Origin of the sequence: Micromonospora sp. NPDC050686 (assembly GCF_040654475.1) — a bacterium.
Lineage (GTDB): Bacteria > Actinomycetota > Actinomycetes > Mycobacteriales > Micromonosporaceae > Micromonospora.
Window position 1 is genome coordinate 171,292 of sequence record NZ_JBFAID010000001.1, and the last position, 115,343, is coordinate 286,634.

Sequence of the window (115,343 nt, forward strand, 5' to 3'; positions counted from 1 at the left end):
GCGTTGCAGCCGATCGGCGGCGTGGTGTTCGCCCTCGACGGGGTGCTGATCGGCGCGGGGGACGTCCGCTACCTGCGCAACCTCACCATCGTGGCCGCGCTGGGCGGGTTCCTGCCGGCGATCTGGCTGGCCTACGCGCTCGACCTGGGGCTGGGCGGGATCTGGGCCGGGCTGATGCTCTTCGTGGTGCTGCGGCTGGTGGCCCTGCTGCTGCGGCTGCGCTCCGGCGGCTGGGCGGTGGTCGGCGCCGTGCGCTGAGCCGGGCCGTACGTCGGTGGCGGCGCGCGCCGCCCCGTCTGGCAGGCTTGGCGGTCGTGAGCACAGACGGTCTGATCGTGGTGGACAAGCCAGGCGGCATGACGTCGCACGACGTGGTGGCGCGGATCCGGCGGCTCGCCCGGACCCGCCGGGTCGGGCACGGCGGCACCCTGGACCCGATGGCCACCGGTGTGCTGGTGATCGGGGTGGGGCGGGCCACCCGGCTGCTCACCTACGTGATCGGGGCGGGCAAGAGCTACGCCGCCACGGTCCGCCTCGGCCAGGCCACCGTCACCGACGACGCCGAGGGCGACGTGATCGCCACCACCCCGGCCGGCCCGGTCACCGACGACGCGATCCGCGCCGCGTTCGCCGCGCTGACCGGCGAGATCGACCAGGTGCCGAGTGCGGTGAGCGCCATCAAGGTCGACGGGCAGCGGGCGTACAAGCGGGTCCGCGAGGGGGAGAGCTTCGAGCTGCCGGCCCGGCGGGTCACCGTCTCCCGGCTCGACGTGCTGGCGATCCGGCGGGACGCCCCCGACGTGGTCGACGTCGACGTCAACGTGACCTGCTCGTCCGGGACGTACATCCGGGCGTTGGCCCGCGACGCCGGGCTGGCGCTGGGCGTGGGCGGCCACCTGACCGCGCTGCGGCGTACCGCGGTGGGCGGGTTCACCCTGGCCGAGGCGGCCACCCTCGACGAGCTGGAGCAGCGGGCCCCCGAGGTGGTGAACCTGCCGCTCGACGCGGCGGCCGGCCGGTTCTTCCCGCGCCGGGACGCCGGCGTCGAGGAGGCGAAGCTGCTCTCCCACGGCGGTCCCCTCGACCCGGCGGGCATCGACGGACCGTACGCCGTCTTCGGCCCGGACGGCGGGCTGATCGCTATCGTCAGCGAGCGGGGCGGGCGGGCCCGCGCGGAGATCGTGCTCGCCCCGGCGTGACGGCGGGCGGCGGGTGCGGCGGGTGGAAGCGTTAACAGGGGCCCCTTCCTATACGCCAGGCGTTAACAAGGGGCCCTTCCTTGCACAGGGGAGGAGCGGCATGCAGCGGTGGCGGGGGTACGAGGCGGCGCCCGGCGGGTGGGGGCGTTCCGTCGTCACCATCGGCGTCTTCGACGGCGTGCACAAGGGCCACCAGGCGACCATCGGACATGCCGTGGCCCGCGCCCGGGAGTTGGGCGTCAGGTCGGTGGTGGTCACCTTCGACCCGCACCCGGCCGAGGTGGTCCGCCCGGGTTCGCACCCGGCGGTGCTCACCGAGCCGGCCCGCAAGGCCGAGCTGATCGAGGCGCTCGGCGCGGACGTGCTCTGCGTGGTGCCGTTCACCCCGGAGTTCTCCCGGCTGTCGGCCGAGGCGTTCGTGCACGACATCCTGGTCGAGCACCTGCACGCCGCGCTGGTGGTGGTGGGGGACAACTTCCGGTTCGGGCACCGGGCGGCCGGTGACGTCGCCCTGCTGGAGCGGCTCGGCCGGACCTTCGGCTTCGGGGTGGAGGGCGCCCCACTGGTCGCCGAGGCCGGCACCGTCTTCTCCTCCACGTACATCCGGTCCTGCGTCGACGCGGGCGACGTGGCCGCGGCGGCCGCCGCGCTGGGCCGGCCGCACCGCCTGGAGGGTGTGGTGGTCCGCGGCGACCAGCGCGGACGCGAGCTGGGCTACCCCACCGCCAACCTGCTCTGCCACCGGTACGCGGCGGTGCCCGCCGACGGCATCTACGCCGCCCGGCTGGTCCGGCGGGACCACCGGGAGCCGCTGGCCGCAGCCGTCTCCATCGGCACCAACCCCACCTTCTCCGGGCGCGAGCGCCGGGTGGAGGCGTACGTGCTGGACTTCTCCGGCGACCTGTACGGCGAGCGGCTGGCCCTGGACTTCGTGGCGCACCTGCGCGAGCAGCGCAGATACGACGCGATCGAGCCGTTGGTGGCGCAGATCGCCGAGGACGTGGAGCGGACCCGGCGGGCGCTGGGCTGAGCCACCGGCGGCATCCCGCGGGGGCGTCCGGTGGCCCTTGACCGGGTGCTTCCCCCAGGTGCTGGTAGTCTGGCGGGGACGTCGGCTGACCGACGTGGGGCCTCGCGTGCCTGCACGACGCCGCGGGTGCGAGGAACCGGCCCGTCCCCCGGTCCCCGAGACCGATCCGACGGGCACCGTCAAACGACCCACGAAACAGGGAGAACATGGCGCTCGACCAGGAAGCCAAGGCCAAGATCCGCGCGGAGTACGCGACCGCCGAGGGTGACACCGGTTCGCCCGAGGTGCAGGTCGCGGTCCTGACCAAGCGGATCGCCGAGCTCACCGAGCACCTGAAGGTGCACAAGCACGACCACCACAGCCGCCGTGGGCTGCTGTTGCTGGTCGGCCGGCGCCGCCGGCTGCTCAACTACGTCCAGAAGAAGGACATCAACCGCTACCGGTCGCTCATCGAGCGGCTCGGCCTGCGCCGATGACCTGACGGGGGAGTGGCCGCCTGGCCGCTCCCCCGTTCCGGTACCACCGAAGAACCCGGCCGCGCGACAACCCGAGAGGGAGCCGGTCAGCACCGGTCTCCGGTAGTGGCCCCCGGGCATCCCGGCAACATGCCGGCCACCCGGGCGCTTCGATCGAAGACCGGCCGCCTGAGCAGTTCCCGTGTCGTCGGCCGACGACGCGAAGGAGCACCACAGCACATGACCGAGACCAACCTCGGCACCGAATCCCGTACCGCCGTGATCGACAACGGGTCCTTCGGCACCCGTGAGATCACCTTCTCCACCGGCCGGCTGGCCCGTCAGGCCGCCGGCTCGGTCGTCGCCCAGTTGGGCGAGACCGTGGTCCTCTCCGCCACCACCGCCGGCAAGCAGCCGCGGGAGTCGTTCGACTTCTTCCCGCTGACCGTCGACGTCGAGGAGCGGATGTACGCCGCGGGCCGGATCCCCGGCTCGTTCTTCCGCCGCGAGGGTCGCCCCAGCGAGGACGCCATCCTCACCTGCCGGCTGATCGACCGGCCGCTGCGCCCGTCGTTCGTCAAGGGCCTGCGCAACGAGGTCCAGGTCGTCGAGACCGTGCTGGCGCTCGACCCGCAGCACCCGTACGACGTGGTGGCGATCAACGCCGCCTCGATGTCGACCAAGCTCTCCGGCCTGCCGTTCTCCGGCCCGATCGGGGCGACCCGGGTCGCGCACGTCGACGGCCAGTGGGTGGCCTTCCCGACCCTGGAGGAGCTGGCCCGGGCCACCTTCGACATGGTCGTGGCCGGCCGGACGCTGGACGACGGCGACGTCGCGATCATGATGGTCGAGGCCGAGGCGACGCCGAACGCGGTGACCCTGATCGCGGGCGGCGCCACCGCCCCGACCGAGGAGATCGTGGCCAGCGGCCTGGAGGCCGCGAAGCCGGCGATCCGCGAGCTGTGCCGCGCGCAGAGCGAGCTGGCCGAGGTGGCCGCCAAGCCGGTCGCCGAGTTCCCGGTCTTCCTGGACTACTCCGACGACGCGTACGACGCGGTGGCCGACCTGGCCCGCGCCGAGGTCGCCGAGGCGCTGAAGATCGCCGGCAAGGCCGACCGCGAGGAGGCCCTGGACCGGATCAAGGCCAAGGTCGCCGGGGAGCTGGGCCCGCGCTTCGAGGGCCGGGAGAAGGAGCTCTCCGCCGCCTTCCGGTCGCTGACCAAGTCCGAGGTCCGCAACCGGGTGCTGCGCGAGCAGGTCCGGATCGACGGCCGCGGCCCGCGCGACATCCGTCCGCTGACCGCCGAGGTCGGCGTGCTGCCGCGGGTGCACGGCTCGGCGCTGTTCGAGCGGGGCGAGACCCAGATCCTGGGCGTCACCACGCTGAACATGCTGCGCATGGAGCAGATGGTGGACACCCTGTCCCCGGAGAACCGCAAGCGCTACATGCACAACTACAACTTCCCGCCGTACTCCACCGGTGAGACCGGTCGGGTCGGTTCGCCGAAGCGGCGCGAGATCGGTCACGGCGCTCTCGCCGAGCGGGCGCTGCTCCCGGTGCTGCCCTCGCGCGAGGAGTTCCCGTACGCCATCCGGCAGGTCTCCGAGGCGCTCGGCTCCAACGGCTCCACCTCGATGGGTTCGGTCTGCGCCTCGACGCTGGGCCTGCTCAGCGCCGGTGTGCCGCTGAAGGCGCCGGTCGCCGGCATCGCCATGGGCCTCATCTCCGACGAGGTCGAGGGCAAGACCGAGTACGTGACGCTGACCGACATCCTCGGCGCCGAGGACGCGTTCGGTGACATGGACTTCAAGGTCGCCGGCACCCGGGACTTCGTCACCGCGCTGCAGCTCGACACCAAGCTCAACGGCATCCCGTCGGATGTGCTCGCCGCCGCGCTGCAGCAGGCGAACGAGGCCCGGCAGACCATCCTCGACGTGATGCAGCGGGCCATCGAGGCGCCGGCCGAGATGTCGGACTACGCGCCGCGGGTCACCACCGTCAAGATCCCGGTCGACAAGATCGGCATGGTGATCGGCCCGAAGGGCCAGACCATCAACGCCATCCAGGACGAGACCGGCGCCGAGATCTCGATCGAGGACGACGGCACCATCTACGTCGGCGCGACCAACGGGCCGTCGGCCCAGGCCGCGGTCGAGCGGATCAACGGGATCGCCAACCCCACGCTGCCCAAGCTCGGCGACAAGTTCCTCGGCACCGTGGTGAAGACCGCCGCGTTCGGCGCCTTCGTCTCGCTGCTGCCGGGCCGGGACGGCCTGCTGCACATCTCCAAGGTGGGCGACGGCAAGCGGGTCGAGAGGGTCGAGGACTTCCTCAACGTCGGCGACAAGGTCGAGGTCGAGATCGCCGACATCGACGCCCGCGGCAAGATCTACCTGGACAAGGTCCGCCCGGAGGGCGCCGAGGCGCCGGCCGCCGGTGAGGCCGGCGGCGAGCGTCCGGCCCGGGACCGGGGCGACCGTGGCCCGCGCGACCGTGGCCCGCGTGAGGGCGGCCCGCGTGAGGGCGGCGACCGTGCCCCGCGTGAGGGTGGCGACCGTGGCCCGCGTGAGGGTGGCGAGGGTGGCGGCGAGTCCCGCCCGCGTCGCCGGACCCGGCACAGCTGATCAGTGATCCGGCCGGGTGGCGATCACGTCGCCACCCGGCCGGTTCCGTGACACCGCATCCCCACCCCTCGTCCAACTGGGAGCAGGTTTCCGTGCGTCGGGCCCCGCGTTCGTCTTTTCCTGCCGGTCGACGGGCGGTCACCCGGACCATCAGTGACGCCCCGCTGGGCGGCACGGTCCGGCGTACCGTGCTCCCGAGCGGCCTGCGCGTGCTGACCGAGGCGATCCCGGCGATGCGCAGCGTCTCGTTCGGGATCTGGGTGGGGGTCGGCTCCCGGGACGAGACCGGCGGGCAGGGCGGTGCCGCGCACTTCCTGGAGCATCTGCTCTTCAAGGGCACCCACAAGCGCAGCGCGCTGGACATCTCCTCGGAGATCGAGGCGGTGGGCGGTGAGACCAACGCCTTCACCACCAAGGAATACACCTGCTACTACGCCCGGGTGCTCGACGAGGACCTGCCGCTGGCCATCGACGTCATGTGCGACGCGGTCGCCGACTCGATCCTGGAGCCGGCGGACGTGGAGACCGAGCGCGGGGTCATTCTCGAAGAGATCGCCATGCACGACGACGAGCCCGGCGACGAGGTGCACGACCTCTTCGCCCGGGCCATCTACGGCGACCATCCGCTCGGCCGGCTGATCTCCGGCACCGAGGAGACGGTCACCCCGATGACCCGCCGGCAGATCCAGGGCTTCTACCGCCGCCGGTACACCCCGCCGAACATCGTCATCGCCGCCGCCGGCAACCTCGACCACACCGCGGTGGTCAAGCTGGTCCGCCAGGCGCTGCGCGGCACCCCGCTGGACGCCGACCCGGCGGCGCCGGCGCCGCGCCGGTCGGCGACCCCGGCGGTACGGGTCCGCCCGCGCGGCACCCTGGTCGAGCCGAAGGAGACCGAGCAGGCGCACGTCATCCTCGGCTGCCCCGGCATCGACCGGGTGGACGACCGGCGCTTCGCCCTCGGGGTGCTCAACAACGTCCTCGGCGGCGGCATGTCCAGCCGGCTGTTCCAGGAGATCCGCGAGCGGCGGGGCCTCGCGTACTCGGTCTACTCCTACGCCAGCCAGTACGCCGACAGCGGCGTCTTCGCGGTCTACGCCGGCTGTGCCCCGGGCAAGGTGGACGAGGTGCTCCAGCTGACCCGCGCGGAGCTGCACCGGGTGGCCACCGACGGGCTCACCGAGACGGAGGTGGCCCGGGGCAAGGGCATGAGCAAGGGCTCGTTCGTGCTCGGCCTGGAGGACACCGGTTCCCGGATGAGCCGGTTGGCCAAGGGTGAACTGCTCTACGGCGACCTGATGTCGGTGGACCAGCTGCTCGCCCGGGTCGACGCGGTCACCGTCGACGAGGTGAACGGCCTCGCCGCCGAGCTGCTCGCCCGGCCGATGTCGCTGGCGGTGGTCGGCCCGTTCGGTGCGAGCGACTTCGCCGACTGACCGGGACCGCGGTCTCCACACCGGGCACCGTGGTCGTTGGGATAGGTTGTGGCCCGTGACTGACGAGCAGGAGAAGACCGCGACGGAGCCGGTCCGGGTCGGTGTGCTGGGCGCCCGGGGGCGGATGGGCGCGGAGGTCTGCCAGGCGGTCGACGCGGCCGACGACATGGACCTGGTGGCGATGGTCGACCAGGGCGACGGGCTCTTCGCCGCCTCCGACGCCGGCGCGGAGGTGGTTGTCGACTTCACCGCACCGGACGTCGTCATGGACAACCTGCACTGGTGCATCGAGCAGGGCATCAACGCGGTGGTCGGCACCACCGGCTTCACCGAGCAGCGGCTGGCGCGGGTGCGGGGCTGGTTGGCCCGCAAGCCCGGCGTCGGCGTGGTGATCGCCCCGAACTTCGGCATCGGCGCGGTGCTGATGATGCAGTTCGCCGCCCGCGCGGCCCGGCACTTCGAGTCGGTCGAGATCATCGAGCAGCACCACCCGCGCAAGCTCGACGCGCCCAGCGGCACGGCCACGCACACCGCCCGGCTGATCGCCGAGGCACGGGCCGAGGCCGGCCTGGGCCCGGGACCGGACGCCACCCGCGACGAGGTCGCGGGCGCGCGCGGCGCCGACATCGACGGGGTACGCGTGCACGCCGTCCGCGCCACCGGCCTGGTCGCCCACCAGGAGGTGCTCTTCGGCACCACCGGCGAGACGCTGACCATCCGGCACGACTCGTACGATCGGGTCTCGTTCATGCCGGGCGTGTTGCTGGCGGTGCGCGCGGTCCGCAACCGCCCGGGCCTGACCGTCGGCATCGACTCCCTGCTCGACTGAGCCCCGGCCGGGGTCGCGGCGCCGCCCGCCCGGCACGCTCCGCGAGCCTGTGCGGCCCGCCGGCCGTGGCGGCTTCCCGGCCGCTCGCCGGCCCGCTGTTCGCTGGCCGCGCTGGCCGCGCTGGCCCGCTGTTCGCTGGCCCGCTCTTCGCTGGCCGCCGCACTCCCGGCCGTGCCGGGCTGTCGGTACCCCGTTCGGCGTCCTACCAACTTGACGTCACAAACGAATCAGCCAGGGCGTAGCCACGGGCCAAGATGCCGCTTATCGGTCTCATCACGGGGGCTGGTGATTCGTTGGCGACATCAAGTTGGTAGGCGGCTCGCCAGGGTGTCGGTGGGCCCTGTCCCGCTCGCGCACGGCCGGCGTGGCGCCGGGGTGCGGCCGGCGTGGCCGGCGTGGTGCGGCCGGCGTGGCCGGCGTGGTGCGGCCGGCGTGGCCGGCGGGATGCGGCTGGCGTGGCCGGCCGGGCGCCGGCTGGCGTGGTCGCCGGCCTGGCCTAGGCTGCCGGCCGTGATCGATTCAGGACTACTCGACGGCGACGGCCGGCCGGTGACGCTGCGCGCGGTGGACGACGACAACTGGCGGGCGGTGGCCGACGTGGCGCCCCGGGACGACCAGCGGACCTGGGTGGCCGCGCTGGCCGCCCGGTACCTGCTGCTGAGCGACCGGTCCGAGGTGTGGACGTCGCTGGCCGTGTACGCCGGTCCGGACGTCGTCGGGCACGTCATGTGGGGCGTGGACGACGACGGCTCGCGCTGGCTGGGCGGCATGGTGATCGACGCGTCCCAGCAGGGGCGCGGGGTGGGGCGTGCCGCCGTGCGGACCCTCACCGACTGGCTCCGCCGCCAGGACGGCGGCCACCCGGTCCGGCTGTCGTACCACCCGGACAACCAGGCCGCCGCCCGGCTCTACACCTCCCTCGGCTTCCGGCCGACCGGCGCCCACGAGGACGACGAACTCGTCGTCGAACTCGCCGACCCCCGTTGACCATGGAGTTGGCGGCGGTTTCGGCGATCGACTTCGCCGCCAACTCCATGATCACCGTGTGCGTGGCGGGGTGCCGCGCGCCGGGACGGCGGTGCGCTGGGTGGGGACGGTGGGGGTGTCGACCGTGAGGGAGCTGGGGAGGCCGGAGACCGTGGGGCGGCCCGTGTGGTCGATCTCGACGGTCACCTCCGTGTCGGCCACCCGCAGGCCCCGCACCCGCAGCGCGCCCAGCTCCGGCCCGGCCAGCGGGCGCAGGGCCACCCGGCCGTTCGGCACGTCGGGGTGCAGGCCCGCGCCGGCCTGCACCAGCAGCACCGCCGCCGCCGCGGACCAGGCCTGCGGCCGGCAGGCCGCCGGGTACGGCACCGGCCGGCCGAGCAGGTCCCGGTCGTCACCGCCGTACAGCTCGGGGAGGCGGTAGTCGAACGCCTCGGCCGCGCCGAGCAGCCCTTCGGCCAGGCCGAGCGCGGCCTCCCGGAAGCCGGCCCGGGCCAGCCCGGCCAGCACGATCGCGGTGTCGTGCGCCCAGATCGACCCGCAGTGGTACGACAGCGGGCTGAACCCGGCGTCGTCGGTGGACATGGTGCGCAGCCCGAAGCCGCCCGCGAGCGCCGGCCCGGCGAGCAGCTCCGCCACCCGCGCCTCCTCCGCCCCGTCGAGCAGGCCGGTGCCGAGCAGGTGACCGATGTTGCTGGTCAGCGAGTCGACGGGGCGCTTGTCCCGGTCCAGGGCCAGCGCCGGGCGGGGGCCGTCCGGGCCGCCGTCGACCCAGAACCGCTCCCGGAAGGTGGCCGCGAGCCGGTCGGCATACCCGCGCCAGCGGTCGGCGCCGGGCCGGCCGAACGCGTCGAGCAGGTCGGCGCCGTTCACCGCCGCCTGGTGGGCGTACCCCTGCACCTCGGCCAGCACGATCGGCGGCGCGGCGAGCCGGGCGTCGCGGAAGCGGATGGAGTCGCCGGAGTCCTTCCAGCCCTGGTTGGCCAGGCCGTGGCCGGTGGTGTCGACGTACTCGATCAGGCCGTCGCCGTCGGCGTCGGCGTGCTCACCGAGCCAGCCCAGCGCCGCCTCCAGGTACGGCAGCAGCGGCTCCACCTGCTCGGCCGGCAGGCCCCAACGCCAGGCGTCGTGCAGCAGTGCCACCCAGAGCATGGTGGCGTCGACCGTGCCGTAGTACGCCGGCGGCAGCCGCATCCCCCCGCCGGGGCTGAACTCGCCGCGGCGCAGCTCGTGCAGGATCTTGCCGGGCGCCTCCCCGCTGGCCGGGTCGGCCCGGACGCCCTGCCGGCGGGCCAGTACGCGCAGCGTCCCGGCGGCCAGGCCGGTGCCCAGCGGCAGCATCATCCGGGCCGCCCAGAGGCTGTCCCGACCGAACAGGGTGAGGAACCAGGGCACCCCGGCGCCCAGGAACACGTCCCGGCCGTCCCCGGCGGTGTCGGTGAGCCGCAGCCCGCGCAGGTCGTCGAGGGACCGGTCGAGCAGCCGGACGATCCGCCGGTCGTCCGCGCGTACCTCGGGGCGGGCCCAGTCCGGCTCGCCGGGCGGGGTGGCCACCACCGCCCGCGGGTCGTCCACCCGCAGTCGCCAGCGCAGCGTCAACGCGCCTCGGGCGGGCAGCTCCACCGGCCAGCTGAGCCGGGGGGCGGTGGCCCGCTCCCCGCCGGCGTCGGCCGTCGCGCCGTCACCCGCCACGGTCACCGTGATGCCGTCGGCGCTCCAGGTCAGCTCGCCGGGTCGGCCGGCCGTGGCCGCCCGCGGGGTGGCCGGCAGCCCTGTCTTGACCCGCTCGACGGGCGCCAGGTCGCAGCCGAGGTCGATGCTGACCGTGGCCCGTACGGGCGCGGCGGCGGTGGAGACGACGCGTACCTCCTCGTCGAGCCCGCGTGGACCGGCCCGGCGGATCCGCTCGATCCGGACGGTCGGGTCGGGGCCGGGGTCGCCCAGCCACCGGGCGAGCCCGACGAACCGGGCGCCGTGCGGCCCGGCGGGGCCGTGGGTGAGCGCCTCCGGTTCCCGGTCGTCCACGCGCAGCTCGGCCCGGGCCAGCACCCGGGCGTCGGCGTGGAAGACGCCCTGGACACCGGTGGGGCGGATCTGCCCGGCCCGGTCACCCAGCGCGCTGGTGGGGGCGAGCAGCACCCCGACCAGATCGTGCAGCAGGGGTTGCAGGTGGGGTTCGGTCACGACTTCGACTCCAGATCCTGTGAGGGGGTGGACGGCATCTTGACAAGCTGTCCGGGCCGGTGCAGAGTGCGAAACATTCCAGAAACTTGAACGATCCAATCCTGCCTTATCCAAATTGGATCGTTCAAGACCGCGAGAGGGATCAAGTGGCCGAAAAGGTGACCATCGCTACGGTGGCCCGGCACGCCCAGGTCAGTCGGCAGACGGTGTCCAACGTGCTGAACGCGCCGCACATCGTGCGCGAGGAGACCCGCCAGCGGGTCCAGGAGGCCATCGACACCCTCGGCTACCGGGCCAACCAGGCCGCCCGCCAGATGCGCACCGGCCGCTCCCGGCTCATCGCGGTACGCATCGAGCCCACCCGCGACGGGATCAACGGCTCGGTGCTCGACCGCTTCCTGCACGGCCTCACCGAGACCGCCGAGGCGGCCGGCTACCGGACCCTGCTCTACACCGCCACCGACGCCCAGCGGGAGATCGACACCTACGACGACCTGCTCGGCTCGTACGACCTGGACGGCTTCGTGCTCACCGGCACCGACCACGGCGATCCCCGTACCGCCTGGCTGGCCGCCCGCGGCGTGCCGTTCGTGACGTTCGGCCGGCCGTGGGACGACCTGGGCGCGTACTGCTGGGTCGACGTGGACGGCGCGGCCGGCACCGGCGAGGCCACCCGGCACCTGCTCGCCGCCGGCCATCGGCGGATCGGCTGGCTCGGCTGGCCGGCCGGCTCCGGGGTCGGCGACGACCGGCGGTCCGGCTGGCGGGAGGCGCTGCGCGCGGCCGGGGTCGACCCGGCCGGGCTGGCCCGGGAGACGGTCGACGGCATCGCCGAGGGCGAGGTCGTCGCCCGTGACCTGCTCGACGCCCCGCACCCGCCGACCGCCCTGGTCTGCGCCAGCGACTCCCTCGCGCTCGGCGCGCTCCAGGCCGCGCGGACCGCCGGCCGGGCCGCGTCGGTGATCGGCTTCGACGACACCCCGGTCGCCGCGGCGATCGGGCTCACCAGTGTCAGCCAACCTCTCGGCGACGCCGCCGCCCGCTGCGTCGACCTGCTCACCGCGGTGCTCGACGAACCGCGGCGGGCGTTGGCCCCCGTGCTGCTCGCACCCTCGCTGGTGCTGCGGCACACCGCGTGATCCCCCCGTTTCCCCCGTATCCCCACCAGGAGAACAGATGGCACCTCGATACCTCGCCCGGGCGGCGCTCGCCGGCCTGGCCTCCGTCGCGCTGCTCGGTTCGGCCGCCTGCGGCAGCGGCTTCGACGACGACTCGTCGGGCGGCGCCCAGCAGTCCAGCGGCCCGGCCAACCTGCAGATCCTGATCGGTTCCTCCGGCGACGCGGAGACCAAGGCGGTGCAGGACGCGGCCGCGAAGTGGGCCTCCTCCTCCGGCAACCAGGCCACCGTCACCCCGGCCCAGGACCTCGTCCAGCAGCTCGGCCAGGCGCTCGCCGGCGGCACCCCGCCGGACGTGTTCTACGTCGACGCCAGCCGGTTCGCCGACTACGCGAGCGTGGGCGCCCTGGAGCCGTACGGCGACAAGATCAGCAACCCGGACGACTTCCACCAGAGCCTGCGCGACGCGTTCTCCTACGACGGCAAGTTCTACTGCGCGCCGAAGGACTTCTCCACCCTGGCGCTGCAGATCAACACCGACCTGTGGGCGAAGGCCGGGCTGACCGACGCCGACGTGCCGACCACCTGGGACCAGCTCACCGCCACCAGCCAGAAGATCAAGGCCAAGGGCCTGGTGCCACTCGCGCTCGGCGACACCCGGGACCGGATCGGCGCGTTCATGGTGCAGAACGGCGGCTGGCTGATCAGCAAGGACGGCAAGCAGCCCACCGCCGACACCCCGGAGAACGTCGAGGCACTCACGTACGTCAAGAAGCTGCTCACCGACGGCTACGCCCGCTACCCCAAGCAGCTCGACGCCGGCTGGTCCGGTGAGGCCTTCGGCAAGGGCAAGGCCGTGATGACCATCGAGGGTAACTGGATCAAGGGCGCCCTGCAGAACGACTTCCCGAACGTCAAGTACAAGGTCGTGGAGCTGCCCGCCGGCCCGAAGGGCAAGGGCACCCTCTCCTTCACCAACTGCTGGGGCATCGCCGCCAAGTCGAAGTTCAAGGAGCAGGCGATCAAGTTCGTCGAGGCGATGACCGCCGGCGAGCAGCAGATGACCTTCGCCAAGGCGTTCGGCGTGATGCCGTCCCGGCAGTCCGTCCAGGCGCAGTACACCGGCGAGTTCCCCGCCGACAAGCCGTTCATCGACGGCGCCGCGTACGCGCAGGGCCCGGTGAACGCGCCGAAGATGGACAGCGTCCTCGGTGACCTGGACGCCGGCCTGCAGGCCCTGACCGGCGGCGACCCGAAGAAGGTGCTGGCGAACTTCGACAGCAACGCCAAGGCGGCACTCGGCGGCTGAGGTGTTAGGCGGGGCCCCTTATTGACAGACGGGTGTTAAGCGGGGGCCCCTCCTTCCACCTCCGACCGAAGGGAGGAGGTTTCATGGCGACGGACGCGCTCGCCGCGCCGGCCACCACGCCGGCCCGGCCGCCGCGCCGCCGGGGCGGCATCCGCGGCAACGAGAACGTCACCGGCTGGCTCTTCGTGGCGCCGGTGATCGTGATCGTCGGTCTCTTCGTGCTGCTGCCGATCCTGATGGCGCTCTGGGTGAGCCTGACCGACTGGAACGGCCAGGGCAGCCCGTTCACCGCGAAGGTGCCGTTCGTCGGTGCGGACAACTACACCCGGCTGTTCACCGAGGAGGGGCTGGCCCGCCGGGACTTCATGACCAGCATCCGGAACAACATCTACTACGTGGCGATCGTGGTGCCGACGCAGACCGTGCTGGCCCTGGGCCTCGCCCTGGTGGTCAACAACCGGATGCTCAAGGGGAAGGGCTTCTTCCGCAGCGCCTTCTACTTCCCCTCGGTCACCAGCTCGGTGGCGATCAGCGTGGTCTTCCTGTTCCTCTTCGCCAACTCCGGTGCGGTGAACCAGCTGCTCGGTCTGCTCGGCGTGGACGGGCCACAGTGGTTCTCCGACGCCCGGGGCGTGCTGCACCTGCTGCTCGGGGCCGTCGGCGTCGACAGCCCGCCCGTCGCGCTCACCGACGGCGGTCCGTTCGGGCTGACCTGGTGGGACTGGCTCGCCGGGCCGAGCATCGGCATGGTCTCCATCATCTGCCTGGTGGTCTGGACCACGTCGGGCACCTTCATGCTGATGTATTTGGCCGCGCTGCAGAACGTGCCGGTGGCGCTGGACGAGGCGAGCACGCTGGACGGTGCGACCCGCTGGCAGCGGTTCCGGCACGTCACCCTGCCGATGATCAAGCCCACCACGTTCCTGGTGCTCACCCTCGGCCTGATCGGTTCCTGGCAGGTCTTCGACCAGGTGTACGTGATGAGCCAGGGCGAGCCGGCCAAGACCACGCTCACCCCGGCCTACCTGTCGTACCGGACGGCGTTCCGGGACTTCGACTACGGCTCCGGCGCGGCGATCTCGTTCGTGCTCTTCCTGATCATCATCCTGCTCACGCTGGTGCAGCGCCGGATCACGGTCGACCGGGACGAGCCCCGGCGCCGGTGGTGGCGGCGCACGGGGGAGGGGTCCTGACATGGCCGTGCTCACCGAACGGCCGGCGGCGGCCGCCCGGCGCCGGGGCCGCGGCACCCGCACCCTGGTCAACCGCTTCCTCGGGTACGCCGTCCTGGTCTTCTTCGCGCTCTTCTTCCTCTATCCGTTCGTCATCCAGCTCGGCAACTCGCTCAAGACGCAGGAGGGGGCGGCGGCGAACCCGCTGTCGCCGATCCCCGACCCGCTGACCTTCGCCGGCTTCGAGCGGATCTTCGCCGGCACCAACTTCCCGCTCTGGCTGGGCAACTCGCTGCTGGTCACGGTGCTGGTCACGCTGGGCCGGGTGTTCTTCGACTCGCTGGCCGGCTACGCCCTGGCCCGGCTGCGGTTCCGCGGGCGCGCCGGGCTCTTCGCCGCCGTCATCGCGGTGATGGCGGTGCCCGGCGTGGTGCTGCTGATCCCGAAGTTCCTGGTGCTCAACCAGCTCGGCATCTACAACAGCTACGCCGGGCTGATCGTGCCGCTGATCGCCGACGCGGCGGGCGTCTTCATCATGAAACAGTTCTTCGAGTCGATCCCGGCCAGCGTCGAGGAGGCGGCCCGGATCGACGGGGCGAGCGCCTTCCGCACCTTCTGGTCGGTGGTGCTGCCGATGGCGAGGCCGGCGCTGATCACCCTGACCATCCTGTCGTTCCAGGGCTCCTGGAACGAGTTTCCGCACAGCCTGGTCTCGGTGCAGGACCCGCACCTGTTCACCCTGCCCCGCGGCCTGGCCGACCTGGTCAGTGGCTCGCTGGGCAAGGGCACCCAGTATCCGTTGAAGCTCGGGGCGGCGCTGCTGGCCACCATCCCGGTGGCCGTGCTCTTCATGATCTTCCAGCGCTACTTCGTGCGGGGCGCCAACGAGGGCGCGGACAAGGGCTGAGCCGCCGGTGGCGGGCCGGCCCGCCCCGCCACCGGCCGCCGGGGCCGTTCCGTCCCGGGGAGCGGCCGCCGCATGCATAATGAATGCATGGTTGCTCTGCAGATTCGGGACGTGCCGGAGGAGGTACGGGACGCCCTGGCGGCCCAGGCCAGGGCACGCGGGCAGTCGCTCCAGGCGTACCTGCTGGAGCTGGTGGAAACCCAGGCCCGGCGGCTGCGCAACACCGCGGTCCTCGATCGATTCGCCGGCCGATCGGACGGCGCGCGTTCCCTGCCGGGGGAGACCGCCGCCGAGCTGGCGGAGCAGCGTGAACAGCGCGGGTCGTGGGGGGACGCCGGGTGATGGTCGTGGACGCGTCCGTGCTGGCGGATGCCCTGGTCGACGATGGGCCGCTGGGTGACGCGGCGCGGGCGGAGCTGAGCGGCGACCCGCACTGGGCCGCGCCGAGCCATCTTCTGGTCGAGGTCATGTCGGTGATCGGGGGCAAGGTCCTCGGTGGGAAACTCGGCCTCGCCCGGGCCCAGGAGGCCGTCGACACGCTTCCCACATTCGTCATCGACGAGGTCGGCATTCCGCTGCTACTGGACCGGATGTGGCAGTTGCGCGGCAACGTCACCGCGTACGACGCGGCCTATGCGGCGGCGGCGGAGCTGCTCGGCTGCCCGCTGGTGACCGGTGACGGCCGGCTGGCCAAGGTCAGCGGCCTCCGCTGCGAGATCCGGCTGCTCGCCACCTGACCACGCGCCCCGGCAGGCCCGATCAGTCGGCGGCGGGCGGGCCGGTGGGGACCGTGACGTGCCACCGGAGCTGGGGGACGAGCATGTCGTCGACGTCCAGCGCCCGGGCCGCGCCGTCCGGCTCCCAACCGGTGCTGGTGAGGAACTTGCGGGTCGCCTCGTCGCCGTCGAAGGTCCAGGCCACCGCGCGGGTGAGACCGTCGGTGCGCCAGTGGTCGACGGCGGCGGCGAGCAGCCGGCTGCCGTGCCCGCGCCGGCCCCAGCGGGGCTCGACGAGCAGGTCGGTCACCGCCACCGTGCCCGCCCCCAGCGCCTCCGCCGGCTCGCCCGGGGCGAGCGCCTCCGCGTCGACCGGACCGGCCGCGATGAACCCCACCAGATACGATTGCTCGGCCTGCTCGACGGCGACCAGCACCCGGTGGGCGCCCGAGGGCGGCTCCTGCACCGCGGCGCTCCACCGCCGGGCGAGCCACCCCTCGTCCAGGTTGTCGAGCACGTGCCGGGGCAGGATCCGGCGATAGGCGACCCGCCAGGTCGCGAGCTGGATGCGTGCGATTTCGCCGGCGTCCTCTGGACGCGCCGGGCGGACGTACCCCGAAGCCATGGCACGTGAGCCTACGCAGGGCGGTGGAGACGGTGGTGTCGCAGGGTGCCGCGCGGACGTTCCGGCAGGTCTTCGCGGTGGCCGCGCTCGCCGCCGCGGTGGCTGGGTTCGTCGAGGTCTTCGCCGCCCGGCACGGCTTCTTCGACCTGCGGGTCTACTACGGCGCCTTGCGCTACTGGGCGCACGACGGCGGCCAGATCTACGACTACCTCAAGCCGATGACCCAGTACGGCTTCACCTACCCGCCGTTCGCCGCCCTGGTCATGCTCCCGATGGCGTACCTGTCGTGGCCGGCGGCGGTGGCGGTGAGCGTGGCGGCCAGCGTGGTGGTCAGCGCCGTGCTGATCTGGTGGCTGGTCGACCCGGTCGCCCGCCGGCAGGGGTGGACCCGCTGGTTCGCCCTCGCGGTGGTGCTCTGCCTGGCCGCCGCGTTCGAGCCGATGCGCGAGACGGTCAACTTCGGCCAGGTCAACATGCTGCTGCTGTTCCTGGTCGGCGCGGACCTGCTGCGGCTGCTGCCCCGGGGCAGCCGGTGGGCCGGGTTGGGCGTCGGGCTGGCCACCGCGATCAAGCTGACCCCGGGCATCTTCATCGTCTACCTGCTGGTCACCCGGCGCTGGCGGGCGGCGTTCACCGCCTCCGTCACCGCCGCCGCGGCGACCCTGCTCGCCGGCGCGCTCTTCCCGGACGCCTCCCGCGAGTTCTGGACCGCGGCGCTGTGGAACACCGACCGGGTCGGCGAGCTGGCGTTCATCTCCAACCAGTCGCTGCGCGGCGTGGTGGCCCGGCTCGACCCGGAGCACCCCAGCACCCTGCTCTGGCTGGCGCTGGTGCTCGCCGCGCTGGCCATCTGGGCCCGCCGGTCCCGTACCGCTGTGGCAGCCGGCGACGAGGCCGCCGGCTTCGCCCTCACCGGCGTGGTGATGTGCCTGGTCAGCCCGGTGACCTGGGTGCACCACCTGGTCTGGTTGATCCCCGCGCTGATCCTGCTGGTGGACGACGCGACGGCCGCCCCGGCGGGCAGCCGCCGGCGCCGTGCCCTGCTGGCCTTCGCCGCCGTCGCGTACGCCCTGTTGATCAGCCGGATCGTCTGGACGTGGGAGGAGGATTTCGCCGGCCTGGACGGCTTCCTGGGCAGCAACGTCTACGTCTGGGTCAGCATCGCGTTGCTCCTGCTGCTGCCGGTCCGCCCCGAGCGGGCGCGGTCCGGCCCGGCCGGGGGTGCGGGCCCGGCCGGGGGCGGTGGCCCGGCCGCCCCGTCAGCCGCCGAGCCGGCCGGCGTAGCGCAGCTCGACCAGGCCGACCGGGGGCCGGCCACCGGCCAGCGGCACCGGATAGGTGGACCGCTCACCGTCGGGTGACAGCCCGGCCCGCTGGAAGAACCGGCGGGCCCGGTGGGCCGTGGCCAGCACCCAGACCCGGTAGTCGGTCCAGCCCCGGCCGGCCAGGCCGGCCCGGGCGCGGGCCAGCAGCGCCGGCCCGGTCCCGGCGCCCCAGTACGCCGGCTCGACGTACAGCCCCACGATCTCGCCGCGGGTCAGGTCCAGGTCGGCCCGGTCCTGGTTGTTGCGGTACGGCCCGAACGTGGCGAAGCCGACCACCGCCCCGTCGGCCTCGGCGAGCAGGGTGCTGAACGGGTGCTCCGGGTCGGCGGTGCCCAGGTCCCGTCGGCGCTGCGCCCAGGCCACCGGGTTGAGCCGGCGCAGCACCTCGTCCGGCATGATCCCGGCGTAGCCGGCCTGCCAGCCGTGGATGTGTACGCGGGCGACCGCCTCCGCGTCGTCGGGCTCCTCGCAGCGGATGGTGAGCATCTGTCCGTTCTATGCCTCGATGGGCCTGCCGTCCAGCATCCCGCTCCGACGTCGTACCCATGGATTAGGGTGCCCGACCATGGCCGTACCGGAATCGCTGTCGCTCGCCCAGGCCCGGCGGGTGGCGTTGGCCGCCCAGGGCTTCGCGGACCCGGCGCCCGCCGGCGCGCCCACCCGCCGGCACCTGCGCCGGGTGCTGGACCGGGTCGGGTTGATCCAGATGGACTCGGTGAACGTCCTGCAACGCGCGCACTACCTGCCGCTGTACAGCCGGCTCGGACCGTACCCGACCACGCTGCTGGACACCGCCGCCTACCGCCGTCCCCGGGAGCTCTTCGAATACTGGGGGCACGAGGCGTCGCTGGTGCCGGTCGGGCTGCACCCGGCGCTGCGCTGGCGGATGGCCCGGGCCCGGGACGAGGCCTGGGGCTGGATGCGCCGGGTGGCCCAGGACCAGCCGGAGCTGGTCGCCTGGGTCCGCGCCGAGGTGGCCGCCCGGGGGCCGCTGACCGCCGCCGAGATCGAGCACGACGCGCCCCGGGAGACCGGCAACTGGGGCTGGAACTGGTCGGCGGTCAAGCGCGCGCTGGAATACCTGTTCTGGGCGGGCGAGGTGACCGCCGCCGAGCGCACCACCTCCTTCGCCCGCCGCTACGACCTGCCGGAGCGGGTGCTGCCCCCGGCCGTGCTCGACGCCCCCACCCCCACCGAGGCCGACGCGCACCGCGCGCTGGTCGGGATCGCCGCCCGCGCGCTCGGGGTGGCGGCCGAGCCGGAGTTGCGCGACTACTTCCGGCTGCCGCTGGCCGGCGCCCGGCGGGCGATCGCCGAGTTGGTCGAGGCGGGCGAGCTGGCCCCGGTCACCGTCGCCGGCTGGCGGCAGCCGGCGTACCTGCACGCCCAGGCCCGGCTGCCCCGCTGGGTGCGCGGCAACACCCTGGTCAGCCCGTTCGACCCGCTGGTCTGGGAGCGGGCCCGCACCGAGCGGCTGTTCGGCTTCACGTACCGGATCGAGATCTACGTGCCGGCCCCGCAGCGGGTGCACGGCTACTACGTGCTGCCGTTCCTCCAGGGCGACCGGTTCACCGCCCGGGTCGACCTGAAGGCCGACCGGAAGGCCGGCGTGCTGCTGGTGCCGGCCGCCTGGGTGGAGCCGGGCGCCGACCCGGGGGAGACCGCGATGGCGCTCGCCGCCGAGCTGTACCGGCTCGCCGGCTGGCTCGGCCTGGACGCGGTAGCCCCGCCGGTGGCCGGGGACCTGGCGGTCCCGCTGGCCGCCGCCCTGGCGGGCGTGGCCGGTGTACGGTGAGCGCGTGACCAGCGTTGACCGGCCGGCCGTACCCGCGGAGGAACAGACCCCGCACGGCCCGCCCGCCGCACCGGCCGACTGGTCGTACCCGTACCCGTATCCGGTCCCCGAGCCGGACCGGTTCACCCGCTTCGTGCTCCGGCTGCACGACCGCGCGCCGCGCTGGGCGCTGCCGCTGGGGGCGCTCGCCTGCGTCGGCATGGGCATGGCGTACGCCGTGCTCAGCGACCCCACCCGCAGCGACCCGGACGCGCCGCCGAGCTGCCTGCTCAAGCTCACCACCGGGCTGGACTGCCCGGGCTGCGGCGGCACCCGCGCCCTCTGGTATGTGCTGCACGCCGACCTGCCGGCCGCCGCGCGGCACCACTTCGTCTTCGTCTTCGCGCTGCCCTTCCTGGCGTACCTCTTCGTGGCCTGGGCCGGGAAACAGGCGTTCGGCTGGCGCCTGCCGCAGCTGCGGCTCGACAACCGGGTGATCGCCGGCTTCCTGGTCGGGTGGCTGGTCTTCTCGGTGGCCCGCAATCTGCCCTGGGCCCCGTTCACCGCCCTCTACGTCTGACCCCCGCCCCGGGCGGACGTGGGCGTTTTCACGGCGGCGTGCCCAGGTTTCCCCGGCGGGACCCGGGCTACTACAGTCGCAGGAATGCCGGAGATGGTGCAGCCCCAGGTCAAGTTGATCGCGTGGACCCAGTTCCAGGCGCCCGACGAGGTGCCGTGGTCGACCGACGCGGAGGGTGGTCAGGCCCTCGCGGAGTTCGCCGGCCGGGCCTGCTACCAGTCCTGGAAGAAGCCGAACCCGGCTACCGCGACGAACGCCGGCTACCTGGCGCACATCCTGGACGTCGGTCACCTGTCGGTGCTGGAGCACGGCTCGGTGAGCTTCTACTTCTCCGGCGTCTCCCGGTCCTTCACCCACGAGCTGATCCGGCACCGGCACTTCTCGTACTCCCAGCTCTCCCAGCGGTACGTGCCGGAGCGGGACGCGGCGATGGTCGAGCCGGGGGTGATCGCCGACGACCCGGAGCTGCACAAGAAGTTCGTCGAGGCGACCGAGGCAGCGGTCCGGGCGTACAACGAGCTGCTGGAGGGCCTGGAGGCCCGCTTCACCGACGAGCCCAACCCGACGCTGCGCCGCAAGCAGGCCCGGCAGGCGGCCCGGGCGGTGCTGCCCAACGCCACCGAGACCCGGATCGTGGTCACCGGCAACTACCGGGCCTGGCGGCACTTCGTCAAGATGCGCGCCACCGAGCACGCCGACGTGGAGATCCGCGAGCTGGCCGTGGAGTGCCTGCGCCAGCTCTCACGGGTGGCGCCGAACGTCTTCGCCGACTTCGTGATCTCCAAGCTTCCCGACGGCTCCGAGGTGGCGGCCAGCCCGCACGCCGAGTGACTCCTGAACCTTCCCCACCGGCCGCCCGACGGTCGTCCGCTAGGTTGATGACATGACGCACGACCACCCTGCCGCCCCGCAACGAGGCGTGTCGCGCCCGTTCGGACGAGTGATCACGGCGATGGCGACCCCGTTCACGGCCGACGGTTCGCTCGACCTCGACGGCGCCGCCCTGCTCGCCGCCCACCTCGTCGACGAGCAGGGCAACGACGCGCTGGTGATCAACGGCACCACCGGCGAGTCGCCCACCACGACCGACGCGGAGAAGGAGTGCCTGATCCGTACGGTGGTGGAGGCGGTCGGCGACCGGGCGCAGGTGGTGGCCGGGGTCGGCACCAACGACACCCGGCACACCATCGAGCTGGCCGCCGCCGCCGAGAAGGCTGGCGCGCACGGGCTGCTGGTGGTCACTCCGTATTACAACAAGCCGCCGCAGAGCGGGCTGTTGCGGCACTTCACGGCCGTCGCCGACGCCGCCGGGCTGCCGATCATGCTGTACGACATCCCCGGCCGGGCCGGGGTGGCGATCGGCACCGACACCCTGCTGCGCCTCGCCGAGCACGACCGGATCGTCGCGCTCAAGGACGCCAAGGGCGACCTGGCCGCCACCTCCTGGGTGACCAGCCGCAGCGAGCTGGCGGTCTACAGCGGTGAGGACGCGCTGACCCTGCCGCTGCTGGCGGTCGGCGCGGTAGGCGTGGTGGGCACCTCCACTCACTTCAGCGGCCTGGACACGCTGCGGATGATCGAGGCGTACGAGCTCGGGGACAGCGCCGGGGCGCTCGCCCTGCACCAGCGGCTGCTGCCGCTGTACACCGGCATCTTCCGCACCCAGGGCATCATCCTGGTGAAGGCGGGACTGGCCGCCCTCGGGCTGCCGTCCGGCCCGGTGCGCCCACCCCTGGTGGACGCCACCGCGGACGAACTGGCCCAGCTGCGCGCCGACTGCGCCGCGGCGGGCCTGGCACTTCCTGAATGATCAAACGACACGACGGACGCCGCGTGACGGCGTCGCAGAATGAGGTGGACGCGTGACCGAGGCGCACATCGAGGCTGAATTCCCCCCGCCGCTGCCGGAGGGCGGCCTGCGGATCATTCCGCTCGGCGGACTCGGCGCCATCGGCCGGAACATGACCGTCTTCGAGTACGGCGGCAAGCTGCTGATCGTCGACTGCGGGGTGCTCTTCCCCGACGTCGAGCAGCCCGGCGTGGACCTGATCCTGCCCGACTTCGGGCCGATCCTGGACCGGCTCGGCGACGTGCAGGCGATCGTGCTCACCCACGGGCACGAGGACCACATCGGCGCGGTGCCGTACCTGCTCGCCCACAAGCCGGACATCCCGCTGGTCGGCTCCCAGTTCACCCTGGCCCTGGTCGAGGCGAAGCTGGCCGAGCGGCGGATCCAGCCGTACACGCTGACCGTGCGGGAGGGCGGCCGGGAGCGGCTCGGCCCGTTCGAGTGCGAGTTCTTCGCGGTCAACCACTCGATCCCGGACGCCCTCGCGGTGGCCATCCGGACCGGGGCCGGCCTGGTGCTGCACACCGGCGACTTCAAGATGGACCAGCTCCCGCTGGACGGCCGGATCACCGACCTGGCCGGCTTCGCCCGGCTCGGCGCCGAGGGCGTCGACCTGCTGCTCTCCGACTCGACCAACGCGGAGATCCCCGGCTTCGTCACCCCGGAGCGGGAGATCGGGCCGGTGCTCGACTCGATCTTCGCCAAGGCGCGCGGCCGGATCATCGTCGCCTCGTTCGCCTCGCACGTGCACCGGGTGCAGCAGGTGTTCGACTCGGCGGCCGAGCACGGCCGCAAGGTGGCGCTGATCGGCCGCTCGATGGTCCGCAACATGGGCATCGCGCGCGACCTCGGCCTGCTGAACATCCCGCCGGGCCTGGTGGTCGGGCTGGAGGAGGCGACCGCGCTGCCGCCCGAGCAGATCGTGCTGATGTCCACCGGGTCGCAGGGCGAGCCGATGAGCGCGCTGGGCCGGATGGCCAGCGGCGACCACCGGCACATCACCATCGCCCCCGGCGACACGGTGGTCCTGGCCAGCTCGCTGGTGCCCGGCAACGAGACCTCCGTCTACCGGGTGATCAACCGGCTGGCCCGGGCCGGCGCGGTGGTGGTGCACAAGGACGTGGCCAAGGTGCACGTCTCCGGGCACGCCCCCGCCGGGGAGCTGCTCTACCTGCTCAACGTGACCCGGCCGAGCAACCTGATGCCGGTGCACGGCGAGTGGCGGCACCTGCGCGCCCACGCGCGGCTCGGCATCGAGTCCGGCGTCGCGTCGGACCGGGTGGTGCTCTGCGAGGACGGCGACGTGGTCGACCTGGTCGAGGGCCGGGCCAGCCTGGTCGGGCACGTGAAGAGCCGCTACGTCTACGTCGACGGGCTCGCCGTCGGCGACGTCAGCGAGTCGCTGCTGACCGAGCGGCGGATCCTCGGCGACGGCGGCTTCATCGCCACCACCGTGGTGGTCGATTCGGTCACCGGCAAGGTGGTCGGCGGCCCGACCCTCTCGGCGAAGGGCTTCTCCGAGGACCCGGAGGCGTTCGCCCCGGTGATCCCGCTGGTCACCGAGGCGCTGAACCGGGCCGCGGCGGACGGCATCACCGATCCGCACCAGCTCCAGCAGATCGTCCGGCGCACCGTGGGGCGCTGGGTCAACGACGCGTACCGGCGCCGGCCGATGATCGTCCCGACGGTCGTCGAGGTCTGAGCCTCCGCCGCGCACGCCGGTCCACCGTCCGCGGTGGGCCGGCGTCGTCGCCTCCGGGTACGCCCCGACACGCACCGCCGAAATCGCCCGGGCACTCCTCAACCGATCGGCGTCCGGCCCCGTACTCCGGTCCGGCCGACGTGCCCTGGTGACCGCGAACGGCCCGGCCCCGTCCGCCGACCCGCCGGCCGGCGGCGACGCCACCGCCCCACCGGCCAGCACCCCGCCGGCCGCCGACGACGCTACCGAGTGCATCGGCCAGGTGAGCCGCTCCGACCGGATCGCCGCCGGCCGGGTGCAGGTCCAGCCGGAACCCGGCTGCGGATCGCGGCCCGGCGACCACCACCGCCCGGTGGCCGGGGGCCGCGCCGGGTCCGCTCGGCGCGGGGCAGCGGTGGCGGTCAGGCCGCGAGGCGGCGACGCAGCAGCAGCAGCAGCGCGCCGCCCAGCGCCACCAGGCCGCCGCCGATCAGGGCGTACGTGGTGACGTTCGCGCCGGTTCTGGCCAGCTCGTCCCCGGTGCCGCCGCCGGCCGCCTGGCCGGGAGCCGTGGTGAGGCGAGGGCTCGGGCTCGCGGAAGGGCTGGCCGAGGGGCCGGCGGAAGGGCTGGCCGAGGGGCCGGCGGAAGGGCCGCCGGCGACCGGCAGGGTCAGGGTCAGGGTGGTGTCCCGGTTGGTGTAGCGCTGCGCGGGGGCGAGCTGGAGGCGCAGCGTACCCATGCCGGAGGTGGGCCTGAAGCGCAGCCGGACGGTGTCCGTGGCGCCGGCCGCCAGCTTGGCCTCGCGGTAGATCTCGCAGCTGTCGCCCTCCCGGCTGGGTCGACGACAGGACGGCGTGAGCAGGTTCGAGTCGGTCCGCAGCAGCAGCGAGTAGGCGCTGACCGCGAAGTCACCGAGGTTGGTGACCCGCACGGTGACGGTCACCGTGGCGCCGGCCTGCGGGCCGACCGTGCCGGTCAGCCGCAGCGCCGTCCGGGACGGCCAGTTGATCCGGAACTCCCGCTTCAGCCCGGACACCCCGGAGTCGGTGCGTCCGGTCACCGCGCCCCAGTCGGATCGATCGAAGATCGGCGTCCGGGCCGTCGACCGGAGCTTCAGGTGGTACGTCCGCGAGCCGCCGGCCGTCAGCACCTTCCCGCCGCACAGCGCCCGATGATCGCCTTCGCCGGGCAACGCCCGACAGTCGGCGTCGCCCGTGCCGATGGCCAGCGTCGTCGGCACCTGCACCAGGAACCAGCCGCGGGCCGGCGTCGAGCCGGTGTTGCGGACGGTCACGCCGAGATCGTCCGTCGGGCTCCACGGATCGCCGCTGAGGAAGACCAGGTCCGGCAGGGCCTGGATCGGGGCGTCGGCCGGGATGGCGGTCGCCGTCGCCGCGGCGACGGGACTCGCCGACGTGGTGGCGGCCGGGGTGGGTTCCGCGCTGGCCGGGGCGGGCGCGGCCAGCGCGGGGGTGGCGCAGGCGAGCGCCGCGACGGCGACGGCTCCGGTCAGTATTGAGCGGAACATGAGGGCTCCCCGCGGGTTGGGTCGTGTGTGCGTGAACGAAAAGAACACTCCTGGCCACGCCGGTGGGTTGCAGGACACCCGCTGTCGGCAGGCTGACAGCTCCCGCTCAGGGCAGCGCGGCGACCGCCTCCGCGTACCCCGTCCCGGTGGTCACGGTGGCGGTGAGCAGCACGACCAGTTGCGCCGGGGCCACCCCGTACGCCAGGTCGACGGTGACGTCACCGGCCAGCACCAGCTCGCCGTCGTGCTCGTGCACGTACGCCTTGGGCAGCAGCCGGTCGTGGTTCCAGGCGTTGCAGAACGCGTACGCCTCGGCCCGCCGGTCCGCCGCCAGCCGCCGGTCGGCGACCACCCGGGCGTGCAGGACCTCCCCGCCCGGACCGGCCGGCCGGAACCGGATCGTCGCCGCCCCCCACCGCCCGGTCACGGTGGCGCCGTCGGAGGTCCAGTCGTCACCCCGGCGGTCCAGCGCGGCGCCGATCATCCCCAGGCTCAGCGGCGCCACCCCGGTCCCGTCCGGCTCGTCCGGCTCGTCCGGCTCGTCGTCCGGGTGCAGGTCCCCGGCCGGGTCCTCGGCGGGCAGCGGCACCGGGGCGGCGAGCGGCCGTTCGGCCAGCCAGGCGGCGATCCGCCCGGACTGGTGGCCGGTGCCGTTACGGGCGTCGAAGCTGCCGGCCAGCCGGGCGGCCCGGGCGGCCAGCTGGGCGCCGAGCGTGGCCACGTCCACCTCGACGCCCGGCCGCCCGCCGGCCCCGGGCAGCCGCCGGCCGTCCAGGCCCGCCTCGACCGCCAGCCCGCACAGCAGCGCGCCCGCCGCGGCGAACTCCATCGCCACCAGGTCGTCGGGGCTGCCGGGCAGCCGGGGAAGCTGCTCGGCGAGGATGTCCAGCCCCCGCTCCAGGTGCCCGCCGAGCGCGCAGAACCGTAGGTGGGCGGCGAGGTGCGGCAGCCCGCCCCGCTCCCGCCGGTGCCGCCGGTACGCCCGCACGTGGGCCCGCGCCGCCCGCTGCGCCTCGCCGGCGCGCAGCCACGGCAGCAGCCCCACCGTCAGGGCCTGCTCGGGCTGGTCGACGCAGTGCACCTCGCCGTCGAGCACCGGCCGCAGCGTGTCCAGCGCCCCGGCCGGATCACCCCAGCCGGCCACCAGTTGCGCCTGGCGGACCAGGGCGCAGGCCGGGCAGCCCGCGGCCGGGTCGGTGGCCGGCCGGTCCGGCCCCGCGGGCAGCCGCGCGGCGCCCGAGCGGTGCCGCCGCCACCGGGCGTACTCCCGGCGGGCGGTCGGCTCGTCGCCGAGGTGGTCGGCGAGCCGGCAGCGCAGCTCGGCGACCAGCGCGGAATCCGGTTCGGAGCGCCGGGCCAGGTCGTCCAGCAGGGACCGGGCCGCGTCCAGGTCGGCGCGCGGGGTGCCGAACGTGCCCTCGATCGCGGACCGCTGGTAGCGGCGCAGCGGGTCGCCGTCGCCGGGCCCGCCGCCGAGCAGCCCGGGCGCTCCGTCGACGGCCGCCAGGCAGCGGCGCACCAGGTCGGGCAGCCGCCACCACTCGCCGTGGTGCAGATGGGTCTCGATCAGCGCGAACCGGGCCGCCAGGGCGGTACGGGGGTCGCCCTGCGCGTCGGCCCGGGTGGCGAGGCGGTCCAGCGCGGCCTGCCGGCCCGGCCCGTCCGGCTGGTCGCGGGCGTCGGCCAGCGCCGCGACGAGTCCCCGGTCCCGGGGCGGGATCACGGGCGGGTCCCGCCCGGCAGCGCGTCGACCGCCGCCGCCAGCTGGCAGCCGGTGCTGATGCCCCGGTCCAGCAACTGGCCGAGCTGGTGCGGCGTCACACCGGCCTCCAGGTCGGTGACGGTCTCACCGCAGACCACCGCCCGGCCGTCGTCGCCGACGTGCACGTACGCCTTGGGCCAGAGCCGGTCGTGGTTCCAGGCGTTGCAGAACGCGTACAGGTCGGGGACCCGTTCGATCGGGAAGGCCGCGGCGGCCACGGTGCGGACCTGGAGCAGCTCACCGGCGTCGCCGAGGCGCAGGAACCAGATCAGGCTGTCGTCCCAGCGGCCGACCAGGTCACCGTCGGCGTCGGCCGACACGACGTATCCCCGGGCTTCGAGCACGGCGGCGAGCAGCTGCCGGGTCAGCGGACGCAACGCCCGGACCGGCCCGCCCAGGGGGCCGTCGATCTCCGGAGAGGCCATCGGGCACCCCTTCTGAGGCGAATAACACAACGGACGGCGCAAACCGTGCTGCGACACGCGGACACGACCCGGATAGCGGCGATCCACCGGGTGCCGCCGCTACGGTGACTCTATGGCGGGCCGTACCTCTCAGGCGAGCCGGCGGCGCGGCGCGTCGTCGCGCAACACGAACAGCCGTGCCCGCACCCCCGCGAAGAAGGCCACCCGGGCCAACGCCCGGCGGCGGCCGGCGGCCCGGCCGGGGCCGGCCGTCTACGTCGGACGCGCGGTCGGCGCACTGTGGATGGGGCTGGCCCACGGCGTGGGCTGGGCGGTGCGGGCCGCCGGCCGGCAGGCCGCGTCCGCCCGGGACCTGGACCCGGAGCACCGCCGCGACGGTGCCGGGCTGCTCCTGTTCGGCCTCGCCATCCTCAGCGCGGTGGCGATCTGGTTCTCCGGCGCGGGCCCGCTCGGCGCCCGGCTGGCCGACACGGTACGGCTCTTTCTGGGCGCCATCGCCGTGGTGGTCCCGGTGCTGCTGATGATCGGCGCCTGGCGGCTGATGCGCGCCGACGCCGACCCGGAGCACCGCGGTCGCGGCCTGGTCGGCTGGGGCTCCATGCTGGTCGCCACCGCCGCGATGCTGCACATCGGGCAGCACCCGGTGGACCAGGTGCAGCGGGACTACGCGGGCGGCCTGATCGGCGCCGGCGTCGGTGACCTGCTGGCGGGGGCGATCACCGCCTGGGTCGCGATGCCGCTGCTGATCCTGCTGCTGCTCTTCGGCCTGCTGGTGGTCACCGCCACCCCGATCAACAAGATCCCCGAGCGGCTCGGCATGCTGGCCGGCACGCTTGTCGCCCCGGACGGGACGGACGGCGCCGAGCCGGCCGAGCCGGCCGAGAAGCCGGCCCGCCGCCGCCCGGCCAAGCGGCTGCCGCCCCCGGTCGACCTGGACGACGCCGACGGCGTCCCCGCCGACGAGATCGACCTCCAGGACACCATGCCGCTGCCCCGCAAGCGGGTCCCGGCCAGCCGCAAGCCAGCGGAGCCGCCGGAGCACTCGCCGCTGCCCACCCGGGCCGAGCAGCTCGCGCTCACCGGCCTCGCCGGTGACTACACGCTGCCGCCGGCGAACATCCTCGGCAGTGGCGCCGCGCCGAAGACCCGCAGCAAGGCCAACGACCAGGTGATCGCCGCGCTGACCGGCGTGTTCGACCAGTTCGACGTGGATGCCGCGGTCACCGGCTTCACCCGCGGTCCCACGGTCACCCGCTACGAGGTCGAGCTGGGCCCGGGCGTCAAGGTCGAGCGGATCACCCAGCTCTCCCGCAACATCGCGTACGCGGTGAAGTCGCCGGACGTACGGATCCTCAGCCCCATCCCGGGCAAGAGCGCGGTGGGCGTGGAAATCCCGAACACCGACCCGGAGAACGTCTCCCTGGGCGACGTACTGCGTTCGCGGGCCGCCACCAGCGATCACCACCCGATGGTGGCGGCGCTCGGCAAGGACATCGAGGGCGGCTTCGTGGTGGCCAACCTCGCGAAGATGCCGCACATTCTCATCGCGGGGGCCACCGGCGCCGGCAAATCTAGTTGCCTGAATTCATTGCTTGTGTCCATTTTGACCCGGGCCACGCCGGACGAGGTGCGGCTGCTGCTGATCGACCCGAAGCGGGTCGAGATGACCGGCTACGAGGGCATCCCGCACCTGGTCACGCCGATCGTGACCAACGCCAAGAAGGCGGCCGACTCGTTGGAGTGGGTCGTCCGCGAGATGGACATGCGCTACGACGACCTCGCCGCCAACGGGGTCCGGCACATCGACGACTTCAACCGCAAGGTGCGCAACGGCGAGATCAAGGCCCCGCCGGGCAGCGAGCGGGAGCTGCGCCCGTACCCGTACCTGCTGGTGATCGTGGACGAGCTGGCCGACCTGATGATGGTCGCGCCGCGCGACGTGGAGGACTCCATCGTCCGGATCACCCAGCTGGCCCGGGCCGCCGGCATCCACCTGGTGCTGGCCACCCAGCGTCCCTCGGTCGACGTGGTGACCGGCCTGATCAAGGCGAACGTGCCGTCCCGGCTGGCGTTCGCCACCTCATCGCTGGCGGACTCCCGGGTCATCCTCGACCAGCCCGGCGCGGAGAAGCTGCTCGGCCGCGGTGACGGGCTCTTCCTACCGATGGGCGCGTCGAAGCCGATCCGGATCCAGGGCGCCTGGGTGACCGAGCGCGAGATCGCCGATGTGGTGAAGTTCTGCAAGGACCAGCGCGAGCCGGAGTTCCGCTCGGACGTGCTGACCGTGGCGCAGGACAGCAAGAAGAAGATCGACGAGGACATCGGCGACGACCTCGACCTGCTCGTGCAGGCCGTCGAGCTGGTGGTCACCTCCCAGTTCGGCTCGACCTCGATGCTCCAGCGCAAGCTGCGGGTCGGCTTCGCCAAGGCGGGCCGGCTGATGGACCTGATGGAGACCCGGGGCGTGGTCGGTCCGTCCGAGGGCTCCAAGGCCCGCGACGTGCTGGTCAAGCCGGACGAGTTGGCGGAGGTCCTGGCCGGCCTGCGCGGCGCCGGCGAGTGACGACCAGCGCGAGGGCCCGCCGGGTTCCCGGCGGGCCCTCGCGGAGTTCGGTGCCGCTCAGTTGTTCAGGATCGCGGCGGCCAGGGCGATGCCGATCACCGCGCCGACCACGCTCGCGGCGGCGGCGTACCAGCCCAGCGGCTTGTCGCCGAGGACGGCGCCGACAACGCCCAGGATCACGCCGAGCACGCCGAAGATGAGCGGGGACACGAAGATCGCGAGCGCCGCGAAGACGAAGCCCACGATGGTGCAGATCCGGGCGGCGTTGCTGCGCGGGCGGGCGGTGGTGTGCATGTCGGCCATGACGTCCTCCGTGAATCGAGAGCCTTGTGATGGTGGGTCGGGGCGATCACTACCCACTGCGGCCTCGCGCTACGCATCCGTTCCGATACACCCCACCGGGGCCCGGACCGGACTCAGTGGAACAGCTTGAGCCCGACCACCCCGGCCACCACCAGCGCCAGGCAGGCGATCCGCGGCAGGCTGGCCGGCTCGCCCAGGGCCAGCATGCCGACCAGCGCGGTGCCCACCGCGCCGATGCCGACCCAGACCACGTAGCCGGTGCCGACCGGGATGTCCCGCAGCGCGTACGCCAGGCCGGCCATGCTGGCCACCAACGAGACGCCGAAGACGGCGGAGGGGACCGGGCGGCTGAAGCCGGCGCTGCGGGCCAGGGCGATCGCCCACACGGTCTCCAGCAGTCCGGAGAGCACCAGCACGATCCAGGCCATGACGGCTCACCCCTGACAGGACGGGCCCGGCCACCGGGGCCGGGACGGGTGGTCACACCGGGGCGTCTTGGCCTGACCGGGTACGCCACCACTCGTCCGGGGCGGCCACAGCCGCCGACTCGACGCTAGCACCGCCGCGCGCCTCGGGGCGGTGACGAAGCCCACCACGGGTGGAGTTAACGCGAACTTCAGGTTGCACCATGGTCGGCATGACCCTGTTCCTCTCCGATGAGGACGTCACCGTCGCGGTCGACGCCCCGCTCGCCGTGGCCGCCATGCGCGACGCCCTGCTCGCCGCGTACGAGGGCCGGCTGATCGCCCCGCCCCGCGCCTCCGCCCCGCTGGGCGGGGGCCGGATGGTGCTCACCGCCGGTCACCTCGCCGGCGAGTGGTACGGCTTCCGCTCGTACGACACGTTCGGGCACCCGTACGGCGAGCAGCTGGTCGTGCTGCACGACGCCCGCAGCGGGGCGGTACGGGCCATCGCGGTGGGCGAGGAACTGGGCTCCCGGCGTACCGGGGGACTGGGCGGGGTGGCGGTGGACGCGCTGGCCCGCCCGGACGCGGCGACCCTCGGCGTGGTCGGCTCCGGCCGGCAGGCGTGGACCCAGGTCTGGGCCGCCGCCGCGGTCCGCCCGCTGCGCGAGGTGACCGTGCACAGCCGCTCGGCGGCGCGCCGGGAGGCGTTCGCCGCCCGGGTCCGGTCGGAGTTGGGGGTGCCGGCCCACGCGGTGGGCTCGGCCGCCGAGGCGGTCCGGGACCGGGACGTGGTGGTGCTCGCCACCACCAGCGTCACCCCGGTGCTGGCGGCCGCCGACCTCGCCCCGGGCACCCACGTCAACGCCGTCGGCTTCAAGCAGATCGACCGGCACGAGTTCGGCCCCGACCTGCTGGACGCCGCCGACCTGCTGGTCACCGACTCGCCCGCGCAGGCGGCCGGGTACGCCCCGCCGATGCTGGCCGCCGTCGAGCCGTACGCCGGGCGGTTGCGCGACCTGGGCGCGGTGCTGGCGGGGGCGGTGCCGGGCCGGACCGGCGCGGACCAGATCTCCCTCTTCTGCTCCACCGGCCTGGCCGGCACGGAGGTCTTCCTGCTCGACCGGCTGGCCCGCCGCACCGCCCCGGCGCGCTGACCCGCCGCCGCGCCGCCCGCGCCCAAAGTGTCAAGCGGGGGCCCCGCCGCTACCGAAAGCGTTGAGCGGGGGCCGCGCCTTGCACCCGGGCCTCGCGGGGTGCGCGGGGCGGGCCGGTACGCTCGGATGGTGTCTGCCACCTCCCCTGCCACCCCCGACGGCCGCCGCGTCGCCCTGCTGACCCTGGGCTGCGCCCGTAACGAGGTCGACTCGGAGGAGCTCGCCGCCCGGTTGCACGCCGACGGCTGGCAGGTCACCACCGACGGCGAGGGCGCCGACGTGGTGGTCGTGAACACCTGCGGCTTCGTGGAAAAGGCCAAGCAGGACTCGATCCAGACGCTGCTGGCCGCGGCCGACACCGGCGCCAAGGTGGTCGCCGCCGGCTGCATGGCCGAGCGGTACGGCCGGGAACTCGCCGACAGCCTCCCCGAGGCGCAGGCGGTGCTGAGCTTCGACGACTACCCGGACATCGCGGCCCGGCTGGACGCCGTGGTGGCCGGCGAGGCGATCGACGCGCACACCCCGCGCGACCGGCGTGAGCTGCTGCCGCTGACCCCGGTCAAGCGGCGGGACGCCGCCGTGTCGCTGCCCGGGCACGGCACCCCCACCCGGGTCGCCCCGCAGGCCGACGAGCACACCCCGGCGCACCTGCGGCAGGTGCTGCGGCGCCGGCTGGACACCGGGCCGGTGGCCTCGCTGAAGCTGGCCAGCGGCTGTGACCGGCGCTGCGCGTTCTGCGCCATCCCGGCGTTCCGCGGGGCGTTCGTCTCGCGTACCCCGGACGAGCTGCTGGCCGAGGCGGAGTGGCTGGCCAAGACCGGCGTCCGCGAGCTGGTGCTGGTCAGCGAGAACTCGACGTCGTACGGCAAGGACCTGGGCGACCCGCGGGCGCTGGAGAAGCTGTTGCCGCAGCTCGCCGCGATCGACGGGATCGTGCGGGTGCGGGCCAGCTACCTTCAGCCCGCCGAGACCCGGCCCGGCCTGGTCGAGGTGATCGCCACCACGCCCGGCGTGGCGCCGTACTTCGACCTGTCGTTCCAGCACTCCAGCGAGCCGGTGCTGCGCCGGATGCGCCGGTTCGGCTCGACCGACCGGTTCCTGGAGCTGCTCGCCTCGGCCCGGGCGCTGGCCCCGGCGGCCGGGGCCCGGAGCAACTTCATCGTCGGCTTTCCGGGCGAGACGAAGCAGGACGTGGCCGAGCTGGTCCGGTTCCTGACCGAGGCGCGGCTGGACGCGATCGGCGTGTTCGACTACAGCGACGAGGACGGCACGGAGGCCGCCGGGTTGCCCGGCAAGGTCTCCGCCGCCACCGTGAAACGCCGGTACGACCGGCTCGCCGCGCTCGCCGACGAACTCTGCTCGCAGCGGGCCGAGGAGCGACTCGGCGCGACGGTCGAGGTGCTGGTCGACTCGGTCGCCGACGGCGTGGTGGAGGGCCGGGCGGCGCACCAGGCGCCGGAGGTGGACGGCTCGACCACGCTGGTCGCCCCGGTGGGCGGCGGGGTCGACCTGGCCGCGCTGCGCCCGGGTGACCTGGTCCGCGCGACGGTCACCGCCACCGAGGGCGTCGACCTGGTGGCGGTGCCGGATGAGATGATCTCGGCGGCGCCCGGCGCGACGCGGTGACGGCGGGCCCGGACAGAGCGGGGGAGCCAGGTGGTGCGGTGCCGGATTCGCCACGGCGGCCGGGCGAGGGTGCGCCGATGACCGGGGCGACGGACTCCGCCGTGTCCCCGGTGCCGGTGTTCAACGCGGCCAACGGGCTCACCCTGCTGCGGCTGGTGCTGGTGCCGGTCTTCGTGGCGCTGGTGGCCGTCTCCACGATGAGTCACCCGGGCTGGCGGATCACGGCCTGCCTGGTCTTCGTCGTGGCCTCGTTCACCGACCTGGTGGACGGCTGGATCGCCCGCCGGTTCGGCCTGGTCACCTCGGTCGGCAAGGTGGCCGACCCGATCGCCGACAAGGCGCTCACCGGCGCCGCGCTGGTGCTGCTCTCGCTGCACGACGTCCTGCCCTGGTGGGTGACCGTGGTGATCCTGGCCCGCGAACTGGGCATCACCGCGCTGCGGTTCTGGGTGATCCGGCACGGCGTGATCGCCGCCAGCCGCGGCGGCAAGATCAAGACGGCGCTCCAGGTCCTCGCGATCGTCTGGTACCTGTGGCCGATGCCGGCCGCCCTGGTCCCGGTCGGGCCGTGGATCATGGGGGCCGCGGTGCTGGTCACCGTGGCCACCGGTTTCGACTACATCGTCCAGGCGCTCCGCCTGCGCCGGCCGGTCGCCTGATCCGGGGCCGCGCCGGCTGCCAAGATGAGTAGGGCAGCGGCAGCGGGGAAGGGACGGGAATCGGTCATGGGTACGGACGCGAACCACCGACGACCCGCCGGCAGCCCAGCGGCCGGCGTGGTGCACAGCCTGGTGGAGCGGCACGAGACGCTGGCCACGGTCGAGTCGCTCACCGGCGGCCTGCTCGCCGCCGCGATCGTGGAGATCGCCGGGGTGAGCGGCGTCTACCGGGGCGGCCTGGTCACCTACGCGACCGAGCTGAAGGCGGAGCTGGCCGGCGTGCCGGACGACCTGCTCGCCGAGCGCGGGCCGGTGGACCCGGATGTCGCCGTGGCGCTCGCCGAGGGCGGGCGCCGCCGGTGCGGAGCCGACTGGGGGCTCGCCACCACCGGGGTGGCCGGGCCGGAGCCGCAGGACGGCAAGCCGGTCGGGCTGGTCTACGTGGCCACGGCCGGGCCCGATGGCAGCACCGTACGCCGGCTGGACCTGGACGGCGGCCGGGATCACATCCGCTCCGCGGCGGTGATCGAGGCGCTGCGGCTGCTCGGCGAGCAGATCCACGGGCCCGACCGCGCCGGGGAGGGCCCGGCGGCGGGCACCGCCGAGGGGCGGGCCGCGTCGGCCGGCGCGGCCCGCCGGTAGGGGCGGCGGATGCGGGCGCCCGGCAAACCGGAGGGGCGGGGTGGGATGTCGGCGGGGCCGGCACCGGGTACGGTTGCGGGAAGGCTCCGCCGATCAGTTCGGCGCCGGAGCGGTCCGCCGCGTCCGGCCCGGCTGCGGCGCGGCGAGACCCGTCAGGGGGAGGTGCGATGGTCCTGCTACGCCGTGTGATCGGGGACGCGCTGCGGGCCCGCCGGCAGGGGCAGCACCGCACCCTGCGCGAGGTCTCCTCCGCCGCCAACGTCAGCCTGGGCTACCTCTCCGAGATCGAGCGTGGCCACAAGGAGCCCTCCAGCGAGCTGCTGGCCGCCATCTGCGACGCTCTGGGCGCCCGCCTGTCCGAGCTGCTGCGCGAGGTCAGCGACACGGTCGCGCTCGCCGAGCAGATGCCGGGGGTGCTGGTGCCCGTGCAGGACGAGCCGGTCGAGACCGCGCCGGTCGTGGCCAGGACCACCAACCGGGGCGTACGCCAGGTCAGCTCGGACGGCAAGGTCGCAGTCTCGGTCCGGCAGGACTCGCCGCTCAAGGCCACCCTCCGCAGCAGCCGGGTGCGCCCGGCCGACCGCGACGTGGTCTGCGCCGCCTGATCCGCCCGCGCGTCGTGGCCGCGGTGGTTTCGACCGCGTACGGTTGATCGCAGCCGCTGCGACGTCTCCGCTCCCCGGGTACGGATGCCGCCCTGGCGCCGGCCTGGGACGATGGACGCATCGCGCGTGACCGGTTCGACGGGCCGGCCGGCGAGGCCGAGCGACGCTACTGAGGGGATACCGCGGAGATGGCGAACCCGTTCGTCAAGGGTTGGAAGTACCTGATGGCGCTCTTCGGTGCCCGGATCGACGAGCACGCCGATCCGAAGGTGCAGATCCAGCAGGCCGTCGAGGAGGCGCAGCGCCAGCACCAGGCGCTCGTCCAGCAGGCCGCGGCGGTGATCGGCAACCAGCGTCAGCTCGAGATGAAGCTGTCCCGGCAGATGTCCGAGGTCGAGCGGCTCCAGTCGATGGCCCGGCAGGCGCTGGTGCTGGCCGACCAGAACCGCGCCAAGGGCGACGAGGCCGAGGCCGGGCGGTACGAGCAGTCCGCGCAGACCCTGGCCACCCAGCTGGTCTCCGCCGAGCAGGCCACCGAGGACCTGAAGACCCTGCACGACCAGGCGCTCGGCGCGGCCGCGCAGGCCCGCCGCGCGGTGGAGAACAACTCGATGATCCTCCAGCAGAAGCTCGCCGAGCGCACCAAGCTGCTCAGCCAGCTGGAGCAGGCCAAGATGCAGGAGAGCGTGGCCTCCTCGCTGGAGTCGATGTCGGCGCTGACCGCGCCCGCCAACACCCCGTCCCTGGACGAGGTGCGGGACCGCATCGAGCGCCGGTACGCCAACGCGATGGGCCGCGCCGAGCTGGCCGGCAACTCCGTCGAGGGCCGGATGCTGGAGATCCAGAAGGCGAGCCTGGACACCGCCGGCACGTCCCGGCTGGAGCAGATCCGGGCCAGCATGGCCGGTGAGCAGCTCGCCGGCCGGCAGGAGCGGCCCGCCATGGAGCAGCAGCGCACCGAGTCCGCGGCGCCGGCCGCCGACCCGGCCGCCGCCGCCCGGCTGGACGAACTGCGGGCCAGCGTGTCGCGCGAGCGCAACACGGGGGACACCACAGCCGCCGGCTGAACGGGCCGGTCGAGGAGGTAGGCATGGCGGACGAGCGGGCGAGACACTTCCGCCGACTGCGGCGGCTGCGCCGCTCGGCACGACGGTGGAGCGTGCTGGCCGGCGGGCTCGGTGGGGCCGCCGCCGTGCTCACCCCGTACGCGGGGATCGGGCTGGGGGACGCGGCCTGGGCGGGTGCGGCGGGCGGTGCGCTGGCGCTGGCCGCGTGGCGCTGGGCCGACCTGCGTGCGCTCGCCGCCCAGCCGGCCCCGCCCGCGCTGGACCCGGCCGAGGCCGCGGCCCGCAACCGGGCCCGGCTGGTGGCCGCGGTGGAACGCCTGCCGGTGGGCCCCGGGGTGCTGGCCGAGGTGCGCCGGGTCCGGTCCCGGATGGCGCTGCGCGGCACCGGCGCGGCGGAACCCTTCGCCCGGCTGGACCGGGCCGCGCTGACCCTGGCCGGGATGGCCGGCCGGCTGACCGGCCTGGCCGAGCCGGCGGTACGCGAGGCGACCGCCGCCGACCGGTCGCTGCGGGACCTGGCGTTCCGGGTGGCCGGGGTGGAACGCGCGCTGCGGCTCGCCCCGGCGGAGGCCCGGCCGGCACTGGCCGAGGCGCACCGGGAGCTGGCCGGGCAGCTGGACAGCGGGGTGACCGCGTACGAGGGGCTGGTCGTCGCGGCAGCCGGCTACGTCGCCGAGGACGCCCGCCCGACCGGCGAGCAGCCGTCCGCGGCCCGGCTGGTCGAGGCGACCGACCTGCTGCACGGGGTGACCGCCGCGCTGGCCGAGCTGCGCGGTGCCGACGACCCGCTGCGCGCCCCGGCCGGTGGCCCGGCGCGCGCCCCGGCCGCCGCCTCCTGGCCGCCCGTGGCCGGCGATCCGCCGCGCGCCCCGGCGGCCGACCCGTGGGCCGCGACGGACCCGCTGGCCGCGGCCCCCGCCACCGACCACTGGGGCTCGGCCGGCCCGCTGCGCGCCACCGGTCACTGACGGTGGTCAGGTCGGCGTGGTCACCGGCACTGGGCCGGTGAACGGCGAGCTGCCCACCACGTTGTACGAGCGGATCCGGTAGTGGTAGGTCACCCCGCGGGCCAGCCCGGTGTTGGTGAAGCCGCGCCCGGTCACGGTGAAGGTGACCAGCTCCCGGGTGAACGCCGGATCGGCGGCCCGTTGCACGATGAACCCCGCGCCGGGCCCGGACGGGGTGCTGGCCGCCCAGCTCAGCGTGACGGTCGCGGTGTCCGGGCCGGGGGCGCCGGCGGTGGCCGCCACGGCGGTGGGGGTGCCGGGGGCGGGCGGGGTGGCGACCGTGGCGACCGTCGACCAGGGTGAGGCGGCGCCGAGGTACGTGGTCCGGACCCGGTAGTAGTACCGGGTGTCCGGCGCCACCGCCGGGTCGAGGTGGTTGTCGCCGACCGGGATGGCGGTGGTGCCCGGCCCGCTGGTGAAGGTCGGGTTGGTGGCCCGCTGCACGTCGATCCCGGTGGCGAAGGAGCGGTTGGTCCAGCGCAGCCCGACCCGCAGCGGCGCGGCCGCCGGGATCGCGGCGGTCAGCCCGGCCGGTGCGGCCAGCCCCACCGAGGCGGGCACGCTGTTCGACCAGGCCGAGCAGCTCGCCGCGTTCTCGGCCCGGATCCGGTAGTGGTAGGTGACGCCGGGGGTGACGGTGGCGTCGGTGTACCGGGTCGCGGTGCCGGCCACGGTGATCAGGGTGACCCCGGCGGTGAAGCCGGCGTCGGTGGCCCGCTGGAGCTGGTGGCTGGTGGCGGCCGGCCGGGCCCCGTTACCCGTCCAGGCCAGCACGATCGCCGGCAGGGCGGTGGCCGAGCCGGCGGCCGGGGTGGCGGTGAGCCCGGTCGGTGCCTTCGGCGACACCCGCAGCACCAGCGGGCGGCTCATCCCCTGGTCCCGGTGGCTGCCGGACTGGCTCTGCCAGCGGTACTCCCAGCCCAGGTTGACCAGTTGGTTGGTGACCGCCGCCGGGCGGCCGTCGACCGGGCTGATCGGGGTGGTGCCGGTCCGCGCGCCGGCCGGGCGGGTCGGGTCGAGCAGCCGAACGCTGTCGCCGATCTTGAACGGCAGGGCGGGCACGACGGGGCGCAGCGCCACCACCACGTCCTCCCGCGGGTTGACCCGCAGCGTTTCCTTCCAGCCCAGCTCCGCCGGCTCGGGCGCCCGGGTGGCGCCGTCCCAGCCGACCCGGTTGATCACCTGTACGTCGCAGCCGGCCAGATGCACCGCCTCGGTCTGCCGGCTGTTGCCGCTGATCCGCCAGAGCTGAGTGCCGTCGCCGGGGGTGCCCGGACCGGCCGCCGGGTCGGCCGCCACCAGCACCTCGGTCGCCGGATCGGTGGGGCCGAGCGGCAGGGTGGCCGGGGTCAGCGGACCGGCGTACGGGTGGCCCACCCCGAGCCGCCCCACCAGCCGGCCGTGCCGGGGTTCGAAGACCTGCTCCACCGCCTTCACCGCCAGCGGCAGGGTGACCGGGCCGGGCGCCCCGGCCGGGGTGAAGCTGACCGTGGTGGCGTGCGCCGACACCACCGTCTCCCGCGCCGTCCGGCCGCCGAACGCCCGGTCGTACGCCGGCTGCGGCACGATCGGCGGCCGCTGGCTTTCCGCGTACGCCCCGGGCAGGCGCTCGGCGAGGCGGGCCAGGTCGTACGGCTCGGCGGGCGGGCCGGCCACCCGGAACTGGAGCAGGGTCCGGGTGTTCGGGCCGTACCCGGGACGGGTGCCCGGCGAGCCGCCGACCGGGCTGCGGTCGGGGGCGCCGGTGTGGTGGTCGTGGCGCGGGTCCGCGGCGGGCAGCGGGGCCGGGCAGTCGTTGTACAGGATCAGCGTGCTGCCCGGCGGTACCCGGGAGAAGTCGACCAGCACGTCGGCCCGTTCGCCGGGGGCGAGCAGCAGGGCGTGGCCGGCCACGTTGAGCACGGTCGGGTCGGTCCGGTCGTACCGGTAGCCGACCGGGCGGCTCGGCACCACCACGGGGGCGGGCAGCAGGCCGCACTCGTTGCCGATCTGGATCAGGTCCGGCCCGGCGGCCCCCGGGTCGGGCACGCCCTCCTCCCGGCCGTCGGTCGGCCAGCCGGCGGGGCGATCCGGGGCGCGTACCGCCTCGACCATCGGCACCTCGCCGGCGTCCGGATCGGCCAGGCTGCCGTCGGGGTGCCACATGGGCGCGTCCGAGCCGGCCCGGTAGAGCTGGAGGTTGAGGCTGCGGTCGGCGCAGGCGTTGAGGATCCGGAACCGGTACGCCCCGGGCCGCACCGTCAGGTACGGGTAGGCCACCCCGTTCACCAGCGGGGTGTCCCCGTACGCCCCGGGGACCGCCGACGGGTGCGGCAGGTCCGGGGCCAGCGGCGGCTCGTCCGGGGCGGCCACCGGGTCGTGGTGCGGGTTGGGCACCGGCCCGGCGTCGGGTCCTGGGCCGTGCGACCAGGGCCCGTACTCCCAGCGGCCGGTCGGGTTCCGGCCGCCGGCCCGCCACGGGTTCTGCCGGGGCTGGTAGACGTGCGGCCACCAGAGGCTGCCCTTGGCGCCCCAGCGGTCCCGGTCCCAGGTCGGGTCCTGGGCGGCGAGCTGCGCGTCGTCCGGCACGAACGTCATGTCCTGGATGACCAGCGGCACCTGCTCGGCGGGCAGCACCCCGTCGGCGACGAGGCGTTCCTCGGCCGGGTCGGTGAGCAGGTAGAGGGCCAGTTGCCCGGAGTAGGTGGTGAGCCGGGACAGCCCCAGGGTGTTGTCGTGCAGCCACATCAGCCGGCCGCTCTGCTCGTTCGGCCAGTAGAGGGTGGTGGCGCCGACGCCCGGGTCCGGCATGTCCGGCACCGCCGTCAGGCCCGGCCCGGTCGGGTACGGGGTGATCTCACCGGCCGGGGTGACCCACTGGGTGGGGTTGCCGGCGCTGATCCAGCCGGTCTGCGCCCCGTGCAGGTGCGGCACCGCCCGGTTCTGCGGCAGCGGGGCGGGCCCGTCCAGTGGGCCGGTCGCCGCCCCGTCCAGGCTGGCGTCGACCGGGAGGAAGAGTTCCCCGGCCCGGCCGGTGGGCAGCCGGTTGATGAACTTGACCCGGACCGGCCGGCCGCGCCGGGCGACGATCAGCGGCCCGGTCGGGCTGGGCCGGGCCGGCGGCGTGACGGTGTTGTGCCCGGACGGGTCGGTGCCCAGGTTGAGCTGGCGATAGCCGCGCAGCCGGGTGGCCGGCAGGTCGGGGTGCAGGCGGTGCGCGTACTCCTGGAGCGCGATCTCGTAGTAGTCGCAGCCCGGCCAGCTGATCTTGTCGGGCACCGCGACCGGCAGCGACGCCACCCGCCCGGTCCGGTCGTCGTCGGTGACGGGCCCGGCGGGCGGCGGCGCGGCGGGCGGCGGCGCGGGCACCGGCAGCGGCGCGACGAACTTGCGGAGGCCGGTGCCGGGCACCACCCGCCCGGCCGGGTCGAGCACCGGCAGGGGGCTGCCGGCGACGTTCGGCACCGGGCCGAACAGCCGGGGCACGGCCGCCGGGTCGAGGCTGGCCGGCGTGGGCGCGGTCTCGTCGGGGGTACGCGCGCCGGGCACGGCGGGCTGGTCACGGGCCGGGACCTCGGGGTCCACCCGGTTCGGCCGGAGTCTGCGGAACAGCACCATGGCTCTCCCCGGGTGCCGGGGCGCGACGGCCACCACCCCGACGTGGTGGGCGCCCGCGCTGCTGACGTTCGGTGAGCGTGCCATCGCAGCATGCGGTGCGAACAGGCCAGCGGGGAAGTACCCATTCGTCCGTATCTCGGGCGATCTTGCCGTTTGGTGGAAGTTCCACGCCTCTGGCGCGCGGTGGGGTTCTTGCCAGTACCGCCGACCGGGGCGTGCGACCGGATGCCCGCGCCGGTCGACGGGGGTCTCAATAGCCTACGAACTTGACGACGTGAACGAATCACCGCGCGGGCGGGATGCGGAATGTCGCTCGATCCCGCAGCCCGGTTGATTCGTTTACGACATCAAGTTCGTACGCTGCGGACCGACCACCGCCCGGGGCAGCCAGCCGTCCCGGGCCAGCCGCCCGACCCGCCGCCTGACCAACCGCCTGACCAAACCGCCTGACCGGCCGCCTGACCGGCCGCCCGACCAACCGCCCGCCCGACCGGCCGGCGCAGGCACGCGGTTCGCCCGGGCCGTCCAGTCCGGCGCCGCTCACGACGCGGCCGAATGCCGCCATCGGCCAGCGCCTGCTCGCCGGTCAGCTCGCCGGCTGCGGGCCGGGCTGGCAGACCGGGCACCAGTAGGTGACCCGCTCGCCGAGCTCCGCCTTGCGGATCGCCGTGCCGCACCGCCGGCAGGGCTGCGCCCGCCGGCCGTAGACGTAGCTGGTCGCCCCGTGGTGCAGCGATCCGGTGGTGCTCTGCGTCCACCGCCCCCGATTGGCCGCCAGCAGCCGCTGCGCCAGGGCCACCGTGCCCGGCAGGTCCGGCACGTCACGGACCGGCGTCCACGGGGAGACCCCGCGCAGGAAGAGCACCTCGCACTTGTAGAGGTTGCCCACCCCGGCCAGGTTGCGCTGGTCCAGCAGCGCGTCGGCGACGGTCGCCTCGGGCTGCGCGGCGAGCCGGCGGACCGCCTCGTCCGGGTCCCAGTCCGGGCCGAGCAGATCCGGCCCGAGGTGCCCGACCAGGGACTCCTCCTCGGCGGCCGGCACCAGGGCCAGCTCGTGCAGGTGGTAGCCGACCGCCACCGCACCGGGGCTGCGCAGCACCACCCGGATCAGATGCGCCGGCCGGGCCGTCCAACGCTCACCTGGGGCGTACGCCCGCCAGGCGCCGTCCATCCGCAGGTGGGAGTGGAGGGTGCGGCGGTCGCCGTCCGGGGCGGTGAGCCGGAGCAGCAGGTGCTTGCCCCGGCTCACCGACTCGCGGACCGTCCAGCCGGTCAGGTCGGTCGTGGCCAGCTGCGGCACCCGGAAGTCCGAGCCGGTCAGCGTGGCGCCGGCCAGCGCGCGGTGCAGCACGCGGGCGGTGTTCCAGACGGTGTCGCCTTCGGGCACGACCCATTGTCCCTCGGTCAGGGGCGTTCGTCGGGGCGGGCCGGGCGGACCAGGTCCTGGTAGCGGGGGTGGCTGGCGCCGTAGACGGCGAAGTTGAGCCGGGCGTGGGCGAGGCTGAGGTCGCCGTTCGGGCCGCCGCGCACCACGTCGGCGTCGGCCTCGGCCTGCCCGTCGTCGGTCCAGAAGCAGACCGGGCAGGTGCCGCCGCCGGTCAGTGCGGCGCAACAGGGACAGGCGACGGGAACCTCGAGCTCACCCACCCGAGAAGCATTCCACACCGGACGCCGCGAAGCAGTCGGCGATCGGCCCTGTTCCCGGCCACCGGGCGCCGTCACCGGTCGACGGCGGCGGTGACGGTGAGCAGCTCACCGGGGCCGGCCGCCAGCACGTCGGCGGGCGGCCGCCGTCGACCGCCACCCGGACGGTCACGTCGATCACCCGGACCTCGGGGGCGAGCCGGGCGATCACCCGACCGGCCGGTGCCTGCCCGCGCGGCCGCTCGGGCAGACTGCCGGAGTGACGAAACGCCTTCGCATGATGTCGACCGCTGCCGCCGCCGCTGTGCTCGTCCTCAGCCTGAGCGCCTGTGGGAAGGACGACGCGGACCCCGACGGCGGCTCCTGGGCGGACGGCCGGTCCCCGGCCCCGGCCGCCAGCGCGACCGCGGCGACCGCGCCGACCGCGCCGGCCGCGGCGCCGACGCCGGCGGGGACGTCCACGAAGGACGTCCCGCCCGCCCAGCGCCGGCCCACCGAGAGCCCGTCCACCCCGCCGTTCGCCATGCCCACCAAGGCCGCGGGGACGCCGTCCGCGCGCGCCGTCGTCGACGCGTTCCGGGCGGCCGGCCTGACCGTGCCGAACGTGCGCGACCGGACCCGGGACTGCGGGCCGGACGGCCTGGGCATCGGCTGCGCCCAGCTGGTCGCCACCGACGCCGTCGCCGTGTACGTCTTCCCCGACGAGGCGACCGCTACCAACCAGACCGAGATGTGGGGCACCGACGCGCACCGGTCGGGCGCGGTGGTGCTGAACTACCTGGGCACCCGGACCCCCACCGCCGAGCGGCAGCGCTACGCCGCCGTCCTGGCCAAGCTGGGCTGAGCCGCTACCGGCCGGTCATCCCACGCCACGGTCGCCCGCCCGGGTGGGCCGGTGTGGGCTTGGCCGGTCAGCCGCGCAGCCGCAGACCGCGCGGGGTGGCCCGGAAGCCGGCCGCGGTGAGCGCGTCCCGCAGCGGCGAGGAACGCACCGCCTCACCGTCGGCCCGTTCCACGGACATCGCGCCCAACGCGCCGGAGTGCACCGCGTCGGCGAGCGCCTTGCCGGCGGCGGTGAGCGCGTCCGCGTCGTCGGTAAAGGAGAGCAGGGTCCGCCCGCCCCGCTCGACGTAGAGCGCCAGCTCGCCCTCCACCAGCACGACCAGCGCCCCGGCCTTGCGGCCGGCCCGGTGCCCGGTGGCCGGCGCGGCGCCGTCACCCGAGTCGACCACCCGCTCCGGCCAGGGCAGCGCGGCGCCGTACGGGTTCGCCGGGTCGGTGGCCGCCAGCACCAGCGTCGGCCCGCCCCGACCCCGGACACCCCCGCCCGGGTCGGCCAGGGCGCGGAGCCGGTCCACCGCCCCGGGCACCGCGAACTGGGCCGCCCCCAGGCCCTCCACGAAGTAGCCACGGCGGGCCGCGCCGCGCTCCTCCAGCGCGGACAGCACCGGGTAGACCGCGGCGAACCCGCCGGTCACCTGCTCGGCCACGACCGCGCCCCGGGTCACCACGCCGTGCCGTTCGAGCAGCAGGTCGGCCAGCGCGGCGGCCCGGCGGGTGGGGTCGAGATCGCGCTCGGGTAACCGGGACCAACGGCCGGCGACGGTCGGCGGGCCGCCCCGGCTGGGCAGCGCCATCCGGCCGGGGCGGCGGTAGCGGGTGCGCGGGGCGGCCGGCCGGGACCGGTGCGCGCCGCCGCCGCCGAGCGCCGCCCGCAGCGGGGCCAGGGTGTCGTTGGTGAGCTGACCGGCCCAGACCAGATCCCAGATCGCGGCGGCCAGCGCGGTGTCGTCGGTGGACCCGACCCGGTCGGCCAGCGACCGGAAGAAGAGCGCCTGCCCGTCGGCGAGCGCGTCGAGGATCGCCTCGTGCAGCGGCGTCAGGGCCGCCGCGTCGTCCGGCGGTGGGAGCAGCAGCGGCGCGGTGTCCGCGTACGCCAGGGTGACCCAGCCGTCGCCGCCGGAGATCGCGCCGGAGCCGGCCCAGACCACCTCGCCGCCGGCGCAGAGCTCGTCGAGCTGGGCGGGGGAGTAGTCGGCCACCCGGGCCGGCAGCACCAGGCGCTCCAGGGCGGAGGCGGGCACCGCGAGGCCCTGCAACTGCTCGACGGTGGCGGCGACCGCCTCGACGCCCCGGGCGGACGAGCCGACCTGCTGCCAGCGCGGCAGGAACGTGGCCAGGGCCTTCGGCGGCACCGGCTCGATCTCCCGGCGTAGGGCGGCCAGCGAGCGGCGGCGCAGCAGCCGCAGCACCTCGGCGTCGCACCACTGGGTGCCGACGCTGTCCGGGGCGAACTCGCCGGAGACCACCCGGCCGGTGGCGGCGAGCCGGCGCAGCGACTGCTCGACGACGAAGATCCCGAGCCCGAACCGGGCGGCGCAGGTGGCCGCGGCGAACGGGCCGTGGGTGCGGGCGTACCGGGCGACCAGGTCGCCGAGCGGGTCGGCCACCGGCGTCAGGTACGCCTCGGCCACCCCGACCGGCAGGGCGGCGCCGAGCGCGTCCCGCAGCCGGCCGGCGTCCTCCACGCCCACCCAGCGGTCCTCGCCGGCGATCCGGACCGGCAGCACCCGGCGGGCCGCGGCCAGCTCGGTCAGCCACCCGACCGGTACGCCTCGCTCGGCCAGCTCCGCCTCGCTCAGGTCGCCGACCACCCGGAGCAGCTCGACCACGTCCTCGGCGTCGCGGGCCCGGCGTTGCTCGGTGCGCCAGCGCAGCTGCCGTTCGGTTTCGGCGAGCACCGCCGGGTCCAGCAGCTCGCGCAGGTCGACCCGGCCGAGCAGCTCACCGAGCAGGGCCGAGTCGAGGGCCAGCGCGGCGGCGCGCCGCTCGGCGAGCGGGGCATCCCCCTCGTAGAGGAACGCCCCGACATAGCCGAAGAGCAGCGAGCGGGCGAACGGCGACGGGCGGTCGGACTCCACCTCGACCAGGCGCACCTTGCGGCTGCCCAGGTCGCGCATCAACCCGGCCAGCGCGGGCTGGTCGAAGACGTCCTGGAGGCATTCCCGGGCCGCCTCCAGGGTGACCGGGAAGTCGGCGTACTCCCGGGCGACGTCGAGCAGCTGGGCGGCGCGCTGGCGCTGCTGCCAGAGTGGCTGGCGGCGGCGCGGGTCGCGGCGGGGCAGCAGCAGCGAGCGGGCCGCGCACTCCCGGAACCGGCTGGCGAACAGCGCGGACGTCCCGACGGACTCCTCGACCAGCTGGGCGATCTCGTCGGGCTCGAAGACCACCACGTCCGCGCCGGGCGGGGAGTCGGCGGTGTCCGGCAGCCGGACCACGATCCCGTCGTCGGAGGGCATCACCTGGGCGTCCACGCCGTACCGCTCGGCGAGCCGACGGCCGATGGCCAGCGCCCACGGGCCGTTGACCCGGGCGCCGAGCACCGAGTGCACGGCGAGACGCCAGTCGCCCAGCTCGTCGCGGAACCGCTCGACCACCACCGTACGGTCGTCGGGCAGGGACCGGGTGGCGGCCTGCTGCTCCCGCAGGTAGGCCAGCAGGTTCCCGGCCGCCCAGTCGTCCAGCCCGCCGGCGCGCAGCGCGGTCAGCGCGTCGGCGTCGCTCTGCCGCAGCAGCCCTCGGACCCGGGCGCCGATCGCCCGGCCCAGCTCCACCGGCCGGCCGAGCTGGTCGCCCTTCCAGAACGGCATCCGGGCGGCCTGACCGGGGGCGGGGGAGACCAGCACCCGGTCGGGGGTGATCTCCTCGATCCGCCAGGACGAGGAGCCGAGCAGGAAGACGTCGCCGACCCGCGACTCGTAGACCATCTCCTCGTCCAGCTCGCCGACCCGCGCGGCGCGTTCCGCGCCGGCCAGGAACACTCCGAAGAGCCCCCGGTCGGGGATGGTGCCGCCGCTGGTCACGGCGAGCCGCTGCGCGCCGGGCCGGCCGGTGAGCACGTCGGCCGCCCGGTCCCAGACCAGGCGGGGACGCAGCTCGGCGAAGGCGGTGGACGGGTAGCGGCCGGAGAGCATGTCCAACACCGCGTGCAGCGCCGAGTCGGGCAGCTCGGCGAAGGGCGCGGCCCGGCGGACGACCGCGGCCAGGTCGCCGACCCGCCACGGCTCGAGCGCCACCATCGCCACGATCTGCTGGGCGAGCACGTCGAGCGGGTTGCGCGGGTAGTGCAGCTCCTCGATCGCACCGGCCCCCATCCGCTCGGCGACCACCGTGCAGGAGAGCAGGTCGCCCCGGTGCTTCGGGAAGACCACGCCGCGGGACACCGCCCCGACCTGGTGCCCGGCCCGGCCGACCCGCTGCAGCCCGGCGGCTACGCTGGGCGGCGCCTCGATCTGCACGACCAGGTCGACCGCGCCCATGTCGATGCCCAGCTCCAGGCTGGAGGTGGCCACCACGGCCGGCAGCTGACCGGACTTGAGCGCCTCCTCGATGTGCTTGCGCTCCTCGCGGGAGACGCTGCCGTGGTGGGCCCGGGCGATCACCGGCGCGGCGCCGGCCGCCGCACCGGACTGGGCCATCACCTCGGCGGGTGGGCGGGGCGCCCGCAGCGGCCCCGCCGGGCCGTCGCCCACCGGCCCGTCCGCGCTCAACTCCTCGGCGGCCAGCTCGTTGAGCCGGGCGCAGAGCCGCTCGGCGCTGCGCCGCGAGTTGGTGAAGACGATCGTCGAGCGGTGCGACCGGATCAGCGCGAGGACCCGCTCCTCGACGGCCGGCCAGATCGAGGCGCGCCGGGGGCCCGGCCCGCCGAGGTCGTCCGCGGGCTCGTCCTGCTCGTCCAGGCGGGTCATGTCCTCCACCGGCACCTGGACGCTGACCTCGATGGTCTTGCTGCTGGGCGGCTGGACGACCTCGACCGGGCGGGCGCCGCCGAGGAAGCGGGCGCAGCCGTCGATCGGACGCACCGTGGCCGACAGCCCGATCCGCTGGGCGGGCCGTTCCAGCAGCGCGTCGAGGCGCTCCAGGGAGAGCGCCAGGTGGGCGCCGCGCTTCGTGCCGGCGACCGCGTGCACCTCGTCCACGATCACCGTCTCGACCCCGCGCAGGGAGTCCCGTGCCGCCGAGGTGAGCAGCAGGAACAGCGACTCCGGGGTGGTGATGAGGATGTCCGGCGGGGTGCGGGCGAAGACCCGCCGCTCGTCGGCCGGGGTGTCGCCGGTGCGCATGCCGACGGTGATCCCGGGTGGCGCGATGCCGAGCCGGGTGGCGGCCTGGCGGATGCCGGCCAGCGGGGCGCGCAGGTTGCGCTCGACGTCGACCGCGAGCGCCTTGAGCGGGCTGACGTAGAGCACCCGGCAGCGTCGCCGGGCGTCGGCCGGCGGCGGCTCCTGGGCCAGCCGGTCGAGCGACCAGAGGAAGGCGGCGAGGGTCTTGCCGGAGCCGGTCGGCGCGACCACCAGCGCGTTGCGCCCGGCGGCCACCGCCTGCCACGCGCCGACCTGGGCGGGGGTGGGCGCGGCGAAGGCGGCGGCGAACCACTCCCGGGTCGCCGGGCCGAAGTCGGCGGTCACCGGCTCGGCCCCGCCCACCGGGCCGCCCCGACCGCGGCGGTCGTTTGCCGGGTCGCCCCGACCGGAGCCGTCCGCCGGGCCGCCCCGACCGCGGCCGTCCGCGGCGCCTGCCTGATCCGTCACGCTCCCATCCTGCCCCGCTGGTCCGACAGTCGACCGGTCCGGGCGGGTGGCCTGTCCGGCTCTGGGACCTTACATGCCAGATCAAGATGGTTGATGTGTTAAGTCTTACTTAACAGCTTGCTTGGTGCCCGCAACGTAAAGTAACTTCTCTTGCAACGGGGCATCGGGTGGAGGAACGCGGATGGCGGTCGAGGGGGCTCGCTTCACGCCCGGCACCGACGTGCTCATCCGCAAGGTCGACAGCCACCTCGCCGCGCTCCGGGCCACCCTGCAGGGGGCGGAGCTCGAGCTGGCCGAGCGGCTCGCCGACTGCCTCAAGGAGCTGGTCGGCTGCACCGCGCAGGCCAGCGCCGCCGACCGGGGCCAGGTCCGGGCCGCCGTGCACTTCTTCGTCCTGCGCCGGGAGAGCCGAGGCCGGTTGCTGTCGGTGCGCTCGCTGGCCGCGGCCCAACGGGTGGTGAACCGGGTGGCCATTCAGCTCGACCGGCCCGACCTCGCCGTCGAGGTCCGCCCGGCGCGCGAGACGGCGCTCTCCACCGGCGACCCCGCGCTGCGCTGACGAGCTGCCGACCCGCAGCGTCACCGTTCCGCAGCGCCACCGTTCCGCAGCGCCGTCGGTCCGTCGCCGGCGGGAGTCGGCGCCCTCGCGGCGGGGCCGGCCCGGAACCGGTCGGTGGCCAATCTGGTGAAAAACCGCCCATCGGGACGGGAACTGACGTCTGATCGTTCCTGGCCGGACTTTCCCACCCGGCGCGCCGCCGGCTCGACGGGGGAGGACGGGTGCTCGTACTGCTGCTCCTCCACCTGCTCGCGGCCCTCGTCGCGCCGTTGCTGGTCCGGTGGTGGGGGCCGCGCGCCTGCTACTGCCTCGCCGCGGTGCCGGCCGCCGCCGCCGGCTGGGCGGTGGCCCGCACGCCGGCGGTCCGCGACGGGGGCGCGGTCGTCGAGACGTACGGGTGGGTCGGCCAGCTCCAACTGGCGGTGGCGCTGCGGATGACCACCCTGTCCTGGCTGATGGTCCTGCTGGTCGGCGGGGTGGGCGCGCTGGTGCTGATCTACTGTGGCCGGTACTTCGACCGGGACGCGGTCGGGCTGGCCCGGTTCGTGGCGGTGCTGGTCGCCTTCGCCGGCGCGATGTTCGGGCTGGTGGTCTCCGACGACCTGCTGCTGCTCTACGTCTTCTGGGAACTCACCACCGTCTTCTCCTACCTGCTGATCGGGCACAGCACCGAACGGCGGTCCAGCCGGTGGGCGGCCGCCCAGGCGTTGACCGTCACCACCCTCGGCGGCCTGGCCATGCTGGTCGGGTTCCTGATCCTCGGCGCGCACGCCGGCAGCTACCGCTGGTCGGCGATCGCCGGGGCGCCGCTGCCCGGCGGCGCCACGCTGGTCGTCGCGGTACTGCTGATCCTCACCGGCGCGCTGGCCAAGTCGGCGATCGTGCCGTTCAACGCCTGGCTGCCGGTGGCGATGGCGGCGCCCACCCCGGTCAGCGCGTACCTGCACGCCGCCGCCATGGTCAAGGCGGGCGTCTACCTGATCGGGCTGCTCGGGCCGGTGCTCGCCGGCGCCGGACCGTGGCGACCGGTGCTGCTCACCCTCGGGCTGGTCACCATGCTCGCCGGCGGCTGGGCGGCGCTGCGCCAGGACGACCTGAAGCTGCTGCTGGCGTACGGGACGGTCAGCCAGCTCGGCCTGCTGGCGGTGGTGATCGGCGCCGGTACCGCGGACGCGGCGCTCGCCGGGGTGGCGATGCTGCTGGCACACGCCCTGTTCAAGGCCGCGCTCTTTCTCGTGGTGGGCATCATCGACCACGACGTGGGCACCCGCGACCTGCGGAAACTCAGCGGCGTCGGCCGGCACGCCCCGCTGCTGGCCGGCATCGGCACGCTGGCCGCCGCCTCGATGGCCGGGGTACCGCCGCTGCTCGGCTTCGTCGCCAAGGAGGCGGTCTTCGCCGCGCTCACCGACCGGCCGCTGGTCCTCGCCGGGCTGGTCGCCGGCACCGTGCTCACGGTCGCGTACAGCATCCGGTTCGTCTGGGGGGCGTTCGGCGTCCGGCCGGGGGTCCCGCACGCCGACGCCGGCCACCTGGCGGCGCCGCTGCTGGTGCCCCCGGCGCTGCTCGCGGTGGGCGGGCTGGTCGCCGGCCCCGCCGCCGTCGGGCTGGACGGCCTGCTGCGCCCGTACGCGGAGCTGTTCGGCGCCCCGCACGAGAAGCTGGCGCTCTGGCACGGCCTCACCCCCGCGCTCGGGCTCTCCGCGCTGGCGCTCGCCGGCGGGTACCTGCTGCACCGGGTGCGCGGGCCGCTCGCACCGGCGCTGGCCCGGTTCCGCTCGCCGGTCAGCGGCAACCAGGGCTACGAGTGGCTCACCCACCGCTTCGACCGGGTGGCGATCGAGGTCACCGGCGCCACCCAGCGGGGTGCCCTGCCGCAGTACCTGGGGGTGATCCTGCTGGCCCTGGTGCTGGTGCCCGGCTGGGCGTTGCTGACCGTGGCGCCCTGGCGGGCCCCGATCGCCGCGTGGGACACCCCGCTGCAACTGGTCGTCGGCGTGGTGATCGTCGTCGCGGCGCTGCTCGCGGTCGGCGCCCGGCGGCGGTTGACCGCGATGCTGCTGGTCGGGGTGACCGGCTACGGCACCGCGATGATGTTCGTCCTGTACGGCGCGCCGGACCTGGCGCTGACCCAGTTCCTGGTGGAGACGGCGACCATCGCGGTGTTCGTGCTGGTGCTGCGCCGGCTGCCGGAACGGTTCTCGGCCCGGCCGCTGCGCCGCAGCCGCTGGGTACGGCGGGTGATCGGGGTCGGGGTCGGGGCGGTGCTGGCCGGCCTGGCGGTGGTGGCCGGCGCCGCCCGCACCGCCGAGCCGATCTCCACCGCCTTCCCCGGCCTCGCGGTGGCCCAAGGCTACGGGCGAAACGTGGTCAACGTGATCCTCGTGGACATCCGCGCCTGGGACACCATGGGGGAACTCGCGGTGCTGGTGGTGACGGCGACCGGGGTGGCCAGCCTGATCTTCGAGCGCTCGCGCACCGGCCCCCGGCCGCGCCGCGCCGAGCCGGTCCGGCCCCGCACCGACCACCGTACGGTCTGGTTGCGAGGCGGGTCGACGCTGCACGAGCGGCGCCGCTCCATCGTGTTCGAGGTGATCACCCGGCTGATCTTCCACACCGTGGTGCTCTTCTCCCTGTTCCTGCTCTTCTCCGGGCACAACGCGCCGGGCGGCGGCTTCGCCGGTGGCCTGGTGGCGAGCCTGGCGCTGGCCCTGCGCTACCTGGCCGGCGGCCGGTACGAGCTGGCCGAGGCGGCGCCCATCGGCGCCGGCACCGTGCTTGGCGCCGGACTGGCCGTGTCGGTCGGCAGCGGGGTGGTCGGTCTGCTGACCACCGGCTCGGTGTTGCAGAGCACCAAGGTCGGCCTGCCGCTGGGCTGGCTGGGCGGGCCCTATCTGGTGACGTCGGTCTTCTTCGACATCGGCGTCTACCTGATCGTGGTCGGCTTGGTGCTGGACATCCTGCGCAGCCTCGGCGCCGAGGTGGACCGGCACGTCGAGGCCACCGGCAAGGCGGAGCGGGGACTGGTGGTCGACCGGGAGGGGGAGCCGACGTGACGCGCGGCCCGGGTCTCAGCCTCGTCCTGGTGCTCGTCGTCGGGGTGCTGGCCGCCACCGGGGTGGTGCTGCTGCTGGAGCGCAGCCTGACCCGCATCCTGCTCGGGGTGGTGCTGCTCGGCAACGGGGTGAACCTGCTGATCCTGGTCGGTGGCCGGTCCGGCGTGGCGCCGTTGGTGGACGGCGAACGGACGGGCGCGATGAGCGACCCGCTCCCGCAGGCCATGGTGCTCACCGCCATCGTGATCACCTTCGGGCTGACCGCCTTCCTCGCCGCGGTCGCGTACCGGAGCTGGTATCTCATCGGCGACGACGAGGTGCAGGACGACCTGGAGGACCGGCAGGTCGTCCGGCTCGCCGAGCGCAACGAGGTGGCCAACGCCGACCTCGGCGGCGAAGGCCCCGGCGACGACCCGGAACAGGTGGATCCGGGGCCGGCCCGGCGCCGGCTGCGGCGGGCGGATGGGCAGTGAGCGAGCTGCTGCCGCTGCCGGTGGTGGTGCCGCTGCTCGGGGCCGCGCTGACGCTGCTGCTGCCCCGCTGGCCGCGGGCGCAGCGGACGGTCAGCGTGGTGGCGCTGGGCACCAACCTGGTGGTCGCGTCGCTGCTGCTGGTGCGGGCGTACCGGGTCGGGCCGGTGGTCACGCAGGTGGGCGGCTGGCCGGCGCCGGTGGGCATCGTGCTGGTCGCCGACCAGTTGGCGGCGCTGATGGTGCTGGTCTCCTCGGCGGTGACACTGTGCGTGCTGCTCTACTCGATCGGACAGGGCCGCAGCGAGACCGGCGAGTCGGCGCCGGTGAGCATCTTCCACCCCACCTACCTGGTGCTGACCGCCGGGATCACCAACGCCTTCCTCGCCGGCGACCTGTTCAACCTCTTCGTCGGCTTCGAGATCCTGCTGGCGGCGAGCTTCGTGCTGATCACGTTGGGCGGCACCGCGACGCGGATCCGTACCGGCAGCACGTACGTCGTGGTCAACGTGCTCTCCTCGATGATCTTCCTGGCCGGCGTCGGCCTGGTGTACGCGGCCACCGGCACCCTCAACATGGCCCAGCTCGCCGGGCGGCTGGACGCCCTGCCGGACGGCGTACGCCTGGGGTTGCAGCTGATGCTGCTGCTGGCCTTCGGCATCAAGGCGGCGGTCTTTCCGCTCTCCGCCTGGTTGCCGGACAGCTACCCGACGGCGCCCGCGCCGGTGACCGCCGTCTTCGCCGGCCTGCTCACCAAGGTCGGCGTGTACGCGATCATCCGGACCGAGACGCTGCTCTTCCCCGGCGGTGAGGTCGCCGGCCTGCTGATGGTGGTGGCCGCGCTGACCATGATCGTCGGGGTGCTCGGCGCGGTGGCGCAGTCGGACATGAAGCGGCTCTTCTCGTTCACCCTGGTCAGCCACATCGGCTACATGATCTTCGGGGTGGCGTTGAGCACCACCGCGGCGCTCTCCGGCGCGATTTTCTACGTGGTGCACCACATCACCATCCAGACCACCCTCTTCCTCGTCGCCGGCCTGGTCGAGGAGCGGGCCGGCAGCACCGACCTGCGCCGGCTCGGTGGCCTGGCCCGGGTCGCTCCGCTGCTGGCGGTGCTCTTCTTCGTGCCGGCGATGAACCTGGCCGGCATCCCGCCGTTCTCCGGCTTCCTGGGCAAGGTCGGCCTGCTCCAGGCCGGGGTGGCCACCGGCGGGCCGCTGGCCTGGGTGCTGGTGGCGGCCGGCACGGTGACCAGCCTGCTCACCCTCTACGCCGCGTCCCGGGTGTGGAACATCGCCTTCTGGCGGGCGCCGCAGGCGGGCACCGCCGAGGCGCTGACCCGGCTGCCCACCCTGATGGTCGGCGCCACCGCCGCCCTGGTGGTGCTCGGTCTGGCGCTGACCGTGGTGGCCGGACCGCTGTTCCGGGTGACCGCCGACGCCGCCGTGGACCTGCGCCAACGCACCCCGTACGTGCGCGCCGTGCTGCCCGGCGGCCCGCCGTGACCGGGCCGGCCGCCGGCGCCGCCCGCCCGGGCCGGCACGGACGCCGCCGCGACCGGCTCATCGCGCTCGGCTGGCTGGTGCTGGTGTGGAACCTGCTCTGGGGCCAGTTCTCCTTCGGCAACCTGGTCGGCGGCGTGCTGGTGGGCGGGGCGGTGCTGCTGTTCTTCCCGCTGCCGGCGGTCTCGTTCGGCGGCCGGCTGCGCCCCCGCGGCCTGCTGGTGCTGGCCGGGACCTTCGTCGTCGAACTGGTCGCCGCCAGCGTGCACGTCGCCGCGATCGCCGTACGCCCCGGCTACCGGCCGCGCGGCGCGATCATCGGGGTCCGGCTGCGGGTGCGCACCGACCTGAACCTGGCGCTCACCGCCGAACTGCTCTCGCTGGTCCCGGGCACCCTGATCGTGGAGGTGGACCGGGACGCCGGGGTGCTCTACGTGCACGTGCTCGACGTACGCGGGCCGGCGGACCTGACCGGCTCCCGGGACCGCGTCCGCGCCGTCGAGGAGCGGATCGTCCGGGCAATCGGCTCCGCCGACGAGGTACGCCTGCTCGCCGACCCACGCTCGACCGGAGGTGTCCCGTGACCGTCGTCCTCGCCGTCGCGCTGACCGTGCTGCTGTCGGTCACCGCGCTGCTCGCCCTGGCCCGGATGTACCGCGGCCCGTCGCTGCTGGACCGGGTGATCGCCGCCGACCTGCTGCTCGCCACCATGCTCGGCGCGGTCGGCGCGGAGGCGGCGGTGACCGGGCACGCCACCACCCTGCCGGTGCTGGTGGTGCTCTCGCTGCTCGGGTTCATCGGCTCGGTGTCCCTGGTCCGCTTCGCCGCCCGGGAGGAAGCGTGAGGAGTGAGCCGGGGTTGCGAGCCCCGCAGTCGCGAACGAAGGTGGCCCCGTGAGCGTGAGGAGTGAGCCGGGGTTGCGAGCCCCGCAGTCGCGAACGAAGGTGACCCCGTGAGCGCCGTGAGTGCCGTCGCCGACGTGCTGGGCGGGGTCGCGCTGCTGGCCGGCGCGCTGCTCAGCCTCGCCGCCGGGATCGGCGTGCTGCGGTTCCCGGACGTGCTGGACCGGATGCACGCCGCCACCAAACCCCAGGTGCTCGGGGTGCTGCTCCTGCTGCTCGGGCTGGCGCTGCGGCTGCGCGACCCGATGGACCTGGGGATGATCGCCCTGGTCGCCGTCTTCCAGCTCGCCACCGCCCCGGTTGCGGCGCAGATGATCGGCCGGGCCGCGTACCGGTCCGGCCGGGTGAACCGCGGCCTGCTGGACACCGACGAGCTGGCCGGCCAGCAGCCGCCGCGGGCCGGCCGGTAATCGGAAGACGGGTGCGTTGGCCCCACCTTCAGCGGACGTCAAGCCACCGCCGGTAGAATTGCCGGATGATCGACTCCTCTGCCCAGGAGGGCAGCAGTAGCCGGCCGGGTCGTACCCGGCATCCCCTCGGCCCCACGACCCCGGGAGCCCTGAGCCTCCCGTGTTGATCGTCGTCGGCCTCGTCCTCATCATCGTTCTCACCGCTGCCACGGGATACTTCGTGGCCCAGGAGTTCGGCTACGTCGCGGTGGACCGCGGCAAGCTTCAGCAGCAGGCCGACGGCGGTGACGAGAAGGCCGCCCGGGCCCTCCAGGTCACCGGCCGGCTCTCCTTCATGCTCTCCGGCGCCCAGCTCGGCATCACCGTGACCGCCCTGCTGGTCGGTTACGTCGCCGAGCCGTACCTCGGCGGCGGGCTCGCCGAGCTGTTCGGCGGCGTCGGGGTTCCCACCGCGGTCAGCCTGCCGCTGTCGGTGGCGCTGGCCCTGATCATCGCCACCGTGGTGCAGATGGTCCTCGGTGAGCTGGCCCCCAAGAACCTGGCCATCGCCCGTGCCGTGCCGCTCGCCCGGGCGCTGGCCGGCTCCACCCTGCTCTACCTGAAGGTCGCCGGCCCGCTGATCAAGCTCTTCGACCGGGCGGCGGTCCGGCTGCTGCGCCGGGTCGGCATCGAGCCGATCGAGGAGTTGCCCAGCGGCGCCACCCCGGAGGACCTGGAGCAGATCATCGCCGAGTCCCGGGAGGAGGGTCACCTCGACGCCGAGATGTCCGACCTGCTCGACCGGGGGCTGGACTTCCGGGAGCTGACCGCCGGGGAGGCCATGGTGCCCCGGGTCGACGTGCACACCGTACGGGCGCAGGACCCGGTCAGCCGGGTGGTGGAGATGCTCGACACCGGCCACTCCCGCTTCCCGGTGCGCGGGGCCGAGGGCGTCGACGATCTGATCGGCGTCGTCGGCATCGCCGACGTGCTCGGGGTGCCGCCGGCCCGGCGGGCGACCACCCCGGTCAGCGCGGTGGCCGTACCGCCGCTGCTGGTGCCGGAGACCCTGCCGTTGCCCACGGTGCTGGACCGGCTCCGCTCCGGGCACCGGCAGCTCGCCTGCGTGGTCGACGAGTACGGCGGGTTCGCCGGGGTGATCACCCTGGAGGACATCGCCGAGGAGCTGGTCGGCCCGATCCGGGACGAGGACGACCCGCCGGATCGGGCCCCGGCCCGGCAGGACGACGGCTCCTGGGTGGTGCCGGCGCGCTGGCGGATCGACGAGGTCGCCGACAGCACCGGCATCGCACTGCCCGAGGCCCCCGAGTACGACACCCTCTCCGGGCTGGTGATGCGCGAGCTGGGCCGGGTGCCCGAGGTGGGTGACCTGCTGGAGATCGAGCTGACGCCCGACGGCGAGGAGCCGCGGCAGCCGAAGGTGCTGGTGGAGGTGCTCGCGGTGGACCGGCACGTGGCCGACTCGGTGCGGCTGCGGGCCACCGGCGGGGAGGTGGCCGCATGAGCCCCGGAATCGCCCTGCTGGTCTCCGTCGTGCTGCTCGCCCTCAACGGGTTCTTCGTGGCCGCCGAGTTCGCTCTGGTCGCCGCGAAGCGCTACCGCCTGGAACAGGCCGCGGCCGGTGGCGGGCGCGCGGCGAAGGCCGCGCTGGACGGCGTACGCGAGCTGTCCCTGATGCTGGCCGGTGCGCAGCTTGGCATCACCCTGTGCACGCTGGGCCTGGGTGCGCTCGCCGAACCGGCGATCGAGCACCTGCTCAGCCCGCTGCTGCACGCGGTGGGGCTGCCCGCCGCGGCCAGTCACGTGGTGGCGCTGGTCTTCGCGCTGGCCCTGGTCACGTTCCTGCACCTGGTGGTCGGCGAGATGGCCCCGAAGTCGTGGGCCATCACCGACGCGGAACGCTCGGCCACCCTGCTGGCGCTGCCGTTCCGGGCCTTCGCCCGGGTCGCCCGGCCGGTGCTGTCCCTGCTGAACGGGCTGGCCAACGCCATGCTGCGGCTGGTCGGCGTGCAGCAGCAGGACCAGCTCGCCCAGGTGCACGGCCCGAGCGAGCTGCGCATCCTGCTGGAGCAGTCCCGCGAGCACGGCCTGCTCGAGGCCGAGCAGCACCAGATGCTGACCAGCATGCTGCAGTTGCAGGCCACCACCGTCGCCGACGTGATGGAGCCGTTCGACCGGATCGTCACGGTGGGCCGGCACGAGCCGGCCGAGCGGATCGAGCAGGTGTCCCGGGAGAGCGGCCGGTCCCGGCTGGCCGTGCTGGACCCGGGCGGCGAGGTCTGCGGCCTGGTGCACGTGCGGGAGGCGGTCCGGGCGGTGACCACCGGTCGGGTGGCCACCGCGGGGGAGCTGATGACCGCGTCGTTCACGCTGCCGGCGACCTCTTCGGTGACCGAGGCGGTGGCCGCGATGCGGGCCCGGCAGTCCCAGCTCGCGCTCGTACGCAACGGTGGCGGCCCGACCCGGCCGATCGGCTTCGTCGCCCTGGAGGACCTGCTGGAGGAGGTCATCGGCGAGTTCGACGACGAGACCGACCCGGTGCCGCGCGGCCGCCGGCTGGCCTGACCCCGCCCCACCCGCGCTGCCGTACCGGCCACCCGGTGCGGCAGCGCCGTTTTCGAGCCGGGTGACTCGGTGCGGCCGCGCCGTTTCCAGCCGGGTGACTCGGTGCGGCAGCGTCGTTTCCAGCCGGCATCGCCCGGGTTCGGAACGGGCCGGGCCGGGAAAGCGGCCGGGGGCCGGCGGGGAACGGGGGAGCGGATGCGGCTGACCGGGGTGGCCCGGGAGTCCGGCTGGACCGGGCTGTCGGTGAGCACCACCGTGACCAACCCGAGCACCCGGCCCGGCCTGCGCCTGCCGGGGCGGGTGACACTCGTCGCCGGCCGCGACGACATCCCGGTACGCGATCTGCGGCTCGGCCTGGTCGCCCAGGTCGAACCGGAGGACCCGGACGCGCCGAAGCGGCTGGCGCAGTTTCACGAGGTGCTGATCGGTGGCCGGTTCGTGGTGCCGGCCGGGCGGCGGCGGGCGGTGGACTTCGCGCTGCCGCTGCCGTGGGAGACCCCGGTGACCATCTTCGGCGGGGTGCCGCTGATGAGCCTGCGGATGGGCCTGCGGACGGCGGTACGGGTCGATCCGGACTTCGAGCAGGGTGCGATGGTGCCGGTGTTCGTCCATCCGCTCCCCGTCCAGCAGCACATCCTCGCCGCGCTGGACACGCTCGGGTTCGTCATGCGCCAGGCCGGCCTCCAGCAGGGCCGGCTGCCCGGGGTGGAGCAGACCCTGCCGGTGCAGGAGTGGCTCGGCTACTGGGTGGCGCCGCTCTACGCCGGGCCGATCACCGAACTGGAGGTGATCTTCGTGGCGAACTCGGCGGGGCTGGAGGTCATCCTCTGGCTGGACCGCCGGCTCTCGCTCGCCGGGATCACCCACCAGAGTGTCAGCCGGTTCCGGGTGTGGCACGCCGGGGCCGACCGGCAGGACTGGGTGGCCGTGCTGGACGGGTGGTTGCGCGCCGCGGTCAACCGGCACGCGGCGGCCGCCGCGCACACCGACTGGTCGGCCCGGATCACCGAGTCCGCGCACGTCAGCCGCCCCCCGGACGAGCCGGTCCGGCCCGGCTTCGGGCTGGGCGGCACCGCCGGCAGCGGTGGCGTCGGCGGCGGCGGTGGCGGCGGCGACGGCACCTGACCTTCCCGCGCGGCCGGCGAGGGGAGGTCAGATCGAGGCGGTGGCCAGCTTGACGCTGAAGCCCAGGAAGAGCGCGGCGATGCCGGTGGTGGCGCCGACCGCCAGCCGGCGGCGCTGCCGGAACTGGGCGGCCAGGAAGGTGCCGGCGAAGATCAACGCGGTCAGGTAGAGCGCGCTGGTCACCTGGGCGATCAGCCCGAGCAGCAGGAACGACAGCGCCGGCCAGGCGTACCCCGGGTCGACGAACTGGATGAAGAAGGAGATGAAGAAGAGGATCGCCTTGGGGTTGAGCAGGCTGACCACCAGCGCCCGCCGGAACGGGTCGCGCACCGCCACCGGGTCCGCGGCGTCGATCAGCCGCGGCGCGGCGGGATCGTTGCGGATCCGCCAGCGCCGCCACGCGCCGCGCAGCATCATCAGGCCGACATACCCGAGGTACGCCGCGCCGGCGTACTTGATCACCAGGAAGAGCGGCGGGTACGCCTTGAGCAGCGACGCCACCCCGGCGGCGGAGAGGATCATCAGCACCGAGTCGCCGACGAACACCCCGCCCGCGGCCCGGTAACCGGCCCCCACCCCGCGCCGGGCGGCGGTGGAGAGCACGAAGAGTGAGTTCGGCCCGGGCAGCAGCACGATCGCCACTGTCCCGAGCACGTACGTCCAGATGTCAGTGATGCCCAGCACGCCGGACATCATGACCCCACCGGCGCCGCCGGGCGAAGCCTTTCCCGCAGGCTGGCCTGTGCTTCCGGCCACTCCTGGGCGAGCATCGAGTAGAGCGCGGACTCCCGCCAGGTGCCGTCGGCCCGCCGCCGGTTGGCCCGCAGCGTCCCCTCCCGGGTGGCGCCCAGCCGCTCGATCGCCCGCCGGGACCGCTCGTTGTCCACGTTCGTCTGCCAGGTCACCCGGACCGCGCCCAACTCCTCGAAGGCGCGGGTGAGCAGCAACAGCTTCGCCTCGGTGTTGATCCCGCTGCGCCACCACGGCCGGCCCAGCTGGGTGTACCCGATCTCCACCGTGCGCAGGTCCTCGTCGGGCTGGTAGTACGAGGTGGTGCCCACCACCGCCCCCGTCACCGCACAGCGTTGCACCCAGGGCACCCGTGCGTCGCGGTGGTGGGCCGTCAGGGCGGACCGGATGTCGCCGGCCATCTCGTCCACCGATCGGGGGCGGGTGCCGCCCACGTACCGCCAGACCTCCTCGTCGTCCAGCGCGGCGTACAGCTCCTCGGCGTGCGCCTCCGCCAGCGGCTCCAGCAGCACGTGCTCGCCGCGCAGCACCACCGGCTCCAGCCACGGCGAGCGCGCCGGCCGCAGGTACGCCGGCACCGGCGCGACCACCCCGGCGTCCGGCTCGGGCAGTCCGGCGGTCACCCGCAGCGGCACCACCCCCGCCCAGTACGGCAGCGCCAGGTCGGCCGGCTCCTCGCTGACCCCGCCCGCGCGCACCCGGACCGACACCTCGCGCAGCGCCAGCGCCAGCACGGCGGTCTCGGCCAGCTCCCGCCGGCTCGGCGGCCGGCTGTCCGCGCTGCGCCCGGTGGCAACCTTCTCCACCAGCGCGGTCAACACCCGGGCCTTCTCTGCCTCGTCGGTGACCAGCCGGGCGGTGCCGTGCGCGACCACCGACCGGTAGTTGGCGCTGTGGTGGAACTGGGAGCGGGCGAAGACCAGGCCGTCGAGGTGGGTCACCGTCACGCAGACCGGCAACCCGGCCTCGCCCCGGGCGGCGAGCAGCGGCCGGCTGCCGGTGGAGCCGTGCAGGTAGAGGGTGTCGTCGATGCGGACGTGCAGGGTGGGCAGCACCCGCGGCTCACCCTGCACGACGAACCCCAGCGCGCAGTGGTACGCCTCGTCGAGCACGGCGTGCGCGGCCTTTCGGTCGTAGCTCATCCGGTCCCGGGTGCGAGTGGCGGTGGTCCGTTCGGTGCGCGGGTACATGCGACATCCCACCTTCGTTCTAGTACAATCCCCGAACTGTGGCAGCACATTATCAGATCACCGGCTCGTCGTCCGCCGCGATTTCGGCCAGCGTGGAGAGCGGCATCCGCGGCGGGGCCCTGCCGCCGGGCGCCGCCCTGCCCGCGGTTCGCGCCCTCGCCGTCGAGCTCGGCGTCAGCCCGGCCACCGTCGCCAAGGCGTACCAGGACCTGCGCCGGCGTGGCCTGGTCGCCACCGCCGGGCGGCACGGCACCCGGGTCCGCCCCCGCCCGCCGGTCGCCGCCGCCCGCTCCGCGCTGCGCCCGCCGCCCGCGCCGGGCGTCCGCGACCTCGCCCTCGGCGAGCCCGACCCGCGGCTGCTGCCACCACTGGGCCCGCACCTGGCCGCGCTCGCCGCCGAGGTCGGCCCACCCACCGGGTACGCCAGAACCGCCGTGCACCCGGCGCTCGCCGAGGCGGCCCGGGACCGGCTCGCCGCCGACGGCGTACCGGCCGGCGAGCTCACCGTGACCGGCGGCGCCCTGGACGGCATCGAGCGCCTGCTCGCCGCCCACCTGCGCCCCGGCGACGCGGTCGCGGTGGAGGACCCGGGCTGGGCCAACCTGCTCGACCTCGTCGCCGCGCTCGGGCTGCGGCCGATCGGCGTACCAGTGGACGCGGAGGGCCCCACCGAGACCGGGGTACGCGACGCGCTGGTCCTCGGGGCGCGGGCACTGATCGTCACCAGCCGCGCCCAGAACCCGACCGGCGCCGCGGTCACCGCCGACCGGGCCGCGGCGCTGCGCGCCCTGCTCGCCGGCCGGCCCGACCTGCTGCTGATCGAGGACGACCACGCCGCCGAGCTGGCCCGCGTACCCCTGCACCCGCTCGCCGGGGCGACCCCGACCTGGGCCTTCGTCCGGTCGGTGAGCAAGCCCTACGGCCCCGACCTGCGGCTGGCCGTGCTGGCCGGCGACGAGGCCACCGTGGCCCGGGTGGCCGGCCGGGCCCGGGTCGGCGCCGGCTGGGTCTCCGGTGTGCTGCAACGCCTGGTGCTGGCGCTCTGGCGCGACCCGGCCACCGCGGAGCTGGTGCACCGGGCGGGGGAGAACTACGAGCGGCGGCGCTCCGGCCTGCTCGCCGCCCTCGCCGCCCGCGGGCTGGCCGCCCACGGCCGCTCCGGCATCAACGTCTGGCTCCCGGTGCCCGACGAGACCGCGGCGGTCACCGCGCTGCGCGACGCCGGCTGGGCGGTGGCCCCCGGCGCGCTGTTCCGGATCGGCGCCCCGCCCGGCGTCCGGATCACCGTCGGCCCGCTCGACGAGGCCGACCTCGCGCCGCTGGCCGACGCGGTGGCCCGGGCCGTGCGCCCCGCCCCACCGCACGCCTTCTCCGCCTGACCACCCCACCCTCCGCCCCCGCCGCGCCCCGCCCCCGCTTCCCGCGCCCCGCCCCGCAACTTCCGGGGAGTTGTCGGCTCAGCTCGGGCGGGGGGTCGCGTAGGCCTCGGCGGAGCGGGTAGAACGGTCGGCATGGCCGAGACCGAGACCGCACCCGGCGCCCAGCAGTTCATCCCGCCGCAGGCCGACACCATCGACCAGCTGCGCGCCGCCGCGACCGGCTGCCGGGGCTGCGAGCTGTACCGGGACGCCTCGCAGACGGTCTTCGGCCGGGGCGACGAGAGCGCCCGGGTGGTCTTCGTCGGCGAGCAGCCCGGCGACCTGGAGGACCAGAAGGGCCTGCCGTTCGTCGGGCCGGCCGGCCGGGTGCTGCGCCGGGCCGTCGACGACGCCGGCATCGACCCCGGCCACATCTACCTGACCAACGCGGTGAAACACTTCCGGTTCGAGCTGCGGGGCAAGCGGCGCATCCACCAGACCCCGGACCGGGTGCACATCACCGCCTGCCGGCCGTGGCTGGTCGCCGAGTTCGCCCGGCTCCGCCCCGACCTGGTGGTGGTGCTCGGCGCGACCGCCGCCAAGGCGCTGCTCGGCCCGAGCTTCCGGGTGACCAGGCAACGCGGCGAGCTGATGCCGTGGCCCGCCGCCGCACAGCGCCCCGAGGACTTCGCCCGGGTGCCGGTGGACGACACCGGCAAGGTGGCCGACGCGCCGCCGGCACGGCTGCTCGCCACCATCCACCCGTCCGCCGTGCTGCGCGCCGACAACCAGGACGTGGCGTACGACGGGCTGGTCGCGGACCTGAAGGTCGCCGCCCGCGCCCTCGCCGCCTGATCCCCCTTGCAGGAGCGCGAAGATCGCGCTCGAACCGGGAAACGGTGACCATCCGCTCGCCGGAAGGGCACCGCGTCCCGGAAACAGCGCGATCTTGCCGGCGGTGTCAGACTGGCGCGCATGGAGCAGCATCTCTACCAGCCCGTCCACGCGGAGTTCCGCGACCTGTGCCGGGAGTTCCTGGCCCGGGAGGCCGTGCCGCACCACGCGCGCTGGGAGGCCGACGGCATCGTTGACCGGGAGGTGTGGCGCAAGGCGGGCGCGGCCGGGCTGCTCGGCATGGACGTCGACGCCGAACTCGGCGGCGGGGGCCAGCGGGACTTCCGGTTCAACGCGGTGCTGGACGAGGAGATCGTCGCGGCCGGTTGCTCCGGGTTGGGCTTCGGGCTGCACAACGACGTGGTGGCGCCGTACCTGACCGAGCTGACCACCGACGAGCAGCGCAAGCGCTGGCTGCCCGGCTTCTGCTCCGGCGACCTGGTCACCGCGATCGCGATGAGCGAGCCGGGCGCCGGCAGCGACCTGGCCGGCATCCGCACGTCCGCGGTGCGCGACGGCGACACGTACGTGCTCAACGGGCAGAAGACGTTCATCACCAACGGGGAGCTGGCCGATCTGGTGGTGGTGGTCGTGCGGACCGCCCCGGACCAGGGCGCGCACGGGGTGAGCCTGGTCGTGGTGGAGACCGGCACCCCCGGCTTCAGCCGGGGCCGGCGGCTGGCCAAGGTCGGCCTGAAGGCCAACGACACCGCCGAACTCTTCTTCGACGACTGCCGGATCCCGGCGGAGAACCTGATCGGCACCGAGAACCACGGCTTCTACCACCTGATGGCCAACCTGCCCCGGGAGCGGCTGAGCATCGCCGTGGCCGCGGTGGCGGCCGGCGAGAAGCTGCTCGCGCTCACCCTGGAGTACGCCCGCTCCCGGCAGGCGTTCGGCCGGCCGATCGGGAAGTTCCAGCACAACCGGTTCCTCCTGGCCGAGCTGGACACCGAGCTGACCATCGCGCGGACCTTCGTCAACCACTGCGTCGCCGAGTACAACGCCGGCCGGCTGTCGGTGACCGACGCGGCGAAGGCCAAGTGGTGGACCACCGAACTCCAGAACAAGGTGGCCGACCGGTGCGTGCAGCTGCACGGCGGCTACGGCTTCATGCTGGAGTACCCGGTGGCCAAGGCCTGGCTGGACAGCCGGGTGCAGACCATCTACGGCGGCACCACCGAGATCATGAAGGAGATCATCGGTCGCGGCCTCGGCCTCTGAGCGTCAGGCGGGGGCCCCGGTTATCGTCCAGGCGATAACGGGGCCCCCGCCTAACGCCGGCAGCGAAACCCGCTCGGCCGTCGGCAGAAACCATGCCGTCGGCGGCACGGTTGGGCAAGGATGAGCCAGCCCACCGACCCTCACCCGGGAGCCCCGATGACCACTGACCTGACCACCCCGGCGCCGGCCCCGACCCAGGCGGCGCCGATCCAGCGCCGCACGATGCGGCTGCTCTTCAGCACCCAGATCGTCGCCGGGGTCGGGGTCACCATCGGGGTGGCGGTCGGCGGACTGCTCGCCGCCCGGGTCGCCGGCACGGCGCTGGCCGGGGTGGCGCAGAGCGCCGCCGTGGTGGGCGCGGCGCTGCTCGCCGTACCGGTCACCCGCATCATGACCAGCCGCGGCCGCCGGCCCGGGCTCATCTTGGCGTACCTGGTCGGGGCGGCCGGCGGCGTGCTGGTGGTGGTCGCCACGGCCACCCACGTGGTGCCGCTGCTCTTCGTCGGCATGCTGCTCTTCGGGGGCGGGACCGCGGCCAACCTTCAGGCCCGGTACGCCGCGGTGGACCTGGCCGAGCCGGCCCGCCGGGGACGACAACTGTCGATCATCGTCTGGGCCACCACCATCGGCGCGGTGGCGGCACCCAACCTCGCCGCCGTCGCCGAACGCCTCACCCGCAGCTGGGGCCTGCCCCCGCTGGCCGGCCCGTTCGCGTTCAGCTCGGCCGCGTTCGCGCTGACCTCGGTCGTACTGCTGGTTCTGATGCGGCCGGACCCGCTGGTCACCGCGCGCCGGCTGGCGGCGGCCGCCGTGTCGGCCGCCGGCGACGCAGCGCGCGACGAACACCCGCACGGCACGGGCATGGCCGCGGCCTGGCGGATGGTACGCGCCCGCCCGGCGGCCCGCCTCGGCGTCGCCGCGCTGGCCGTCGGCCACGTGGTGATGGTCGCCGTGATGGCGATGACCCCGGTACGCCTCGGCGAGTTCCACGACGACGCCGACGTGCTGCGGGTGGTCGGCCTGGTGCTCAGCCTGCACATCGCCGGCATGTACGCGTTCTCCCCGGTGGTGGGCTGGTTGACCGACCGGTTCGGCCGGCGGGCGGTGATCCTCGGCGGGGTGGCGGTGCTGCTGGCCGCCTGCGCGGTGGCCGGCACCGCCGGGCACCACACCCCGGAGCTCTCGATCGGGCTGACCCTGCTCGGCCTGGGCTGGTCGGGCACCATGGTGGCCGGCTCCACCCTGCTCTCCGAGTCGGTGCCGCCCGGGGTGCGGCCGAGCGTGCAGGGGTTGTCTGACCTGATCATGGGGCTGGCCGGGGCCAGCGCGGCGGCGGCCAGCGGGTTCGTCATGCGGGAAGCGGGCTACCCGACCCTGACCCTGCTGGCGGCGATCGCGACCGTGCCGCTGGTGGCGCTAGCGTTGCGTCGGGTGCCCGAGCGGGTGCCCACCGAGGAGGAATGATCACGTGCGGCTGACCGACTTCTGGGCCCGCCTGGAGGAGGCGTTCGGGCCGGGCTACGCGGCCAGCATCGCCAGCGATCAGGTGCTGTCCCAGCTCGGCGGGCGGACCGTCGAGCAGGCCCTCGCGGCGGGTGAGGAGACGCACGTGGTGTGGCGGGCGGTGGTCGCCGCCTACCCCGACCGGGTGCCCGCGCGGCTACGCTGAGCAGCCTTTTCGTCGATCCCGCGTGTCGCTTGCCGAGTCGTACAGGTGTTCGGCTATTGTCCACAGCGGGGTGCTCGTCCACAGCTCACGGCCCGTCGGCTGGTTTTCTGTCGGACCCAGCGCCTAGCGTGTTCCGCGTGACGCGAAGCTCAGGAAAGACGCCGGCGAAGGCAGGGGTGGCAACCATGGCGGCAGGGCCTGACCGGGAGAAGGCGCTAGACCTTGCTCTCGCTCAGATCGACAAGCAGTTCGGCAAGGGTTCGGTGATGCGGCTGGGGGAGCGGCCCGTCGTCCAGACGGCGGTCATTCCGACCGGTTCCATCGCGCTCGACGTGGCGCTCGGCGTGGGCGGTCTGCCCCGCGGCCGGGTCGTCGAGGTCTACGGTCCGGAGTCCAGCGGCAAGACCACGGTCGCGCTGCACGCGGTGGCCAACGCCCAGCGGGCCGGCGGCATCGCCGCGTTCATCGACGCCGAGCACGCGCTCGACCCGGAGTACGCGAAGGCCCTCGGCGTCGACACCGACGCCCTGCTGGTCTCCCAGCCGGACACCGGTGAGCAGGCGCTGGAGATCGCGGACATGCTGGTCCGCTCCGGTGCGATCGACATCATCGTCATCGACTCGGTCGCGGCCCTGGTGCCGCGCGCCGAGATCGAGGGCGAGATGGGCGACAGCCACGTGGGCCTCCAGGCCCGGCTGATGAGCCAGGCGCTGCGGAAGATCACCGGTGTGCTCAACAACACCGGCACCACGGCGATCTTCATCAACCAGCTCCGCGAGAAGATCGGCGTCATGTTCGGCTGCATGTCGTACTCGACCAGGGTCACCCTGGCCGACGGCACGCAGGAGAAGATCGGCAAGATCGTCAACCAGCGGATGGACGTCGAGGTCCTCTCCTACAACCCGGACACCGACCGGGTGGAGCCGAAGCGGATCATCAACTGGTTCAACAACGGCCCCGCCGAGCAGTTCCTCCAGTTCACCGTGGCGAAGTCCGGCGGCAACGGCCGGGCGCAGTTCGCTGCCACCGCCAACCACATGGTTCGCACTCCGGGCGGTTGGCGGGAAGCGGGCGAGTTGATCGCCGGTGACCGGGTCATGCTGACGGAGCCGCGACGCCTCAGCGAGCAGCAGTGGCAGGTCGTGCTCGGTTCGCTGATGGGTGACGGTGCGCTGTCGCCCAACCGGCGGGACCGCTCCGGCGTTCGCTTCCGCCTCGGGCACGGCGCGCAGCAGGTCGACTACCTCGACTGGAAGGTCTCCCTGTTCGGCAACATCAGCCACTCCCGGCGTACCGACACCCGGGGGGCGGCTTTCGTCGACTTCACCCCGCTGCCGGAGTTGGACGAGCTGCGCCGCGCGGTCTACCTGGGCGACGGCAAGAAGCACCTCAGCTGGGACTATCTCAAGGCACTGACCCCGCTCGCCCTCGCCGTGTGGTACATGGACGACGGGTGTTTCACGCTGCGCTCGAAGGGCCTACAGGAGCGCACGGCCGGCGGCTCCGGCCGGGTTGAGATCTGCGTCGAGGCGATGGCGGAGGGCAGCCGGGAGCGTCTGGTCGAGCACCTGCGTGACGCCTACGGCATGGACGTCAAGCTGGTGGCCCGTGGTGCGCGGCATACCGCTTCGATCATGTTCACCACCGAGGCGTCGGCGCAGTTCCAAGAGCTGATCGCGCCGTACGTGCCCGAGGCGATGGAGTCCAAGCTGCTCCCTCGTTTCCGCGGCCAGTGCGTCGTGGAGCCGCAGTTCGTCGCGGAGGAGCTCACGCCGGTACCGGCGCGCATCGTCGACGTGCACGTCAAGCCCAGGACCCGGTCGATGAACCGATTCGACATCGAGGTGGAGGGCAACCACAACTACTTTGTCGACGGGGTGATGGTGCACAACAGCCCCGAGACCACCACCGGTGGTCGGGCGCTGAAGTTCTACGCCTCGGTCCGGCTCGACGTGCGCCGCATCGAGAGCCTCAAGGACGGCACCGACGTCGTCGGTAACCGCACCCGGGTCAAGGTCGTGAAGAACAAGGTCGCCGCGCCGTTCAAGCAGGCCGAGTTCGACATCATGTACGGCAAGGGCATCTCCCGCGAGGGCTCGCTGATCGACGTCGGTGTCGAGCAGGCGATCATCCGCAAGTCCGGTGCCTGGTACACCTACGACGGTGATCAGCTCGGCCAGGGCAAGGAGAAGGCCCGCGAGTTCCTCCGGGAGAACCCGGACGTCGCGGCCGAGATCGAGAAGAAGATCCTGGAGAAGCTCGGCGTCGGCATGGGTGCCGGTGACGCCGCCGGTGGCCCGGAGCTGCCGCCGGTCGACTTCTGATCCGCGTGGCAGGACGACGCGCCCGCACGGGGCGGGGCTGGGATGCCAGCCCGCCTCGTGCGGGTGACGCCACACCGCGTCGGGCCCGCCGTGGGCGTCCCGACGGCACCGAGCCGGAGTCGGCGGCGCCGGCCCCGCCGCGCGACGAGGCTGAGGTGGCGCGGGAGATCTGCCTCCGCCAGTTGGCGGTGCGGCCGCGTACCCGGGCGGAGTTGGCCGGCGCGCTCGCCCGGCGGGGCATCTCCGAGGAGGTGGCCGGCCAGGTCCTCGACCGGTACGACGAGGTCGGCATCATCGACGACGCCGCCTTCGCCCGGGCGTGGATCTCCAGCCGGCACACCGGCCGGGGGCTGGCCCGGCGGGCGCTCGCCAACGAGCTGCGCCAGCGCGGCGTGGACGGTGAGGTAGCCACCGAGGCCCTCGGCGAGCTGGACGAGGAGACCGAGGCGGAGACGGCGCGCGCGCTGGTCGAGCGGAAGCTGCGCTCGTCCCGAGGGGAGCCCGACGCGGTCTTCCGTCGGCTGGTCGGGATGCTGGCTCGCAAGGGTTATCCGCCGGGGGTCGCCATCCGGGCAGTGAAGGACGCGCTGGCCGCGCAGAGCGCCGCGGCGGCCGAGTTCGCCGAGCACATCGATGCCGACGCCCTGGCCGAGGCGGAGGGCGAGCTCGACCGGGACGCCGGCGGCCTCGACTGATTCGGTCCGGATGTCTTCGGGGGAACTGATCTTCTGTGCCCGGACGGCGCGGGTGATGATGGTCCGATGTTGAAGGCGTGTCTGAACGGGAGCCGTTCCCGGGACGAGCATCCCGCCGTCCCGGTCACCCCGACCGAGTTGGCGGCCGACGCCGCCCGGTGCGCCGCGTCCGGCGCGGCGGCGGTGCACGTCCACCCGCGGGACGCGCACGGCGTCGAGTCCCTCGCCCCGGACGTGATCGCCGCGGCGGTCACCGCGATCCGGGCCGCCCGGCCCGGTCTGCCAGTCGGGGTGAGCACCGGCGCCTGGATCGAGCCGGATCCGGCGGCCCGGGTCGCCGCCGTACGCGCCTGGACGGTGCTGCCCGACTTCGCGTCGGTCAATGCGCACGAAGATGGCGCCGACGCGGTCGCCGAGGCGCTGTACGGGCGTGGTGTCGCGGTGGAGGCCGGGCTCTGGACGCCACCGGCGGTGGCCGCGTTCCGGCGGTGGCGGGTGCCGGTAATGCGCGTCCTGGTGGAGTGCATGGCGCAGGAGCCGGACCGGGCGCTAACCGACGCGGCGGTGCTGCTGGACCTGGTGCCCGGTGACGTGCCGGTGCTGCTGCACGCCGAGGGCGACGGGGTCTGGCCGGTGCTCGCCGAGGCGGTCCGCCGTGGTCTGCCCACCCGGATCGGCCTGGAGGACACCGTGCGGCTGCCGGACGGCTCGCCGGCCGCGGACAACGCCGCGCTGGTGGCCGCGGCGGTCGCCCTGGGCGCCCGCTGACCGTCGCGCTGTCCGGCGCTAAGGCGGACCGGTGTGCGGAATGTGGGGGCGTCCGGTGGCGAAGATGGGCCAGGGTGCGGGATGTGGGGCTCGCATCCGGCATCGCGGGCGGGCGGTCGCCCGCCGCGCTGGCGTGCGGGCGGCGGGATTGTCCGCCGTTGTCCGGCCTCGGATGAGCGCTGCGTGACGCGACGAGTTCTCTCCGTTCGGGGGGTTTGATCATGAGTTCTTGACCGAACGGCCCTCGGAGACCTAGCCTCGCCTTACAGGCTCACTTTGCCCGACCAGCGCAGGCTAAGCGCACAACATAGATCGCGTAACAGAACAGCATCACTTTCGGCCGGCCGTGCTGCCGGCCGGCGGCGACAGCTCCGGACTGGCCGGTCCGGTGCTGACGGATAACTGCATCCGGCCACCGGTGGCGTCCGTGCGGGCGTCGCTGGTGGAGACCTACCCACGGCCAGCGCTCTCGGTCGGGCGTCCACAGCCGCAGGGTGCGTGCCATCGGCACGGTCGCTGCGGCCCCGACGTTCAGGGGAGGCGACCATGGCGGGTCGGCACAGAATCACCGGTGGTCCCCCACGAGGCACGCGCCGGCGGCCTTCCCCGCCGGGTCCGGGCGGCCCGGCATGAACGCCTTCGACGTGCTGATCCTGGCGGTCGTGGTGGTCCTGGCGGTCGTGGTGGTCGGTGCGGTGCTGGTCGGGGTGCGCACCCTGCGCCGGATCAGCGCGGCGCCGCGGCCGGAGGATCCCGCCTACATCGCCGAGAAGGACCGGCAGGAGCAGTCCCTCGCCGCCCTGCGCAGCGCCGCCGACGAGGTGAACAGCACCATTGACGTGGCGAAGTCGGCCGCGGCGGCGGCCCGGACGGAGGCGGCCGCCGCCAAGGCGGAGGCGAAGTCGGCCCGGGCCGAGGCCCGGCGCGTGCTCGACGATGCCCGCGCCGAGGCGGACACCATCCTGGAGCGGGCGCACAAGCAGGCGGAGCTGGACGCCGAGCAGCTGCGCACCACCGCCCGGCGCAGCGGGGAACGCGAGGTGGCCGTGCTCGCCGCCACCACCCGGGAGCAGGCCGCCGAGGTGGAGCGGCGGGCCACCCGGATGGACGAGCGGGAGCGGCTGCACACCGAGGAGGTGGAGCGCCTCGCCGAGCGGGAACGGCAGCTCACCGCCGCCAGCGCCGCCCTCTCCGCCCGGGAGTCGGCGCTGGCGGAGCGGGAGCGGGCCCTCACCGAGGCCGAGGAGCAGCGCCGCCGGGAGCTGGAGCGGGTGGCCGGGCTGACCGCCGAGGCGGCCCGCGCCGAGCTGATCGAGGCGATCGAGACGCAGGCCAAGCGGGAGGCCGCGCTGCTGGTCCGGGACATCGAATCCGACGCCCGCGGCACCGCCGAGGAGCGCGCCCGGCACATCGTGGTGGACGCCATCCAGCGGGTGGCCAGCGAGCAGACCGCGGAGAGCGTGGTCAGCGTGCTGCACCTGCCCGGCGACGAGATGAAGGGGCGGATCATCGGCCGGGAGGGGCGCAACATCCGCGCCTTCGAGTCGGTCACCGGGGTCAACCTGATCATCGACGACACCCCCGAGGCCGTCCTGCTCTCCTGCTTCGACCCGGTACGCCGGGAGGTCGGCCGGCTCACCCTGGAGAAGCTGGTCCTCGACGGGCGGATCCACCCGCACCGGATCGAGGAGGTGCACGACCTGGCCCGCCAGGAGGTGGCGGAGCTCTGCCACCGGGCCGCCGAGGACGCGCTGGTCGAGGTCGGCATCACCGAGATCCATCCGGAGCTGGTCGACCTGCTCGGCCGGCTGCGCTACCGCACCTCGTACGGGCAGAACGTGCTCAAGCACCTGGTGGAGACCGCGCACATCGCCGGCATCATGGCGGCGGAGCTGCGGCTGGACGTGCCGACCATCAAGCGCTGCGCGTTCCTGCACGACATCGGCAAGGCGCTCACCCACGAGGTGGAGGGCAGCCATGCCATCATCGGCGCCGACCTGGCCCGCAAGTACGGCGAGAGCGAGGACGTGGTGCACGCCATCGAGGCGCACCACAACGAGGTACCGCCACAGACCATCGAGGCGGTGCTCACCCAGGCCTCCGACGCCTGCTCCGGCGGGCGGCCGGGCGCGCGGCGGGAGAGCCTTGAGGCGTACGTCAAGCGGCTGGAGCGGATCGAGGAGATCGCGGCCGGCAAGCTGGGCGTGGAGAAGGTCTTCGCCATGCAGGCGGGCCGGGAGATCCGGGTGATGGTCAAGCCGGAGGACGTCGACGACATCGGCGCGGCGGTGCTGGCCCGGGACGTGGCCAAGCAGATCGAGGAGGAGCTGACCTATCCCGGCCAGATCCGGGTGACCGTGGTGCGCGAGTCCCGGGTCACCGAGATCGCCCGCTGATCGGGCTGCGGGACCGGCGGCGACAGGGCCACGACGACCGGCACGACGAGGGCCGGCCCGGACGTCCGGACCGGCCCTCGTGCCGTCAGGCGTGGGTCAGTTGCCGCCGGCGCCCTCGGCCTGGGAGATGAGGGCGGTGGCCGGTGCCTGCTGGGCCGGGAGGCCCTTCGACTTGCGGCCCCGGGAGAGGCGGCGCTGCACGTACTGCGCCAGCTTGGACAGCGAGTAGTTGATCGCGATGAAGATGACGGCGATCACCACGTAGACCTGGATCGGGTTGTCCAGCACGCCGATGAGCTGCTTGCCGATGCTGAGGGTCTCCTCGTAGCTGATGATGAAGCCGAGTGAGGTGTCCTTGAGCACCACGACCAGCTGGCTGATCAGTGCCGGCAGCATGATCCGGAACGCCTGTGGCAGCAGGATCATCCGGGTGGTCTGCAGCGGGGAGAGCCCGATCGCGGCGGCCGCCTCGCCCTGGCCGCCGGGAAGCCCCTCCATGCCGGAGCGGAGGATCTCGGCGATCACCACGGAGTTGTAGATGGTGAGGCCGATGACCAGGTACCAGAGCGAGCCGAAGGTGACGCCGAACTCCGGGAAGCCGCGGGCCACGAAGAAGATCGTGATGACGACGGGCAGGCCGCGGAACACCTCGACGCAGACCCGGGTGATCGCCGACAGCACCGTGCTCAGGCCGCGCAGCAGGTACGACACCGGCGTCGCCAGCCCGGTGAACCGCCGCCGGGCGAGGCTCTTGAGCTGGATCCGCAGTACGGCGAGCAGGGTGCCCACCACCAGCGACGAGACGATGGCCAGCGCCGCCGCGGTGAGGGTGTTCTTCAGGCCGAGACCGAGGCGGTCCCAGACCTGGGAGAAGTTCTCGTTGGAGGGGTCGACCAGCGGCCCCCACAGCTCCATCGAGAACTGGCCCTTCTCGTCCAGCGGTCGGTAGATCAGGAAGTACGCCCCGACGAGCAGCACCACCGTGGCGACGATGCTGCTGATCAGCGTGATCCTGCGCTGGCGCGGGCCCGGTACGTCGTAGAGGACGGTGTTCTGCTGGCTCATCGGGCCACCGCCTGTCGCTTCTCCAGCCGGTCCAGCAGGGCGCCGAGCGGCACAGTCATGATCAGATACCCGACGGAGATGCCGATTGCGACCGGGATGAACGCGTAGCCCCCGGCCGACGTGAGCTGTTCGGCGGTCTGGGCGAGGTCGCCGACCACCCCGAAGAAGCCGACCAGCGCGGAGTTCTTGATCATCGCGATGATCACCGAACCGAGCGGGACGACCGAGGCCTTCCAGGACTGCGGCAGGACCACGTGGCGCAGGTTCTGCCCGAAGGTCAGCCCGAGCGAGCGCGCGGCCTCGGCCTGCCCGGCGGGCACCGCGTTCACCCCGGAGCGCAGCGCCTCACAGACGAACGCCGCGGTGTAGAGCACCAGGGCGATCAGGCCGAAGCGGAAGTACGGCAGGTCGGTGCCGAGCCGGCTGAAGATCGCGTCCAGCCCGGGAATGCGCAGGAAGTCCGCGTTCGAGCCGAGCGCCGGCAGACCGAACGCGGCGAAGAACAGCACCACCGTCAGCGGCATGTTCCGGAAGATGTTGACGTAGGTGGTGCCGACGGCGCGTAGTGGCGGCACCGGTGAGATGCGCAGCACCGCCACGATGGCGCCCAGGAGCAGGGCGCCGATCGCGGCGAGCACGCAGATCTGGAGGGTGAGCCAGAAACCACCCGCAAAGACGTCGAACTTGTCGATGAGCACGTTCACGGGTCGGTTGTCCTCCCCACCCTCCAGATCTCGGTCGGTCAGTAGCGGTTGATCGTCGGCGGAGTGCCCAGCTCGGCGCCGAACTTGCCGGCGGTGTCGTCCCAGGCCTTCTTCCAGCTTCCGTCCGAGTAGGCCTTCTCAAGGAGGTCGTTGATGAAGTTGCGGAAGTCGGTGTCTTCCTTCTTCACGCCGATGCCGTACGGCTCCTTGGTGAAGTTCTGGCCGGCCATCTTGAAGGACGCCTCGTCCTTGGCGATGTAGCCGAGCAGGATGACGTTGTCAGTGGTCACCGCGTCGACCTGACCGCCCTTGAGGGCGTCCCGGCACTTGTCATAGGTGTCGAAGAGCACCAGCTGGGTGGCGACGTCCTTGACGTACTTCTTGATCTCCTCGGCGGGGGTGGAGCCGGTCACCGAGCAGACCTTCTTGGTGCCGTCCTTGAACGAGTCCGGACCGGTGATCGCGGAGTCGTCCTTCTTCACCATGATGTTCTGGCCGGCCTCGTAGTACGGCCCGGCGAAGGAGATCCGCTCCTTGCGCTCGTCCTTGATCGTGTAGGTCGCCGCGACCAGGTCGACGGTGCCGTTGGCGATGACGTCCTCACGGACCTTCGACGGGGTCTCGATGTACTCGATCTTGTCCTCGGGGATGCCGAGTTCCTTGACGATGAGCTTGGCGATCTCGACGTCGAAGCCCTCGGGCTTGCCCGACAGGCCCTTCTGGCCGAAGCCCGGCTGGTCGAACTTGGTGCCGACCTTGATCTTCTGGGCCTTGTTCAGCCGCTCCATCGTGCTGCCGGCGGCGAAGGACTTGCTGCCGGAGCCGGTGCCCTCGTCCGAGTCGCCACCGCAGGCGGCGAGGCCGAAAGCCAGGGTCGCCGCGGCCGCGACCGCTGCCACGCGCTTGAACCGCATATTTTTCTCCTTCTTCGACTGAACCCGCCGGGGGACGGCGTGCTTCATTTCGGACGCCTAGTGAGTGAGGATCTTGGAGAGGAAGTCCTTCGCCCGCTCGCTGCGCGGGTTGGCGAAGAACTCGGTCGGCGGCGCGTCCTCCACGAGCTGCCCGTCGGCCATGAAGATGACCCGGTTGGCCGCGTGCCGGGCGAAGCCCATCTCGTGGGTGACCACCACCATGGTCATGCCGTCGCGGGCCAGCGCGGTCATCACGTCCAGCACCTCGCCGACCATCTCCGGGTCCAACGCGCTGGTCGGCTCGTCGAAGAGCATCGCCTTGGGCTGCATGGCCAGCGCCCGGGCGATCGCCGCCCGCTGCTGCTGGCCGCCGGAGAGCTGCGCCGGGTACTTGTCGGCCTGGTTGGCGATGCCGACCCGGTCGAGGAGGGCCAGGCCGCGCTCGCGGGCGGCGGCCGGCTTCTCCTTGCGGACCTTGATCGGGCCGAGGGTGACGTTCTCCAGGATCGTCTTGTGCGCGAAGAGGTTGAACGACTGGAACACCATGCCGACCTCGCTGCGCAGCTTGGCGAGGGGCTTGCCCTCGTCGGGTAGCGGCTGCCCGTCGAACGTGATGGTGCCGGAGTTGATCGGCTCCAGCCGGTTGATCGTCCGGCACAGCGTCGACTTGCCGGAGCCGGACGGGCCGATCACCACGACGACCTCGCCTTTGCCTACGGAGAGTGACACGCCGTCCAGCACGTGCAGCGGGCCGAACCACTTGTTGACCCCGTCCAGCACGATGAGCGGTTCGCCCGTCGTCACGTCGTCCACCGTCCTGTCGCTTGCTCGCGTCGTGGGTCGCTCGACCCCCGGTCGGCAACTCTAGGCGGCGTGACGTGGCGAAACGCAACCCGGTTGGTCACGGAGCGGTAACACCGATCCCGATCGTCGTGCCGAGTCCGGTTTCGGCGCGGGTCCCTCCGCGTCCGGTGGCGGTCCGGTCACTTTCTCGAGATCATGTGGGGATGACCGAACGGGTGCGCCTGACCGATCACGCCCGCGGCGGGGGCTGCGCGTGCAAGATCCCACCCGGTGAGCTGGAGGCGATGGTGGCCGGCCTGAGCCCGGCGACCGGTACGGCCGAGTTGCTGGTCGGGCTGGAGAACGGCGACGACGCCGCGGTCGTCCGGCTGGACGAGCGGACCGGCCTGGTGAGCACCGCCGACTTCTTCACCCCGGTGGTCGACGACCCGTACGACTGGGGCCGGATCGCCGCGGCGAACGCCCTCTCCGACGTGTACGCCATGGGCGGCACCCCGCTGGTCGCGCTCAACCTGCTCTGCTGGCCGCGCGACGTGCTGCCGATGGAACTGGCCCGGGAGGTGCTGCGCGGCGGCCAGGACGTGGCCCGGGAGGCCGCCTGCCACCTGGCCGGCGGGCACAGCGTCGACGACGAGGGGCCGAAGTACGGGCTGGCGGTCACCGGGGTGGTCCGCCCCGAGGAGTTGATCACCCTGGACGCGGGCCGGGCCGGGCTGCCGCTGTCGCTGACCAAGCCGCTCGGGGTGGGCGTGCTGAACACCCGGCACAAGGCCACCGGCGAGGTGTTCGCCGAGGCGGTCGCCTCGATGAGCGCGCTGAACCGGGACGCCGCCCGGGCGGCGGTCGCGGCCGGGGTGCGCTGCGGCACCGACGTGACCGGCTTTGGGCTGCTCGGCCACGCCTCGAAGCTGGCCCGGGCCAGTGGCCTCACCGTCGCCGTCGACACCGCCGCGGTGCCGTACCTGGCGGGGGCGCGCGAGGCGGTCCGCGACGGGTACGTCAGCGGCGGCAGCCGGCGCAACCTCGACTGGGTGACCCCGTGGACGGATTTCGGGTCGGCCTCGGACGGCGAGCGGCTGCTGCTCGCCGACGCCCAGACCTCCGGCGGGCTGCTGGTCGCCGGCGAGTTGCCGGGCGCACCGGTGATCGGCGAACTGCTGCCCCGGGGCGAGCATCTGGTCGTGCTCCGCTGACTGTGAGGCCGACCCGGCGACAACCACCGGGCGGCTGGGCCCGACCCGGCGGCCCATCCGGCCTGGCTTTCCGCCGGACGGGGCACCATACCCGATAAACTGTCATCTTCCCGCTACTGCGAGCAACGGCGCTCCAGGTTTTTTTGCCCGGAATGGTCACAGACCGGTAACTTGCCCCCGGCTGCGGTCATATGCACCCCACCATCGTCATAAGGCCCGATCCGGAGGCCGGTGGGACGAGCACAGCGAGGAGGCGGCATGACCGAGCTGTGGAACTGGAGAATCGACGGGGCACGCCCGGCGGTGGTGTACCCGGCGTTGGCGGAGGCGCTCGGCCGGGTGGTGATGCCCCTCGCCGCGGCGGACCCGGCGCGGCTGCCCGCGTACGCGGTGGTCTGTGACGTCTGGGAGGCGCCCGGCAGGTTCGGCACCGTGGTGGACAGCTACGGGGTGCCCGAGCGGCTCTCCGAGCACGCCTCGATCGCGGCGCTCGCCCGGCTGCTGGGGCGGGACTGCCTGCTGCCCGACGACACCCTGGACGCCGGCCGGCACCTGCTCGTCGCGCCGGACGGCACCGTCCGCCCGGTCCACTTCGACGTGACGGAGACCGACGACGGTGAGGTGCTGAGCAACCAGCGGCTCTGCACCTCGGCCGACCCCCGGTGTCGGGGCTGGTCCCGGTGTCAGCGCTCGCGCTGGGCGCCCGACTCGGTCGCCCCGGTGCTCGCCGCCGCCTGAACGCCCGACCGCCGCCGCCGCGTACCACCGGGTGGTCCCGCAGGGTCGCGGCGGCGACGGTCGCCGTCTCCACGGGCGGTGCCCGGTGCCGCACCGACGGTGACAACCGGTCGAGAATTGTCTATTCTGGTCACGGATCGCTGCCCTTCGAGCCACGCCGCCGCGCGCGCTCCCGCGCCCCGGGCCCCCGGAGACTCATTGTGGACCAGACGCCCACCCGTCCGACCCCGCCGTCCCTCGACGCCCTGACGCGCAGTCTGCGCACCCCGCTCGGCCGGGTCGCCACCGAGCACCCCGACGCCGTCGCGCTGGTCCGCCTGCGGGTCCTGCCGCGAGCCGCCACGCCGCCGGTCACCGTCCCGGTCGCCTGCTTCAACTCCGCCATCTGAGGGATGGCGTGCCGGTGCGGTGCCGCCGGCCCGGACCTGCCCTGCCACCCGATCAGCCAGTACGTGCTCAAGGTGCACAGCCGCTGTGACCTGAGCTGCGACCACTGCTACGTCTACCAGGAGGCGGACCAGACCTGGCGGACCAGGCCGGCCCGGATGGCGCCGGAAACCGTCCGCGCGGCCGCCGACCGGATCGCCGAGCACGCCCGCGCCCACGCCCTGCCCGCCGTGCACGTCGTGCTGCACGGCGGCGAGCCGCTGCTGCTGGGCGCGGACGGGCTGCGCGACGTGCTGGCCACGCTGCGCGCGGCGCTCGACCCGTGGACCACCCTAGACCTGCGGATGCAGACCAACGGCGTGCTGCTGGACGCGCAGCTGTGCCGGCTGCTGGTGGCGTACGGCGTCAAGGTCGGGGTGTCGCTGGACGGCGACCGCGCCGCCCACGACCGGCACCGGGTCTTCGCGCACGGCGGCGGCAGCCACACCCACACCCGCCGGGCCCTGGCCCTGCTCCGCCAGCCCGCGCACCGCGCCAGCTACGCCGGCATCCTCTGCACCGTCGACCTCCGCAACGACCCCGACCAGGTCTACGCGGCGCTGGTGGCCGAGCGCCCGCCCCGGATCGACCTGCTGCTGCCGCACGCCACCTGGGACCGGCCACCGTGGCGGCCGGCCGGCGCCGGCACGCCGTACGCGGACTGGCTCGGCCGGATCCACCGGCGCTGGGTCGACGACGGGCGACCGGTGCCGATCCGGCTCTTCGAGGCCCTGGCCCCCGGCGGCTCCGCCGCCGGCGGTACCGAGGCGGTCGGGCTCGCCCCGGCCGACCTGCTGGTGGTGGAGACCGACGGCAGTTGGGAACAGGTCGACTCGTTGAAGGTCGCCTTCCACGGCGCGGCCGGCACCGACCTGGACGTCTTCGCCCATCCGGTCGACGAGGCCGCCCGGCACCCCGGCGTCGCGGTCCGCCAGGCGGGGGCGGAGGGGCTCAGCGCCACGTGCCGCAGCTGTCCGGTGCTGGAACGCTGCGGCGGCGGGCTGTACGCGCACCGCTGGCGGTCGGGGAGCGGCTTCGACAACCCGTCGGTCTACTGCGCCGATCTGCGGGCCCTGATCGCCACGCTGGACCGCCGCCGGCCACCGGTAGCCGTCGTGACGGCCGACCGGCCGGCCGACGGTGACCGAGGCCGGGACCGCGCCGCCCGCCGGCCGGTCGAGGGCGAGCAGCCGGCCGGGGACGGGCCGGGGCGGGACGCGCGGCGGCTGCTGGACGAGCTGGGCACCGGCCACGGCGGGCCGGCGGCGCTGCGACTGCTCGACGAGACCCAGCTCTCCATCACCCGGGCGCTGCTGGCCACCTGGCGGGACGTCGCCGGGAGCAGCGCCGCCTGGGAACTGCTCGCCGACCTCGACGCCGCCGCTCCCGACGCGGTCGGCGCGGTGCTGGCACACCCGTTCGTCCGCCCGTGGCTGGTCCGCCGGCTGGAGCGCCCCGGCACGCCCGGCGCCGACCTGCTGCCGGCGCTGGCCGCCGCGGCCGCCGTCCGGGCCGGCGTGCCGGTGCCGGTGACGGTGCCGGTGCGGGCCGGCACGGTGCTGCTGCCCACGCTGGGCCGGCTGCCGGTGACCGGCCCGTCCGGCGCGGTGGTGACCGCCGTCCCCGGCGGCTTCCGGATCCGGGCCGGCGCGACCGAACGGGTGCTGCCGGTGAACGGCGACTCGCCACCGCGCGACTCGACCGAGCGGGTGGTGGCGGCGAACGGCGGCGCGCCGCTGCCGCCCAGGACGACCGGACGCGTGGTGGTGGGCACCGGCGGCGATCCGACGCCGGCCGGGTGGCAGCCGGTCCGGCGCGTGTCGGTGGCCGGCGGCGAGGTGGCCGTCGAGGACACCGATCCGGAACGGGACTGCTACGACCAACCGGTGGCCCCGCGGCTCGCCGGCGATGCCGCGGACGCGTTGGGGCGTACCCTCGCCGGGGCCTGGCGGTCGGTCCACCGCGACGTGCCCGCGCACGGTGCGGCGCTCGACGCCGGGCTGCGCTGCGTGGTCCCGCTGGCCGCGGACCCGGCCGCGCCGCTGCGCAGCGCCACCGCCCGCCAGGCGTACGGCGCGGTCGCGGTGGCCCCGGGGCCCAAGCCGGAGACGATGGCGGTGCTGCTGGTCCACGAGTGGCAGCACGCCAAGCTCGGCGCGCTGCTCGACCTCTACGACCTGGTCGACCCGGAGCCGGCGCACCGGATCCGGGTGGCCTGGCGGCCCGACCCGCGCCCCGTCGAGGGAGTCCTCCAGGGCACGTACGCGCACCTGGCGGTGACCGAGGTGTGGCGGGCCCGGGCGGCGGCCGGCGGGCCCGACGCGGCCGCCGCCCGCGATCACGCCGCCCGCTACCGGGACTGGACCAGGACGGCGGCGGACGCGCTGCTGGCCGGCGGCGGCCTCACCGACCTCGGCGAGCGCTTCGTGTGGCGGATGCGGCAGGCGCTGGAGGGCCCGGATGCCGGCGGAGACTGAGCTTGCCCCGCTCGCGCCGCACCGCCTCCGCCTCGTCGCGCAGCTGCGGGCACTCGGCCTGCGCGCCGGCCACGACGTGCTGGTGCACTGTTCGCTGCGGCGGGTGCGCCCGGTGGGTGGCCCGGCCACCCTGGCGGCCGCCCTGCGGGAGGTCGTCGGCCCGACCGGCACGCTGCTCGTGCCCACCGAGAACGCCGGCAACTCGACCACCTCCCGGGCCTACCGGGCGGCCACCCGCGACCTGGACGCGCGGGAACTCGCCGCGTACCACGCGGCGATGCCCGGTTGGGACCGGGCGACCAGCCCTTCGGAGGGCACCGGGGCGTTCGCCGAACACATCCGGCTGACCCCGGGCGCGGTGCGCAGCGGCCACCCGCAGACCTCGTTCACCGCGCTGGGCCCCCGGGCCCGCGAGTTCACCGACGGCCACGAGTTGGACTGCCACCTGGGGGAGCGGTCCCCGCTCGGCCGGCTCTACGCCGCCGGCGGGCAGATCCTGCTGCTCGGTGTCGGCTACGCGGCGTGCACCGCGCTGCACCTGGCCGAGTACCGGTTGCCGGTGCCGCCGCCGAGCCGCCGCTACCACTGCTACCGGCTGGTCGCCGGGCGACGGGTCAGCCTGGAGTTCCAGGCGGCCGACCTGGACGACAGCGACTTCGCGCGGGTCGGCGCGGCCCTCGACACCGCCCCGTTCGTGCGCCGCGGCCGGGTCGGCGACACCGCCGCCCGGCTGCTCCCGGTACGCGCCACGGTGGACCGCGCGGTCGAGTGGTTCACCGCCCACCGGTCGGGCCCCGGGCGTTGACGTGGGGACTACGCTGATGGTCCGGCCGCGTGGGGAGGGCGGAGGCGCATCGGTGAGCACAGTGGACAGCCCGGGGGTGCCGGCGCCGCTGTTCTTCCTGAGCTACTCCCGGCCGCACCGGGCGGCCGGTGGTCCCTTCGACTACGTGCCACAGTTCTTCGAGGACCTGTCGGTCCACGTCAGCGAGCTGGTCGGCCCGGAGCCCGGGGTGGACCCGGGCTTCATGGACAGCACCATGGCCGGCGGGCAGCGGTGGAACCCGGAGCTGCTCCGCGCCGCCGGCACCTGCCAGGTCTTCGTGCCCCTGCTGTCCAGCGCGCTGCTCGGCAGCGACTGGTGCGGCCGGGAGTGGCACGCCTTCTCCCGCCGCCGGGTGGTGCCCCGCAGCCCCGGCTTCTCGGCCCACGAGACGGCGATCGTGCCGGTGAACTGGTCGCCGACCCACGAGGTGGACCTGCCCAAGGTGATCCGCGACATCCAGCGGTTCTCGCCGACGCCGATGCCCGCCGACGTGGTGGGCAAGTACGAGCGGGAAGGAGTCTACGGATTGCTGACCCTGCGGTTGGAGAACGAGTACCGGGCGGTGGTCTGGCGGCTCGCCCAGCGCATCGTCGCGATCCACCGGGCGTGCCGGATCGAGCCCCTGGTGCCGGCGGGCGTCGGCGAGCTGCGCAACCTCTTCGCCGGGGGGCGGGGATGAGCCCGCCGGCCGGCGCGGCCAGCCGCCGCGGGACGTACTTCTTCCTCAGCTACGCCCACTCGGTGCCGCCGCACGGCGGGCGCACCGACACCGACACCTGGGTGGGGCGGTTCTTCGCCGACCTGTCGGCGGAGGTGTCCCGCCTGGCCCGGCCGACCGCCGGGATGGGGATCGGCTTCTACGACCAGGAGATCCCGCTCGGCGCCGACTGGAAGGCCGCGCTGGCCGAGGCGCTCGGCCGCGCCCAGGTCTTCGTGCCGCTGTACTCCCCGGGCTACTTCCGCCGGCCCTGGGCGCTGGGGGAGCAGGCCTCCTTCCGGGGTCGACTGGCCGTCGCGCCGGGCGCCGACCCCGCGATCCACCTGGCACCGGTGCTCTGGATCCCGTTCCCCACCTGGGAACTGCACCCCGACCTGGCGCCCGCGCGGGCCCTCGGCGAGGGGCTGCCCGGCTATGCCGAGAACGGGGCGCGGGCGCTGTGCATGCTGGACGTCTACCACGACGAGTATTTCGCCCTGCTGGCCCGGCTGGCCGGCCGGATCGTGGACGCGGCCGAACGCCACCCGCTCGTCCCGTCCCGGGCACCCGGGCTGGACGAGGTGGCCCGGCCGGCGCCGGTCGACCCGGACCTGGCGGTGGCCGTGCTGGCGCCCACCCGGGACCGGCTCCCGGCCGGCCGCGGCGCGGGCCGGTACGCCGCCACCAGCCGCGGCTGGCGCCCCTTCGGCGACCAGCAGGAGCTGCCGGTGGCCGAGTACGCGGTCAGCACCGCCGAGCGGCTGGGCCTCTCGGCCCGCCCGGTGGACTTCGACGCCGCCGGTGAACTGCTCGACCGCCGGCCGGCCGTACTGCTGATCGACCCGTGGGTGGCGGCGGCGCCCGGCGCGGTGGGCGCGCTCGTCGCGGCCGTGCGGGGCCTGCGGCCCTGGGTGGTGCCGGCGGTGATCACCGACGCCGACGACCCGCAGAGCGGCGCGCGGCTCGCCGAGGACGTCACCACGATGTTGCAGAATGCGGGCGTGCCGCAGGTCAAGCGGGCGGGCAGCGTGCGGGAGTTCGTCGCGCTCATCCCCGCGCTGGTGACCGAGGCCCGCCGCCAATACCTCAAACACGGCCCGGTGGCGGAGTTCCCCGAGCCCCCGGAGCCGCCGCCCAGCCTCCGGGACGGGCCCCGGCCCACCCGGGCCGAGCAGACCGAAGCCCACGACGATCCGGCGTCGCCGTTCCCCCATGGAGAGCACCGATGAGCAACGATCGCGAAGGCCAGGTCGTCACGTTCTACTCGTTCAAGGGCGGGACGGGCCGGACGATGGCACTGGCCAACGTCGCCTGGATCCTGGCCGCCAACGGCCGGCGGGTGCTGGTCGCCGACTGGGACCTGGAATCCCCCGGCCTGCACCGCTTCTTCCACCCCTTCCTCGACGCCGAGGCGATCCAGAACACCAGCGGGGTCATCGACCTGATCCGCGACTACGAGTGGGAGACCACCCGGACCGCGGACCGGCCGGACCGCTGGGTCGAACAGTTCGCCCGGGTCGGCCGGCACGCCTTCTCGCTGCGCTGGACCTTCCCGGACGGCGGCAGCCTGGACTTCCTCTCCGCCGGCCGGCAGAACAGCGACTACGCGGTGTCGGTGAGCGGCCTGGACTGGGACAACTTCTACAACCGGCTGGGCGGCGCGCAGTTCTTCGAGGCGCTGCGGGCGGATCTGCGGCGCGAGTACGACTACACGCTGATCGACAGCCGTACCGGCCTCAGCGACGTCGCCGACATCTGCACCCTGCACCTGCCGGACACCCTGGTGGACTGCTTCACCCTCAGCGACCAGGGCATCGAGGGGGCGGCCCGGGTGGCGCACTCGGTGCGGGACCGGTTCCGCCGCCGCGACATCCGCATCCTGCCGGTGCCGATGCGGGTCGACCAGGCCGAGAAGGAGAAGGCGGAGGCCGGCCGCTCGCTGGCCATGCGCCGGTTCGCCGGGCTGCCGACCGGGATGACCGAGGCGGAACGGCGGCGCTACTGGGCCGCGGTGGAGGTGCCGTACCGGCCGTTCTACGCGTACGAGGAGACGCTGGCGACGTTCGGCGACCCGCCCGGCTCGCCGACCTCGCTGCTCGCCGCGTTCGAGACGCTGACCGGGATCCTCACCGACGGCGAGGTCACCGCCCTGCCGGTGATGGACGAGTCGGTCCGGGAGCGGGGCAAGGCGCGCTTCCGGCGCCGGGCCGAGGCGGTCGACGACCAGATCGTGCTCCGGTACGCCCCCGAGGACGCGGTCTGGGCGGAGTGGCTGGAGCGGGTGCTCAGCGCCGCCGGGCTGCGGGTGGTCGACCCGGCCGCCGCGGTCGGCTCGGCGGCCAGCCCGGCGCCGCGGACGCTGACCGTCGTCTCGCCGGCCTACCTGGCCACGCCCGCCGGCGAGCTGCCGCCACGGGAGCCGAGCACCGGCTCGACGGCCCTCGCCGCCTACGTGGCCGACCTGCGACCGCTGGCCGAGTTCCCGGCGCAGGCCTCCGCCCAACTGGTCAACGTCACCGCGGAGACCGCCGTGGAACGGGTGCTGCGGCTGGTCGGCCGGCCCGTCCCGCCGGCCGCCCAGGGCGCGCCGGCCGGCGCGGCCCGCTACCCCGGCACCGAACCGGCGATCTTCAACGCGCCGAACCGCAACGCCCGCTTCACCGGCCGCGAGGACGACCTGGCGGAGCTGCGCCGGCAGTTGCAGAGCGGGGGCAGCGCGGTGGTGCTGCCGGTCGCCCTGCAGGGCATGGGCGGCGTCGGCAAGACCCAGGTGGCATTGGAATACGTGCACCGCTTCCGGTCCGCGTACGACCTGGTCTGGTGGGTCGTGGCGGACCCGCCGCAGTTCGTCGACACCTCGGTGGCCGACCTGGCGCCGCGGCTCGACCTGCCCACCGGTCCGACGCTGCCGGACACCGTGCAGACCGTGCTCCAGGCGCTCGGCCGCGGCGAGCCGTACGAGCGGTGGCTCGTCGTCTTCGACAACGCCGAGGAGCTCGAACACATCGAGCAGTTCCTCCCGCAGGGCGCCGGGCACGTGCTGCTGACCTCGCGCAACCGGGCGTGGGGGGAGCGGGCCAACCCGATCCAGGTGGACGTCTTCGACCGGGCGGAGAGCGTCGCCCACCTCACCCAGCGGGTCCCGGCGGTCAGCCCGGAGGAGGCGGACCGGGTCGCCGAGGCACTCGGCGACCTGCCGATCGCGGTCGCCGCGGCGGGCGCCTGGCTGGCCGAGACGGGCACGGCGGTCCCCGACTACCTGCGGCTGATCGAACGGCACGGGCCCAGCGCGCTGTCGGTGGAGGCCACCTGGGACCTGTCGCTCAACCGGCTGCGGGACCGGGCCCCGGCCGCCTACCGGCTGTTGCAGCTCTGCTCGGTGCTGGCGCCGGAGATCGCGCTGGACCTCGTCTACAGCGACGAGATGGCCGGCGCGCTGGTGGCGTACGACCCGTCGGTCTCCGAGCGGTTGGTGCGCGGCGCCCTGGTCCAGCAGATCAACCGGCTGGCGCTGCTCAAGCTCGACGTGCAGGGCGGCCGGATCCAGGTGCACCGGCTGTTGCAGGCGGTGGTCCGGGACCGGATGACCCCGGAGGAGATCGCCGAGGCCCGGCACCAGGTCCACCTGGTGCTGGCGGCGTCCCGGCCGCGCGGCGACGTGGACGACCCGGCGACCTGGCCCCGGCTGCGGATGCTCTGGCCGCACCTGGAGGTGTCGGAGGCGCTCACCTGCCCCGAGGAGTCGGTGCGCCAGTTGCTCATCGACCGCGTCCGGTACCTGTGGCAGCGCGGCGGCCTGACCCAGGCCGAGGAGTTCAGCCAGCGGGTCGACGAGCTCTGGTCGGCGCAGCTCGACGGGCCGGACGCCGGCGGGGCGCTGCCGCGGCAGCTGCTGCACCTGCGGTTCAACCGGGCGAACATCCTGCGCAGCCTGGGCCGGTTCGCCGAGGCCCGGGACCTCGACGAGGCGGTCCTGGCCGAGCAGCGCCGGCGGCTCGGCGAGCTGCACCCGCACGCCCTGATGACGGCGGGCAGCCTCGCCGGTGACCTGCGGGCCCTCGGCCGGTACGGCGAGGCGCTGGACCGGGACCGCGCCACCTACGCCTCCTGGGTGCAGGTGCTCGGTGAGGACGACCGCCGGACGTTGAGCGCGGCCAACAACCTCGCCGTGTCGTACCGGCTGGTCGGCGACTACCGGGCGGCCCTGCGCTGGGACGACGAGGTGCACCAGCGGCGGCGGGTGGTGCTCGGCCCGACCAACCCGTACACCCTGCTCTCCGCGGTCCGGCTCGGCACGGACCTGCGGGAGGCCGGCGAGTACGAGAAGTCGGTGGCGCTGCTGCGCGGGGTGTTCGACAGCTTCGTGCAGGTGCTCGGCGCGGAGGACCAGCAGACCCTGGCCGCGCAGGTGAACCTCGCGGTGTCGATGCGCAGCGTGGGCCGCCCCGGGGAGGCCGCGCCGATGTTCGAGGCCGCCTACCGGACGCTGGTCGACCGGTTCGGGCCGCACAACCCGGACACGGTGGCCTGCCGGTCGAGCCGCGCGGCGAACCTGCTGGCCGTCCGGGACGAGGCCCGGGCGCTGGCCGAGATGGCCGCGGTGGCCCGGGCGTACGAGGAGGTGCTGCGCCTCGGCCCGGCGCATCCGCACACGCTGGCGACGCTGAGCAACCGGTCCGCCGCCGAGCGGGCCCTGGGCCGCCGCTCCGCCGCGCGGGCCACCGCCGGCCGGGCCGCCGAGGAGCTGCGCAAGGTGCTCGGCACGGACCACCCGCACACCCTGGCCGCGGAGGTCAACCACGCGGTCTGCCTGGCCGAGGACGGCGACTGGGAGCAGGCTCGGGACCGGCTGCGGGATGTCGCGGAACGGCTCGCCCACGCGGTCGGCGCGGGCCACCCGGACACCCTGCGCTGCCTGGGCGACCTGGCGCTGGTGGTGCGCCGGACCGGCGGCGGCGGACCGGAGGCGGACGACGCGGCCGCCGCGGACCGGCTGGCCGACGTGATCGGGCAGGACCACCCGAGCGTGCAGACGTTGCGGGAACGCCGCCTGGTGGTCCGGGTGATCGACCCGAACCCGTTCTGAGTGGTCCGGGCCGGCCTCAGCGGCGCGGGACGTCGGCCAGTTCGGGGGTGGTCAGCCAGGCGAGGGTCTGCGGCAGGATCTCCACCGCGCCGAAGTGCGCCGCGCCGGGCTGCACCTGGACCTCGGCGTTGGGGATGCGGTCGGCGAGCCAGCGGGAGTGCGCCACCGGGGAGAAGCGGTCCTGCTCGCCGTGCCACAGCCGCACCGGCGCCCGGATGGCGCCGAGGTCGAAGCCCCAGGCGCGGCGCAGGGCGAGCACGTCGTCGATCCAGCCGTCCGGGCCGTGCCGCAGCGCCTCGGCGTACATGGCGGCCAGCAGGCGGCGGATCGTCACGTCGTCCACCACTCGGATGTCCGGCTCGGTGAGCTGCGGGCGGAGGAACTCCAGCAGGGTCACCGGGTCGCGCTGGGCGTCCTGGGCGCGCAGGGTCAGCGACAGCCGTAACTCGGCGGCGTCCTCGTCGGCCAGGCCGAAGTCGTCGACGTTCCCGTCGGTCATGCCGGCGTACCAGTCGAGGTCGGGGGAGCCGGCGGGGGCGAGCCCGACCAGCACCGCGGCCCGGGTCACCCGCTCCGGCAGCAGCGCGGCGCAGGCCAGGGCGTGCGGGCCGCCGCCCGAGCGGCCCACCACGGCGAACCGCTCGATGCCCAGGTCGTCGGCGATCGCGGCGACGTCGGCCACCGCGTCGGCCACCCGCCGGCCCTCCCGCCGGTCCGAGTCACCGTAGCCGGGCCGGTCGTAGCAGACCAGGTGCACCCCGAGCCGGTAGAGGACGACCGGGCGGGGGCGCGGGCCGCTGCGGCTGCCGGGGGTGCCGTGCAGGAGGAACACGGTGGGGCCGTCCGGCGCCCCGGAGGTCTCCACGGCGAGTCGCCGTCCGTCGGGGGTGACGACGGTGCGCTGCGCGTCGTTTTCCAGCGTCACGGTGGCCTCCCGCGGGTTCGTCATGTGCTCCCCCGAGTACGGAGACGCGCATCGGTGGCGCAAAGCCCCCGAAACCGCCCAGAACACAGTCCTGCTGTGCAGCGTACTGCCCGGCGTGTGCCCCCGCCATGGGCCGGCGGGGTCAATGCCGGGCGGTGAGCGCGGCCGACCGGGCCGCTACCCTGGTAGCCCGAGGAAAGGGGCGCCGAGCAGGTGGCTAGGACCTACAACGTCGTGACGTACGGCTGCCAGATGAACGTGCACGACTCCGAGCGCATCTCCGGCCTGCTGGAGCGGGCCGGATACGTGCGTGCCCCCGCCGGCGACGAGACCCCGGACGTGGTGGTCTTCAACACCTGCGCGGTCCGGGAGAACGCCGACAACCGGCTCTACGGCAACCTCGGCCGGCTGCGCCCGGTCAAGGACAAGCACCGCGACATGCAGATCGCCGTCGGCGGCTGCCTGGCCCAGAAGGACCGCGGCGAGATCGTCCGCAAGGCGCCCTGGGTGGACGTGGTGTTCGGCACCCACAACATCGGGTCGCTGCCGGTGCTGCTGGAGCGCGCCCGGCACAACGCCGCCGCCGAGGTGGAGATCCTGGAGTCGCTGGAGGTCTTCCCCTCCACGCTGCCGACCCGCCGCGAGTCGACGTACGCCGGCTGGGTGTCGATCTCGGTCGGCTGCAACAACACCTGCACCTTCTGCATCGTGCCGTCGCTGCGCGGCAAGGAGCGCGACCGCCGCCCCGGCGACATCCTCTCCGAGGTGCGCGCGCTGGTCGACGAGGGCGTGCTGGAGGTGACCCTGCTCGGCCAGAACGTCAACTCCTACGGGGTCGAGTTCGGCGACCGGTACGCCTTCGGCAAGCTGCTGCGGGCCTGCGGGGAGATCGACGGCCTGGAGCGGGTCCGATTCACCAGCCCGCACCCGAAGGACTTCACCGACGACGTGATCGCCGCGATGGCCGAGACGCCGAACGTCTGCCACTCCCTGCACATGCCGTTGCAGTCCGGCTCCGACGACGTGCTGCGCGCGATGCGCCGCTCGTACCGGTCGGAGAAGTATCTGGGGATCATCGAGAAGGTGCGGGCGGCGATGCCGGACGCGGCGATCACCACCGACATCATCGTCGGCTTCCCCGGCGAGACCGAGGCCGACTTCGAGCGCACCCTCGACGTGGTCCGGGCGGCCCGGTTCTCCTCGGCGTTCACCTTCCAATACTCCAAGCGCCCCGGCACCCCGGCCGCGACGATGGACGGCCAACTGCCCAAGCAGGTCGTGCAGGAGCGCTACGACCGGCTGATCGCCTGTGTCGAGGAGATCACCTGGGCGGAGAACAAGCGGCTGCTGGGGGAGACCGTCGAGGTGCTCGTCGCGGTCGGCGAGGGGCGCAAGGACGAGCGCACCGGCCGGATGTCCGGCCGGGCCCGGGACGGCCGGCTCGTGCACTTCGCGACCGGTGACCTGGCCGGGTCGATCCGCCCCGGCGACATCGTGCACACCACGATCACGTACGCCGCCCCGCACCACCTCAACGCCGACGGCGAGCCGCTGTCGCACCGGCGTACCCGGGCCGGCGACGCGGCCGAGGCGGGGCGCGCCCCGCGTACCCCCGGGGTGCTGCTCGGGCTGCCCACGGTCGGCGCGCCGGCCGCGCAGCCCGCCCCGGCGGGTGCCTGCTCCGCGCACTGAGGCGTTAGGCGGGGGCCCTTCTTGACGAACGGGTGTTAACCGGGGCCCCCGCCTTACCGCTCAGACGGTGATCCGGCCGGCGCCCGCGCCGCCCGTCACGATCGACTTGACGCTGCTCGCGCCGTCCAGGGTGTACGGGTACGGGATGCCCGCGACGCTGCCGCCGGCCTGGCCGCCGCCCGAGTTGACGAAGTGGTTGTTGCGGGCGACCAGGCTGCCCGGCCCGGAGCTGCCCTCACCGAGGTGGTACGGGTCCTTCACGTTCTCGAAGTAGTTGCCCTCGACGAGGACTCCGGCGTTCATGGTGGAGGCCACGCCGTAGCCGCTGTTGGCGTAGTAGTAGTTGTTGTAGACGTGGACCGGGTTGCCGAAGCGGACCCGGGGATGGCGCTGGGTGCTCGCGTCGAACCAGTTGTGGTGGTAGGTCACCCGCAGGTGGCCGGCGTCCTGGCCGCCGTTGTCGTCGCTGTGCCCCAGCAGCATCGACTTGTCGTGGTTGAACACCCGGTTCCAGGACACGGTGACGAAGTCGGAGCCGCGCTTGATGTCGACCGCGCCGTCGTACCCGTTGCTGAAGGTGTTGTGGTCGATCCAGACGTTGGTGGCCGACTCCTGGACGTTGACGGCGTCGTCGTTCCAGCCCCGGAAGGTCAGGTTGCGGATGATGACGTTGCGGTCCCCGCTGATGTTGAGGCCGCAGCCGGCGATGGTCGCGCCCGGGTTGCCGAGGATGGTTTTGTTCGACCGGACCCGCAGCATGCCGGTGCAGGAGATGGTGCCGGAGACCCGGATGACCGCCGAGCCGGTGGCGCCGAGCGCGGTGCTGAGGGCGCTCGCGCTGGTGACGGTGCTGGCCGGCGCGCCGCCCCCGCCGGTGGTGCCCCCGTTCTGGGTGGCCCAGCCCACCAGGCCGGCCTGCGGCGGGATGGGCGGCGGCGGGTCGGAGGGCGGTGGCGGGGTGGTCGGGCCGCCGGTCGGGGTGGCGGTGCCGGTGCAGGTCACCCCGTTGAGCGTGAAGCTGGTCGGCGCCGGGTTGCTGGTGTTGTTCCAGGTCCCGTTGAATCCGAAGGACGTGCTGGCGCCGGTGGGCAGGCTCGCGTTGTAGCCGACGTCGGTGGCGGTGACGGCGCTCGCGTTCTGGGTCACGGTGGCGTTCCACGCCTCGGTGGCCCGCTGACCGGCGCTGAACGACCAGCGCAGCGTCCAGCCGGTGATCGGGTCGCCCAGGTTGGTGACGGTGACGTTGCCCGTGAAGCCGCCGGACCACTGGCCGCCGACCGAGTAGTTGACCGCGCAGCCGGTGGCGGCGTGGGCGGTGACCGCGGTCAGCATCCCGGTGACGAGCAGCGCGGCGGTGGCGGTGGCGGTGATCAGCATCTTGCGACGCGGGGTTGAGTGCACGGTGTGTCCCTCTCCGCTCGAGGTGGAAGCGGCCCGCGGCCATCGGCGTCGGCCGCGGGCCGCTCCCGGTCGTGGTGGTGCCCGGGTTCAGCAGGCGGTGCCGTTGAGCTTGACCGCGGACGGGGCGGCGGCCGTGCCGTTGGCGGTGAAACCGATCGTCACGGAGGCGCCGGCGGCCAGCGTCCGTGACCACTCCGGGGCGGCGGCGGTCACCGTGCTGCCGGACTGGGTGACCGTGGCGTTCCAACCGCTGGCCAGGGTGACCCCCGACGGCCAGGTCCAGGTGACGGACCACGGGTTGACCGCGCCGGTGCCGGTGTTCTTCACGGTCAGCTCGCCCTGGAAGCCGCCCGCCCAGGCGTTGACCTGCTTGTACGTCGCCGTACAGCCCCCGGTGGGGGCCGGGTTGGTGGGCGACGGCGAGCCGGTCCCGGTCGGGGTGGGGCCGGGGGTGCCACCACCGCCCACCGGCGGGATCAGGTACGGCTGGAGGATCGACTGCTTGGTGGTGTTGATGTTCGTCCAGTCGTCCAGCGCGATGCCGCCGGTGTCGCCGGAGTTCGGGTTCCACGACCAGTACGTGAAGGACATGCCGGTGACCCCGGTGCCGGTGTAGGCCATCAGGTTCTGCAGCCACACCTTGTCCCGCGGGTCGGCGAGGGTGCTGCCGAACTCACCCATCATGATCGGCGCGATGTTCTGCTTGTACAGGTAACCCCAGTACTTGTCCCAGATCGCCGGCAGGTTCGCCGGGTAGTTGGCGGCCTTGAACCACTCCTGCTCGTAGACGCTGGTGGCGTACTCGTGGGGGGAGTAGACCAGCCGGTTGGCCACGTTCAGCCGGACCGGGAACTGCCCGGCCTTCGACAGGTTGCCGCCCCACCAGCCGCAGTCCTCGTCGTTGCTGGGGTCGTTGTCCCAGACGTTCGACAGGCCGCCGCTGGGGCAGCTCACCCCCTCCACGAAGATCAGCCAGTTCGGCTGCACCCCGAGGATGGCGTTGCCGGCCCGCTCGGCGGCCAGCCGCCAGTCCCGGGCGGTGTCCCCGCAGCCCCAGCAGGCGCCGGTGGCCGCCGGGTTCGTCCCCTCGGCGTGCGGCTCGTTGTGCAGGTCCGCGCCGATCACGGTCGGGTTGTTGGCGTACCGCTGGGCGAGCATCTTCCAGTCGGCGATCCAGGTCGCCTCCGAGACCGTCGAGGTGTACCAGAGCGGTGACTGCCCGGCCGCGGTGGGCCGGTGCCGGTCCAGGATGACCCGCATCCCCTTGCCGCCGGCGTAGTCGATCACCTTGTCGAGGATCTGCAACGGGGAGAGCCCGACCAGGTCCGGGTTGACGAAGTCGTTGATCCCGGTGGCCGTCGCGCCCGGCTTCAACGCGTCGTTCGAGTACGGGATGCGCAGCGTGTTGTAGCCCAGCCGGGCCATGGTGTCGAGCTGGCCGCGCCACGGGTTGCTCGACCACAGGCCGTGGAAGGTCTTGTTGTCGGTTTCCATGCCGAACCAGTTGATGCCGGTGAGCCGGACGGTCGCGCCCGTACTGTCGACGATCTTGTTGCCGCTGGTGTGCAGGTAGCCGGTGCCGGTGCCGCCACTGGCGGCGGCGGCCGGGGAGGTGCTGACGGCGGCGGCGACGAGGACGCCGGCCGCGGCGGTGGCGAGCGCGGCGAGCGCGCCGCCGAGAGCGGTGGGTCGGTGCATCGGAGCTCCACTTCGGATGCCCGCGCGGCGCAGCCGCCGCGGGCGGTGAGACCCGGGGGAGGCGGCCCGCTCCTCATCGAGTACGCCGATGGCGCGCGTCGGGCCGCGACATGTGGACGGCCAATCGCGGGTAGCGCCGGCGATCTTCGGCGGCGATGCCGCCGGTGCCCTGGTGCCGGTGCCGGATCCTCAGCTCCGTCGCCCATTCTGATCAGCCGACCTCGATGCGTCAACGGGTGGACGCGCGGAAGCCCCCGATCCCGAGCGGGAACGAGGGCTTCCGGGGGTGGTTCGGGTCAGCCGGTCTGCTCGGCCAGCTGGAGGAACTGCCGCTTGGAGGCGAGCGCCTGCTCGGCCTCCTTGACCCGGCGGGCGTCGCCGGCGGCCTGGGCCCGGGCGAGGCGCTCCTCGGCCTCGGCGACCTGCGCCCGCATCTGGGCCAGCAGCGGGCTGTCCTCCTTGGTGGTGCGCCGCCACGCCGAGTCCATGACCTCGCGGACCTTGTCGTCCACGACGCGCAGGCGGCGCTCCAGGCCGGCGGCGGCCTCGCGCGGGACCCGGCCCGCCTCGTGCCACTGCGCCTGGATGTCCCGCAGCTTGGCCTGTGCGCCCTTCGGGTCGCCTTCGACGTCCAGCGCCTCGGCCTCGGCCAGCAGCGCCTGCTTGCGCTCCAGGTTGGCCCGCTGCTCGTTGTCCCGGGCCGAGAAGACCTCGCTGCGCCGGCTGAAGAACGCGTCCTGGGCGGCGCGGAACCGCTCCCAGAGCTTCTGCTCGGCCTCCTTGGAAGCCCGCGGCGCGGCCTTCCACTGGTTCATCAGGTCCTTGAGCTGGTTGGCGGTGACCGCCCAGTCGGTGGAGTCCGTCAGCTTCTCGGCCTCGGCGACGAGCTCCTCCTTGACCCCCTGCGCCTGCTTGCGCTGCTGGTCCAGGGTGGCGAAGTGGGCGCCTCGGCGCCGGGTGAAGCCGTCCCGCGCGGCGGCGAACCGCTTCCACAGCTCACCGTCGGCCTTCTTGTCGACCCCGCGGATGGTCTTCCACTCGTCGAGGATCTCCTTGAGCCGGTCACCGGCGGTCTTCCAGCCGGTGGACTCGGCGGCCAGCTTCTCCGCCTCCTCCACCAGCGCGGTCTTGCGGGCGACGGCCTCGACGCGGGCGGCGTCCCGGGCGGCCCGCGCCTGACCGGCCTTCTCCTCGGCGACGGTGGCGAGCTTGTCCAGCCGCGCGGCCAGGGCGTCGATGTCGCCGACGACGTGCGCCTCGGCCAGCGAGGCGCGGATCCGCCGGATCGTGGTCAGCGAGTGGCCGGCGTCCGCCGCGCCCGAGTTGAGCCGGGCCTCGGTCAGATCCACCTCGGTCACCAGGTCGGCGTAGCGGCGGGCGAAGTGGGCCAACCCCTCCTCCGGGGCCCCCGCCTGCCAGGACCCGACCACCCGCTCGCCCTCGGCCGTCTTGACGTACACGGTGCCGTCCGCGTCCACCCGTCCGAAGGCAGTCCAGTCGCTCATGTGCCCATCCTCGTTCTCCCGGCGTCGACGGGACACTCCCGCGATCGCCGCCACGGCGCAGCCAAGTTACTCCCGGCATTGTCACAGGTCCGACCCGGTCCGTGTCGAGCGCCTGTCGTCGACCGTGACCATACGGTGTCGTAGTGCCTCGGTGTCGGTATCCACGCGGGCGGCGCCGGCCCGTCGGGCCGCCCGGAGGTGTCCTGGGTCACGGCGGAGACGACCCACAGTGGATGTGGCCCGGCCCCGGGGAGGTGCGTGCCGAAGCCGGGGAGGTCGCTACCGTTGCCAGGTGCCCCTGGTCGCCGCCGCTGTCTGCCCCCACCCGCCGCTGCTGGTGCCCGAGTTGGCCGGTGCCGCCGCGCCCGAGCTGGACGAGCTGCGCACCGCCGCGGGCGCGGCCGTGTCGACGCTGCTCGACGCCGAGCCGGACCACCTGCTGCTGGTCGGCGCCGGGCCGCAGACCCGGACATTCCGCCCCGCCGATTACGGCACCCTCGACGCGTACGGGCTGAATCGGGCGGTGCCGCTGTGGCGGGTGAACTGCGCCGGCGGGCCGTACCTGCCGCTGAGCCTGACCATCGGCGCCTGGCTGGCCGGCCGCTCCGGCACCGAACTGCCCCGGCTGGCCCAGGCTGTGGCCGCCGACGCGTCGCCCGACGAGTGCGCCGAACTGGGGGCGGCCCTGGTCGCGGAGTCCACCGGCCGGGTCGCGCTGCTGGTGCTGGGCGACGGGTCGGCCTGCCGGGGCGTCCAGGCGCCCGGCTACGACGACCCGCGCGCCGAGGCGTACGACGAGGGGGTCGCCCGGGCCCTGGCCGGCGCGGACGTGGCGGCCCTGCTCGGCCTGGACCCGGCGCTTTCGGCGGCGCTGAAGGTCGCCGGCCGGGCGCCGTGGCAGGTGCTGGCCGGCGCGGTCCGGGCGGCCGGCGGCGACTGGCGGGGCGCGCTGAGCTACCACCGGGCCCCCTACGGCGTTGCCTACTTCGTGGCGAACTGGACGACCCCGTGAGCGCGAGGAGTGAGCGGGGTTTGCGAGCCCCGCAGTCGCGAACAGAAGGCGGCCCCGTGAGCGCGAGGAGTGAGCGGGGTTTGCGAGCCCCGCAGTCGCGAACAGGAGGCGGCCCCGTGAGCACCGTCGTCGCCGTGGTCGGGCCGACCGCGGCGGGCAAGTCCGCGCTGAGCATCGCCCTGGCGCACGCCCTCGACGGCGAGGTGGTCAACGCCGACTCGATGCAGCTCTACCAGGGGATGGACATCGGCACCGCCAAGCTCACCCCGGCCGAGCGGGAGGGCGTGCCGCACCACCTGCTCGACATCTGGGCGGTGACCGAGCCGGCCAGCGTCGCCGAGTACCAGCGGCTGGCCCGCGCCGCGGTCGACGACATCCTGGCCCGGGGAAGGGTGCCGCTGCTGGTCGGCGGGTCCGGGCTGTACGTCCGGGCGGTGCTGGAGCAGTTCGAGTTCCCCGGCACCGACCCGGCGGTGCGGGAGCGGCTGGAGGCGGAACTGGCCGCGGCCGGCCCGGCGCCGCTGCACGCCCGGCTGCGCGCGGCGGACCCGGCCGCGGCGGCCGGCATCCTGCCCGGCAACGGCCGGCGGATCGTCCGGGCGCTGGAGGTGATCGAGCTGACCGGGGCGCCGTTCACCGCCGCCCTGCCCGAGCCGACACCTTTCTACCCGTCCGTCCAGCTCGGGGTCGACCTGGACACCGCGCTGCTGGACGAGCGGATCGCGCTGCGGGTCGACCGGATGTGGGCCGACGGCCTGGTCGCGGAGACCCGCGAGCTGGCCGGCCGGGGCCTGGCCGAGGGGCGTACGGCCAGCCGGGCGCTCGGCTACCAGCAGGTGCTGCGCCTGCTGGCCGGCGAGCTGACCGAGGACCAGGCGCGCGACGAGACCGTCCGGGCCACCCGGCGCTTCGTCCGGCGGCAGCGGTCCTGGTTCCGCCGGGACCCGCGGATCCACTGGCTGGACTCGGCCGCGCCCGCATTCCTCGACACTGCCCTGCGGATGGTCGCCGACCATCGGCGATGATGGGGGCGTGGAGTTCACCAAGGGCCATGGCACCGGCAACGACTTCATCATCCTGCCCGACCCGGACGGCGCGCTCGACCTGACGCCCGCGCTGGTCGCCGCGCTCTGCGACCGCCGCCGCGGGATCGGCGCCGACGGCGTGCTGCGGGTGGTGCGCGCGGCCAAGCATCCCGAGGGCGCGGCCGTGGCGGGCGAGGCCGAGTGGTTCATGGACTACTGGAACTCCGACGGGTCACTGGCGGAGATGTGCGGCAACGGCGCCCGGGTCTTCGTGCGCTACCTGCTGGAGACCGGCCTGGCCGTCCCGTCCGGCGCGGCGCTGCCGGTGGGCACCCGGGCCGGCGTCGTGCGCGCGCGGATCGAGGGGGAGGCCGTCGCCGTCGAGATGCGGCGCCCCCGGCTGTACGACGCCTCGGCCGCCGCCCTGGGCGGGCTGAGCCTGCCCGGCACCGCGGTCGACGTCGGCAACCCGCACCTGGTCTGTCCGCTGCCGGCCGGCCTGGAACTGGCCGCGCTCGACCTGACCCGGGCCCCCGGCTACGACCCGGCGCTCTTTCCGGCCGGGGTGAACGTCGAGTTCACCGCCCCCGGCGGGCCGGTGGACGGCACCGACGGGCACGTGCTGATGCGGGTCTACGAGCGCGGTTCGGCGGAGACCCTCTCCTGCGGCACCGGCGCCTGCGCGGTCGCCGCCGTGGCCCTGCATGACCTGTCCCGCGACACCGGCACGGTGGCGGTGGACGTTCCCGGCGGCCGCCTCACGGTCACCGTCACCGACGACTCCTGCTGGCTGGCCGGCCCCGCCGTCCTCCTGGCCACCGGCACCCTGACCCCCACCGCCTTGCACCCTGCGCGTTGATCAAGGAGTTTGCGTCGGGATCCGCCTCGTCGGCGACGCAAACTCCTTGGTCGACACTTGGTGGGGTGGGCGGCCGTCAGGGGGTGGCGGAGGCTTCGGCGGCGACTTCGGGGAGGTCGGCCGGGGGTTCGGAGGTGGCCCGGGTCGGGGTGCCGGTGAGGGTGGCGGCGGTGGCGGGGTTCTGGGCGGCGGCGCGCACGGCGGCGGCGACGGCCGGGGCGACCCGGGAGTCGAAGACGCTCGGCACGATCACCGTCGGGTTGATCTTCTCCTCGCCCACCACGTCGGCGATCGCCCGGGCGGCGGCCAGGGCCATCTCCTCGGTGAACTCCTCGGCGTGCGCGTCGAGCATGCCCCGGAACACGCCCGGGAAGGCGAGCACATTGTTGATCTGGTTCGGCTGGTCGGAGCGGCCGGTGGCCACGACGGCGGCGTGCTTGCGCGCCTCCCGTGGGTCCACCTCCGGGTCCGGGTTGGCCAGCGCGAAGACGATCGCGTCCTTGGCCATGGTGGCGATGTCGTCCCCGGTGAGCAGGTTCGGCGCGCTCACCCCGATGAAGACGTCGGCACCGCGCACGGCGCCGGCCAGGTCGCCGGCGTAGTTGTCCTTGTTGGTGTTGTCGGCCAGCCACTGCCAGGCCGGGTTGAGCCCGGTCAGGCCGCGGTGCAGGGCGCCCTGCCGGTCGTACGCGATGATGTCGCCCACGCTCTGGCGCAGCAGCAGCTTCATGATCGCGGTGCCAGCGGCGCCGGCGCCGGAGACGACCACCCGGACGTCCGCCAGTTGCTTGCCCACGACGCGCAGGGCGTTGGTCAGCGCCGCCAGCACACAGATGGCGGTGCCGTGCTGGTCGTCGTGGAAGACCGGGATGTCCAGCGCCTCGCGCAGCTTCGCCTCGATCTCGAAGCAGCGCGGCGCGGCGATGTCCTCCAGGTTGATCCCGCCGTACGCGGGGGCGATGGCCTTGACGATGGCGACGATCTCGTCGGCGTCCTGGGTGTCCAGCACCACCGGCCAGGCGTCCACCCCGCCGAAGCGCTTGAACAGGGCCGCCTTGCCCTCCATCACCGGCAGCGAGGCGGCCGGCCCGAGGTTGCCCAGACCGAGCACCGCCGAGCCGTCGCTGACCACCGCGACGGTGTTGCGCTTGATGGTGAGCCGGCGGGCGTCGGCCGGGTTCTCCGCGATCGCCTGGCAGACCCGGGCCACCCCCGGCGTGTACGCGCGGGACAGCTCGTCCCGGGTGCGCAGGGCCACCTTGGAGCTGACCTCGATCTTGCCGCCCAGGTGCAGCAGGAAGGTGCGGTCGGAGACCTTGCGGACGTCCACCCCGTCCAACGCGGTGAGCCGGTCGACCACCTGGTCGGCGTGGCTGGCGTCGGCGGTGTCGCAGGTCAGGTCGACGATCACGTTGGTGGGGTCGGAGTCGACCACGTCCAGGGCGGTCACGATCGCGCCGGCCTCACCGACGGCGGTGGTGAGCCGGCCGATCGAGGACGCGTCCGCGGGGACCGCGATCCGGATCGTGATCGAGAATCCGGCGCTCGGCAGTCGGGTGATGGCCACGGAAACCCCTCGTCATCGCTGGTCGGCTCGACTCGCATTTCTACTCGCCCGGTCGGTGGGCCCGGTAGCCGCCCCCACTACCGGTGGGTACGGCCACGGGCATATAGCAGGTGCGCCGGGCGTTGCCACATGTCAGGATTGCTGATACGCGCCCGAATTCACGCGGGAGCGGACATAACTGACAGGAGACGCGGTTTGCGCGACGAGGAGACCTACCTCACCCCCACCGACGACGGGCTCGACGCCACCACCGGCGAGTACGAGCTCTCCGAACGGCAGGCACTCCGGCGGGTCCCCGGTCTCTCCACCGAGCTCACCGACATCACCGAGGTGGAATACCGCCAGCTTCGGCTGGAGCGGGTCGTGCTGGTCGGGGTCTGGACCGAGGGCACCCAGGCGGACGCCGACAATTCCCTCGCCGAGCTGGCGCAGTTGGCCGAGACGGCCGGCTCGCAGGTGCTCGAAGGGCTGATCCAGCGCCGCAACCGCCCCGACCCGGCCACCTACGTCGGCCGGGGCAAGGTCGACGACCTGGGCGCGGTGGTGCTCTCCACCGGCGCCGACACGGTGATCTGCGACGGTGAGCTGTCCCCGTCGCAGCTGCGCAACCTCGAACAGCGCACCAAGGTCAAGGTGGTCGACCGGACGGCGCTGATCCTCGACATCTTCGCCCAGCACGCCAAGAGCAAGGAAGGCAAGGCCCAGGTCGAGCTGGCCCAGCTGGAATACCTGCTGCCCCGGCTGCGCGGCTGGGGCGAGACGCTGTCCCGGCAGACCGGTGGTTCGGGTCGCGGGGGTGGCGCCGGCGGCGGTGTGGGTCTGCGCGGTCCCGGTGAGACCAAGCTGGAGACCGACCGGCGCCGGATCCGGCACCGGATCGCCCGGCTGCGCCGCGAGATCAAGGCCATGCGGACCGTACGCCAGACCAAGCGGGCCCGGCGCTCCCGCAACGCGGTGCCCGCGGTGGCCATCGCCGGCTACACCAACGCCGGCAAGTCCAGCCTGCTCAACCGGCTCACCGGGGCGGGCGTGCTGGTGGAGAACGCGCTGTTCGCCACCCTCGACCCGACCACCCGCCGGGCCACCACGGCCGACGGGCGGCTCTACACGCTCTCCGACACGGTGGGCTTCGTCCGGCACCTGCCGCACCAGATCGTCGAGGCGTTCCGCTCGACGCTCGAGGAGGTCGCCGAGGCGGATCTGGTGGTGCACGTCGTCGACGGCACCCACCCCGACCCGGAGGAGCAGGTCCGCGCGGTGCGTGAGGTGCTGGCCGAGGTCGGCGCCGACCGGCTGCCCGAGCTGCTGGTGGTCAACAAGACCGACGCGGCGAACGAGGACGAACTGCTCCGGCTGAAGCGGCTCTGGCCGGAGGCGGTCTTCGTCTCGGCCCGATCCGGGCGGGGCATCGACGGGCTGCGTGAGGCCGTCGAGCAGCGGCTGCCGCGCCCGGCGGTGGAGGTCCGTGCCGTGCTGCCGTACGACCGGGGTGACCTGGTGGCCCGGCTGCACCGGCAGGGCGAGGTGCTCAGCACCGCCCACCTGCCGGAGGGCACCCTGCTGCACGTACGGGTCAACGAGGCGCTCGCCGCCGAACTGGCCCCCTTCCGGGCCGTCGAGGCGGAGGTCGTGGCCGGCAACCGGTGACCGCGCTGCGGCGTCACCGGTTGCCGGGGCGGGCATGCGACACTGAGCCCATGCGCCGCGCTGCTTCCTCGGTCACGGTTGCCCTCGGCCTGCTCGGGGTGACCGTGGCGTTCTCCGGTGCCGTCCAGGCGGCGGCTCCGGCGTCCTCCGCCCCCGCGCCCGGCAAGAAGCGCTGCACCATCACCGACGAGCGGCTCCGCGAGCTCTCCGGGCTGGTGGCCACCAAGTCGGGCTACGTCGTGATCAACGACGGCAGCGACAAGGACAGCCGTAAGCGGGTCTTCTTCCTCGACACCAAGTGCGAGATCGCCAAGGACCCGGTGCGCTACACCGGCCAGGGGCCGCTGGACACCGAGGACCTGGCGCTCTCGCCGAACGGCAGGACGCTCTTCATCGGCGACATCGGCGACAACGACCGCAAGCGGCCCCGGATCGCCGTGTGGAGCATGCCCGTGGACGGCTCGGCGCAGCCGAAGCTGCACCGGATGTCGTACCCGGACGGCAAGCCGCGCGACGCCGAGGCGCTGCTGATCGGGGCGGACAACCTGCCGTTGGTGATCACCAAGGTGCCCAGCGGCGCGGCCGAGATCTTCACCCCGTCCGCCAAGCTGAAGACCGGTGACACCGAGCCGGTGCCGATGAAGAAGGTCGGCCAGGTCACCCTGCCCAAGACCAACACCGACAACCGGCTCGGGGTCTTCGGCCGGGTCTCCATCACCGGCGCCGCCCGCTCACCGGACGGTTCGAAGGTGGTGCTGCGCACCTACGCCGACGCCTTCGAGTACGACGTGGCGGGCGGCGACATCGTCGGCGCGCTGACCACCGGCAAGCCGCGGGTCACTCCGCTGGCCGACCCGTTCGGCGAGGCGATCTCCTACACCCCCGACGGGAAACTCTTCGTCACCGTCTCCGACGGCGGCGAACTGGCCCCCGACGACGCCATCGACGTCCTGGCGTACACCCCGTCCACCAAGGGCGCGGAGGCGCTCGATCCCGGGGCCGGGCCCGCCGTCAAGCCCAAGGCCGAGAGGTCCTGGTTCTCGACGCTGACCCTGGACGACATCACCTACCTGATCGCGGCGGTCGGCGTGCTCGGCGCGCTGCTGGTGGGCGCGGGCATCTTCGGCATCCTGCGGGCGCGCAAGCAGCGCGCCGCCGGCCGGGGCGGGGCCGGCGACGCCGACCAGCCGGAGCGGGACGAGACCGCGTACGAGCCGGGCGGTGACCGCCCGCGCGGCGGCGTGTACGGCGGCGCGGCCCCGGCCGGCGGGGTCTACGGCGCCGGGGCGCCGCCCGCCGGTCGTCCCGGCGGCGCGGTGAACGGCACGCCGGGCCGGGCCGGGCCGCCTGCCGGCGGCGGGGTGTACGGCGGTGGCCGCCCGGCCGGTGGTGGCGGGTACGGCGGCGGTCCCCGTCCGGCCGAGGGCGGCGGTGGCCGGGGTGGCAACCGCGGCGGTGGCGTGTACGGCGGTCAGCCCGGTGGCGGCCGGGGCGGGGTCTACGGCGGTGGGCGAGCCGAGCCACCCCGCCGCGACGAGGACCGCCCGTACGGCGAGCGCCGGCCGGGCGGCGGTGAGCCGGGCCCCGGCCGGGGCGGCCAGTACGGCGGCTACTCGGGCCGCGAACAGCACCGGGGCGACCGCTACTGACGGCGCGGACCGGGTGACGGCCGCCCGGCCGGCACCCGGGAGACCGGTCGGTCAGATCCGGCGCAGCACGGCGACGACCCGGCCCATGATGGTGGCGTCGTCGCCGGGGATCGGGTCGAACGCCGGGTTCTGCGGCATCAGCCAGACGTGACCGTCCCGGCGCCGGTAGGTCTTCACGGTCGCCTCGCCGTCGAGCATGGCGGCCACGATGTCGCCGGCCTCGGCGTTGGGCTGCTGCCGGACCACCACCCAGTCGCCGTCGCAGATCGCCGCGTCGAGCATCGAGTCGCCCTTGACCTGGAGCATGAAGACCTCGCCCTCACCCACCAGCTCGCGGGGAAGCGGGAAGATGTCCTCCACCGCCTGCTCGGCCAGGATCGGGCCACCGGCGGCGATCCGGCCGAGCATCGGCACGTACGCCGGGGCCGGGCGCTGGGCGCGGGCCGCCTCGTCGTCGAGGGCGTCGGCGGGGGCACGGACGTCGACCGCCCGGGGGCGGTTCGGGTCGCGCCGCAGGAAGCCCTTCTTCTCCAGCTCCTTGAGCTGGTAGGCGACGCTCGACGGCGACACCAGGCCGACCGCCTCGCCGATCTCCCGCACGCTCGGCGGGTAGCCGTGCCGCTCGACCCAACTGCGGATGAACTCCAGGATCCGGCGCTGCCGGGCGGTCAGGTCGACCGTGGCGGGGTCGGGAAAGCTGCTGACCACCGGGGTGACCGGGCGCACGGCGGGCTGACCCGTCCGGCTGCGGGCGGCGGTGCGGCGCCGTGTGGCCGGCGGACCCGCCTCGGCGATCGGCTGCGGGTTCTTCGGCCGGCTGGCCCGGTCCTCGGTCACGTCCGTCCTCCCTGGTCGGCGCTGGGTGCCTTGGCGGCTCGTGGTGCGTACGGGGGTGTTGCGACCGGCTGCGCCGCTCGGGTGCCGCCCGGTTGATCCTGACCGTATAGGTGAGATCGGTCATTTTCAAACATCTGTACGACCTCCTTCGGCGTGTCGGGCCGAAATCCTGGATTTCCGAACACCTGTTCTGATAAATGGTACGACGCTCTCGAACGAACGTTCTATCGGCGCGCCGCGTGACCGTCGGGCCGGTGGCCCGTTGGGCTCCTCGGTGGCCTCCGGAAGAGGTGGAAAGTGGAAGTGATGCTGATGACGCGCCGACGGGCCGCGCCAACTTGACCACCGTCGGCGGGCGGCATAGGTTCAACCCCTAGATGTAGTAGTCACATGGGCGTAAGTTGCCTACAGGTTGGGTTCGGCTACAGACCGCACTTCTCCGTACGTCCGCCCGGCGGCGGCCATCGACGTGGCCCCGCCGTGGTGTCGCGTGCCCGGGTGCGGCCGGTCGTCGCCCGCGGTCGATGAAGGAGGACAGGCGATGCGGTGTCCGTACTGCCGGCACGCCGACTCCCGGGTGGTCGACTCGCGGGAGGCCGACGACGGCCAGCTCATCCGGCGGCGGCGCTCCTGCCCGGAGTGCGGCAAGCGGTTCACCACGGTGGAGGAGGCGGTCCTCGCGGTGGTCAAGCGCAGCGGGGTGACCGAGCCGTTCAGCCGGACGAAGATCATCGGCGGGGTGCGCAAGGCGTGCCAGGGCCGGCCGGTCGACGAGGACTCGATCGCGCTGCTCGCCCAGAAGGTCGAGGAGACCGTCCGGGCCAAGGGGGCCGCCGAGCTGCCCAGTCACGAGGTGGGACTGGCGATCCTGGGCCCGCTGCGCGACCTGGACGAGGTGGCCTACCTGCGGTTCGCCAGCGTCTACCGGTCGTTCGACTCGCTCGCCGACTTCGAGCGCGAGATCGAGACGCTGCGGGCCGCCGCGCGCGCCCGCGAGGGTGCCGGAGCGGCCGACGCCGCCGGCGCGATCAGCTGACATTTTCGAGTTTCTGACAGTTTGACGAGGCGCGGTGGGTGACCGCGCCGACGAGGGGGGCGAGGGCGTGACGACCAGCAAGTCACGGAACAAGGCCGGGGCCGGGCTGAAGATCGAGCGCGTCTGGACGACCGAGGGGGTGCATCCCTACGACGAGGTCACCTGGGAGCGCCGCGACGTCGTCATGACGAACTGGCGGGACGGCTCGATCAACTTCGAGCAGCGGGGGGTGGAGTACCCCGAGTCCTGGAGTGTCAACGCGGCCAACATCGTGACCACCAAGTACTTCCGGGGCGCGGTGGGGACCCCGGAGCGGGAGTGGTCGCTCAAGCAGCTGATCGACCGGGTGGTCGGCACCTACCGCACCGCCGGCGAGGAGTACGGCTACTTCGCCACCCCGGCCGACGCCGAGGTCTTCGCGCACGAGCTGACCTGGATGCTCCTGCACCAGGTGTTCAGCTTCAACTCGCCGGTCTGGTTCAACGTCGGCACGCCGTCGCCCCAGCAGGTCAGCGCGTGTTTCATCCTGGCCGTCGACGACTCGATGGACTCCATCCTGGACTGGTACAAGGAGGAGGGGCTGATCTTCAAGGGCGGCTCCGGCTCCGGCGTCAACCTGTCCCGGATCCGCTCCTCCCGGGAGCTGCTCTCCTCCGGCGGAAACGCCTCCGGCCCGGTCAGCTTCATGCGCGGTGCGGACGCCTCCGCCGGCACCATCAAGTCCGGCGGCGCCACCCGGCGCGCGGCCAAGATGGTCATCCTCGACGTGGACCACCCGGACATCCAGGAGTTCGTGGTCACCAAGGCGCGCGAGGAGGACAAGATCCGCGCGCTGCGGGACGCCGGCTTCGACATGGACCTGGGCGGCGCCGACATCGTCAGCGTGCAGTACCAGAACGCCAACAACTCGGTTCGGGTCTCGGACGAGTTCATGACCGCGGTCGAGAACGGCGGCGGCTTCGACCTGCGCGGCCGGCTCGACGGCCAGGTGATCGAGACGATCGACGCCAAGAGCCTGTTCCGGAGCATCTCGACGGCCGCCTGGGAGTGCGCCGACCCGGGCCTGCAGTACGACGACACCATCAACGACTGGCACACCTGCCCGGAGACCGGGCGGATCACCGCGTCGAACCCGTGCTCCGAGTACCTGCACCTGGACAACTCCTCGTGCAACCTGGCCTCGCTCAACCTGATGAAGTTCCTCCGCGCCGACGGCGGCTTCGAGGTGGAGAAGTTCGTCCGGTCGGTCGAGCTGGTCATCACCGCGATGGACATCTCCATCTGCTTCGCCGACTTCCCGACCGAGAAGATCGGCGAGACCACCCGGGCGTACCGGCAGCTCGGCATCGGGTACGCCAACCTGGGTGCGCTGCTGATGGCCTCCGGCCTGCCGTACGACTCAGAGCAGGGCCGCTCGCTGTCCGCCGCGATCACCTCGCTGATGACCGGCACCGCGTACCGCCGCTCGGCGGAGCTGGCCGGCATCGTCGGCGCGTACGAGGGCTACGCCCGCAACGCCGAGCCGCACAAGCGGGTCATGCGCAAGCATGCCGCCGCCAACGACGCGATCAAGCCGGCCGGCACCGTGGCCACCGCCGTCCAGCGCGAGGCGACCAAGCAGTGGACGCTGGGCAACAAGGTCGGCGAGCGGAACGGCTGGCGCAACTCGCAGGCCAGTGTGCTCGCCCCCACCGGCACCATCGGCCTGATGATGGACTGCGACACCACCGGCGTCGAGCCGGATCTGGCGCTGGTCAAGTTCAAGAAGCTGGTTGGCGGCGGCTCGATGCAGATCGTCAACCAGACGGTGCCGCGCGCCCTGCGCAGCCTCGGCTACCCCGAGGAGCAGGTCGAGGCGATCGTCGAGCACATCGCCGACCACGGTCACGTGGTCGACGCCCCCGGCCTGAAGCCCGAGCACTACCCGGTCTTCGACTGCGCCATGGGCGAGCGGTCCATCGCCCCGATGGGCCACGTGCGGATGATGGCGGCCGTGCAGCCGTTCATCTCCGGCGCCATCTCCAAGACGGTCAACATGCCGGAGCAGGCGACCGTCGAGGATGTCGAGAAGATCTACTTCGAGGGCTGGAAGCTCGGCCTGAAGGCCCTGGCCATCTACCGGGACAACTGCAAGGTCGGCCAGCCGCTGTCCGCGGCGAAGAGGAAGACGGCCGCGCCGGAGCCGGCGGCCGAGGTCGCGAAGGTCGTGGAGAAGGTCGTCGAGTACCGCCCGGTGCGCAAGCGGCTGCCGAAGAAGCGCCCGTCGGAGACCATCTCCTTCTCGGTCGGTGGCGCCGAGGGCTACCTCACCGCCTCGTCGTACCCCGACGACGGCCTGGGCGAGGTCTTCCTGAAGATGTCGAAGCAGGGCTCCACCCTGGCCGGCGTGATGGACGCCTTCTCGGTGGCCATCTCCATCGGCCTCCAGTACGGCGTCCCGCTGGAGACGTACGTCAGCAAGTTCACCAACATGCGCTTCGAGCCGGCCGGCATGACCGACGACCCGGACGTGCGGATGGCGGCCTCGGTGATGGACTACATCTTCCGTCGCCTGGCGCTGGACTTCCTGCCCTACGACCGCCGCGCGGAACTGGGCATCTTCACCGCCAAGGAGCGGGCCGCCCAGCTCGCGGCCGAGGCGGAGGCCGAGGCGAACGGCACGGACCTCACCGCGATGGCCGCGTCCGCCCCGGTCGAGGCGCCGGAGCCGAGGACCGGCCCGGTCGCCCAGCCGAAGCAGGAACTGGCCGAGGTCGCCGCCGCCAAGCCGGCCCCGTCGGTCGGTTCCAGCACCGAGCTGCTGGAGGCCGTGATCGGCAAGGCCGCCGACGCGCCGCTCTGCTTCACCTGCGGCACGAAGATGCGGCCGGCCGGTAGCTGCTACGTCTGCGAGGGCTGCGGCTCCACCAGCGGCTGCAGCTGACGTACGTCGGTTCTCGTGAGCGCGGCAGGGGTCTCCCTGCCGCGCTCACGGCGTTCGGTGGCCCGTTAGCCTCAGGCTGCTGGCCGGAACGGGGGACCATGGATACGGGAAGAACACCGCGACGGCGGTGGGCCGGCGTGCCCCGGAAGATCCGTGTCGTCGTGGTCGCCGCCGTCTGCGTCTTCGCGTACGGCGGGATCGTCCACCTGGGCGATCTGGTCGGCCTGCGGCCGGGCGGCCCGGGCCCGGCCACCCCCACCTGGCTGCTGCTGTACTTCACCTCGCTGGCCGTGTTCGATCCGCTCGCGGCGCTGTTGCTGGCGCTGCGCCGGATCGAAGGGCTGTTGCTCGGCTGTGCCGTGCTCGCCACCGACGCGGCGGCGAACGGGTACGCCAACTACGTGCTGGACGGCGCGTCGGGGATCACGCCCGGCCGGATCGGGCAGGCGGTCATCACCGGGCTCGCGATCGCCCTGATCGGGGCGGCACCCACGGTCGCCCCCTGGCTGCGGAGGCCACGCTGGTTGGCTGGCGGCTGACCATCGATCTCCGCAGGAGCGGTCAGTCTTTGTCGACCGGACGAGGTGGCCGGTTGTGCCGTGCCCACTCGTCAACCTCGTCGGCGTCCCACACGGTCATTCCGATCAGGCGGGCGACTGGCTCGGGGAACCCCGGCCGGCGGGTGATCTGCAAAACCCGCTGGCGCGATACGCCGAACAGCGCGGCCAACTCCCCAGGTCCGTACAGCCGCGGTCGCTTCATGCAGAGGAGGTGCGAGCTACTTCAAGTCAGCAAGAAAGGCCGACCAGGCTCGGCCGTCAAAGCGAAGTCTGGGTCCGGATCTGTCCTTGCTGTCCCGCACCTCGACTGCTTGATCGACGCGTCGAGCCTCGACGCAGGCACCGTTGCTGCCGCTCCGGGTGCTCGTACGCCACTGCGAGTCCACGGCCTGCCTCCCACTATTCCCTCTGCCGCCCGTCGCGGATCTTCTCGATCATCGCGGCCGAGTCGGTGGGTGACAAGGCTGCGGCACGCAGGCTGTTGAAGACCACCGTACAGCGGCGCACATCCTCGCCTTCCGCGTAGAGGTCGCCGGTGAGGCCCTCGATGTAGACGACGCTCGGCCCGTCGGCAAAGTTCAGGATGTGGAAGCTGGAGAGCATGGCGGCGTAGGCGCCCTCCCGAAATGGGATCACTTGGAGCGTGACGTTCCACCGCTTGCTGGCGTCGAGCAGGGCGGTGAGCTGATCGGCCATGACGGCCGCCCCGCCGATCTGTCGGTGCAACACCGCCTCGTCGAGCACGGCTACGAGGCGGAGCGTTCCCGAGCGGATCAACTCCTGGCGCTGGGTGTGTACGGCAACTCTCCGTTCGACCGCCTCGGGCGACGGCTCGAAACCGCTGGATACCCCCGGACCCGGACTACGACCAGGAGGCCTGGGAGGCGATCGTCCGGCAGCACCAGCAACAGCACCTGGCGGATCTGACCAGACCACCGGCCGAACGTGGCAGGCGGGGCAGCGGGTCCGGGCCGTCCGGACGATGATCGGGGGATGACGACCGCCGAGAGCTACGTCCGGTTCGCCGTCCGCGAGGCGCGCGGCGTCTCACCGGCGTACGAGCGGCTGGCGCTGGCCGTCTCCCGGGACGCCGAACTGCTGGCGCTGCTCGGCGAGCTGCCGCCGGCCCGGCGGCAGCCGAACCTGCTCTTCGGCGTCGTACGCCTGCTCGGCGGCCCGGTCGACGACCCGGCGGCCTTCCGCGACTGGACGGTGGCGAACTGGCCGGCGGTCGAGGCGCAGCTGAGGGTACGGGCGACGCAGACCAACGAGATCGGGCGCTGTGCGGTGCTGCTGCCCGTGCTCGCCGCGCTGCCGCAGCCCCTCGCCCTGCTGGAGGTCGGCGCGTCCGCCGGGCTGAACCTCTGTCCCGACCGGTACGCCTACCGCTACGGCGACCACACGCTCGGATCGGGCGAGCCGGTGCTGGACTGCGCGGCGACCGGCGTGCCGCTGCCGGTCCGGCTGCCGGAGGTGGTCTGGCGCGCCGGGCTGGACCTCAACCCGCTCGACGTCACCGATCCCGCCGAGGCGGCCTGGCTCGACGCGCTGATCTGGCCGGAGCACACGCACCGGCGGGACCGGCTGCGGGCCGCCGTCGCCGTGGCTGCGGCCGACCCGCCGCTGCTGGTCCGCGGTGACCTGGTGGACGACCTGCCGGCGCTGGTCGCGCGGGCGCCGGCCGGGGCGACCCTGGTGGTGTTCCACACCTCAGTGCTCTACCAGGTGCCGCGACCCCGGCGGGAGGCGTTCGTCGAGCTGGTACGCGGGCTGCCCGGCCACTGGGTCGCGAACGAGGACCCGGACGTGCTGCCGCACGACGGGCTGCCCGAGTCGCCAGGGGAGGGGTCGCACAACGTGCTGGCCCTCGACGGCCGGCCGCTGGCCTGGACCCGGGGGCACGGGCAGGCGATCACCTGGTTCGGGTAGTGACGGGACAACCCGCACAACGGATATTCACTACGCTGAGCGTCCAGGCGACTCTGGTTCGGTGAGGTGTTTGGGTGCAGCCGTCGATCCCGCGTCCCGCCCAGCTGGCCCTGGCGGCCCTGGCCCCGCTCGGCTGGGGCCTGCTGGTCGGCTGGTGGACACCGCGCGGCCCGGGGACGGGCGGCGAGGCGGTCACCTCGATCGTGGTCAGCCTCGCCGTCGGCCTGTACGCCGGTTGGGCGGCCCGCTCGCGGTGGGCGATGCTCGCCGCGCCGCTGCTCTTCGCGCTCGCCGTGGAGCTGGTACGGATGCCGCTGCGCGGGCCCACCGTGGACGCCCCGCACGCCAGCGCGTTCGGCGTCGCCGCGCTGCTGTTCGGGCGCGGGCTGCACGGGCTGTTCACCCTGCTGCCGCTGCTGGTCGGCGCCGCGTACGGAGCCGGCCTGGCCCGGCGGTCGCGCGGTCCGGTGCCGTCCGACGGGCCGCGACCGGCGGCGCGGCGGCCGGTGTGGACCTGGCTGGGCCGGGTGGCCGTCGGCCTGCTCGCCGCGCTGGTGCTGCTGGTCGGGGTGGCCGCCGCGCAGCCCGCCCGGACGCCGCCGATCGCCGGCGGCGTCGCCGAGCTGACCAGCGTCCGCAACGGCGACCGCGAGCTGGGGTTGATGCTGCGCGGCCAGCGTCGCGACGCGCCCGTGCTGCTGTTCGTGCCCGGGGCGCCCGGCTCCTCGGAGATCGGGTCGGTGCGTCGGCACCTCGCCGGGCTGGAGCAGCGCTTCGTGGTGGCCACGCTGGACCGGCGGGGCGCGTCGAAGTCCTGGGCGGCGTTTCCACCGTCGTCCACGTTCACGCTGGACAGCGAGGTCGACGACGCGCTCGCCGTGGTGGACTACCTGCGCAAGCGGTTCCGGCAGGACAAGATCTACCTGATGGGGCACTCCGGCGGGTCGCTGGTCGGGGTGACGGCGGTGCAGCGGCGGCCGGAGCTGTTCCGGGCGTACGTGGGGGTGGGGCAGGCGGTCGACCTGCGCGAGGCCGACCGCAGCCAGTACGCCGACACCATCGCCTGGGCCCAGCGCACCGGGCGGGTGGACCTGGCCCGGGAGTTGACCGCGCGGGGCGAGCCGCCGTACCGGGACATGTACGGGTACGAGCCGCTGCTGGGCAACGAGACCGGCGCCTTCGACTTCGACCGGACCGGCAACAGCGAGGGCCGGGGCGGGCAGGGGCAGAATCTGAACGTGCCCGAGTACACCCTGCTGGAGAAGGTGCACGTGCTCAGCGGCACCTTCGACGGGATCGACGTGCTCTATCCCACCGAGCAGGGCGTCGACCTGCGCCGCCAGGTGCCGAGCCTGGACGTGCCGGTCTGGCTGGTCGACGGCGAGCACGAGCTGCCCGGCCGGCTCGCCCTGCTCGAGCAGTGGTACGTCCAACTCCGGGCGCCCCGGAAGGAACGCGTGGTGCTGGCGGGCGCCGGGCACCGTTCGTTGTACCAGCGGCCCGACGAGTTCGTCGCCCTGCTCGACCGGGTGCTCACCGAGACGGCCGTCCCGGGCACCTGACGAACCGGGTCAGGTCCCGCTGCCGTTCCTTCCGCGAACCCCTACGCCGCGTCACCGCCAGCCCGCAGTGCCGTCCCCCCGCTGCAGGCTTTGCTCTGCTTCAACAGACGCAACACCGCGCTGAGCAGGGGCGATCCGCGGGCGGGGCGCGAGGGGCTAGTACAAGGCGGCTACGGTCCGTGCCTGTCGCGCGGGTTGAAGCAGAGCAAAGGGCCGAGCAGTGGGTGGGTCACCCTCGACCGGCGGGCGAGCAGTGGGTGGGTCGCCCTCGACCGGCGGGCGAGGAGCGGGTGGGTCGCCCCCGACCGGCGGGCGAGGAGCGGGTGGGTCGCCCCCGACCGGCGGGCGAGGAGCGGGTGGGCCGCCCCCGACCGGCCGGTGGCGAATGCGTCGCCACGAGACCAGGTCATCATCTTCGGCCGAGCCCGCCGGACCGAGCGGCGGCCCGGGCTCCGGGCTTCGTAGACTCGCCCGGTGACCGGAGAGCGACGGCCGCTGGCGGACCGGCCCCTGACCGAGCCGCATCCGTCCCGGTTGTCGCCGGAGCATCCCGACCGGGCCCGGATCCTCGCCGCCCACGCGGCGGCGCTGGCCGACGGCGAGGCCGGCTACCTGGACCCGGGCACCGGCCTCTTCGTGCTCAGCGCCGGTTTCCTGGCCCGCCGCGGCACGTGCTGTGGGCGAGGCTGTCGCCACTGTCCGTATGTGGACGATTGAGGGCTTCCGCGGAGAACCGGCCACCCCGTACGGTGTCCGACGGACATCCGGCGGGTGCCCCCGCCGACGACGGGAGGTTGCGCGTGCACGGGCGGATCGGGCTGGCCGGGGTGGCCGTCGTACTCGTGGTGGCCGGTTGTGGCGCCGAGCCCGACCCGGTGGCGATGCCGGCCGCGGCGCCGGTCCCGGTCGAGCCGGCGGCCGCCTCCTCCGGCGGGGCGTGTCGGCTGCTCGACTTCGACACCATCGCCAAGCACAGCGGGACCCGGTTCCGGGTGGCGGCGGCGAGCACCAGCGGGGACACCCACACCTGCGTGGTGCGCGGCGAGAAGGCCTGGCCCGAGCTGACCCTGACGGTCAGCGACACGTCGATCGACGCGGCCACGTTCAGCGAGGACATCCTGCCCCGCGGCGCGACGAAGGTGCCGAAGCTGGGGCAGATCGGCTACCGCCGGACGATCTCTGCGAAGAACGCCAAACAGGGGCCGGCGGCGGAGGTGTGCTGGTTGGCCGCCGAGGGTCGGCTGGCCAGCCTGCGCTGGACCTTCGGGCCGGGCGCCGCGCAGAGCGCCGCGGACACCCTGACCGGCAAGTTGGTCCCCCTCGCCCGAGGGGTGCGCACCCGCGAACTCTGACCGGCGGGAACGGCTCAGCCGGCGGCGACGAACACCCGGGAGGCCACCTCGCGGGGCAGCCGGATCCGGTCACCGGAGCGGTCGATGAACACCCCGTCCCGCTCCTGCGCCACGGTGACCGTGGCGCCCGGGTCCACCCCGGCCGCGTGCAGCTGGCGCAGCACGTCCGAGTCGGTCTGCACGCTCTCGCAGATCCGGCGGACGACCACCGGGCCGGAAAGGCCGGGGAAGGCCAGGTTGCGCTCGCTCTCCGGCGTCTCGGCGGGCCCCGCGCTGCCCAGCTCCTCCAGCCCTGGGATCGGGTTGCCGTACGGCGAGCGGGTCGGCCGGTTGAGCAGCTCGTAGACCCGCTTCTCGACCGCGTCGCTCATCACGTGCTCCCACCGGCAGGCCTCTTCGTGGGCCTCCTCGTAGGGCATCCCGATCACGTTGACCAGCAGCAGCTCGGCCAGCCGGTGCTTGCGCATCACCGACACGGCGCTGTTGCGGCCCAGTTCCGTCAGGCTGAGGTGCCGGTCGCCCTCGACGGTGAGCAGCCCGTCGCGCTCCATCCGGGCGACGGTCTGGCTGACGGTGGGACCACTCTGCCGAAGCCGCTCCGCGATCCGCGCCCGGAGCGGGGGAACACCCTCCTCCTCCAGCTCCAGGATGGTGCGCAGGTACATCTCGGTCGTGTCGACCAGTGAGTGAGCGTTAATCTTTATCACCCGTCAGCGAGGAACGAACCGGAGGCTTCAGTGTCTCACGATTACGCGCCCACCTGCCACAACCGCCGTTCGGTAGTGAGCCGTGGGTGAGCCGGTGCCTCTGCGGTGCGCGATCTACTGCAGGATCAGCCAGGACCGAGAGAGCGAGGAGAAGGGCGTAAAGGACCAGGAGGCCGATTGCCGGGAGCTGGTGGCGGCCTACGGGTGGCAGGTGGTTGACGTCTTCGTGGACAACGACCTGTCCGCCAGCACCAAGGCCAGGAAGCCCAGGCCGCGGTTCGAGGAGATGATGAGGCAGGCTGAAGCCGGCTTGCTCGACGTGCTCGTCTCTCTGAGCAACGGCCGGCTTACGCGCCGACCGCTGGAGCTTGAGCGTCTGATCACCCTGCACGAAGCCAGGGGGACGCTGCTCTACACCGTCAAGAGCGGCAACGACAATCTCTCGACGGCGGACGGTCGCATGGTTGCCCGAATCAAAGCTGCGGTTGACACCGCCGAAGCCGAGCGGACAGGGGAGCGCGTCGAGCGCGCGGCCAGGCGGCGGCGAGAGGCTGGCGAGCTGCACGGAGGCTCCCGGACCTTCGGGTACGTCCACGGCTCGCCGCTCGGCTACTGCCGGGAAGTGGACACGGTTGCCGCGAAGGCCATCAGGGACGGCATGGAGGTCCTGTTCCAGACCCGCAAGGTATCCGAGGTCCGGAAGCTCTGGCAGCGGATGGGTGTCCGCACCCCGCTGGGTAAGGAATGGACAAACGACGGCAACGTGGCCCGAACCCTGCGCAACCCTCGTATTGCCGGGCTGGTGGCTCACGACGGGGAGACCGTCGGGGAAGGCAATTGGCCTGCGATCATCACCCGAGCCGAGCATGAGGCGATCCTTGACGCCCTCGGCACCCGGGGGGCCAAGCGCAAGGGCGGAACACCGAGGGCCCGCAAGTACCTGCTGCCCGGGTTCGTGTTCTGCATGTGCGGCACCCCGATGTCCGCCCAGGTGTACGACCCGCCGGGGGTCATTAAGTACAGCCGCTACAACCGCTACGTCTGCATCTCACAGCGCGGGGGATGCGGCCAGTGCTCGCGGCATCGTCCGTGGCTGGAGGACGTGGTGAGGGAGTGGGTGGCCGGCGCCATCGAGGGCCGCATCAGCGTGCCCGAGGGCCAGGCCGACGACCCCAACCCGGCCATCGAGGCCGAGCTCCGGGAGCTGGAGGCCGGGATCAAGCGGATGCGCAACTCGGTCGCCAAGGGCGTCTTCAGCGATGACGAGGCGCTGGAGGAGATTATTCCGATGCGGCGGCGCATTCAGGAGCTGCGCGCCAAGCAGGGCGAGCTGGTCAGACAGGCCGCCCTGATCCCCGTTGACAAGGATGAGGAGCTAGACGACTGGCTTGACGATGATCCGGAGACGTTGCATCGGCGCCGGGAGATCCTGGGCCGCTACGTCAAGCGGATCATCGTCAAGCCAGTAGGTAAGGGAGGCAGCAACGGGGTGGACGGCCCGCCGATCGACTCGGTGGTTATCGTCCCTCGCGACTGAGGTCGGACGCGCCGGCAGGCTGACACCGGCCCAGGAGTTCCGGGCGAACGGGGCCCGGCAATGGATCCGCTGCTCGCCCAGGGCGACGTCATCACCCTTGAACCTGAGGACTACTACATCGGCGTCGACACGCTCCGCCTAAAGGTCACAGCCGTCCCGAGGTACGGCCTGCTTCACTTCGGCCAGCCTGGAGCCGGAGGCGAGGGAGCTATGAGCGGGACCGCGAGGAAGCCGAAGGCGGGGGCCTGCTCCACATCACCCGGGCCGCCAGCGTCCAGTTCGTCAAGCCGATCGGGTTCCGGGTGATCTGGGTGTCGGACTGGCCGACCTACCATGCGTGGACGAATGGTGTTGACTGGACGTCGTGTCCGGAACCGCCGAGCCGCTGATCGAGCCCGGCCAGCTCGCCGCCGAGCTGGCCCGCCCCGACCCACCCACCCTGCTCGACGTGCGCTGGCGGCTGACCGGCCCACCCGGGCGGGACGACTACGCGGCCGGTCACCTGCTCGCGGCGGTCTTCGTCGACCTGGACACCGAGCTGTGCGGGCCGCCCGGCGCCGCCGGCCGGCACCCGCTGCCCGACCCCGCCGCGTTGCAGGCCGCGCTGCGGGCCGCCGGGGTCCGCGCCGGTCACCCCGTGGTCGTGTACGACGGCGGCGACGGCATGGCCGCCGCGCGGGCCTGGTGGACGCTGCGCTGGGCCGGGCACCGGCCGGTCCGGCTGCTGCACGGCGGCTTCCCGGCCTGGGTCGCC

The 115,343-nt window shown here is 73.8% G+C and carries 97 protein-coding genes, 4 pseudogenes and 1 riboswitch (2 of these 102 only partly in view); of the genes and pseudogenes, 73 read left to right on the top strand and 28 right to left on the bottom strand.

The window, feature by feature from the left end; translation table 11 throughout:
- The 8 genes from AB0H57_RS00805 to AB0H57_RS00840 form a co-directional block, all read left to right on the top strand.
- Positions 1-258, top strand: the final stretch of a protein-coding gene (locus AB0H57_RS00805) for an MATE family efflux transporter (protein WP_357501382.1). Its footprint begins 1,071 nt before the window's first position; the window shows 258 of its 1,329 coding nt (coding positions 1,072-1,329); the start codon falls outside the window, past its left edge; its stop codon occupies positions 256-258.
- 56 nt (positions 259-314) lie between these two features.
- A complete protein-coding gene (gene truB / locus AB0H57_RS00810) occupies positions 315-1,199 on the top strand; it encodes a tRNA pseudouridine(55) synthase TruB (RefSeq protein WP_357501383.1) in 885 nt (294 codons plus the stop codon).
- A 100-nt stretch (positions 1,200-1,299) separates the two neighbouring features.
- Positions 1,300-2,229, top strand: a complete 930-nt coding sequence (locus AB0H57_RS00815; RefSeq protein ID WP_357501384.1) for a bifunctional riboflavin kinase/FAD synthetase — start codon at positions 1,300-1,302, stop codon at positions 2,227-2,229.
- Between the two features lie 206 nt (positions 2,230-2,435).
- Entirely contained in the window at positions 2,436-2,705 is a 270-nt protein-coding gene (gene rpsO / locus AB0H57_RS00820; RefSeq protein WP_043962418.1) for a 30S ribosomal protein S15, read from the top strand.
- 219 nt (positions 2,706-2,924) lie between these two features.
- Positions 2,925-5,309, top strand: coding sequence for a polyribonucleotide nucleotidyltransferase (locus tag AB0H57_RS00825; protein ID WP_357501385.1), 2,385 nt, complete (start codon positions 2,925-2,927; stop codon positions 5,307-5,309).
- 92 nt (positions 5,310-5,401) lie between these two features.
- A complete protein-coding gene (locus tag AB0H57_RS00830) occupies positions 5,402-6,745 on the top strand; it encodes a pitrilysin family protein (protein WP_357501386.1) in 1,344 nt (447 codons plus the stop codon).
- Between the two features lie 55 nt (positions 6,746-6,800).
- A complete protein-coding gene (dapB, locus tag AB0H57_RS00835) occupies positions 6,801-7,574 on the top strand; it encodes a 4-hydroxy-tetrahydrodipicolinate reductase (protein WP_357501387.1) in 774 nt (257 codons plus the stop codon).
- Positions 7,575-8,084: 510 nt separating this feature from the next.
- Complete coding sequence (locus AB0H57_RS00840; protein WP_357501388.1) at positions 8,085-8,561, top strand: GNAT family N-acetyltransferase; 477 nt, start codon at positions 8,085-8,087, stop codon at positions 8,559-8,561.
- A 51-nt stretch (positions 8,562-8,612) separates the two neighbouring features.
- On the opposite strand, the gene AB0H57_RS00845 is transcribed toward AB0H57_RS00840, so the two are convergent.
- A complete protein-coding gene (locus AB0H57_RS00845; protein WP_357501389.1) occupies positions 8,613-10,742 on the bottom strand; it encodes a glycogen debranching N-terminal domain-containing protein in 2,130 nt (709 codons plus the stop codon).
- A gap of 146 nt (positions 10,743-10,888) precedes the next feature.
- On the opposite strand from AB0H57_RS00845, the gene AB0H57_RS00850 reads away from it, so the two are divergent.
- From AB0H57_RS00850 to AB0H57_RS00875, 6 genes are all read left to right on the top strand, one after another.
- Positions 10,889-11,881 carry a LacI family DNA-binding transcriptional regulator gene (locus tag AB0H57_RS00850; protein WP_357501390.1) on the top strand — a complete coding sequence of 331 codons (993 nt, stop codon included), beginning with the start codon at positions 10,889-10,891 and terminating at the stop codon, positions 11,879-11,881.
- A 37-nt stretch (positions 11,882-11,918) separates the two neighbouring features.
- Complete coding sequence (locus AB0H57_RS00855) at positions 11,919-13,169, top strand: extracellular solute-binding protein (protein WP_357501391.1); 1,251 nt, start codon at positions 11,919-11,921, stop codon at positions 13,167-13,169.
- Positions 13,170-13,252: 83 nt separating this feature from the next.
- Complete coding sequence (locus AB0H57_RS00860; protein ID WP_357501392.1) at positions 13,253-14,362, top strand: sugar ABC transporter permease; 1,110 nt, start codon at positions 13,253-13,255, stop codon at positions 14,360-14,362.
- Position 14,363: 1 nt separating this feature from the next.
- Positions 14,364-15,248 (top strand): carbohydrate ABC transporter permease, encoded by an 885-nt coding sequence (locus tag AB0H57_RS00865; protein WP_357501393.1) that lies wholly within the window; start codon positions 14,364-14,366, stop codon positions 15,246-15,248.
- Between the two features lie 87 nt (positions 15,249-15,335).
- Positions 15,336-15,590: a hypothetical protein gene (locus AB0H57_RS00870; protein WP_357501394.1), complete on the top strand. Its 255-nt coding sequence runs from the start codon at positions 15,336-15,338 to the stop codon at positions 15,588-15,590.
- The gene (locus tag AB0H57_RS00875; protein ID WP_357501395.1) at positions 15,572-15,985 is read left to right on the top strand and encodes a type II toxin-antitoxin system VapC family toxin; all 414 of its coding nucleotides are present in this window, start codon (positions 15,572-15,574) and stop codon (positions 15,983-15,985) included. The genes AB0H57_RS00870 and AB0H57_RS00875 overlap by 19 nt, the downstream gene beginning before the upstream one ends.
- Positions 15,986-16,007: 22 nt before the next feature.
- Here the strand turns inward: AB0H57_RS00875 and AB0H57_RS00880 are convergent, their stop codons facing one another.
- The gene (locus tag AB0H57_RS00880) at positions 16,008-16,589 is read right to left on the bottom strand and encodes a GNAT family N-acetyltransferase (RefSeq protein ID WP_357501396.1); all 582 of its coding nucleotides are present in this window, start codon (positions 16,587-16,589) and stop codon (positions 16,008-16,010) included.
- A gap of 35 nt (positions 16,590-16,624) precedes the next feature.
- On the opposite strand from AB0H57_RS00880, the gene AB0H57_RS00885 reads away from it, so the two are divergent.
- The gene (locus tag AB0H57_RS00885; protein ID WP_357501687.1) at positions 16,625-17,950 is read left to right on the top strand and encodes a glycosyltransferase 87 family protein; all 1,326 of its coding nucleotides are present in this window, start codon (positions 16,625-16,627) and stop codon (positions 17,948-17,950) included.
- On the opposite strand, the gene AB0H57_RS00890 is transcribed toward AB0H57_RS00885, so the two are convergent.
- The gene (locus tag AB0H57_RS00890; protein ID WP_357501397.1) at positions 17,849-18,400 is read right to left on the bottom strand and encodes a GNAT family N-acetyltransferase; all 552 of its coding nucleotides are present in this window, start codon (positions 18,398-18,400) and stop codon (positions 17,849-17,851) included. The genes AB0H57_RS00885 and AB0H57_RS00890 overlap by 102 nt on opposite strands.
- Before the next feature lie 79 nt (positions 18,401-18,479).
- On the opposite strand from AB0H57_RS00890, the gene AB0H57_RS00895 reads away from it, so the two are divergent.
- The 5 genes from AB0H57_RS00895 (at position 18,480) to AB0H57_RS00915 (ending at position 23,819) form a co-directional block, all read left to right on the top strand.
- Positions 18,480-19,709, top strand: coding sequence for a crosslink repair DNA glycosylase YcaQ family protein (locus AB0H57_RS00895; protein ID WP_357501398.1), 1,230 nt, complete (start codon positions 18,480-18,482; stop codon positions 19,707-19,709).
- A gap of 4 nt (positions 19,710-19,713) precedes the next feature.
- A complete protein-coding gene (locus AB0H57_RS00900; protein ID WP_357501399.1) occupies positions 19,714-20,268 on the top strand; it encodes a DUF2752 domain-containing protein in 555 nt (184 codons plus the stop codon).
- Between the two features lie 93 nt (positions 20,269-20,361).
- Positions 20,362-21,099 carry an FAD-dependent thymidylate synthase gene (gene thyX / locus AB0H57_RS00905; RefSeq protein WP_357501689.1) on the top strand — a complete coding sequence of 246 codons (738 nt, stop codon included), beginning with the start codon at positions 20,362-20,364 and terminating at the stop codon, positions 21,097-21,099.
- A gap of 52 nt (positions 21,100-21,151) precedes the next feature.
- Positions 21,152-22,078, top strand: a complete 927-nt coding sequence (gene dapA, locus AB0H57_RS00910; RefSeq protein ID WP_357501400.1) for a 4-hydroxy-tetrahydrodipicolinate synthase — start codon at positions 21,152-21,154, stop codon at positions 22,076-22,078.
- Positions 22,079-22,130: 52 nt separating this feature from the next.
- Positions 22,131-23,819 carry a ribonuclease J gene (locus tag AB0H57_RS00915; protein ID WP_357501401.1) on the top strand — a complete coding sequence of 563 codons (1,689 nt, stop codon included), beginning with the start codon at positions 22,131-22,133 and terminating at the stop codon, positions 23,817-23,819.
- A gap of 401 nt (positions 23,820-24,220) precedes the next feature.
- On the opposite strand, the gene AB0H57_RS00920 is transcribed toward AB0H57_RS00915, so the two are convergent.
- The 3 genes from AB0H57_RS00920 to AB0H57_RS00930 form a co-directional block, all read right to left on the bottom strand.
- A complete protein-coding gene (locus AB0H57_RS00920) occupies positions 24,221-25,327 on the bottom strand; it encodes an LPXTG cell wall anchor domain-containing protein (RefSeq protein ID WP_357501402.1) in 1,107 nt (368 codons plus the stop codon).
- Between the two features lie 106 nt (positions 25,328-25,433).
- Complete coding sequence (locus AB0H57_RS00925; protein WP_357501403.1) at positions 25,434-27,050, bottom strand: YbjN domain-containing protein; 1,617 nt, start codon at positions 27,048-27,050, stop codon at positions 25,434-25,436.
- The gene (locus AB0H57_RS00930; RefSeq protein WP_357501404.1) at positions 27,047-27,514 is read right to left on the bottom strand and encodes a YbjN domain-containing protein; all 468 of its coding nucleotides are present in this window, start codon (positions 27,512-27,514) and stop codon (positions 27,047-27,049) included. Before AB0H57_RS00930 ends, AB0H57_RS00925 begins: the two co-directional genes overlap by 4 nt.
- 112 nt (positions 27,515-27,626) lie before the next feature.
- Between AB0H57_RS00930 and AB0H57_RS00935 the strand changes: the two genes are divergently transcribed.
- A complete protein-coding gene (locus tag AB0H57_RS00935) occupies positions 27,627-30,077 on the top strand; it encodes a DNA translocase FtsK (protein WP_357501405.1) in 2,451 nt (816 codons plus the stop codon).
- 57 nt (positions 30,078-30,134) lie between these two features.
- Here AB0H57_RS00935 and AB0H57_RS00940 read toward each other — a convergent pair whose 3' ends face one another.
- Positions 30,135-30,380, bottom strand: coding sequence for a hypothetical protein (locus AB0H57_RS00940; protein WP_357501406.1), 246 nt, complete (start codon positions 30,378-30,380; stop codon positions 30,135-30,137).
- Between the two features lie 113 nt (positions 30,381-30,493).
- Positions 30,494-30,808 (bottom strand): SMR family transporter, encoded by a 315-nt coding sequence (locus AB0H57_RS00945; RefSeq protein WP_357501407.1) that lies wholly within the window; start codon positions 30,806-30,808, stop codon positions 30,494-30,496.
- A gap of 56 nt (positions 30,809-30,864) precedes the next feature.
- Positions 30,865-30,927: riboswitch (guanidine-III (ykkC-III) riboswitch) on the bottom strand.
- Positions 30,928-31,017: 90 nt separating this feature from the next.
- On the opposite strand from AB0H57_RS00945, the gene AB0H57_RS00950 reads away from it, so the two are divergent.
- The 7 genes and pseudogenes from AB0H57_RS00950 to AB0H57_RS00980 all read left to right on the top strand — a co-directional run.
- The gene (locus AB0H57_RS00950) at positions 31,018-31,941 is read left to right on the top strand and encodes an ornithine cyclodeaminase family protein (RefSeq protein ID WP_357501408.1); all 924 of its coding nucleotides are present in this window, start codon (positions 31,018-31,020) and stop codon (positions 31,939-31,941) included.
- A gap of 126 nt (positions 31,942-32,067) precedes the next feature.
- On the top strand, positions 32,068-33,567 hold the full coding sequence (gene rimO / locus AB0H57_RS00955) for a 30S ribosomal protein S12 methylthiotransferase RimO (RefSeq protein ID WP_357501409.1): 1,500 nt from the start codon (positions 32,068-32,070) through the stop codon (positions 33,565-33,567).
- 77 nt (positions 33,568-33,644) lie between these two features.
- Positions 33,645-34,226 carry a CDP-diacylglycerol--glycerol-3-phosphate 3-phosphatidyltransferase gene (pgsA, locus tag AB0H57_RS00960; RefSeq protein ID WP_357501410.1) on the top strand — a complete coding sequence of 194 codons (582 nt, stop codon included), beginning with the start codon at positions 33,645-33,647 and terminating at the stop codon, positions 34,224-34,226.
- A gap of 66 nt (positions 34,227-34,292) precedes the next feature.
- Positions 34,293-34,868, top strand: a complete 576-nt coding sequence (locus AB0H57_RS00965) for a CinA family protein (RefSeq protein ID WP_357501411.1) — start codon at positions 34,293-34,295, stop codon at positions 34,866-34,868.
- A 167-nt stretch (positions 34,869-35,035) separates the two neighbouring features.
- Positions 35,036-35,473, top strand: a complete 438-nt coding sequence (locus AB0H57_RS00970; RefSeq protein WP_357501412.1) for a helix-turn-helix transcriptional regulator — start codon at positions 35,036-35,038, stop codon at positions 35,471-35,473.
- A gap of 188 nt (positions 35,474-35,661) precedes the next feature.
- On the top strand, positions 35,662-36,540 hold the full coding sequence (locus tag AB0H57_RS00975) for a PspA/IM30 family protein (RefSeq protein WP_357501413.1): 879 nt from the start codon (positions 35,662-35,664) through the stop codon (positions 36,538-36,540).
- A 23-nt stretch (positions 36,541-36,563) separates the two neighbouring features.
- Positions 36,564-37,313, top strand: a pseudogene (locus AB0H57_RS00980) (hypothetical protein); the annotation flags it as partial.
- Between the two features lie 201 nt (positions 37,314-37,514).
- Here the strand turns inward: AB0H57_RS00980 and AB0H57_RS00985 are convergent.
- The 3 genes from AB0H57_RS00985 to AB0H57_RS00995 form a co-directional block, all read right to left on the bottom strand.
- The gene (locus AB0H57_RS00985) at positions 37,515-41,144 is read right to left on the bottom strand and encodes a hypothetical protein (RefSeq protein WP_357501691.1); all 3,630 of its coding nucleotides are present in this window, start codon (positions 41,142-41,144) and stop codon (positions 37,515-37,517) included.
- A 586-nt stretch (positions 41,145-41,730) separates the two neighbouring features.
- Positions 41,731-42,531 carry a DNA-formamidopyrimidine glycosylase family protein gene (locus AB0H57_RS00990; protein WP_357501414.1) on the bottom strand — a complete coding sequence of 267 codons (801 nt, stop codon included), beginning with the start codon at positions 42,529-42,531 and terminating at the stop codon, positions 41,731-41,733.
- A 17-nt stretch (positions 42,532-42,548) separates the two neighbouring features.
- Complete coding sequence (locus AB0H57_RS00995) at positions 42,549-42,791, bottom strand: CPCC family cysteine-rich protein (protein WP_222953384.1); 243 nt, start codon at positions 42,789-42,791, stop codon at positions 42,549-42,551.
- A gap of 256 nt (positions 42,792-43,047) precedes the next feature.
- Here AB0H57_RS00995 and AB0H57_RS01000 point away from each other — a divergent pair, with 256 nt between their 5' ends.
- Positions 43,048-43,632, top strand: a complete 585-nt coding sequence (locus AB0H57_RS01000) for a hypothetical protein (RefSeq protein ID WP_357501415.1) — start codon at positions 43,048-43,050, stop codon at positions 43,630-43,632.
- A gap of 67 nt (positions 43,633-43,699) precedes the next feature.
- On the opposite strand, the gene AB0H57_RS01005 is transcribed toward AB0H57_RS01000, so the two are convergent.
- Positions 43,700-48,274 carry an ATP-dependent helicase gene (locus tag AB0H57_RS01005; RefSeq protein WP_357501693.1) on the bottom strand — a complete coding sequence of 1,525 codons (4,575 nt, stop codon included), beginning with the start codon at positions 48,272-48,274 and terminating at the stop codon, positions 43,700-43,702.
- A gap of 286 nt (positions 48,275-48,560) precedes the next feature.
- Here AB0H57_RS01005 and AB0H57_RS01010 point away from each other — a divergent pair, with 286 nt between their 5' ends.
- The 10 genes from AB0H57_RS01010 to AB0H57_RS01055 all read left to right on the top strand — a co-directional run bounded on the left by AB0H57_RS01010 (position 48,561) and on the right by AB0H57_RS01055 (position 58,968).
- The gene (locus AB0H57_RS01010) at positions 48,561-48,938 is read left to right on the top strand and encodes a hypothetical protein (protein WP_357501416.1); all 378 of its coding nucleotides are present in this window, start codon (positions 48,561-48,563) and stop codon (positions 48,936-48,938) included.
- Positions 48,939-49,159: 221 nt separating this feature from the next.
- Positions 49,160-51,994, top strand: coding sequence for a Na+/H+ antiporter subunit A (locus AB0H57_RS01015; protein ID WP_357501417.1), 2,835 nt, complete (start codon positions 49,160-49,162; stop codon positions 51,992-51,994).
- On the top strand, positions 51,991-52,467 hold the full coding sequence (locus AB0H57_RS01020) for a Na(+)/H(+) antiporter subunit C (protein WP_357501418.1): 477 nt from the start codon (positions 51,991-51,993) through the stop codon (positions 52,465-52,467). Before AB0H57_RS01015 ends, AB0H57_RS01020 begins: the two co-directional genes overlap by 4 nt.
- Positions 52,464-53,969, top strand: a complete 1,506-nt coding sequence (locus AB0H57_RS01025) for a Na+/H+ antiporter subunit D (protein ID WP_357501419.1) — start codon at positions 52,464-52,466, stop codon at positions 53,967-53,969. Before AB0H57_RS01020 ends, AB0H57_RS01025 begins: the two co-directional genes overlap by 4 nt.
- Positions 53,966-54,550 (top strand): Na+/H+ antiporter subunit E, encoded by a 585-nt coding sequence (locus tag AB0H57_RS01030; RefSeq protein WP_357501420.1) that lies wholly within the window; start codon positions 53,966-53,968, stop codon positions 54,548-54,550. The genes AB0H57_RS01025 and AB0H57_RS01030 overlap by 4 nt, the downstream gene beginning before the upstream one ends.
- Positions 54,547-54,810, top strand: a complete 264-nt coding sequence (locus AB0H57_RS01035; RefSeq protein ID WP_357501421.1) for a monovalent cation/H+ antiporter complex subunit F — start codon at positions 54,547-54,549, stop codon at positions 54,808-54,810. The genes AB0H57_RS01030 and AB0H57_RS01035 overlap by 4 nt, the downstream gene beginning before the upstream one ends.
- A 117-nt stretch (positions 54,811-54,927) precedes the next feature.
- A complete protein-coding gene (gene mnhG / locus AB0H57_RS01040) occupies positions 54,928-55,278 on the top strand; it encodes a monovalent cation/H(+) antiporter subunit G (protein ID WP_357501695.1) in 351 nt (116 codons plus the stop codon).
- 160 nt (positions 55,279-55,438) lie between these two features.
- Positions 55,439-56,782, top strand: coding sequence for a hemolysin family protein (locus AB0H57_RS01045; protein WP_357501422.1), 1,344 nt, complete (start codon positions 55,439-55,441; stop codon positions 56,780-56,782).
- Positions 56,779-57,843, top strand: a complete 1,065-nt coding sequence (locus tag AB0H57_RS01050; protein ID WP_357501423.1) for a hemolysin family protein — start codon at positions 56,779-56,781, stop codon at positions 57,841-57,843. Before AB0H57_RS01045 ends, AB0H57_RS01050 begins: the two co-directional genes overlap by 4 nt.
- A gap of 195 nt (positions 57,844-58,038) precedes the next feature.
- The gene (locus tag AB0H57_RS01055; RefSeq protein ID WP_357501424.1) at positions 58,039-58,968 is read left to right on the top strand and encodes a sporulation protein; all 930 of its coding nucleotides are present in this window, start codon (positions 58,039-58,041) and stop codon (positions 58,966-58,968) included.
- A gap of 27 nt (positions 58,969-58,995) precedes the next feature.
- Here AB0H57_RS01055 and leuE read toward each other — a convergent pair whose 3' ends face one another.
- Together leuE and AB0H57_RS01065 are read right to left on the bottom strand one after the other, a co-directional pair.
- Positions 58,996-59,664: a leucine efflux protein LeuE gene (gene leuE / locus AB0H57_RS01060; RefSeq protein ID WP_357501425.1), complete on the bottom strand. Its 669-nt coding sequence runs from the start codon at positions 59,662-59,664 to the stop codon at positions 58,996-58,998.
- A complete protein-coding gene (locus tag AB0H57_RS01065; protein WP_357501426.1) occupies positions 59,661-60,908 on the bottom strand; it encodes a bifunctional pyridoxamine 5'-phosphate oxidase family protein/GNAT family N-acetyltransferase in 1,248 nt (415 codons plus the stop codon). Before AB0H57_RS01065 ends, leuE begins: the two co-directional genes overlap by 4 nt.
- Positions 60,909-60,946: 38 nt before the next feature.
- Here AB0H57_RS01065 and AB0H57_RS01070 point away from each other — a divergent pair, with 38 nt between their 5' ends.
- The 11 genes and pseudogenes from AB0H57_RS01070 (at position 60,947) to rny (ending at position 72,236) form a co-directional block, all read left to right on the top strand.
- Positions 60,947-62,287: an aminotransferase class I/II-fold pyridoxal phosphate-dependent enzyme gene (locus tag AB0H57_RS01070; protein WP_357501427.1), complete on the top strand. Its 1,341-nt coding sequence runs from the start codon at positions 60,947-60,949 to the stop codon at positions 62,285-62,287.
- A 132-nt stretch (positions 62,288-62,419) separates the two neighbouring features.
- Complete coding sequence (locus AB0H57_RS01075) at positions 62,420-63,121, top strand: UdgX family uracil-DNA binding protein (RefSeq protein WP_357501428.1); 702 nt, start codon at positions 62,420-62,422, stop codon at positions 63,119-63,121.
- 120 nt (positions 63,122-63,241) lie between these two features.
- Positions 63,242-64,384 (top strand): acyl-CoA dehydrogenase family protein, encoded by a 1,143-nt coding sequence (locus AB0H57_RS01080; protein ID WP_357501429.1) that lies wholly within the window; start codon positions 63,242-63,244, stop codon positions 64,382-64,384.
- A gap of 156 nt (positions 64,385-64,540) precedes the next feature.
- Complete coding sequence (locus AB0H57_RS01085; RefSeq protein WP_357501430.1) at positions 64,541-65,848, top strand: MFS transporter; 1,308 nt, start codon at positions 64,541-64,543, stop codon at positions 65,846-65,848.
- 4 nt (positions 65,849-65,852) lie between these two features.
- On the top strand, positions 65,853-66,053 hold the full coding sequence (locus tag AB0H57_RS01090; RefSeq protein WP_091072521.1) for a DUF3046 domain-containing protein: 201 nt from the start codon (positions 65,853-65,855) through the stop codon (positions 66,051-66,053).
- 185 nt (positions 66,054-66,238) lie between these two features.
- Positions 66,239-66,853 (top strand): annotated as a pseudogene (gene recA / locus AB0H57_RS01095) (recombinase RecA); the annotation flags it as partial.
- Positions 66,854-66,856: 3 nt separating this feature from the next.
- Positions 66,857-67,705 (top strand): annotated as a pseudogene (locus tag AB0H57_RS01100) (recombinase RecA); the annotation flags it as partial.
- 135 nt (positions 67,706-67,840) lie between these two features.
- Positions 67,841-68,377, top strand: a pseudogene (locus AB0H57_RS01105) (recombinase RecA); the annotation flags it as partial.
- 5 nt (positions 68,378-68,382) lie between these two features.
- Positions 68,383-69,072, top strand: a complete 690-nt coding sequence (locus tag AB0H57_RS01110; RefSeq protein ID WP_357501431.1) for a regulatory protein RecX — start codon at positions 68,383-68,385, stop codon at positions 69,070-69,072.
- A gap of 66 nt (positions 69,073-69,138) precedes the next feature.
- Complete coding sequence (locus AB0H57_RS01115) at positions 69,139-69,840, top strand: 3-keto-5-aminohexanoate cleavage protein (RefSeq protein WP_357501432.1); 702 nt, start codon at positions 69,139-69,141, stop codon at positions 69,838-69,840.
- Positions 69,841-70,469: 629 nt separating this feature from the next.
- Positions 70,470-72,236: a ribonuclease Y gene (rny, locus tag AB0H57_RS01120; RefSeq protein WP_357501433.1), complete on the top strand. Its 1,767-nt coding sequence runs from the start codon at positions 70,470-70,472 to the stop codon at positions 72,234-72,236.
- Between the two features lie 96 nt (positions 72,237-72,332).
- Here the strand turns inward: rny and AB0H57_RS01125 are convergent, their stop codons facing one another.
- Genes AB0H57_RS01125 through AB0H57_RS01140 form a run of 4 tightly spaced genes read right to left on the bottom strand, consistent with a single transcriptional unit; the run spans position 72,333 to position 75,732 of the window.
- On the bottom strand, positions 72,333-73,301 hold the full coding sequence (locus AB0H57_RS01125; protein ID WP_357501434.1) for an amino acid ABC transporter permease: 969 nt from the start codon (positions 73,299-73,301) through the stop codon (positions 72,333-72,335).
- Positions 73,298-74,005 carry an amino acid ABC transporter permease gene (locus AB0H57_RS01130; RefSeq protein WP_357501435.1) on the bottom strand — a complete coding sequence of 236 codons (708 nt, stop codon included), beginning with the start codon at positions 74,003-74,005 and terminating at the stop codon, positions 73,298-73,300. Before AB0H57_RS01130 ends, AB0H57_RS01125 begins: the two co-directional genes overlap by 4 nt.
- A 38-nt stretch (positions 74,006-74,043) precedes the next feature.
- On the bottom strand, positions 74,044-74,919 hold the full coding sequence (locus AB0H57_RS01135) for a glutamate ABC transporter substrate-binding protein (protein WP_357501436.1): 876 nt from the start codon (positions 74,917-74,919) through the stop codon (positions 74,044-74,046).
- A gap of 57 nt (positions 74,920-74,976) precedes the next feature.
- Complete coding sequence (locus AB0H57_RS01140; RefSeq protein WP_357501437.1) at positions 74,977-75,732, bottom strand: amino acid ABC transporter ATP-binding protein; 756 nt, start codon at positions 75,730-75,732, stop codon at positions 74,977-74,979.
- A 194-nt stretch (positions 75,733-75,926) separates the two neighbouring features.
- Between AB0H57_RS01140 and selD the strand changes: the two genes are divergently transcribed.
- From selD to fxsT, 8 genes are all read left to right on the top strand, one after another.
- Positions 75,927-76,916 (top strand): selenide, water dikinase SelD, encoded by a 990-nt coding sequence (gene selD, locus AB0H57_RS01145; RefSeq protein ID WP_357501438.1) that lies wholly within the window; start codon positions 75,927-75,929, stop codon positions 76,914-76,916.
- Positions 76,917-77,174: 258 nt separating this feature from the next.
- Entirely contained in the window at positions 77,175-77,654 is a 480-nt protein-coding gene (locus AB0H57_RS01150; RefSeq protein ID WP_357501439.1) for a hypothetical protein, read from the top strand.
- 200 nt (positions 77,655-77,854) lie between these two features.
- Positions 77,855-78,043 (top strand): hypothetical protein, encoded by a 189-nt coding sequence (locus AB0H57_RS01155; protein ID WP_357501440.1) that lies wholly within the window; start codon positions 77,855-77,857, stop codon positions 78,041-78,043.
- 3 nt (positions 78,044-78,046) lie between these two features.
- Positions 78,047-80,557, top strand: coding sequence for an FxsB family cyclophane-forming radical SAM/SPASM peptide maturase (locus tag AB0H57_RS01160; RefSeq protein ID WP_357501441.1), 2,511 nt, complete (start codon positions 78,047-78,049; stop codon positions 80,555-80,557).
- Positions 80,541-81,362, top strand: a complete 822-nt coding sequence (locus AB0H57_RS01165) for an AAC(3) family N-acetyltransferase (protein WP_357501442.1) — start codon at positions 80,541-80,543, stop codon at positions 81,360-81,362. Before AB0H57_RS01160 ends, AB0H57_RS01165 begins: the two co-directional genes overlap by 17 nt.
- A 52-nt stretch (positions 81,363-81,414) precedes the next feature.
- The gene (locus AB0H57_RS01170) at positions 81,415-82,062 is read left to right on the top strand and encodes a TIR-like protein FxsC (RefSeq protein WP_357501443.1); all 648 of its coding nucleotides are present in this window, start codon (positions 81,415-81,417) and stop codon (positions 82,060-82,062) included.
- Positions 82,059-83,309 carry a TIR-like protein FxsC gene (locus AB0H57_RS01175; RefSeq protein WP_357501444.1) on the top strand — a complete coding sequence of 417 codons (1,251 nt, stop codon included), beginning with the start codon at positions 82,059-82,061 and terminating at the stop codon, positions 83,307-83,309. The genes AB0H57_RS01170 and AB0H57_RS01175 overlap by 4 nt, the downstream gene beginning before the upstream one ends.
- On the top strand, positions 83,306-87,166 hold the full coding sequence (gene fxsT, locus AB0H57_RS01180; protein ID WP_357501445.1) for an FxSxx-COOH system tetratricopeptide repeat protein: 3,861 nt from the start codon (positions 83,306-83,308) through the stop codon (positions 87,164-87,166). The genes AB0H57_RS01175 and fxsT overlap by 4 nt, the downstream gene beginning before the upstream one ends.
- Before the next feature lie 16 nt (positions 87,167-87,182).
- Here fxsT and AB0H57_RS01185 read toward each other — a convergent pair whose 3' ends face one another.
- Complete coding sequence (locus tag AB0H57_RS01185) at positions 87,183-88,091, bottom strand: alpha/beta hydrolase (RefSeq protein WP_357501446.1); 909 nt, start codon at positions 88,089-88,091, stop codon at positions 87,183-87,185.
- A 213-nt stretch (positions 88,092-88,304) separates the two neighbouring features.
- Between AB0H57_RS01185 and miaB the strand changes: the two genes are divergently transcribed.
- On the top strand, positions 88,305-89,783 hold the full coding sequence (gene miaB, locus AB0H57_RS01190) for a tRNA (N6-isopentenyl adenosine(37)-C2)-methylthiotransferase MiaB (RefSeq protein ID WP_357501447.1): 1,479 nt from the start codon (positions 88,305-88,307) through the stop codon (positions 89,781-89,783).
- A 60-nt stretch (positions 89,784-89,843) separates the two neighbouring features.
- Here miaB and AB0H57_RS01195 read toward each other — a convergent pair whose 3' ends face one another.
- From AB0H57_RS01195 to AB0H57_RS01205, 3 genes are all read right to left on the bottom strand, one after another.
- Positions 89,844-91,184, bottom strand: a complete 1,341-nt coding sequence (locus tag AB0H57_RS01195; protein ID WP_357501448.1) for a cellulose binding domain-containing protein — start codon at positions 91,182-91,184, stop codon at positions 89,844-89,846.
- Between the two features lie 87 nt (positions 91,185-91,271).
- Positions 91,272-92,882 (bottom strand): cellulase family glycosylhydrolase, encoded by a 1,611-nt coding sequence (locus tag AB0H57_RS01200; protein WP_357501449.1) that lies wholly within the window; start codon positions 92,880-92,882, stop codon positions 91,272-91,274.
- 296 nt (positions 92,883-93,178) lie between these two features.
- Positions 93,179-94,387 (bottom strand): DUF349 domain-containing protein, encoded by a 1,209-nt coding sequence (locus tag AB0H57_RS01205; protein ID WP_357501450.1) that lies wholly within the window; start codon positions 94,385-94,387, stop codon positions 93,179-93,181.
- 292 nt (positions 94,388-94,679) lie between these two features.
- Between AB0H57_RS01205 and AB0H57_RS01210 the strand changes: the two genes are divergently transcribed.
- From AB0H57_RS01210 to dapF, 3 genes are all read left to right on the top strand, one after another.
- Positions 94,680-95,399, top strand: a complete 720-nt coding sequence (locus tag AB0H57_RS01210; RefSeq protein WP_357501451.1) for a class III extradiol dioxygenase subunit B-like domain-containing protein — start codon at positions 94,680-94,682, stop codon at positions 95,397-95,399.
- Positions 95,400-95,479: 80 nt separating this feature from the next.
- Positions 95,480-96,424, top strand: coding sequence for a tRNA (adenosine(37)-N6)-dimethylallyltransferase MiaA (gene miaA, locus AB0H57_RS01215; protein WP_357501697.1), 945 nt, complete (start codon positions 95,480-95,482; stop codon positions 96,422-96,424).
- Positions 96,425-96,431: 7 nt separating this feature from the next.
- Complete coding sequence (dapF, locus tag AB0H57_RS01220; RefSeq protein ID WP_357501452.1) at positions 96,432-97,283, top strand: diaminopimelate epimerase; 852 nt, start codon at positions 96,432-96,434, stop codon at positions 97,281-97,283.
- A gap of 76 nt (positions 97,284-97,359) precedes the next feature.
- On the opposite strand, the gene AB0H57_RS01225 is transcribed toward dapF, so the two are convergent.
- Entirely contained in the window at positions 97,360-98,850 is a 1,491-nt protein-coding gene (locus AB0H57_RS01225; protein WP_357501453.1) for an NAD-dependent malic enzyme, read from the bottom strand.
- Between the two features lie 195 nt (positions 98,851-99,045).
- On the opposite strand from AB0H57_RS01225, the gene hflX reads away from it, so the two are divergent.
- Positions 99,046-100,497 carry a GTPase HflX gene (gene hflX, locus AB0H57_RS01230; RefSeq protein ID WP_357501454.1) on the top strand — a complete coding sequence of 484 codons (1,452 nt, stop codon included), beginning with the start codon at positions 99,046-99,048 and terminating at the stop codon, positions 100,495-100,497.
- A 50-nt stretch (positions 100,498-100,547) separates the two neighbouring features.
- Entirely contained in the window at positions 100,548-102,146 is a 1,599-nt protein-coding gene (locus tag AB0H57_RS01235; RefSeq protein WP_357501455.1) for a hypothetical protein, read from the top strand.
- A gap of 51 nt (positions 102,147-102,197) precedes the next feature.
- On the opposite strand, the gene lexA is transcribed toward AB0H57_RS01235, so the two are convergent.
- Positions 102,198-102,983 (bottom strand): transcriptional repressor LexA, encoded by a 786-nt coding sequence (gene lexA, locus AB0H57_RS01240; RefSeq protein WP_357501456.1) that lies wholly within the window; start codon positions 102,981-102,983, stop codon positions 102,198-102,200.
- Positions 102,984-103,524: 541 nt separating this feature from the next.
- Between lexA and nrdR the strand changes: the two genes are divergently transcribed.
- The 3 genes from nrdR to AB0H57_RS01255 all read left to right on the top strand — a co-directional run bounded on the left by nrdR (position 103,525) and on the right by AB0H57_RS01255 (position 107,481).
- Complete coding sequence (nrdR, locus tag AB0H57_RS01245) at positions 103,525-104,019, top strand: transcriptional regulator NrdR (RefSeq protein WP_357501457.1); 495 nt, start codon at positions 103,525-103,527, stop codon at positions 104,017-104,019.
- Positions 104,020-104,053: 34 nt separating this feature from the next.
- On the top strand, positions 104,054-106,942 hold the full coding sequence (locus AB0H57_RS01250) for a vitamin B12-dependent ribonucleotide reductase (RefSeq protein ID WP_357501458.1): 2,889 nt from the start codon (positions 104,054-104,056) through the stop codon (positions 106,940-106,942).
- Between the two features lie 137 nt (positions 106,943-107,079).
- Positions 107,080-107,481 (top strand): hypothetical protein, encoded by a 402-nt coding sequence (locus AB0H57_RS01255; RefSeq protein WP_357501459.1) that lies wholly within the window; start codon positions 107,080-107,082, stop codon positions 107,479-107,481.
- Between the two features lie 22 nt (positions 107,482-107,503).
- On the opposite strand, the gene AB0H57_RS01260 is transcribed toward AB0H57_RS01255, so the two are convergent.
- The 3 genes from AB0H57_RS01260 to AB0H57_RS01270 are packed head-to-tail and all read right to left on the bottom strand — an operon-like array spanning position 107,504 to position 108,438.
- Entirely contained in the window at positions 107,504-107,671 is a 168-nt protein-coding gene (locus AB0H57_RS01260; protein WP_357501460.1) for a DNA-binding protein, read from the bottom strand.
- Positions 107,672-107,720: 49 nt separating this feature from the next.
- Positions 107,721-107,888: a DUF397 domain-containing protein gene (locus tag AB0H57_RS01265; RefSeq protein ID WP_357501461.1), complete on the bottom strand. Its 168-nt coding sequence runs from the start codon at positions 107,886-107,888 to the stop codon at positions 107,721-107,723.
- 13 nt (positions 107,889-107,901) lie between these two features.
- On the bottom strand, positions 107,902-108,438 hold the full coding sequence (locus AB0H57_RS01270) for a DUF5753 domain-containing protein (protein WP_357501462.1): 537 nt from the start codon (positions 108,436-108,438) through the stop codon (positions 107,902-107,904).
- Positions 108,439-108,495: 57 nt separating this feature from the next.
- Here AB0H57_RS01270 and AB0H57_RS01275 point away from each other — a divergent pair, with 57 nt between their 5' ends.
- The 4 genes from AB0H57_RS01275 (at position 108,496) to AB0H57_RS01290 (ending at position 112,345) form a co-directional block, all read left to right on the top strand.
- Positions 108,496-109,431 (top strand): DUF2332 domain-containing protein, encoded by a 936-nt coding sequence (locus AB0H57_RS01275; RefSeq protein ID WP_357501463.1) that lies wholly within the window; start codon positions 108,496-108,498, stop codon positions 109,429-109,431.
- Between the two features lie 74 nt (positions 109,432-109,505).
- The gene (locus AB0H57_RS01280) at positions 109,506-110,993 is read left to right on the top strand and encodes an alpha/beta hydrolase (protein ID WP_357501464.1); all 1,488 of its coding nucleotides are present in this window, start codon (positions 109,506-109,508) and stop codon (positions 110,991-110,993) included.
- Between the two features lie 474 nt (positions 110,994-111,467).
- On the top strand, positions 111,468-111,710 hold the full coding sequence (locus AB0H57_RS01285) for a DUF5522 domain-containing protein (protein WP_357501465.1): 243 nt from the start codon (positions 111,468-111,470) through the stop codon (positions 111,708-111,710).
- Positions 111,711-111,793: 83 nt separating this feature from the next.
- Positions 111,794-112,345 carry a hypothetical protein gene (locus tag AB0H57_RS01290; RefSeq protein WP_357501466.1) on the top strand — a complete coding sequence of 184 codons (552 nt, stop codon included), beginning with the start codon at positions 111,794-111,796 and terminating at the stop codon, positions 112,343-112,345.
- 14 nt (positions 112,346-112,359) lie between these two features.
- On the opposite strand, the gene AB0H57_RS01295 is transcribed toward AB0H57_RS01290, so the two are convergent.
- Positions 112,360-113,052, bottom strand: coding sequence for a metal-dependent transcriptional regulator (locus tag AB0H57_RS01295; protein ID WP_357501467.1), 693 nt, complete (start codon positions 113,050-113,052; stop codon positions 112,360-112,362).
- Positions 113,053-113,134: 82 nt separating this feature from the next.
- Between AB0H57_RS01295 and AB0H57_RS01300 the strand changes: the two genes are divergently transcribed.
- Entirely contained in the window at positions 113,135-114,589 is a 1,455-nt protein-coding gene (locus tag AB0H57_RS01300; RefSeq protein WP_357501468.1) for a recombinase family protein, read from the top strand.
- 364 nt (positions 114,590-114,953) lie between these two features.
- Positions 114,954-115,343, top strand: partial view of a sulfurtransferase gene (locus tag AB0H57_RS01305; protein WP_357501469.1) — the 5' end (the start) only. It continues 468 nt past the right edge of the window; only the first 390 of its 858 coding nucleotides appear in the window; the start codon lies at positions 114,954-114,956; its stop codon lies beyond the right edge, outside the window.

What these genes read in the sequence shown, in the direction of transcription:
- nrdR (WP_357501457.1), top strand. Translation starts at nt 103,525, where the DNA reads ATGCGGTGTCCGTACTGCCGGCACGCCGACTCCCGGGTGGTCGACTCG.
- AB0H57_RS01125 (WP_357501434.1), bottom strand. Translation starts at nt 73,301, where the DNA reads ATGAGCCAGCAGAACACCGTCCTCTACGACGTACCGGGCCCGCGCCAG.
- AB0H57_RS01160 (WP_357501441.1), top strand. Translation starts at nt 78,047, where the DNA reads ATGGCGTGCCGGTGCGGTGCCGCCGGCCCGGACCTGCCCTGCCACCCG.
- rny (WP_357501433.1), top strand. Translation starts at nt 70,470, where the DNA reads ATGAACGCCTTCGACGTGCTGATCCTGGCGGTCGTGGTGGTCCTGGCG.
- dapA (WP_357501400.1), top strand. Translation starts at nt 21,152, where the DNA reads ATGACGCACGACCACCCTGCCGCCCCGCAACGAGGCGTGTCGCGCCCG.
- fxsT (WP_357501445.1), top strand. Translation starts at nt 83,306, where the DNA reads ATGAGCAACGATCGCGAAGGCCAGGTCGTCACGTTCTACTCGTTCAAG.
- AB0H57_RS00880 (WP_357501396.1), bottom strand. Translation starts at nt 16,589, where the DNA reads ATGGCTTCGGGGTACGTCCGCCCGGCGCGTCCAGAGGACGCCGGCGAA.
- AB0H57_RS00895 (WP_357501398.1), top strand. Translation starts at nt 18,480, where the DNA reads ATGGCCGTACCGGAATCGCTGTCGCTCGCCCAGGCCCGGCGGGTGGCG.
- AB0H57_RS01165 (WP_357501442.1), top strand. Translation starts at nt 80,541, where the DNA reads ATGCCGGCGGAGACTGAGCTTGCCCCGCTCGCGCCGCACCGCCTCCGC.
- AB0H57_RS00940 (WP_357501406.1), bottom strand. Translation starts at nt 30,380, where the DNA reads ATGGCCGACATGCACACCACCGCCCGCCCGCGCAGCAACGCCGCCCGG.
- AB0H57_RS01050 (WP_357501423.1), top strand. Translation starts at nt 56,779, where the DNA reads ATGAGCCCCGGAATCGCCCTGCTGGTCTCCGTCGTGCTGCTCGCCCTC.
- AB0H57_RS00815 (WP_357501384.1), top strand. Translation starts at nt 1,300, where the DNA reads ATGCAGCGGTGGCGGGGGTACGAGGCGGCGCCCGGCGGGTGGGGGCGT.
- AB0H57_RS01055 (WP_357501424.1), top strand. Translation starts at nt 58,039, where the DNA reads ATGCGGCTGACCGGGGTGGCCCGGGAGTCCGGCTGGACCGGGCTGTCG.
- thyX (WP_357501689.1), top strand. Translation starts at nt 20,362, where the DNA reads ATGGTGCAGCCCCAGGTCAAGTTGATCGCGTGGACCCAGTTCCAGGCG.
- AB0H57_RS00930 (WP_357501404.1), bottom strand. Translation starts at nt 27,514, where the DNA reads ATGGCCTCTCCGGAGATCGACGGCCCCCTGGGCGGGCCGGTCCGGGCG.
- leuE (WP_357501425.1), bottom strand. Translation starts at nt 59,664, where the DNA reads ATGATGTCCGGCGTGCTGGGCATCACTGACATCTGGACGTACGTGCTC.
- AB0H57_RS01115 (WP_357501432.1), top strand. Translation starts at nt 69,139, where the DNA reads ATGTTGAAGGCGTGTCTGAACGGGAGCCGTTCCCGGGACGAGCATCCC.
- rimO (WP_357501409.1), top strand. Translation starts at nt 32,068, where the DNA reads ATGGTGTCTGCCACCTCCCCTGCCACCCCCGACGGCCGCCGCGTCGCC.
- AB0H57_RS00825 (WP_357501385.1), top strand. Translation starts at nt 2,925, where the DNA reads ATGACCGAGACCAACCTCGGCACCGAATCCCGTACCGCCGTGATCGAC.
- pgsA (WP_357501410.1), top strand. Translation starts at nt 33,645, where the DNA reads ATGACCGGGGCGACGGACTCCGCCGTGTCCCCGGTGCCGGTGTTCAAC.
- AB0H57_RS00970 (WP_357501412.1), top strand. Translation starts at nt 35,036, where the DNA reads ATGGTCCTGCTACGCCGTGTGATCGGGGACGCGCTGCGGGCCCGCCGG.
- AB0H57_RS00950 (WP_357501408.1), top strand. Translation starts at nt 31,018, where the DNA reads ATGACCCTGTTCCTCTCCGATGAGGACGTCACCGTCGCGGTCGACGCC.
- AB0H57_RS01075 (WP_357501428.1), top strand. Translation starts at nt 62,420, where the DNA reads ATGGCCGAGACCGAGACCGCACCCGGCGCCCAGCAGTTCATCCCGCCG.
- AB0H57_RS01065 (WP_357501426.1), bottom strand. Translation starts at nt 60,908, where the DNA reads ATGTACCCGCGCACCGAACGGACCACCGCCACTCGCACCCGGGACCGG.
- AB0H57_RS00965 (WP_357501411.1), top strand. Translation starts at nt 34,293, where the DNA reads ATGGGTACGGACGCGAACCACCGACGACCCGCCGGCAGCCCAGCGGCC.
- AB0H57_RS01080 (WP_357501429.1), top strand. Translation starts at nt 63,242, where the DNA reads ATGGAGCAGCATCTCTACCAGCCCGTCCACGCGGAGTTCCGCGACCTG.
- AB0H57_RS01235 (WP_357501455.1), top strand. Translation starts at nt 100,548, where the DNA reads ATGCGCCGCGCTGCTTCCTCGGTCACGGTTGCCCTCGGCCTGCTCGGG.
- rpsO (WP_043962418.1), top strand. Translation starts at nt 2,436, where the DNA reads ATGGCGCTCGACCAGGAAGCCAAGGCCAAGATCCGCGCGGAGTACGCG.
- AB0H57_RS00855 (WP_357501391.1), top strand. Translation starts at nt 11,919, where the DNA reads ATGGCACCTCGATACCTCGCCCGGGCGGCGCTCGCCGGCCTGGCCTCC.
- AB0H57_RS01175 (WP_357501444.1), top strand. Translation starts at nt 82,059, where the DNA reads ATGAGCCCGCCGGCCGGCGCGGCCAGCCGCCGCGGGACGTACTTCTTC.
- AB0H57_RS01275 (WP_357501463.1), top strand. Translation starts at nt 108,496, where the DNA reads ATGACGACCGCCGAGAGCTACGTCCGGTTCGCCGTCCGCGAGGCGCGC.
- selD (WP_357501438.1), top strand. Translation starts at nt 75,927, where the DNA reads ATGACCGAACGGGTGCGCCTGACCGATCACGCCCGCGGCGGGGGCTGC.
- AB0H57_RS01010 (WP_357501416.1), top strand. Translation starts at nt 48,561, where the DNA reads ATGGCGGTCGAGGGGGCTCGCTTCACGCCCGGCACCGACGTGCTCATC.
- AB0H57_RS00935 (WP_357501405.1), top strand. Translation starts at nt 27,627, where the DNA reads ATGGCGGGCCGTACCTCTCAGGCGAGCCGGCGGCGCGGCGCGTCGTCG.
- AB0H57_RS00920 (WP_357501402.1), bottom strand. Translation starts at nt 25,327, where the DNA reads ATGTTCCGCTCAATACTGACCGGAGCCGTCGCCGTCGCGGCGCTCGCC.
- AB0H57_RS00945 (WP_357501407.1), bottom strand. Translation starts at nt 30,808, where the DNA reads ATGGCCTGGATCGTGCTGGTGCTCTCCGGACTGCTGGAGACCGTGTGG.
- AB0H57_RS01135 (WP_357501436.1), bottom strand. Translation starts at nt 74,919, where the DNA reads ATGCGGTTCAAGCGCGTGGCAGCGGTCGCGGCCGCGGCGACCCTGGCT.
- AB0H57_RS01085 (WP_357501430.1), top strand. Translation starts at nt 64,541, where the DNA reads ATGACCACTGACCTGACCACCCCGGCGCCGGCCCCGACCCAGGCGGCG.
- AB0H57_RS00865 (WP_357501393.1), top strand. Translation starts at nt 14,364, where the DNA reads ATGGCCGTGCTCACCGAACGGCCGGCGGCGGCCGCCCGGCGCCGGGGC.
- AB0H57_RS00975 (WP_357501413.1), top strand. Translation starts at nt 35,662, where the DNA reads ATGGCGAACCCGTTCGTCAAGGGTTGGAAGTACCTGATGGCGCTCTTC.
- AB0H57_RS01200 (WP_357501449.1), bottom strand. Translation starts at nt 92,882, where the DNA reads ATGCACCGACCCACCGCTCTCGGCGGCGCGCTCGCCGCGCTCGCCACC.
- AB0H57_RS00860 (WP_357501392.1), top strand. Translation starts at nt 13,253, where the DNA reads ATGGCGACGGACGCGCTCGCCGCGCCGGCCACCACGCCGGCCCGGCCG.
- AB0H57_RS01205 (WP_357501450.1), bottom strand. Translation starts at nt 94,387, where the DNA reads ATGAGCGACTGGACTGCCTTCGGACGGGTGGACGCGGACGGCACCGTG.
- AB0H57_RS00985 (WP_357501691.1), bottom strand. Translation starts at nt 41,144, where the DNA reads ATGGTGCTGTTCCGCAGACTCCGGCCGAACCGGGTGGACCCCGAGGTC.
- AB0H57_RS00870 (WP_357501394.1), top strand. Translation starts at nt 15,336, where the DNA reads ATGGTTGCTCTGCAGATTCGGGACGTGCCGGAGGAGGTACGGGACGCC.
- AB0H57_RS00890 (WP_357501397.1), bottom strand. Translation starts at nt 18,400, where the DNA reads ATGCTCACCATCCGCTGCGAGGAGCCCGACGACGCGGAGGCGGTCGCC.
- AB0H57_RS01150 (WP_357501439.1), top strand. Translation starts at nt 77,175, where the DNA reads ATGACCGAGCTGTGGAACTGGAGAATCGACGGGGCACGCCCGGCGGTG.